General features: G+C 72.1%; 106 protein-coding genes, 1 tRNA gene, 2 CRISPR repeat arrays and 1 riboswitch (1 of these 110 only partly in view). Of the genes, 52 read left to right on the forward strand and 55 right to left on the reverse strand.

The genetic code is table 11. The annotated features are described in order from the left end of the window. From cysD to ACWCWD_RS30135, 3 genes are all read right to left on the reverse strand, one after another. A partial coding sequence (cysD, locus tag ACWCWD_RS30125; protein WP_450777640.1) for a sulfate adenylyltransferase subunit CysD occupies positions 1–527 on the reverse strand: 527 nt, incomplete at its 3' end. Then, entirely contained in the window at positions 524–1,189 is a 666-nt protein-coding gene (cysC, locus tag ACWCWD_RS30130) for an adenylyl-sulfate kinase (protein WP_450777819.1), read from the reverse strand. The genes cysD and cysC, both read right to left, overlap by 4 nt. Further along, entirely contained in the window at positions 1,171–2,022 is an 852-nt protein-coding gene (locus tag ACWCWD_RS30135) for a sulfotransferase family protein (protein WP_450777642.1), read from the reverse strand. Before ACWCWD_RS30135 ends, cysC begins: the two co-directional genes overlap by 19 nt. A 176-nt stretch (positions 2,023–2,198) precedes the next feature. Between ACWCWD_RS30135 and ACWCWD_RS30140 the strand changes: the two genes are divergently transcribed. Next, positions 2,199–3,323, forward strand: coding sequence for a dTDP-glucose 4,6-dehydratase (locus ACWCWD_RS30140; protein WP_450777644.1), 1,125 nt, complete (start codon positions 2,199–2,201; stop codon positions 3,321–3,323). 171 nt (positions 3,324–3,494) lie between these two features. Further along, on the forward strand, positions 3,495–5,144 hold the full coding sequence (locus tag ACWCWD_RS30145) for a DoxX family membrane protein (RefSeq protein ID WP_450777646.1): 1,650 nt from the start codon (positions 3,495–3,497) through the stop codon (positions 5,142–5,144). Positions 5,145–5,308: 164 nt separating this feature from the next. Here ACWCWD_RS30145 and ACWCWD_RS30150 read toward each other — a convergent pair whose 3' ends face one another. The 3 genes from ACWCWD_RS30150 to ACWCWD_RS30160 form a co-directional block, all read right to left on the reverse strand. After that, positions 5,309–6,025, reverse strand: a complete 717-nt coding sequence (locus tag ACWCWD_RS30150; protein ID WP_450777820.1) for a nucleotidyltransferase family protein — start codon at positions 6,023–6,025, stop codon at positions 5,309–5,311. Between the two features lie 100 nt (positions 6,026–6,125). Then, entirely contained in the window at positions 6,126–6,539 is a 414-nt protein-coding gene (locus tag ACWCWD_RS30155; RefSeq protein WP_327176517.1) for a hypothetical protein, read from the reverse strand. Positions 6,540–6,829: 290 nt separating this feature from the next. Continuing rightward, positions 6,830–7,966 (reverse strand): ABC transporter ATP-binding protein, encoded by a 1,137-nt coding sequence (locus ACWCWD_RS30160; RefSeq protein ID WP_390959462.1) that lies wholly within the window; start codon positions 7,964–7,966, stop codon positions 6,830–6,832. 211 nt (positions 7,967–8,177) lie between these two features. On the opposite strand from ACWCWD_RS30160, the gene ACWCWD_RS30165 reads away from it, so the two are divergent. Then, a tRNA-Thr gene (locus tag ACWCWD_RS30165) sits at positions 8,178–8,252 on the forward strand. A 74-nt stretch (positions 8,253–8,326) separates the two neighbouring features. On the opposite strand, the gene ACWCWD_RS30170 is transcribed toward ACWCWD_RS30165, so the two are convergent. From ACWCWD_RS30170 to ACWCWD_RS30180, 3 genes are all read right to left on the reverse strand, one after another. Continuing rightward, positions 8,327–9,577: an MFS transporter gene (locus ACWCWD_RS30170; protein ID WP_450777649.1), complete on the reverse strand. Its 1,251-nt coding sequence runs from the start codon at positions 9,575–9,577 to the stop codon at positions 8,327–8,329. 48 nt (positions 9,578–9,625) lie between these two features. Next, the gene (locus tag ACWCWD_RS30175; RefSeq protein WP_450777651.1) at positions 9,626–10,885 is read right to left on the reverse strand and encodes an ATP-grasp domain-containing protein; all 1,260 of its coding nucleotides are present in this window, start codon (positions 10,883–10,885) and stop codon (positions 9,626–9,628) included. Positions 10,886–11,086: 201 nt separating this feature from the next. Continuing rightward, the gene (locus ACWCWD_RS30180; protein ID WP_450777653.1) at positions 11,087–11,791 is read right to left on the reverse strand and encodes an SDR family oxidoreductase; all 705 of its coding nucleotides are present in this window, start codon (positions 11,789–11,791) and stop codon (positions 11,087–11,089) included. Positions 11,792–11,868: 77 nt separating this feature from the next. Here ACWCWD_RS30180 and ACWCWD_RS30185 point away from each other — a divergent pair, with 77 nt between their 5' ends. Both ACWCWD_RS30185 and ACWCWD_RS30190 read left to right on the forward strand, forming a co-directional pair. Beyond that, a complete protein-coding gene (locus tag ACWCWD_RS30185; RefSeq protein ID WP_450777655.1) occupies positions 11,869–12,243 on the forward strand; it encodes a winged helix-turn-helix transcriptional regulator in 375 nt (124 codons plus the stop codon). Positions 12,244–12,281: 38 nt separating this feature from the next. Next, entirely contained in the window at positions 12,282–13,112 is an 831-nt protein-coding gene (locus ACWCWD_RS30190) for an alpha/beta fold hydrolase (protein WP_450777657.1), read from the forward strand. A gap of 60 nt (positions 13,113–13,172) precedes the next feature. Here the strand turns inward: ACWCWD_RS30190 and ACWCWD_RS30195 are convergent, their stop codons facing one another. The 4 genes from ACWCWD_RS30195 to ACWCWD_RS30210 all read right to left on the reverse strand — a co-directional run bounded on the left by ACWCWD_RS30195 (position 13,173) and on the right by ACWCWD_RS30210 (position 17,451). After that, positions 13,173–13,604: a response regulator transcription factor gene (locus ACWCWD_RS30195; RefSeq protein ID WP_450777659.1), complete on the reverse strand. Its 432-nt coding sequence runs from the start codon at positions 13,602–13,604 to the stop codon at positions 13,173–13,175. Positions 13,605–14,127: 523 nt separating this feature from the next. Further along, positions 14,128–15,195, reverse strand: a complete 1,068-nt coding sequence (gene hisC, locus ACWCWD_RS30200) for a histidinol-phosphate transaminase (RefSeq protein ID WP_450777661.1) — start codon at positions 15,193–15,195, stop codon at positions 14,128–14,130. Positions 15,196–15,331: 136 nt separating this feature from the next. Beyond that, a complete protein-coding gene (gene aroA, locus ACWCWD_RS30205) occupies positions 15,332–16,681 on the reverse strand; it encodes a 3-phosphoshikimate 1-carboxyvinyltransferase (protein WP_450777662.1) in 1,350 nt (449 codons plus the stop codon). Between the two features lie 266 nt (positions 16,682–16,947). Next, entirely contained in the window at positions 16,948–17,451 is a 504-nt protein-coding gene (locus tag ACWCWD_RS30210) for a flavin reductase family protein (protein ID WP_450777664.1), read from the reverse strand. A gap of 416 nt (positions 17,452–17,867) precedes the next feature. Here ACWCWD_RS30210 and ACWCWD_RS30215 point away from each other — a divergent pair, with 416 nt between their 5' ends. The 7 genes from ACWCWD_RS30215 to ACWCWD_RS30245 all read left to right on the forward strand — a co-directional run bounded on the left by ACWCWD_RS30215 (position 17,868) and on the right by ACWCWD_RS30245 (position 25,521). Continuing rightward, the gene (locus tag ACWCWD_RS30215) at positions 17,868–19,109 is read left to right on the forward strand and encodes an ATP-grasp domain-containing protein (protein ID WP_450777665.1); all 1,242 of its coding nucleotides are present in this window, start codon (positions 17,868–17,870) and stop codon (positions 19,107–19,109) included. A 59-nt stretch (positions 19,110–19,168) separates the two neighbouring features. Next, positions 19,169–20,260 carry a DUF1611 domain-containing protein gene (locus ACWCWD_RS30220; protein ID WP_450777667.1) on the forward strand — a complete coding sequence of 364 codons (1,092 nt, stop codon included), beginning with the start codon at positions 19,169–19,171 and terminating at the stop codon, positions 20,258–20,260. A 33-nt stretch (positions 20,261–20,293) separates the two neighbouring features. Beyond that, entirely contained in the window at positions 20,294–21,610 is a 1,317-nt protein-coding gene (locus ACWCWD_RS30225; protein ID WP_450777669.1) for an ATP-grasp domain-containing protein, read from the forward strand. Positions 21,611–21,709: 99 nt separating this feature from the next. Beyond that, positions 21,710–22,486: an iron-containing redox enzyme family protein gene (locus ACWCWD_RS30230; protein WP_450777670.1), complete on the forward strand. Its 777-nt coding sequence runs from the start codon at positions 21,710–21,712 to the stop codon at positions 22,484–22,486. 137 nt (positions 22,487–22,623) lie between these two features. After that, positions 22,624–23,505: a phytanoyl-CoA dioxygenase family protein gene (locus ACWCWD_RS30235; RefSeq protein ID WP_450777672.1), complete on the forward strand. Its 882-nt coding sequence runs from the start codon at positions 22,624–22,626 to the stop codon at positions 23,503–23,505. A 7-nt stretch (positions 23,506–23,512) separates the two neighbouring features. After that, on the forward strand, positions 23,513–24,412 hold the full coding sequence (locus ACWCWD_RS30240; protein WP_450777674.1) for a PhzF family phenazine biosynthesis protein: 900 nt from the start codon (positions 23,513–23,515) through the stop codon (positions 24,410–24,412). After that, entirely contained in the window at positions 24,394–25,521 is a 1,128-nt protein-coding gene (locus ACWCWD_RS30245) for an LLM class flavin-dependent oxidoreductase (RefSeq protein WP_450777676.1), read from the forward strand. The genes ACWCWD_RS30240 and ACWCWD_RS30245 overlap by 19 nt, the downstream gene beginning before the upstream one ends. Before the next feature lie 305 nt (positions 25,522–25,826). Here ACWCWD_RS30245 and ACWCWD_RS30250 read toward each other — a convergent pair whose 3' ends face one another. Continuing rightward, positions 25,827–25,958: a hypothetical protein gene (locus ACWCWD_RS30250; RefSeq protein ID WP_450777678.1), complete on the reverse strand. Its 132-nt coding sequence runs from the start codon at positions 25,956–25,958 to the stop codon at positions 25,827–25,829. Here ACWCWD_RS30250 and ACWCWD_RS30255 point away from each other — a divergent pair. Further along, positions 25,957–26,289, forward strand: a complete 333-nt coding sequence (locus ACWCWD_RS30255) for a hydroxyisourate hydrolase (protein ID WP_450777680.1) — start codon at positions 25,957–25,959, stop codon at positions 26,287–26,289. The two genes, ACWCWD_RS30250 and ACWCWD_RS30255, sit on opposite strands and share 2 nt — an antisense overlap. Before the next feature lie 149 nt (positions 26,290–26,438). Here ACWCWD_RS30255 and ACWCWD_RS30260 read toward each other — a convergent pair whose 3' ends face one another. Continuing rightward, entirely contained in the window at positions 26,439–29,564 is a 3,126-nt protein-coding gene (locus tag ACWCWD_RS30260; RefSeq protein ID WP_450777682.1) for a BTAD domain-containing putative transcriptional regulator, read from the reverse strand. A 388-nt stretch (positions 29,565–29,952) separates the two neighbouring features. On the opposite strand from ACWCWD_RS30260, the gene ACWCWD_RS30265 reads away from it, so the two are divergent. Further along, a complete protein-coding gene (locus ACWCWD_RS30265; RefSeq protein WP_450777683.1) occupies positions 29,953–30,150 on the forward strand; it encodes a hypothetical protein in 198 nt (65 codons plus the stop codon). Between the two features lie 250 nt (positions 30,151–30,400). Next, positions 30,401–31,285, forward strand: coding sequence for an AfsR/SARP family transcriptional regulator (locus tag ACWCWD_RS30270; protein WP_450777685.1), 885 nt, complete (start codon positions 30,401–30,403; stop codon positions 31,283–31,285). A 125-nt stretch (positions 31,286–31,410) separates the two neighbouring features. Here ACWCWD_RS30270 and ACWCWD_RS30275 read toward each other — a convergent pair whose 3' ends face one another. From ACWCWD_RS30275 to ACWCWD_RS30290, 4 genes are all read right to left on the reverse strand, one after another. After that, positions 31,411–32,658 (reverse strand): cysteine desulfurase-like protein, encoded by a 1,248-nt coding sequence (locus ACWCWD_RS30275; RefSeq protein ID WP_450777687.1) that lies wholly within the window; start codon positions 32,656–32,658, stop codon positions 31,411–31,413. Between the two features lie 198 nt (positions 32,659–32,856). Then, a complete protein-coding gene (locus ACWCWD_RS30280; RefSeq protein ID WP_450777689.1) occupies positions 32,857–33,516 on the reverse strand; it encodes an HAD family hydrolase in 660 nt (219 codons plus the stop codon). Positions 33,517–33,638: 122 nt separating this feature from the next. Further along, on the reverse strand, positions 33,639–35,060 hold the full coding sequence (locus tag ACWCWD_RS30285; RefSeq protein WP_450777691.1) for an NAD(P)/FAD-dependent oxidoreductase: 1,422 nt from the start codon (positions 35,058–35,060) through the stop codon (positions 33,639–33,641). Positions 35,061–35,123: 63 nt separating this feature from the next. After that, complete coding sequence (locus ACWCWD_RS30290; RefSeq protein WP_450777693.1) at positions 35,124–35,789, reverse strand: rhomboid-like protein; 666 nt, start codon at positions 35,787–35,789, stop codon at positions 35,124–35,126. A gap of 74 nt (positions 35,790–35,863) precedes the next feature. Between ACWCWD_RS30290 and ACWCWD_RS30295 the strand changes: the two genes are divergently transcribed. From ACWCWD_RS30295 to ACWCWD_RS30305, 3 genes are all read left to right on the forward strand, one after another. Further along, entirely contained in the window at positions 35,864–36,739 is an 876-nt protein-coding gene (locus ACWCWD_RS30295) for an aminoglycoside phosphotransferase family protein (RefSeq protein WP_450777823.1), read from the forward strand. 260 nt (positions 36,740–36,999) lie between these two features. Next, a complete protein-coding gene (locus ACWCWD_RS30300) occupies positions 37,000–40,269 on the forward strand; it encodes a TIM-barrel domain-containing protein (protein ID WP_450777695.1) in 3,270 nt (1,089 codons plus the stop codon). A 373-nt stretch (positions 40,270–40,642) separates the two neighbouring features. Then, positions 40,643–41,228: direct repeats of the CRISPR family, unit length 29 nt; unit sequence GTGCTCCCCGCGCGTGCGGGGATGGTCCC. A 55-nt stretch (positions 41,229–41,283) separates the two neighbouring features. Further along, positions 41,284–41,772, forward strand: coding sequence for an N-acetyltransferase family protein (locus ACWCWD_RS30305; protein WP_450777697.1), 489 nt, complete (start codon positions 41,284–41,286; stop codon positions 41,770–41,772). A gap of 335 nt (positions 41,773–42,107) precedes the next feature. Then, a CRISPR array of direct repeats spans positions 42,108–42,633; the repeat unit is 29 nt; unit sequence GTGCTCCCCGCGCGTGCGGGGATGGTCCC. Positions 42,634–42,744: 111 nt separating this feature from the next. Here ACWCWD_RS30305 and ACWCWD_RS30310 read toward each other — a convergent pair. After that, positions 42,745–43,389 (reverse strand): dihydrofolate reductase family protein, encoded by a 645-nt coding sequence (locus ACWCWD_RS30310; RefSeq protein ID WP_450777699.1) that lies wholly within the window; start codon positions 43,387–43,389, stop codon positions 42,745–42,747. 118 nt (positions 43,390–43,507) lie between these two features. Here ACWCWD_RS30310 and ACWCWD_RS30315 point away from each other — a divergent pair, with 118 nt between their 5' ends. Next, on the forward strand, positions 43,508–44,122 hold the full coding sequence (locus ACWCWD_RS30315) for a class I SAM-dependent methyltransferase (RefSeq protein WP_450777701.1): 615 nt from the start codon (positions 43,508–43,510) through the stop codon (positions 44,120–44,122). A 90-nt stretch (positions 44,123–44,212) separates the two neighbouring features. After that, positions 44,213–44,944 carry a pentapeptide repeat-containing protein gene (locus ACWCWD_RS30320; RefSeq protein ID WP_450777702.1) on the forward strand — a complete coding sequence of 244 codons (732 nt, stop codon included), beginning with the start codon at positions 44,213–44,215 and terminating at the stop codon, positions 44,942–44,944. A 59-nt stretch (positions 44,945–45,003) separates the two neighbouring features. Here the strand turns inward: ACWCWD_RS30320 and ACWCWD_RS30325 are convergent, their stop codons facing one another. From ACWCWD_RS30325 to ACWCWD_RS30335, 3 genes are all read right to left on the reverse strand, one after another. After that, positions 45,004–45,501, reverse strand: coding sequence for a hypothetical protein (locus tag ACWCWD_RS30325; RefSeq protein ID WP_390959522.1), 498 nt, complete (start codon positions 45,499–45,501; stop codon positions 45,004–45,006). Positions 45,502–45,598: 97 nt separating this feature from the next. Continuing rightward, positions 45,599–46,333 carry a response regulator gene (locus tag ACWCWD_RS30330; RefSeq protein WP_450777704.1) on the reverse strand — a complete coding sequence of 245 codons (735 nt, stop codon included), beginning with the start codon at positions 46,331–46,333 and terminating at the stop codon, positions 45,599–45,601. Beyond that, positions 46,330–47,613: a sensor histidine kinase gene (locus ACWCWD_RS30335; protein ID WP_450777706.1), complete on the reverse strand. Its 1,284-nt coding sequence runs from the start codon at positions 47,611–47,613 to the stop codon at positions 46,330–46,332. The genes ACWCWD_RS30330 and ACWCWD_RS30335 overlap by 4 nt, the downstream gene beginning before the upstream one ends. A 348-nt stretch (positions 47,614–47,961) precedes the next feature. On the opposite strand from ACWCWD_RS30335, the gene ACWCWD_RS30340 reads away from it, so the two are divergent. Both ACWCWD_RS30340 and ACWCWD_RS30345 read left to right on the forward strand, forming a co-directional pair. Continuing rightward, positions 47,962–48,570, forward strand: coding sequence for a GlcG/HbpS family heme-binding protein (locus tag ACWCWD_RS30340; protein ID WP_450777708.1), 609 nt, complete (start codon positions 47,962–47,964; stop codon positions 48,568–48,570). Positions 48,571–48,707: 137 nt separating this feature from the next. Next, the gene (locus ACWCWD_RS30345; protein WP_450777825.1) at positions 48,708–50,168 is read left to right on the forward strand and encodes a M1 family metallopeptidase; all 1,461 of its coding nucleotides are present in this window, start codon (positions 48,708–48,710) and stop codon (positions 50,166–50,168) included. Between the two features lie 158 nt (positions 50,169–50,326). On the opposite strand, the gene ACWCWD_RS30350 is transcribed toward ACWCWD_RS30345, so the two are convergent. Continuing rightward, positions 50,327–50,902 carry a TerD family protein gene (locus tag ACWCWD_RS30350; protein ID WP_327176477.1) on the reverse strand — a complete coding sequence of 192 codons (576 nt, stop codon included), beginning with the start codon at positions 50,900–50,902 and terminating at the stop codon, positions 50,327–50,329. A 245-nt stretch (positions 50,903–51,147) separates the two neighbouring features. Between ACWCWD_RS30350 and arfB the strand changes: the two genes are divergently transcribed. After that, positions 51,148–51,573 carry an alternative ribosome rescue aminoacyl-tRNA hydrolase ArfB gene (gene arfB, locus ACWCWD_RS30355; protein ID WP_442809432.1) on the forward strand — a complete coding sequence of 142 codons (426 nt, stop codon included), beginning with the start codon at positions 51,148–51,150 and terminating at the stop codon, positions 51,571–51,573. A gap of 58 nt (positions 51,574–51,631) precedes the next feature. On the opposite strand, the gene ACWCWD_RS30360 is transcribed toward arfB, so the two are convergent. Further along, complete coding sequence (locus ACWCWD_RS30360; protein ID WP_450777711.1) at positions 51,632–52,144, reverse strand: flavin reductase family protein; 513 nt, start codon at positions 52,142–52,144, stop codon at positions 51,632–51,634. A 455-nt stretch (positions 52,145–52,599) separates the two neighbouring features. On the opposite strand from ACWCWD_RS30360, the gene cdgB reads away from it, so the two are divergent. Together cdgB and ACWCWD_RS30370 are read left to right on the forward strand one after the other, a co-directional pair. Further along, on the forward strand, positions 52,600–54,261 hold the full coding sequence (cdgB, locus tag ACWCWD_RS30365) for a diguanylate cyclase CdgB (RefSeq protein WP_450777713.1): 1,662 nt from the start codon (positions 52,600–52,602) through the stop codon (positions 54,259–54,261). 142 nt (positions 54,262–54,403) lie between these two features. Beyond that, the gene (locus tag ACWCWD_RS30370; RefSeq protein ID WP_450777715.1) at positions 54,404–55,513 is read left to right on the forward strand and encodes a carbohydrate-binding protein; all 1,110 of its coding nucleotides are present in this window, start codon (positions 54,404–54,406) and stop codon (positions 55,511–55,513) included. A 30-nt stretch (positions 55,514–55,543) separates the two neighbouring features. On the opposite strand, the gene ACWCWD_RS30375 is transcribed toward ACWCWD_RS30370, so the two are convergent. The 4 genes from ACWCWD_RS30375 to ACWCWD_RS30390 form a co-directional block, all read right to left on the reverse strand. Further along, positions 55,544–56,470: a 1-phosphofructokinase family hexose kinase gene (locus tag ACWCWD_RS30375; RefSeq protein ID WP_450777717.1), complete on the reverse strand. Its 927-nt coding sequence runs from the start codon at positions 56,468–56,470 to the stop codon at positions 55,544–55,546. Between the two features lie 272 nt (positions 56,471–56,742). Further along, on the reverse strand, positions 56,743–57,231 hold the full coding sequence (locus tag ACWCWD_RS30380) for an N-acetyltransferase family protein (protein WP_450777719.1): 489 nt from the start codon (positions 57,229–57,231) through the stop codon (positions 56,743–56,745). Positions 57,232–57,396: 165 nt separating this feature from the next. Beyond that, the gene (gene nagA, locus ACWCWD_RS30385; protein ID WP_450777721.1) at positions 57,397–58,551 is read right to left on the reverse strand and encodes an N-acetylglucosamine-6-phosphate deacetylase; all 1,155 of its coding nucleotides are present in this window, start codon (positions 58,549–58,551) and stop codon (positions 57,397–57,399) included. After that, the gene (locus ACWCWD_RS30390; protein ID WP_450777827.1) at positions 58,551–59,444 is read right to left on the reverse strand and encodes an ROK family protein; all 894 of its coding nucleotides are present in this window, start codon (positions 59,442–59,444) and stop codon (positions 58,551–58,553) included. Before ACWCWD_RS30390 ends, nagA begins: the two co-directional genes overlap by 1 nt. A gap of 267 nt (positions 59,445–59,711) precedes the next feature. Here ACWCWD_RS30390 and ACWCWD_RS30395 point away from each other — a divergent pair, with 267 nt between their 5' ends. Then, positions 59,712–59,981 (forward strand): DUF3263 domain-containing protein, encoded by a 270-nt coding sequence (locus tag ACWCWD_RS30395; protein ID WP_450777829.1) that lies wholly within the window; start codon positions 59,712–59,714, stop codon positions 59,979–59,981. A gap of 122 nt (positions 59,982–60,103) precedes the next feature. Here the strand turns inward: ACWCWD_RS30395 and ACWCWD_RS30400 are convergent, their stop codons facing one another. Continuing rightward, positions 60,104–60,559, reverse strand: coding sequence for a MarR family winged helix-turn-helix transcriptional regulator (locus tag ACWCWD_RS30400; RefSeq protein ID WP_450777723.1), 456 nt, complete (start codon positions 60,557–60,559; stop codon positions 60,104–60,106). A 134-nt stretch (positions 60,560–60,693) separates the two neighbouring features. Here ACWCWD_RS30400 and otsB point away from each other — a divergent pair, with 134 nt between their 5' ends. Next, positions 60,694–61,545: a trehalose-phosphatase gene (gene otsB / locus ACWCWD_RS30405; protein WP_450777724.1), complete on the forward strand. Its 852-nt coding sequence runs from the start codon at positions 60,694–60,696 to the stop codon at positions 61,543–61,545. 22 nt (positions 61,546–61,567) lie between these two features. On the opposite strand, the gene ACWCWD_RS30410 is transcribed toward otsB, so the two are convergent. After that, positions 61,568–62,953 (reverse strand): alpha,alpha-trehalose-phosphate synthase (UDP-forming), encoded by a 1,386-nt coding sequence (locus tag ACWCWD_RS30410; RefSeq protein ID WP_450777726.1) that lies wholly within the window; start codon positions 62,951–62,953, stop codon positions 61,568–61,570. Between the two features lie 200 nt (positions 62,954–63,153). Continuing rightward, positions 63,154–64,128: a glucosyl-3-phosphoglycerate synthase gene (locus ACWCWD_RS30415; protein WP_450777831.1), complete on the reverse strand. Its 975-nt coding sequence runs from the start codon at positions 64,126–64,128 to the stop codon at positions 63,154–63,156. A gap of 154 nt (positions 64,129–64,282) precedes the next feature. Then, positions 64,283–64,410: riboswitch (SAM riboswitch) on the forward strand. Positions 64,411–64,428: 18 nt separating this feature from the next. Between ACWCWD_RS30415 and thrC the strand changes: the two genes are divergently transcribed. The 4 genes from thrC to groL all read left to right on the forward strand — a co-directional run bounded on the left by thrC (position 64,429) and on the right by groL (position 68,693). Next, positions 64,429–65,721: a threonine synthase gene (thrC, locus tag ACWCWD_RS30420; protein ID WP_450777728.1), complete on the forward strand. Its 1,293-nt coding sequence runs from the start codon at positions 64,429–64,431 to the stop codon at positions 65,719–65,721. Positions 65,722–65,750: 29 nt separating this feature from the next. Continuing rightward, on the forward strand, positions 65,751–66,029 hold the full coding sequence (locus ACWCWD_RS30425; RefSeq protein WP_266705881.1) for a MoaD/ThiS family protein: 279 nt from the start codon (positions 65,751–65,753) through the stop codon (positions 66,027–66,029). A gap of 457 nt (positions 66,030–66,486) precedes the next feature. Further along, entirely contained in the window at positions 66,487–66,693 is a 207-nt protein-coding gene (locus tag ACWCWD_RS30430; RefSeq protein ID WP_003967346.1) for a cold-shock protein, read from the forward strand. A gap of 377 nt (positions 66,694–67,070) precedes the next feature. Next, positions 67,071–68,693, forward strand: coding sequence for a chaperonin GroEL (groL, locus tag ACWCWD_RS30435; RefSeq protein ID WP_266705879.1), 1,623 nt, complete (start codon positions 67,071–67,073; stop codon positions 68,691–68,693). A 211-nt stretch (positions 68,694–68,904) separates the two neighbouring features. Here the strand turns inward: groL and ACWCWD_RS30440 are convergent, their stop codons facing one another. Both ACWCWD_RS30440 and ACWCWD_RS30445 read right to left on the reverse strand, forming a co-directional pair. Beyond that, complete coding sequence (locus ACWCWD_RS30440) at positions 68,905–69,666, reverse strand: MerR family transcriptional regulator (RefSeq protein WP_450777730.1); 762 nt, start codon at positions 69,664–69,666, stop codon at positions 68,905–68,907. Between the two features lie 312 nt (positions 69,667–69,978). Next, the gene (locus ACWCWD_RS30445; protein WP_450777732.1) at positions 69,979–70,503 is read right to left on the reverse strand and encodes a MarR family winged helix-turn-helix transcriptional regulator; all 525 of its coding nucleotides are present in this window, start codon (positions 70,501–70,503) and stop codon (positions 69,979–69,981) included. 137 nt (positions 70,504–70,640) lie between these two features. Between ACWCWD_RS30445 and ACWCWD_RS30450 the strand changes: the two genes are divergently transcribed. Beyond that, positions 70,641–71,936: an FAD-dependent monooxygenase gene (locus ACWCWD_RS30450; protein ID WP_450777734.1), complete on the forward strand. Its 1,296-nt coding sequence runs from the start codon at positions 70,641–70,643 to the stop codon at positions 71,934–71,936. 76 nt (positions 71,937–72,012) lie between these two features. On the opposite strand, the gene ACWCWD_RS30455 is transcribed toward ACWCWD_RS30450, so the two are convergent. Further along, positions 72,013–72,963: a beta-ketoacyl-ACP synthase III gene (locus ACWCWD_RS30455; protein ID WP_450777736.1), complete on the reverse strand. Its 951-nt coding sequence runs from the start codon at positions 72,961–72,963 to the stop codon at positions 72,013–72,015. A gap of 172 nt (positions 72,964–73,135) precedes the next feature. Between ACWCWD_RS30455 and ACWCWD_RS30460 the strand changes: the two genes are divergently transcribed. The 3 genes from ACWCWD_RS30460 to ACWCWD_RS30470 all read left to right on the forward strand — a co-directional run bounded on the left by ACWCWD_RS30460 (position 73,136) and on the right by ACWCWD_RS30470 (position 75,824). Continuing rightward, the gene (locus ACWCWD_RS30460; protein WP_450777738.1) at positions 73,136–73,735 is read left to right on the forward strand and encodes a TetR/AcrR family transcriptional regulator; all 600 of its coding nucleotides are present in this window, start codon (positions 73,136–73,138) and stop codon (positions 73,733–73,735) included. A 437-nt stretch (positions 73,736–74,172) separates the two neighbouring features. Then, the gene (locus ACWCWD_RS30465) at positions 74,173–74,583 is read left to right on the forward strand and encodes a YciI family protein (protein WP_450777833.1); all 411 of its coding nucleotides are present in this window, start codon (positions 74,173–74,175) and stop codon (positions 74,581–74,583) included. A 95-nt stretch (positions 74,584–74,678) separates the two neighbouring features. Further along, positions 74,679–75,824 (forward strand): RNA polymerase sigma factor, encoded by a 1,146-nt coding sequence (locus tag ACWCWD_RS30470; protein WP_450777835.1) that lies wholly within the window; start codon positions 74,679–74,681, stop codon positions 75,822–75,824. A 41-nt stretch (positions 75,825–75,865) separates the two neighbouring features. On the opposite strand, the gene ACWCWD_RS30475 is transcribed toward ACWCWD_RS30470, so the two are convergent. Beyond that, complete coding sequence (locus tag ACWCWD_RS30475) at positions 75,866–76,756, reverse strand: hypothetical protein (RefSeq protein ID WP_450777740.1); 891 nt, start codon at positions 76,754–76,756, stop codon at positions 75,866–75,868. Between the two features lie 812 nt (positions 76,757–77,568). On the opposite strand from ACWCWD_RS30475, the gene ACWCWD_RS30480 reads away from it, so the two are divergent. The 3 genes from ACWCWD_RS30480 (at position 77,569) to ACWCWD_RS30490 (ending at position 81,283) form a co-directional block, all read left to right on the forward strand. Then, on the forward strand, positions 77,569–78,087 hold the full coding sequence (locus tag ACWCWD_RS30480) for a hypothetical protein (RefSeq protein ID WP_450777742.1): 519 nt from the start codon (positions 77,569–77,571) through the stop codon (positions 78,085–78,087). Positions 78,088–78,314: 227 nt separating this feature from the next. After that, positions 78,315–79,001, forward strand: a complete 687-nt coding sequence (locus ACWCWD_RS30485; RefSeq protein ID WP_450777744.1) for an ABC transporter ATP-binding protein — start codon at positions 78,315–78,317, stop codon at positions 78,999–79,001. Beyond that, positions 78,998–81,283, forward strand: coding sequence for an FtsX-like permease family protein (locus tag ACWCWD_RS30490; RefSeq protein WP_450777746.1), 2,286 nt, complete (start codon positions 78,998–79,000; stop codon positions 81,281–81,283). Before ACWCWD_RS30485 ends, ACWCWD_RS30490 begins: the two co-directional genes overlap by 4 nt. 19 nt (positions 81,284–81,302) lie before the next feature. Here the strand turns inward: ACWCWD_RS30490 and ACWCWD_RS30495 are convergent, their stop codons facing one another. From ACWCWD_RS30495 to ACWCWD_RS30505, 3 genes are all read right to left on the reverse strand, one after another. Further along, complete coding sequence (locus tag ACWCWD_RS30495) at positions 81,303–82,166, reverse strand: ricin-type beta-trefoil lectin domain protein (RefSeq protein WP_450777748.1); 864 nt, start codon at positions 82,164–82,166, stop codon at positions 81,303–81,305. Positions 82,167–82,168: 2 nt separating this feature from the next. Beyond that, positions 82,169–82,585, reverse strand: a complete 417-nt coding sequence (locus tag ACWCWD_RS30500) for a hypothetical protein (protein ID WP_450777750.1) — start codon at positions 82,583–82,585, stop codon at positions 82,169–82,171. Positions 82,586–82,939: 354 nt separating this feature from the next. Further along, positions 82,940–83,710: a hypothetical protein gene (locus ACWCWD_RS30505; RefSeq protein ID WP_450777752.1), complete on the reverse strand. Its 771-nt coding sequence runs from the start codon at positions 83,708–83,710 to the stop codon at positions 82,940–82,942. Positions 83,711–84,054: 344 nt separating this feature from the next. Between ACWCWD_RS30505 and ACWCWD_RS30510 the strand changes: the two genes are divergently transcribed. Beyond that, the gene (locus ACWCWD_RS30510; RefSeq protein WP_450777754.1) at positions 84,055–84,435 is read left to right on the forward strand and encodes a hypothetical protein; all 381 of its coding nucleotides are present in this window, start codon (positions 84,055–84,057) and stop codon (positions 84,433–84,435) included. Here the strand turns inward: ACWCWD_RS30510 and ACWCWD_RS30515 are convergent. From ACWCWD_RS30515 to hemC, 4 genes are all read right to left on the reverse strand, one after another. After that, positions 84,422–85,873 (reverse strand): DHA2 family efflux MFS transporter permease subunit, encoded by a 1,452-nt coding sequence (locus tag ACWCWD_RS30515; RefSeq protein ID WP_450777756.1) that lies wholly within the window; start codon positions 85,871–85,873, stop codon positions 84,422–84,424. The two genes, ACWCWD_RS30510 and ACWCWD_RS30515, sit on opposite strands and share 14 nt — an antisense overlap. A gap of 256 nt (positions 85,874–86,129) precedes the next feature. Next, positions 86,130–86,876 (reverse strand): SDR family oxidoreductase, encoded by a 747-nt coding sequence (locus ACWCWD_RS30520; protein WP_450777758.1) that lies wholly within the window; start codon positions 86,874–86,876, stop codon positions 86,130–86,132. A 397-nt stretch (positions 86,877–87,273) separates the two neighbouring features. Beyond that, positions 87,274–87,804: an aminoglycoside 6'-N-acetyltransferase gene (gene aac(6') / locus ACWCWD_RS30525; RefSeq protein ID WP_450777760.1), complete on the reverse strand. Its 531-nt coding sequence runs from the start codon at positions 87,802–87,804 to the stop codon at positions 87,274–87,276. 24 nt (positions 87,805–87,828) lie between these two features. Further along, on the reverse strand, positions 87,829–88,764 hold the full coding sequence (gene hemC, locus ACWCWD_RS30530) for a hydroxymethylbilane synthase (protein ID WP_450777762.1): 936 nt from the start codon (positions 88,762–88,764) through the stop codon (positions 87,829–87,831). 78 nt (positions 88,765–88,842) lie between these two features. On the opposite strand from hemC, the gene ACWCWD_RS30535 reads away from it, so the two are divergent. Together ACWCWD_RS30535 and ACWCWD_RS30540 are read left to right on the forward strand one after the other, a co-directional pair. Beyond that, positions 88,843–88,971 carry a hypothetical protein gene (locus tag ACWCWD_RS30535; RefSeq protein ID WP_450777764.1) on the forward strand — a complete coding sequence of 43 codons (129 nt, stop codon included), beginning with the start codon at positions 88,843–88,845 and terminating at the stop codon, positions 88,969–88,971. Next, entirely contained in the window at positions 88,952–89,188 is a 237-nt protein-coding gene (locus tag ACWCWD_RS30540) for a hypothetical protein (protein WP_450777766.1), read from the forward strand. The genes ACWCWD_RS30535 and ACWCWD_RS30540 overlap by 20 nt, the downstream gene beginning before the upstream one ends. Positions 89,189–89,686: 498 nt before the next feature. On the opposite strand, the gene ACWCWD_RS30545 is transcribed toward ACWCWD_RS30540, so the two are convergent. Together ACWCWD_RS30545 and ACWCWD_RS30550 are read right to left on the reverse strand one after the other, a co-directional pair. Continuing rightward, a complete protein-coding gene (locus ACWCWD_RS30545; protein ID WP_450777768.1) occupies positions 89,687–90,040 on the reverse strand; it encodes a PRC-barrel domain containing protein in 354 nt (117 codons plus the stop codon). Between the two features lie 275 nt (positions 90,041–90,315). Continuing rightward, positions 90,316–91,173 carry a helix-turn-helix transcriptional regulator gene (locus ACWCWD_RS30550; RefSeq protein ID WP_450777770.1) on the reverse strand — a complete coding sequence of 286 codons (858 nt, stop codon included), beginning with the start codon at positions 91,171–91,173 and terminating at the stop codon, positions 90,316–90,318. 149 nt (positions 91,174–91,322) lie between these two features. On the opposite strand from ACWCWD_RS30550, the gene ACWCWD_RS30555 reads away from it, so the two are divergent. Together ACWCWD_RS30555 and ACWCWD_RS30560 are read left to right on the forward strand one after the other, a co-directional pair. Further along, positions 91,323–92,102, forward strand: coding sequence for an NAD(P)H-dependent oxidoreductase (locus tag ACWCWD_RS30555; protein WP_450777772.1), 780 nt, complete (start codon positions 91,323–91,325; stop codon positions 92,100–92,102). Positions 92,103–92,171: 69 nt separating this feature from the next. Beyond that, positions 92,172–92,348 (forward strand): DUF5707 domain-containing protein, encoded by a 177-nt coding sequence (locus ACWCWD_RS30560; RefSeq protein WP_450777774.1) that lies wholly within the window; start codon positions 92,172–92,174, stop codon positions 92,346–92,348. Positions 92,349–92,420: 72 nt separating this feature from the next. On the opposite strand, the gene ACWCWD_RS30565 is transcribed toward ACWCWD_RS30560, so the two are convergent. From ACWCWD_RS30565 to ACWCWD_RS30585, 5 genes are all read right to left on the reverse strand, one after another. Beyond that, positions 92,421–94,037 (reverse strand): PTS transporter subunit EIIC, encoded by a 1,617-nt coding sequence (locus ACWCWD_RS30565; RefSeq protein WP_450777776.1) that lies wholly within the window; start codon positions 94,035–94,037, stop codon positions 92,421–92,423. A 133-nt stretch (positions 94,038–94,170) separates the two neighbouring features. Continuing rightward, positions 94,171–95,112: an N-acetylmuramic acid 6-phosphate etherase gene (gene murQ, locus ACWCWD_RS30570; RefSeq protein WP_450777778.1), complete on the reverse strand. Its 942-nt coding sequence runs from the start codon at positions 95,110–95,112 to the stop codon at positions 94,171–94,173. Between the two features lie 177 nt (positions 95,113–95,289). Then, complete coding sequence (locus tag ACWCWD_RS30575) at positions 95,290–96,207, reverse strand: MurR/RpiR family transcriptional regulator (protein ID WP_450777780.1); 918 nt, start codon at positions 96,205–96,207, stop codon at positions 95,290–95,292. A 208-nt stretch (positions 96,208–96,415) separates the two neighbouring features. Continuing rightward, positions 96,416–96,694, reverse strand: coding sequence for a GlsB/YeaQ/YmgE family stress response membrane protein (locus ACWCWD_RS30580; protein WP_450777781.1), 279 nt, complete (start codon positions 96,692–96,694; stop codon positions 96,416–96,418). A 203-nt stretch (positions 96,695–96,897) separates the two neighbouring features. Further along, entirely contained in the window at positions 96,898–97,101 is a 204-nt protein-coding gene (locus ACWCWD_RS30585) for a cold-shock protein (RefSeq protein WP_450777783.1), read from the reverse strand. Between the two features lie 328 nt (positions 97,102–97,429). On the opposite strand from ACWCWD_RS30585, the gene ACWCWD_RS30590 reads away from it, so the two are divergent. Continuing rightward, entirely contained in the window at positions 97,430–97,798 is a 369-nt protein-coding gene (locus ACWCWD_RS30590; protein WP_327176439.1) for a hypothetical protein, read from the forward strand. Next, a complete protein-coding gene (locus tag ACWCWD_RS30595) occupies positions 97,795–98,082 on the forward strand; it encodes a DUF4031 domain-containing protein (protein ID WP_450777785.1) in 288 nt (95 codons plus the stop codon). The genes ACWCWD_RS30590 and ACWCWD_RS30595 overlap by 4 nt, the downstream gene beginning before the upstream one ends. Before the next feature lie 75 nt (positions 98,083–98,157). Here the strand turns inward: ACWCWD_RS30595 and ACWCWD_RS30600 are convergent, their stop codons facing one another. After that, entirely contained in the window at positions 98,158–99,423 is a 1,266-nt protein-coding gene (locus ACWCWD_RS30600) for a Cmx/CmrA family chloramphenicol efflux MFS transporter (protein WP_450777787.1), read from the reverse strand. A gap of 241 nt (positions 99,424–99,664) precedes the next feature. Here ACWCWD_RS30600 and ACWCWD_RS30605 point away from each other — a divergent pair, with 241 nt between their 5' ends. The 5 genes from ACWCWD_RS30605 (at position 99,665) to ACWCWD_RS30625 (ending at position 103,393) form a co-directional block, all read left to right on the forward strand. Then, positions 99,665–99,838, forward strand: coding sequence for a CsbD family protein (locus ACWCWD_RS30605; protein ID WP_450777789.1), 174 nt, complete (start codon positions 99,665–99,667; stop codon positions 99,836–99,838). Positions 99,839–100,075: 237 nt separating this feature from the next. Next, on the forward strand, positions 100,076–101,068 hold the full coding sequence (locus ACWCWD_RS30610) for an acyl-CoA dehydrogenase (protein ID WP_450777837.1): 993 nt from the start codon (positions 100,076–100,078) through the stop codon (positions 101,066–101,068). Continuing rightward, the gene (locus ACWCWD_RS30615; RefSeq protein ID WP_450777791.1) at positions 101,065–101,931 is read left to right on the forward strand and encodes a PIG-L deacetylase family protein; all 867 of its coding nucleotides are present in this window, start codon (positions 101,065–101,067) and stop codon (positions 101,929–101,931) included. Before ACWCWD_RS30610 ends, ACWCWD_RS30615 begins: the two co-directional genes overlap by 4 nt. A gap of 65 nt (positions 101,932–101,996) precedes the next feature. Then, the gene (locus ACWCWD_RS30620) at positions 101,997–102,584 is read left to right on the forward strand and encodes an SAM-dependent methyltransferase (RefSeq protein ID WP_450777839.1); all 588 of its coding nucleotides are present in this window, start codon (positions 101,997–101,999) and stop codon (positions 102,582–102,584) included. Then, positions 102,581–103,393, forward strand: coding sequence for a glycosyltransferase (locus tag ACWCWD_RS30625; protein WP_450777793.1), 813 nt, complete (start codon positions 102,581–102,583; stop codon positions 103,391–103,393). The genes ACWCWD_RS30620 and ACWCWD_RS30625 overlap by 4 nt, the downstream gene beginning before the upstream one ends. A 73-nt stretch (positions 103,394–103,466) precedes the next feature. Here ACWCWD_RS30625 and ACWCWD_RS30630 read toward each other — a convergent pair whose 3' ends face one another. Both ACWCWD_RS30630 and ACWCWD_RS30635 read right to left on the reverse strand, forming a co-directional pair. After that, positions 103,467–104,333 carry a scabin-related ADP-ribosyltransferase gene (locus ACWCWD_RS30630; protein WP_450777795.1) on the reverse strand — a complete coding sequence of 289 codons (867 nt, stop codon included), beginning with the start codon at positions 104,331–104,333 and terminating at the stop codon, positions 103,467–103,469. Between the two features lie 173 nt (positions 104,334–104,506). Continuing rightward, positions 104,507–105,100, reverse strand: coding sequence for a TetR/AcrR family transcriptional regulator (locus ACWCWD_RS30635; protein ID WP_450777797.1), 594 nt, complete (start codon positions 105,098–105,100; stop codon positions 104,507–104,509). Positions 105,101–105,352: 252 nt separating this feature from the next. Between ACWCWD_RS30635 and ACWCWD_RS30640 the strand changes: the two genes are divergently transcribed. Further along, positions 105,353–106,984: an MDR family MFS transporter gene (locus ACWCWD_RS30640; RefSeq protein ID WP_450777799.1), complete on the forward strand. Its 1,632-nt coding sequence runs from the start codon at positions 105,353–105,355 to the stop codon at positions 106,982–106,984. Between the two features lie 82 nt (positions 106,985–107,066). Here ACWCWD_RS30640 and ACWCWD_RS30645 read toward each other — a convergent pair whose 3' ends face one another. Beyond that, the gene (locus tag ACWCWD_RS30645; RefSeq protein ID WP_450777801.1) at positions 107,067–107,732 is read right to left on the reverse strand and encodes an HD domain-containing protein; all 666 of its coding nucleotides are present in this window, start codon (positions 107,730–107,732) and stop codon (positions 107,067–107,069) included. 138 nt (positions 107,733–107,870) lie between these two features. On the opposite strand from ACWCWD_RS30645, the gene ACWCWD_RS30650 reads away from it, so the two are divergent. Next, a complete protein-coding gene (locus tag ACWCWD_RS30650; protein ID WP_450777803.1) occupies positions 107,871–109,115 on the forward strand; it encodes a S8 family peptidase in 1,245 nt (414 codons plus the stop codon). Positions 109,116–109,213: 98 nt separating this feature from the next. Here ACWCWD_RS30650 and ACWCWD_RS30655 read toward each other — a convergent pair whose 3' ends face one another. Further along, positions 109,214–109,962 carry the 3' portion of a hypothetical protein gene (locus ACWCWD_RS30655; RefSeq protein WP_450777804.1) on the reverse strand. The gene runs 229 nt beyond the window's last position, so 749 of the gene's 978 nt are visible here — the last part of the coding sequence; its start codon lies off the right edge, out of view; it ends in the stop codon at positions 109,214–109,216.

Genomic DNA, 109,962 nt, shown 5'->3' on the forward strand with positions numbered 1-109,962 from the left:
TCGTCGCGGAGGGAGAAGACGCGTTCCTTGGCGCGGGCCTTCTCCTCGTCGCGGCGTCCGCCGCCGAAGACGGCGTCGAAGCGGTGGTGCTGGATCGCTTCGGTGAGGGGGACGGTCTGGAGGGGGTTGCGGGTGCCGTCGGGGCGTTCGCGCAGGGTTCCGGCGTCGATGTACTCCTGGACGGAGGCGATGTGCAGGCGCAGCCCGTGGGCGGCGACGGTGCGGTCGCGGTAGTCGAGGACCTCGGGGAAGTTGTGCCCGGTGTCGACGTGCAGGAGGGTGAAGGGGATGGGGGCGGGGGCGAAGGCCTTCAGCGCGAGGTGGAGCATCACGATGGAGTCCTTGCCGCCGGAGAAGAGGATCACCGGCCGCTCGAACTCCCCCGCCACCTCACGGAAGATGTGCACCGCCTCCGACTCCAACGAGTCGAGGTGCGAGCGCTCCGGGGGCGTACCGGCTTCCCGGGTGCGGCGGGCGGTGTGGGCGACCGCGAGGGCAGCCGTGGGGGCCGTGAGGGTGTCGTTCATGCGGGGTCCTCCCCGTCGTGCGGGGCCGGGACGCCGAGGCGCTCCGGCCCGTCGTGCGGTCCGTCGGGCAGCTTGTCGAGCAGGCCGTGGAGCGGTCCGACGGTCGGGCCGTCGAGCAGGTCCAGGACGGCCTCGGCCGATTCGGCCACCGTCCTGCGGTGGGCGGCGATCCGCAGATCGGGCGACTCGGGCGCCTCGTACGGGTCGTCCACCCCGGTGAGCCCGCTGATCTCGCCCGCCGCCTGCTTGGCGTACAGGCCCTTCACGTCGCGTACCGAGCAGACCTCCACCGGGGTCGCGACATGGACCTCCAGGTAGCGTGTGCCGCTCTTCGCGTGCCGGGCGCGGACCGCCTCGCGGCTGTCGGCGTACGGGGCGATGACGGGGACGACGGCGATCACGCCGTTGCGGGCGAGGACCTCGGCGACCAGCCCGATGCGCTGGACGTTGGTGTTCCGGTCCTCGCGGGAGAAGCCGAGCCCGGCCGAGAGGAACGTACGGATCTCGTCGCCGTCCAGGACCTCGACCCGGCGGCCCGCCGCGCGCAGCCGCTCCTCGACCGCGCGGGCCAGGGTGCTCTTGCCGGAGCTGGGCAGTCCGGTCAGCCACACGGTGGCGCCGCCGGAGGGGATGCGGCAGGGGCTCAGCACGGGTACCCCCAGGCCCGGGAGATCTCGCGCAGGCGCGCGGGGACTTCCTCGGCGGTGGGCAGCGGGCGGGCCTGCTGGATCGTGCCGGACTTGATGTTGTCGCTCCAGTCCCCGATGAATGCCTGGAAAGGGCCGTGGTCCTGCTTTCCGTAATTCAGCATTTCCGGCGTCCATTCGACGCCGATGAATTCGCAGATTTCCTTGGTGACGCCGGCGGGGTTCTCCGTCAATTCCTCGTACCGCACGGTGAGGCCCGGCAGGGCGGCGCGCGCCTCGTGGACGGCGTCCACGTAGGTCTTCACCTCGGACACGGTCCGGTCGAGGTCGCGGTCGGGGCGGCCGTTGATGAGCGAGGTCACCATCGAGGCCGGGTGGCGGAGCAGGAAGACGAACCGGGCGTCGGGCCAGGCCTCGTGGAGGCGCCGCCAGATGAGGGCGTTGCCCGGCGTCTTGTCGACGATGACGTCCTTGCCGCTGTGCACCAGCTCGCGGTGGAGCACCCGGTCCCAGAGCAGATGTTCGAGTTCGGCCTGGTCGAGGCCGAGCTTGTCCATCGCCTTCTCGCTGTACGCCTTCTGCAGCCGCACCTCCAGGGTGCGCAGGTGCATCTCGTGGGGGGCGCGCACCGAGGGGTGGCTGTTGAGCAGGACCCGCAGCAGGGTGGAGCCCGAACGCACCGAGGAGATGACGAAGACCGGGTCCGGAACCAGCCGCGCGCCCCGGGGAGCGGGCCGCGCGGGTGCCGGTCGTCGGGTGGTCGCCGCGCCCACGCGGTTCCTCAGGGCGCGCAACGTCCGGCGGGCCCGGCGGCCGGCCGCCCTCACCCGTGGGTCGTGCTGGAGCATTCGGTTCGTACCTCCTCGTGGATGCGGAATTCCGCACTGCGTACCCCGAGTTTTATTACGGGTTCATGAAATGGGCGTGATCCAGAACTGTGCCGACAGTGAGATCTTGCTGAAAGATTGATGAGAAAGGGGGTTGTGTTACGGTCGCCTGCGTGCGGAGAGAGATAATTCCAGGAATGAATTTCCGGAACGCGCCGGGCAGCACTGTGCCGCCGGGAAAGCCGGTGCCGGCGGGCGGTCGCGGGCGCCGCCGGACCTCCGCCGGGCCGACCCGTCTTCTCGTCACCGGCGGCGCGGGCTTCGTCGGCTCCGCGTACGTACGCCATGTCCTCGGCCCTCACGGACCCGGCGACGTGACCGTGACCGTCCTGGACAAGCTGACCCACGCGGGCACCCTGACCAACCTCACGACCGTGCTCACCGATCCGCGGTTCGGGTTCGTGCACGGGGACGTCTGCGATCCGGCGGTGGCCGCCCGGCTGGCCGGCCGGCACGACGAGATCGTGCACTTCGCGGCGGAGACGCACGTGGACCGGTCGGTCGACGGTACGGCGGTCTTCGTGGCGACCAACGTGCTCGGTACGCAGACCCTCGCGGAGGCCGCCCTGCGCGGCGGGGTCCGCAGGTTCGTCCACATCTCCACGGACGAGGTGTACGGCCCCGGGGGCGCGGGCCCCCGCGCCGAGGAGGCCCCGCTCGCCCCCGGCTCCCCGTACTCCGCGTCCAAGGCGTCCGCCGACCTGATCGCGCTGGCCCACCACCGCACCCACGGCCTGGACGTCCGCGTGGTGCGGGCCGCCCGGACGTACGGCCCGCACCAGTTCCCGGAGCACACCGTGCCGTCCCTGGTCACCCGGCTGATGGGCGGGCCCGACGGGGGGCGCGGGCTCGACGGGGTGCGAGGGGACGGGAGTCCGGGTGCGGGCGGGAGCGCCCGCGTGCGCGACTGGCTGCACGTCGAGGACCACTGCCGGGGCATCGAACTCGCCCGGACCCGGGGCCGCCCCGGCCGCACCTACAACCTCGGCGGCGGCACGGAGCTGAGCGAGGACCAGCTGACCGGGCTCCTGGCGGAGCTGTGCGGCACCCTCCCGGCGGGCGGCCCCGCCCGTACCGGAGAGGCGGGCCGCCCCGCCGGGAGGCCCGCCCGTACCGAGGAGGTCCCGGCGACCGACGCCGCCTGGTCGCGCGCGCATACCGAACTGGGCTACCGGCCGCGTCGCGCGCTTCCCGAGGCCCTCGCCGAGACCGCCGCCTGGTACCGGGAGAACCGCGCCTGGTGGGAGCCGCTCACCTCCTGACCCGGTATGCCGGGCGCGCTGCCGGGCGGTGCCGGGCATGCCGATACGGGGAGGAACGGGGTATGTGGGGCGTACGGGAGCCGGAACGGTGCACCGCACACGAGGTGTTGACGGTTCTCGGACACATAGGCGAGCCCGAGGCAGTGTCCTAACGTCACGTCACTCGGTTAGATGAGTGTGGACACCAGAACGCCTCGGTTCGACGATCAACCCGCCCTGAGCATGACCAAGGTGGACAGCGACCCCGCGCAGGTCATCGTCAACCACGCCAGCTTCCGGGTGCAGCTTCCCCCGGGCCAGCGCGCACGGCTGCGGGGTCCGGCTCCGGTCGGCGCCGCACGCGTCCCGGCGATGAGCGGGGCCGGGGGGCGCAGGCGGGCCCCGGTCGTCTGGAGCGGGAGGTCGGAGCCGGGCGATCCGGGGGCGTCGGGCCTGCTCCAGGCCGTACGCAACTCCTCCACCGGCCACACCCCCTCCGGTGCCACCCAGCTCATCCCGCGCCTGGACGAGACGCAGCCCAACCCGGTGCTGCCCACCCCGCAGCGCGCCGGCGGCGGCCCGCTCCTCCCGCCCATGCGGCAGGCGGTCGGCGCGTACGACGGGACCGGCCCCGCGTACGACGGCTTCGACCGGTACGACGAGAAGTTCGGCAAGGACCGCTACGGCGACGCCACGTTCGACGACGAGCGGTACGGCGACGACGGATACGAGGACGACCCGGACGAGAGCACCGAGGCCCGAGAGCGACGGACCTCCGGCGACTCCGTCCGGCACGCCTACTACCCGGGCCGCCGGATGAACCTCGGCGTCGTCCTCTTCCCGCTCCGCGTGTTCCTCGGCTTCATCTCCATCTACGCGGGCATGGGCAAGCTCTGCGACCCCGTCTTCTTCGACGGCGGCGAACGCGGCTCCATGGTCAAGTGGCTCAACTCGCTCCACCCGTGGGCGGCGGCCGAACCGCTCCGCGAGGCCGCCCTCCAGCACCCGGTCGGCGCGGGCCTCACCGTCGCCTTCCTCCAGGTCGTCGTCGGTGTGCTGACCGTCCTCGGCCTCTGGCAGCGGGTCGCCGCCGCCTTCGGCGCGCTGCTCTCCGCCGCGCTGCTGGTCACGGTCAGCTGGCACACCGTCGCCGTCTACGACGCCCCGGACATCATCTTCCTCGCCGCCTGGAGCCCGCTCGTCATCGCGGGCGCCCCGGTCTACTCGGTCGACGCCCGCCTGGCCGGCGAGGCATGGCGCCGGCTCGGCCCGCGCTCCGAGATCTGGGAGCTCCGCAGCCGGGTGCTGCGGCGCGGCTCGGTCCTGGCGAGCGTGATCGTCGGACTCACGCTGCTTGTCGGCTCGGTGCTGGGCGGTGCGGTCCGGTCCACCCAGGTCGTGACCGTACCCGGCCCGGACGAGAAGCCGACCAACCAGCTGCCCGGCATGCCGCTCCCGGAGGAGACCCCGGTGAAGCCCAAGGCGCCGAAGAAGACGGTCCAGGAGCACACCCCCGTACCGTCCCGCTCCGTCGCCCCGCCGGTCCCGCCCGTCGAGCGCACCACCCCGAGCACCGGGGCCACCGCCGGACAGGCCACCGCCGGTACGGGCGCCGAGCCCAGCGCGACGCAGGGCACCGTCCAGGAGCCCGCGCAGCAGGAGTCGTCCCCGCAGGCACCTCCGTCCGCCAGCTCCGCCGGCCCGTCCTCGTCCGGTTCCACCACCGGCGACGGAGGCGGCGCCACCGGCGGTGACCCCTCGGACCCGTCCGACGGTGACACCGGTTCCTCCGACTCGACCTCCGGCGGCGGCCGGAACCCGCTCGGGGGGCTCCTCGGCTGAGGGGTCGGGCGGTAGCGCGGTAGCGCGGTAGCGCGCAGTCATACGGCAAGAGGTCCCACCGGATGCGCCGGTGGGACCTCTTGCCGTATGCGGGTGGGCCGGCTCCGTGCCTCAGCCGGGCTGTGTGCCTCCGCCGGCTGTGCGTCTCAGGTCGTCTGTGCGTCTCAGCCCGGCTGTGCCCCGAGTTCCTTGGCGGCCTCGGTCAGGTCCTTCGCCGTGTCGATCGCCCGCCAGTACGCGCCCTGCGGCAGCGGGTAACCGGCGAGCAGGCGCTCGCGGGCCAGCCGCGGGAAGGTGGTCCGCTCATGGTCGCCCCGGTCGGGCAGCAGCGCAGTGAAGGCCGGGGAGAACACGTACACACCGGCGTTGATCAGGTACGGGGACGGCGGCGACTCGATGAAGTCGGTGATGTGCCCGAACGCGTCCGTCTCCACGGCACCCCACGGAATGCGCGGCCGGGCCAGGGCGAGGGTGGCCGTGGCATCGCGCTCCGCGTGGAACGCGGCCATCTCGCGCAGCGAGAAGCGGGTCCAGATGTCGCCGTTCGTGGCGTACCAGGGCTGCTCCGGATCGGGCAGCCGGGCGGCGGCGTACTTCAGCCCACCGCCACGCCCCAGGGGCTCGCTCTCGACGACCGTCGTCACGTTCAGCGGGAGGACGGCCGAATCCAGCCACTCCTGGAGCACCTCGGCGAGGTGGCCGCAGGAGATCACGACGTCGGTGACGCCCTCGGCGGCCAGCCAGGAAAGCTGATGGCCGATGATCGGGGTCCCGGTGCCCGGGATCTCGACCATCGGCTTGGGACGGTCATCGGTGTACGGGCGCAGTCGCGACCCCTGGCCACCGGCCAGGACCACGGCCTGCGTCGGATACGTATGCAGCATGGCAGGCACGATATGCCGTGCCTGCCGGTGGTGTTCGGCCGAACTGCGGGTCCGTCGAGCCGCAGGACCGCTCGACTGCGGGCCGACCGGGCTGCGTTCAGCTGAACTGTGCGACGCCCGAGGCGAACGACGTGTCGCAGACCGGCCGCGAGAAGCGGTGCGCGCGCGTCGGGCCGTACTGCTCGACGGCCGCCTTGCCGAGCGCCTTGGCGATCGACATGCAGTGACGGGCCAGCGAAGGCTTCTGCTCGACCGCACGCTGAAGGTCCGTCAGGGCGACGCCCGGGTCCTTCTCCTTGAGTTCGACGAGCAGCTTCTCGCGCAGGATGTCCTGCGGGGCGAGGGGCTTGGCCTTCTGCGACACGGTCGCCGAGGCGGTGGTCAGCAGCTGGGTGTCCGTGTTCGGCGCCGACCACGGCACGCGGGTGACCGCGAGCGTCCCGGACAGGACCATGACGACGGGCAGGACGAAGGCGAGAGTACGGCCGATTCGGCGCGCGGTGTGGGTCACGCAGCGAGCGTAGCGGTCCGTGACGATTCGACGACCTTCCGTCACTCTCGCGGGGGAGAGTTCGAGCGCATTTTTCGAATCGGAGGTTGACGCGGGAGGGGGAATTGCCCCGACTGGGGCCGGTATTCGCCGCTCGCGCCGGTCCCGCACCCCAAACCTGTCGGACGGTGGGCGCGGTTCGGCGGGGAGGGTGCTGCGCCCGTGTACGACGACGGTCCCGCCTCCTCGGAAGGAGACGGGACCGTCGGTCAGGCGGTGTTGACCGGACTGTGCCGGTCAAGCGGTGTCGATCAGGCGGTGAGGCGCTCGCCGGTCGAGGTCGCGAAGACGTGCAGCTCGTCCGGGCGCGGGACGACGTGCAGCTTCGTGCCCTTCTCCGGGACGGCGCGGCCGCCGACGCGGACCACGAGGTCCTTGTGCTGGCCGCCGACCTCGGCAGCGCCGTAGACGAAGCCGTCGGCGCCGAGCTCCTCGACCACGTTGACCGAGACGGCGAGGCCGGCCGGGGCGTCGGAGGAGGCCTTGGTGAGGCCGGTCGCGGCGGCGCCACCGTGCTCGACGATGTCGAAGTGCTCCGGGCGGATGCCGACCGTGACGGTCGTGTCGCCGCGGTTCGCGGCGGCGGTGAGCGCCTCGCGGGAGACCGGGACGACGCTGTTGCCGAACTTCACGCCACCGTCGGTGATCGGGACCTCGATGAGGTTCATCGCGGGGGAGCCGATGAAGCCGGCGACGAAGAGGTTCGCCGGGCGGTCGTACATGTTGCGCGGCGAGTCGACCTGCTGGAGCAGACCGTCCTTGAGGACCGCGACGCGGTCACCCATGGTGAGGGCCTCGACCTGGTCGTGGGTGACGTACACGGTCGTGATGCCGAGGCGGCGCTGCAGCGAGGCGATCTGCGTACGGGTGGAGACACGGAGCTTGGCGTCGAGGTTCGACAGCGGCTCGTCCATGAGGAAGACCTGCGGCTCACGCACGATGGCGCGGCCCATCGCGACACGCTGACGCTGACCACCGGAGAGCGCCTTCGGCTTGCGGTCCAGGTAGTCGGTGAGGTCCAGCATCTTGGCGGCCTCTTCGACCTTCGCCCGGATGTCGGTCTTGTTCACACCGGCGATCTTGAGCGCGAAGCCCATGTTGTCCGCGACGGTCATGTGCGGGTACAGCGCGTAGTTCTGGAACACCATGGCGATGTCCCGGTCCTTCGGCGGCAGGTGCGTGACGTCGCGGTCACCGATGCGGATGGCGCCGGCGTTGACGTCCTCAAGACCCGCGAGCATGCGCAGGGAGGTCGACTTGCCACAACCGGAGGGACCGACGAGGACGAGGAACTCGCCGTCCGCGATGTCGATCTCGAGCTGGTCCACCGCGGGCTTCGTGGAGCCGGGGTAGATGCGGGACGCCTTGTCGAACGTGACACTGGCCATGCGGATGCTTCTCCTTCACCGGCAGGAACGTGCCGGACGATCCGAGTAACGGAGTGATCTGGTCCACTCGGGTGAACCCGGTGCGACGCTACCTGGCGTTTTCCGTTCTGTCTGTAGTCCAGGCCACGTGAATTTCACGTCCTGGACACACGGCGCATTGGTTACACTGCACGGGCATGCGACGGGCCCGCGCAGGGTCCGCACCGTGCTCGCCTCCTTAGCTCAGTCCGGCCAGAGCAACGCACTTGTAATGCGTAGGTCGTCGGTTCGAATCCGACAGGGGGCTCCGGTAAGGCCCAGGCAGATCTTCTCTGACCTGGGCCTTTTTTGGTTCTCTCAAGCCACCACACATCCTCACTGTCAGTCCTCGAGGCTCCTCATGGTGCGGACCTTGCTCCAGTACAGGGCGACGGGCGCGAAGACGACGAGGGCACAGCCGACCCAGAGGGCGCCGCGTGCGCTCAGGGTGTCCGCGGTGGTGCCGCCGAGGAGTGCGCCTACGGGGATGGCTCCCCAGGTGAAGAAGCGGACCGACGCGACGACGCGGGGGAGGAGCTCGGGCGGGGTGACGGTCTGACGGTGGGTGCGGGTGAGGACGCTCAGGATGGTGATGCCCGCCGCGAAGCCGGCCAGGCCGATGGCGAAGCAGACGGCCGCCCAGCTCGATCGGGCCAGCGGCAGCAACAGGGTGGCGGCGGCACCCGCGACGGTGGCGACCACGGTGGCGCGTGCGGTGCCGAGTCCGGCGGCGAGCCGGGTGGTGATCGCGGCTCCGGCCAGGGCTCCCACGCCGTCGCAGGCGAGCACCAGTCCGACGGTGCCGGGCGGGAGGCCGGCGGTGCGGACGAGGAAGACGGGGGCGACCGCCAGGACGACGCCGGAGGCGAGGTTGAGGGCGGTGGAGGCCAGGACGGTGGGGCGTATCACCGGGTGGTGGAGGACGAACCCCAGTCCTTCCTTGATCTGACGCCCGAAGGGCTCGTGGCCGCGCGACGGGGAGCGGGGGCTCTCCGTGCGGATGCGCCACAGGAGTGCCGCCGACATCAGGTAGCCGAACACGTGGGTGAGCAGGCTGGTGGCCGCGCCGAGGAGCTGTACGAGCACGCCGCCCAGTGAGGGGCCGGCCAGCTGGGTGGTGGCGAGCGTGCCGGAGATGAGGCTGTTGCGGGCCGTCAGTTCGTCCTTGCTGACGATGGCGGGGAGGTAGGCGGTGTTGGCGACGTCGAAGAGGATGTTGGCCAGGCTGATGAAGAGGCCGACCAGGACGAGCTGCGCGATGGTCAGCACGTCCAGCCAGGCCGCGACGGGAACGGACGCGATCAGGACGGCGCGGAGCAGGTCCATGACGACCTGGAGGCCGCGCATGGGGAAGCGCTGCACGATCACGCCGGCCGGGAGTCCGAGGAGGACCGCGCCCGCGTAGCTGGCCGCGGTGATGAGGCCGACCTCGAAGGGCGAGGCGTCGAGGATGACGAGTGCGGTCAGCGGCAGGGCGACGGCGGTGATGCCGGCGCCCAGGCTGCTGATGCCCGAGGCGGCCCAGAAGTACCAGAAGCCTGAGCGCGATGATGTGGTGCCGGGCGACGTGGCGAGCTGGGGGCCAGTGCTCATGTCAGCATTCCAATCCCTCTTCGTGGGGGTCTCGGCCGGGGGCGGGTCTCAGATCGTCCGGCTGTCCCGAGGGCGGGCGCTGAGCTGGAACTCCAGATGGGACACGGCCTCCCGCGCGGCGGCCAGTGCGGCTTCGGGGGTGTCCCCGAGTGCGCGGACGGAGGCGACGCGTGCGTCGGAGTCGCTGAGCGCGCCGATGCGGGTGCCGGGCTGGACGAGGACCGACACCTTGCTGACACCGGGCACGGCTGCCGCCTTCTCGGCGCCGGTGACCTGGACGAGGGTGCCGGAGGCGTCGAGGGAGGCGAACCAGATCGCCGAGGCGCGGCGCGGTCGCCGGGGGTCGCCGAGGACGGTCCGGATGCCGGGCAGGACCTCTTCGCCGAGTGCCTGCCGGGTCGTGCAGTCGTCGATGTCGACGCCGGTGGCGTCCAGGGTGAGATCCGGGATGCTGTCGCCGCCGACGCGGACGTGCGTCTCGATCAGCCGCGGGCCCTTCGACGTGAGGACGACCTCGGTGTGGGTGGGTCCCTTCTGCACGCCGAGGGCGTCGAGTATCCGCTTGACGTACGTCTCGATGTCGCGGCGCTGGTCCTCCCGGACGCCGGCGGGGGAGACGTGGCCGAGCTCGACGAACCCGTCGGGGTCGGAGCACTTGGCGGTGATGCCCACCAGCACGTGCTCGCCGTACTCGGAGAACGCCTCGACGCTGTACTGCGGGCCTTCCAGGAACTCCTCGACGAGTACGCCCGCTTCGGGCTGGCCCGCGGCACTCTCGGCCGCCCGCGCGAAGGCGTGCTCCAGGTCGCTGTCGGCGCTGATCTTGGCGACACCCGCGCTGCCCGCGCTCGACACCGGCTTCACGATGCAGGGCAGGCCGTTGCGCCGGGTGAAGTCGCGCAGCTCGTCGAGGTTCTCGACGCGCCGTGAGGCCGTGGCGTCGATCCCCTTCTCGCGCAGCCAGGCGCGCATGGCTGCCTTGTCGTGGGCCAGGTGCACGGTCTGCGGGCTGTGTCCCGGCAGTCCAAGGGCCTGGGCGACCGCCGCGTAGGGAATCTGGTCCGACTCACCGAACGATCCGACGCGCGTGAACGGATCACGCGCGTGCACGGCCGTGGCCAGGTCGATCCACTCCTGCACGGGTGCGTTCCTGCGCAGGCAGATGACCCGGACGTTCTCCGCCGGCTCGCGGACCCGGCCGATGTAGGTGATGTCGCACAGGACGGTGGTGCGGGTTCCGGGCCGGGTGCCGCGGAGGCGGGCCGGGAAGTCACGGCCGGGGCCGACGATCAGAACGTGCTCGGACATGTCCGTCTCCTGGGTCTCGGGGCCGCCGACATGACGGCGGGGTTCGGCGGGACCACCCGCCGGGGCCTCGTCGGGAGGGGAAAACCTTCGGTGCGGGGGCGGCGCTGGGATGTCCTGGACACCCCCGGCACCCGTGCCGTGCTCGGCCGCGCCCGGTCGTGCTCGGTCGTGCTCGGCCGGGCGCGCGCGGTGGCTGTGGTGTCAGGCGAGCTTGTGGCGTGAGCCGCCCTCGACGTGGATCGTCTCGCCGGACACGAATCCGGCGCGCAGGAGCCACATCACCGCGTCGACGACGTCCTCGCTCTCGCCGTGCCGCCCGACCAGGGTTCCGGCGGCGCTCTTGCTCAACAGCGCGCTCTTCTTGTCGCCCAGGCGGTCCCAGGCGCCCGAGTCCACGACACCGGGGGAGACGGCGTTGACGCGTACCGGGGCCAGGTCCGCCGCCAGGTGGCGGGCGGTGTACTCGACCGCACCGTTGGTGACTCCCTTGACGAGCGATCCCGGCCCGGGGCGCCACCCGACCACTCCGGAGAACAGCACCATCGATCCGGTCGGGCGCAGTACCGGCGCGAAGTGCTTGGCCACCAGCATCGGACCGATCACCTTTGCCGTGAACGCGGCGACCAGCTTGTCGTGGTCCAGCTCGACCGCCCGCACGTCGTGCGGCGCGGAACCCGTCGTCACGATGTGGTCGACGCCGTCGCCGAGGCTCGCCGCGGCCGCCGCGAGCGTCGACTCGTCCTGCAGGTCGACCCGCACCGCCGTGGCACCGATCTCCCGGGCGAGTTCCTCGGCCGCGGCCAGGTCACGGGCGCCGATCACCACCTCGTAACCGTCCTTGGCCGCGCGTCGCGCGATGGCCGCGCCGAGCGCCCGCGCACCGCCGATGACCAGGATTCGCTCCATGTCGTACTCCCTCTCGTAGGATCGAATCCAACGGTATAGATTTGATACCGGTATCTTCAACGAAACCGGAGGCGACCATGGGCAGGGCCTACAACGTGATGGCGGCGACGTGTCCGAGCCGCACCGTGCTGCATCGGATCGGTGCGCGCTGGACCGTGTTCGTCGTCAACGCGCTGGACAGCGGACCGCGCCGTTTCACCGAACTCAAGGCGCACATCCGCGGCATCACGTCGAAGGCCCTGACCGAGACCTTGCGTTCGCTGGAGGCCGACGGACTGATCAGCCGTCATGAGTACGATGAGAACCCGCCCCGCGTCGAGTACGCCCTGACGCCGCTGGGCCACTCCCTGCTCGTACCGCTGCGCGCGGTGCGCAGTTGGGCCGAGGAGCATGTCCCGGAGATCGAGCTGGCCCGGTCCCGCCAGCCGGTCGCCGAGCCGGTCGCCAACTGACGGACGCGTCCCCACGATCACTGAGGCGGTTTTGGCCGATGACCGAACAAGACCTGCCGGCGGCCGAACGAGACCTGCCGACGCGGGACTTCGCCCGGGCCCCGGACGGCACCGCGCTCGCCCACCAGTACAGGGGACGGGGGAAGCCGCCGCTGGTCCTCCTCGCCGGGCAGGCGAACGACCACCACTGGTGGGACGGCGTGCGGGAGGACTTCCACTCCGTGCGCTCCACCATCACCCTGGACCAGCGCGGCACGGGCGACAGCGACAAGCCCGAAGGCCCTTACTCCACCGCGCAGTTCGCCGATGACGTCGTCGCGGTTCTGGACGCGCTCGGCATCGCGCGTGCCGACGTGTACGGCACCTCGATGGGCGGACGCGTCGCGCAGGCGCTCGCCGTCCGCCATCCGCTGCGGGTCCGCCGGCTGGTTCTGGGCTGCACCTCCCCGGGCGGCCCGCACGCGGTGGAGCGTGACACCGCCGTGCGGAAGTCGCTGGCCCAACCGGACCCGGAGACGGTACGCCAGGTGCTCACCGACCTGATGTACTCGCCGGGGTGGCGGGCCGCGCACCCCGGTCCCTACCGGACCCTCGGCGACCCGCGGATGCCCGCCCACGCGCGCCGCGCGCATCTGATGGCCAGCAACGCGCACGATGCCTGGAACGAGCTGCCGGGCATCACCGCGCCGACCCTGGTCCTCCACGGCGACCAGGACCGGCTGACCCCGCCGGACAACCTCGAACTGCTCGCCGCCCGTATCCCCGGAGCCCGCACCCGTCTCTTCGCGGGCGCGCGGCACGCCTACTTCGAGGAGTGCCGGGAGGAAGCGGCCGAGCTGGTGCGGCAGTTCCTCACCGAGGACGAGTGACGGCGGGCCCCGCCCCCCTCCCGGCCCCTCGGGGCGGGCGGGGTGACGGGGGCCGACGGTTCAGGAGGCGAGGCCGACGTGGCGGGCGTAGAGGGCGGCCTGGGTGCGGTGGGTGGCGCCGATCTTGCAGTAGACGCTGCCGAGGTGGTTCTTCACGGTCTTCTCGGAGATGTCGAGGCGTCGTGCGATGAGCCGGTTGCTCAGCCCCTGGGCCAGCAGACCGAGCACGCTCCGCTCGCGGGCGGTGAGAGCGGCCCCATCGGCCGGTTCCGCTTCCTGGGGGGCCGTCAGTCCGACGTGGCGGGCGTAGAGGGCGGCCTGGGTGCGGTGGGTGGCGCCGATCTTGCAGTAGACGCTGCCGAGGTGGTTCTTCACGGTCTTCTCGGAGATGTCGAGCCGTCGTGCGATGAGCCGGTTGCTCAGCCCTTGGGCCAGCAGACCGAGTACGTCCAGCTCCCGGAAGGTGAGGTTCGCGGCCGGTGCTTCTCCCACGTTCGTTTCCTCCTGCTGGGGGTTCCCCGAAGAGAAGAACCGCTCAAGGGCTTGAGTCTGCGGATCGCGCAGCTTCAGGAGCCTCGTCCGGCGGCGGAGTCGCCGCCTCGCTTCCGTGCTGCCGCGGTCAAGCTATGCCTCGCGCCGGACGGCCGCTCGTACGCGAGTGCGGTTCGTGAGTGGGGCTGGAGTGGTTTCAGGGGGCGGTTCATGAGCCGGGCTGGAGCGGTTCCGGAGCGCGGCTGGAGCGTCCGCCCCGGGCGACGGACGCGCGGGCGACGCACGCGGGGCCGCGCACGCGGGGCCGCGCACGCGGGGCCGCGCACGCGGGGCCGCGCACGCGGGGGAAGCCGGGGCGGGGCGACGCACGCGGGGGAAGCCCGGGCGGGGCAGACGCACGCGGAGGGAAGCCCGGGCGGGGCAGACGCACGCGGAGGGAAGCCGGGGCAGGGGAGGCGCACGCGGGGGCGCCGGGCGACGGCGCCGGTGGGCGGCGCCGGGCCCGGGTGGTGCGGCCGGGGGGTCAGGTCCGCAGGTCGCCCACGATCTTCAGCAGGCGGTCGTTCTGCTCCGGAGTGCCGATGGTGATCCGTACCCCCTCGTCTCCGAAGGGCCGCACCATGACCCCTGCCGCGAGGCACGCCGCGGCGAAGCCCTGGGTGTCCGCACCGAGGCGCAGCCAGACGAAGTTGGCCTGGCTGTCGGGAACGCTCCGGCCGGCGGCCCGCAGCGCGCCGACCACCCGGGCGCGCTCTGCCACCAGGGTCTCCACCCGTTCCAGCAGTTCGGCTTCCGCGTCCAGCGAGGCCAACGCGGCTGACTGGGCGAGCCCGTTGACACCGAACGGCACGGAGCAGGCCCGCAGAGCCTCCGCGACCGGGGTGTGGGCCACGGCGTAGCCGACGCGCAGCCGCGCCAGGCCGTACGCCTTGGAGAAGGTGCGCAGCACGAGGACGTTGGGCCGGTCACGGTAGAGCGCGATGCCGTCGGGCACGTCGGTGTCGTCGACGAACTCACGGTACGCCTCGTCGAGCACGACCAGCACGTCACCCGGCACCCGGTCGAGGAAGCGCTCCAGCTCGGCGCGGCGCACGGCGGTGCCGGTCGGGTTGTTGGGGTTGCACACGACGACCAGGCGGGTGCGTTCGGTGAGCGCGTCGGCCATGGCGTCCAGGTCGTGCCGCTCGTCGCGCAGGGGAACCTGCACCGGGGTGGCGCCGACGGACCAGACGAGCCGGGGATATGCCTCGAACGAGCGCCAGGCGAAGAGGACTTCGTCTCCCTCACCGACGGCGGCATTCAGTAGATCCCGGGTGACGCCGAGGGACCCGGCTCCGGGTACGAGGTGCGCGGGGGGCACCGCGAGCCGTGTGGACAGCCGGGTGATCAGCTCATCGCTCGCCGCGTCGGGGTAGCGGTTGACGCGCCCCAGCTCCTCGCTCATCGCGGTGACGACCGACGGCAGCGGGTGGAAGGGGTTCTCGTTCGACGACAGCTTCTCGACGAGATCGCTGGGAGCGGTCCGGCCCGGTATGTAGCGGGGCAGCCCGGAGACGTCGCGGCGCAGTCGGGGGACGGAGGAAGAAGGCATCGGGACATCCTGTACGGGAGGGGGCGGACGGTCGTACGGGGCGCCGCCGGCCGCCGGACGCGGGTGCCGGAGCCCCACGGCGCGGCGGGTGCGCGGGCACATGTCCGCCCGCGCACCCGCCGCGCTCTTCCATGGATCAGCCGATGGCTTCGGCCGGTACCTGCGCCTCTTCGACGGCCTCGGTGCGAACGCCCGCCTTGGTGAACTCCTCCATGAACGTGGGAAAGGAGAGCCGGACGTCTTCGAAGCCCGAGAACTGGTTGGCGAACTGCATCCGCAGGCCCGCGACGAAGAGCGACATGAAGATGCGGTGGTCGCCCCAGCTCGACAACGTCACCCCTCCGGGGTAGGTCTGCGCGCCCCGGACCAGGAAGCCGTCGCAGACACCCTCGTCGTAGAGGACCTCGATGTCCACACCGGCGCGGGTCAGTTCGGCGGCCATGGCCTCGATGCGCGAAGCCTTGTGGAAGCGGGTGAGGCGCCCCCCGGTCAGCCGCAGGCTGCCCTGCACGTAGGCCCCGAGGCCGGCGAGGGTGGGCACGATGTTGGGGCAGTCACGCACATCGACCTCGAAGTCGCCCTTGAGGGCGTCGGACGGCGTGTCGACGGTCATCGACGAGTCGGCCTGGTCGAAGGTGATGTTCACCCCGAGCTGCTGCAGGATGGGGACGATGGCGAACTCGCCCTGCAGGCTGTCGCCGTAGATGTTGGTCAGCACGGTCCGGCCGGGGAAGAGCGCCGCCGCCGCCAGGAGGTACGAGGCGGAGGTGTAGTCCTCGTGGATCGTGACGTCCTGGGCCTGGTAGGTGGAGGGCTCCACCCAGTAGTGCCGCATGTCCTCCGACGCGGAGACCTTGATTCCCGCGTCCGTCAGGCTGGCCAGCGTCTGGCGGATGTACGACTGGGAGAAGACCTCGCCGGTCACCTCGATCTCCACCGGTCCGTCGGCCAGCGGAGCCGCGAACAGGATGGCGGTGATGAACTGCGAGCTGATGTCGCCCGGCAGCCGGCAGACGCCGCCCCGCAGGCCGCGTGCCCAGTTGACGATCGGCGCCTTGTTCTCGCCGACGATCGACTCGATGTCGGCGCCGAGTTCGCGCAGTGCCTCCAGCAGGGGCTCCATCACCCGGTTGCGCAGGGTCGCGTCGCCCGTCACCACGACGGGCGACGGCTGTACGGACGCCAGCGCGGTCACGATGCGGAACACGAGGCCCGAGCCGCGCGACTGGATGACGCGTCCGACCGCCGGGAACGTCCCGCCGATGCCCTCGATCTCCAGGTACCCGTCGTGCTCGGTGATCTTCGCACCGAAGGCACGGCAGGCGTTCTTCATGGTCTCCGTCTCGTCGCAACGGAGGTCGTTGTAGACGCGTGACGTGCCCTCGGCCAGCGTGCTGGTCAGAATCGCCCGTTGCGTTTCCGGCTTCGAAGAGGGGACGCGGAACGTTCCGGAAAAGGAATTGACCGGATCAACTCTCAGCAGCATCCTCGTATCTCCTGTTTCCCATGATTCGCGGTCTGAATGCTTCTGCATGCGATGTGTTTCTGCAGTCCGTGCCCGGTGATTCTGCGGACGAGGACAATGTGTCCTACCGCTTTGCGGTCAGGCGCCGGGCGGGCGGACGGAGGAAAGCCTCCTTGTGTGCCGCAGTTCGCCATGAGCGGAGGAGGCCCGATAGGAATTCTCCGGCCCGGACCGGGCGCGGGCAATAGGTCCATCTGCCCATGGCATTTCCGGCATCCCGGCCACCCTCAGGCGAGAGACCGGAAATTCCGCTCGTAATGCACCATGGGGGCCGCCGTGTTCCCGCCGATGCGGGCCCCGGACACCCGGCCGACCAGGATCATGTGGTCCCCGGCCTGGTGGCGGGCGTGCACCTCGCAGTCCAGCTCGACCAGCGCCCCGTCGACGGCCGGCAGGCCGCGGGGCGTCGGCGACAGGCCGCCGGGAGTGAACTTGTCCGCACCCCTGGTCGCGAACCGCTGTGCCAGGGAGCCGTGTTCGCTGCCCAGCACGCTCACCGCGAAGGGGCCGCAGGAGTTGAAGGCGGCGAACGATTCCGCCGAGTTCGCCAGGCAGACGAGGACGAGCGGCGGGCGCAGGGACACCGAGCAGAACGAGCTCGCGGTGAAGCCGCGTGGTTTTCCGTCCGTGTCCAGGGTCGTCACCACGACGACCCCGGAGGCGAACCGGGCCATCGCCGCCCGGAAGTCGTCGGTGCCGGCCCGTCGTACCGTCTGTGCCACTTCCGTCATGACCGCACCACCTGTCCCGCGAGATATCAGTCCGGTTTCTTGGCTCCGCCGTAGTGCGGTGCTCCCGCCGCGTGTGACGCCGGGGGAATTCGCGGCCGCTGCCTGCGGAGGGGCGCGATACGGATTCTGTGCCCCGGCCGCGGAGGTGTGCAATAGGCCCATCTGCCCAGGAAGTTCAGCCGGGCAGGCGACTCCGTCTCTGTTCGCCTCCTCCTGGGGAGAGGGGTGCTGGGACGTAGGTCCTATTCTGGCCGGGCCGGTCCCGTGCCAGGCTGAGGCAGCGCGAACGACACCTCGGCGGCCGAATTTCCGGCCGGGCCCGTGCCCCGGTTTCCGGGGGGCCCGGCACATCCGTCGGCCGGCCGTTCCGGGCGTTTTCCTGCTTTCGTGAACCGCGAACCGTGAGGACGATATCCATGTCCGGCGCCATACTGTTCCTGAACCGCTGGCCCCTGTACGAGGACGAGCGCCGCTGGGAGAACCGCCTGGCCGCTCCCGAGGTCGTCTTCCTCCCGGAGAGCGACAAGGTCACCTACGTCTGTGACGAGGGCGGCCTCAGCGCGGTGCCCGCCGGGGCCGAACGGGTCCATGTCGTCGAGGACTTCGACGACAGGGCGGGGGTTCTGGGACTTCTCGACGCCGTGGTGGCCGAGCAGGGCCCGTTCGAGCACGTCATCGCCTTCTCCGAGATGCTCCTCGACCTCGCGGCGGCCCTGCGCGAGCGGTACGGCATCCCCGGGCCCGGCAGCGAGCAGATCTCACGGTTCCGTGACAAGGCAGTCATGAAGGAGGTGCTGTCCCGGGCGGGCCTGAGGGTGCCGCGCTGGGCGGCGTGCCGCACCGAGGAGCAGATCCTGGAAGCCGCCGAGGAGTTCGGCTACCCCGTGATCGTCAAGCCGGTGCGGGGGGCGTCCAGCCAGGGTGTGCGTGAGATCGCCTCCGCCGAGGAGCTGCGGGCCCTGTACGCCGGGCAGAGCCTGGACGGCTTCGAGATCGAGGAGTTCGTACAGGGGGAGATCCTGCACGTCGACGGCGTCCTGGACCCCGACGGCAAGCCGGTCTTCGTGTGCACCTCGCGCTACACGTCCAGCTGTCTGGACTTCGAGGTCCAGGGCGAGCCGCTCGGCTCGGTCCTCCAGACGGACCCCGTGGTGCGGGAGCGCTGCGAGGACTTCGCCGTGCGCTGCCTGGGCGCGCTCGGTCTGCGCAGCTCCGCCTTCCACCTCGAACTCTTCGACACCGGCGACGAGCTGGTGTTCCTGGAGGTCGGTGCGCGGGTTCCGGGTGCCGACGTGTCCTACGTCATCCACGACGTGCACGGCGTGAACCTCTTCCGGCTGTGGATCGACGTGCTGCTCGGCCGCGCGGTCGAGATACCGGTCGTCGATCCGGAGGAGAGCGGCGGCTGGCTGATCGTCCCGGGTCCCAGGCCGCTGCCGCAGAAGATCATCCGCGCCGACTCGCTGCTGGGTGAAGTCCCCTACGTGTACCGGGAGCTGGTGCCGAGGCCGGGGGAGGTCCTGGTCTCCCGTCCCGGCTCCTACGCGACGCTTCAGGGCGGACGCTTCCTGTTCCGAGGCGGTACGCAGGAGCAGATCGAAGAGGCGGTGCGCCGGGCGCGGGCGCAGTACCGCCTCGCGTCCGAGCCCGCCGCGTAGAACGAGCGGCCCATTTCCGTGCCATCGGCAACCGAACCGTCGAGTCCCTGGAGGTAGACGTGGATCAGAGTCATGCGAAGCTGGCCGAAAAGAAATTCGTGCTCTTCGCCGAGGGGTGCTTCGGACTCTTCACGAGCAAGATCGCCGCTTCGCTGGTCCGTTACCGCGGAGACAGCTGCGTCGCCGTGATCGACAGCCGGAGGGCCGGCCAGACCGTTCAGGACGTCCTCGGTTACGGGGGCGACATCCCGATCGTCAGCCGCGTCGAGCAGGCCCTGCACCTGCAGCCCGAGGTCATGGTCATCGGCAAGGGCCTTCACTCCGTAGAGCTTCCGTCCGGGTGGAAGCCGCACATCCTCGGAGCCATCCAGCACGGTCTCCACCTGATCAACTCGATCCACTACCGCCTCGCCGACGACCCGGACATCGCCCGCGCCATACGCGAGAAGGGCGTCACCGTCTGGGAGACCAAGGACGCCCCGGTCGTTCCGCTCAACAAGGCCCGGGTCCTGGACCTGGACACCTGGGTCGTCCACACCTGCGGCAGCGACTCCAACATCGGCAAGAAGACGGCCGCCCTGGAGATCTGGCACGAGGCCAACCGCCGCGGCATCTCCACCGGGTTCGCGGCCACGGGCCAGAGCGGCATGCTGATCTCCGGCCACGGCATCGCCATCGACGGGGTGGCCGGCGACTTCATGGCCGGTGCCGTCGAGCAGGTGGTCCTGGAGGCCGCCGCGGGCAACGAGTGGGTCGTCGTCGAGGGACAGGGCTCCCTCAACCACATCGGGTTCAGCAGCGTGGCCCTCTCGATCCTCCACGGGTCCCTGCCCAACGCGCTGGTCTTCTGCCACCGCCTGGGTGCGCGCCACACGAAGGTCTGGGAGACGCCGATCATCCCCATCCCCGAGCTCATCCGGATGAACGAGGAGCTCACCGTCTTCGAGAGGCCGGCCAAGGTCGCCGTCGTCAGCGTGAACAGCGCGGGCTTCAGCGAGGAGGACTTCCGCAGGGAGGCCGGAAAGCTGGAGGACGAGACCGGGCTGCCGGTCGTCGACCCGGTCCGCGAGGGCGGCGCCGGCCGGCTCGTGGACGTCCTGAGCGCCCACCGGCTCGCGAACGCCGACAGCGCCACGGCCCGGCGGCGCTGAGCGCCCGCCCGAGAGAGTCGAGGAGATGCACCGATGAAGAGAGCGATCCTGCTCCTCATGCACCAGGGCAAGTCCTACACGGAGGAGATCGCCCGGGCCACCGCCGGGCTGGGCCTGGACCTGGTCGCCCTCAGCTCCCGGCCGCGGACGCCGGAGGCGATGGAGGAGAGCAGCCGGTATCTGGCGGACTACGTGGTCACCGAGGAGGCCGAACTGGGCTCCGGCGACGTCGACAAGGCAGTCCGTGAGCTCGCCGGCCGCGGCTACCGGGTCGAGGCCGCCCTCGCCTCCTTCGAGGGCTACCGCCTCCTGATGGCCTCCCTGAACCAGCGGCTCGGCGCGCGCGACTGCACGGAGTCCGCGCTGCGCCTGTGCCTCGACAAGTACGCCCTGCGCAGTCACCTCTTCGGACTGGGTCTGAGCGAGGTCGCGGTCCACCGGATCGCCTCCGACCGGATGCCCGAACTCGACCCCGCGAAGCGGTGGTTCGTCAAACCCGTGCGCGGGGCCTCGTCGTTCGCGACGTTCGTCCTCGAAGACCTGGACGACCTGGCCGACCTGCCCGCGATCCAGCAGCAGATGCGGGCCGACTCGTCCATGAAGGCGATCTTCATGGACCGGTTCGACTTCCTTGCCGAGGAGTACGTCGACGGGCCGGAGTTCAGCTTCGAGACGTTCGTCCTCGACGGCCGGATCCACCACCTCTGCGTCCACGAGAAGGCCCGCGTGGAGCGCCTGGAGCGGACCACCCTGGAAGGGATGTCGGTCAGCCCGCCCGTGAGCCTGGGGCGTGAACTCGTCCTGGAGGGAGCCGAACACGTCACCCGCTGCCTCACCGCGCTGGCGGAGTCCGGGCTGACGGCCGGCGCCTTCCACATCGAGGCCAAGTACTGGGAGTCGCGGAAGCGCTGGGAGATCATCGAGATCAATCCCCGGATGGGCGGCAGCCTCATCAACGAGAGTGTCCGGACCGTCACCGGGCTCTCCGTCCTGGACCTGTGGACCGAGTCCCTGCTGTTGCCCGAGGGCGAGCGCGATGCCTTCCACGAGCGGCTCGCCGAAGCCTCCCAGCTTCCGGCGCTCGGTACCGGTCCCGGCGACCGGGCGACCGTGTTCCTCAGCAAGTACGGGGAGAAGGGGCGCACGGTCGACTCGATCGGCTTCGATCCGCCCACCCGCCCGCCCCGGATTCTGCGCATCCACGTCGGGGAGGGAACCGAGCTCGCCTCGTCCGATCGCGGGATCTGCCTGATGGACGCCCTCTGGGACGTGGCGGCCGACGACCTCGACGGCGAGACCGAGTTCCTCGACCGGCACGCGACCGAGCACTTCCGGGTCGGTTACCGCTGACCGCGCTGCCCGTCCGGGCCCCCGCTCCACTCCACTCAGACCGTTGTGCGAACCCCAGCGAGGAACCCCTTCCGCTGGATCACCTATGAAGGAGAAGGCATGAACCGCGTGCAGAACACCGGGATCGAGTACCCGAAGCCGTTCTACAACGAGGCGCAGAGCCGGGCGAAGAAGATCGAGCTCGACGAGTACCTGGACAAGAAGATGGTGGAGTGGAAGAACACCGTCCCCTTCGCGTCCCACCTTTCCGAGCCGGAGCTCCACCAGGCGTACTACCGCCGCACCCTGATCGAGCACGTGTGGCGCATCCGCCTCTCCCGGGTCAGCCAGTCCAAGGCCATCTACAAGATCGCGCAGGTCGCCCCCAGGGCGGCCCGCGACTACGCGCAGTACCAGGCCGACGAGATGCTCCACGACAAGCTGTACATCAGTGACGCGGCCGCCGCCGGCGTCACCGAGGACGAGATCCGCGCCACCGAGCCGTACCTCTCCACCCGTCTGCTGGAGGGCTTCTTCTACTACGCGCTGGAGCACGAGTCGTACCTCGCCCCGGTCGTCTCCAACTACCTGGTCGAGTACACCCAGATCAAGCTCCAGCCGGCCATCGTGGAGAACCTCCAGGAGCGGCTCGGCAAGGAGAGCGTCAAGGGGCAGGCGGCCCACCTCCACGTGGACTCCACCGAGGACCACTCGCAGGAGATGTGGGACATCCTCCACCAGCTGCTCTTCAGCGAGGACGACTTCCGCCAGGTTCTCAAGTACATCGACGACGTCCAGGAGATCCTCGCGCTGTTCTTCCGGGAGATCTACGCGGACACCGTCTCCAAGCACCTGGACACCGCGGTCGCCCAGGCGGAGCCCGCCGCCGCGGTCTGATCCGCGAGCGCGGGGCGCCCGGCCCACGGCCGGCCCCCGCGCCCCGTGGGGGCGGTCCGGGGCACCCGCCGGGCCGCTCCCACGGGTACCCGCCCCACCCGTCCGCACTCTTGCCGCCCAGCAGGGAGGAAATCCGCATGTCCGCACAGGTCAGCGCAGCGCTCGTCAGGGAGTACCAGGAGAACGGCTACGCGGTCGCCGAGCGTCTCTTCGACGCGGGCGAGGTCGCCGAGCTCAACACCGCCATCACGGAGATCCTGGCCGTCTCCGACATCGGCTCCGTCGCCGAGGTGGAGCCCGGCGACAACGGCATGGCCCGCCGGATCTGGTCCCCCACCAAGCAGCACTCCGCGTTCGAGCGCGCCGCCGCCCATCCGGCTCTGCTCGACCACGTCGAGGCGTTCATCGGCCCCGACATCCTCTTCCACTACAGCAAGCTCCACCTCAAGGCACCGCAGGTCGGCAGTGTCGTGGACTGGCACCAGGACTTCTCGTACTACCCCCACACCAATACCGACCTGGTGACGGCGCTGCTCTACCTCGACGACACCACCATCGAGAACTCCGCCCTCCAGGTCATGCCCGGCTCCCACCGGAACGGCCTCGCCGACCACTACGTCGACGGGCACTTCCGCGGCAAGGTGACCGGCCCCGACGCTCCCGACCCGGCGGACGCCGTGGCCCTTGAGGCGCCGGCCGGCAGCGTGGTCTTCATCCACCCCCTGCTCCTGCACTACTCGTCCCCGAACCGCTCCGACCGCTTCCGCCGTGCCTTCCTGCCGGCCTACCGGGCGGCCGACGCCTTCCCGATCCACTTCGGACCGCACGCCGGCCACAACGAGGCCGGAGTACGGCTGCTGCGCGGCGAGGTGTCGAACACGGCTCGTGTGGAGGCCGGCGCGTGGCGCCTGCCGCTCGCGGAGCGGCCCTTCGGCTCGCTCTTCGAGCTCCAGGAGGGCGCCAGCGGGTCCGGTAAGGCGGCGACCACCGGGTACGCCACCCTGGAGGAGGCGAAGTGAGCGCGCGGTGAGCACACCGAGGGTGGCGCTCGTCCACGCCTGCCTGCGCGACGGTTCGGGCGGCAGCCCCACGGCCGTCGTCCTGGAGGACGACGGGGACGGTCCGGCGCCGGGCGACGACGAGCGGCGCCGGATACCCGCCGCGCGGGGCACCTCGCACGCCGTGTACGTGCGTCGCTCCGGTGACGTCGTCGACCTGCGCTTCTTCACCACGCAGGGGGAGTTGCCCGCCTGCGGTCACGGCACGATCGCCGCTCTCGCCCTCCTCGCGGCCCGGCACGGCGGCGACGAGCCGTACCGGGTCACCCTGCGGGCGGCGGGGCGCGTCTTCGCGGGACGGGCCGAGCGCGACGGCGACCTGGTCACCGCGGCGTTCGACCCCGGTCCTGTCTCCCTGCGCGAACCCGTCGCCGAGGAAGTGGTCCCCGTACTCGCCGCTCTGGGGATCGCGCCGGACGAAGCCGGGCCGGACGTCCGGATCGCCGGTGTGGGCAGCGCGCGCGTGCTGGTACCGGTCCCCAGCCGGACCGCGCTCGCCGGGCTCCGCCCCGACCTGGCGCGCCTCCGGACGGTCTGCGACCGGTCGGGACTGATCGGCGCGTACGTCCACTCGCCGCCCTCGCCGGAGGGCGTGCTCGCGGCACGGATGTTCGCCCCTTCGATCGGTGTCGGCGAGGACCTCGCCAACGCCAACGGGACGGCCGCTCTCGCCGCCCACCTGGCCGGCCGGGGCGTCCGCCGGATCGCCGTCGACATGGGCGACGCCCTGGGTGGCCGCGCCACCATCACTGCCACGGCGGGACCAGGTCCACGTATCGAACTCGGAGGGACCGCAAGGGTCCTGACGGATCAGAACTATAGGAATTCGATCGATCGGAAGGTGGCAACGTGGCCGTCAGCGGCTTGACACCCCGGCCGGAGCCGGAAACCGGCGAGCTGAGAGTCCACTGGAACTCGCCGCTCAGCGGTCAGCAGAAGGCGACGGGCAAGTACGGGACCGGACAGTTCGACCTCGACCAGATCGTCGAGTTCGCGCAGGAGGCGGACAGTCTCGGCGTCGACTCGCTCCTGATGGGCATCGGCGCCCACATGCCCGATCCGCTCCCGGTGCTCGGCGCGCTGGTCCGCGAGACCGAGCGCATCAAGTTCCTCCTCGCCTACCGCCCCGGGCTGCTCTCGCCGACGCTCTTCGCCCAGGTGGTGAACACCATCTCCTGGATGTCCGACGGGCGGATATCCCTCAACCTGGTCGCCGGTACCTCCCCGGCGGAGCAGGCCGGCTACGGAGACTTCCTCGCCCACGACGAGCGCTACGCCCGCTCGAACGAGTTCCTGGACGTCCTCCACCGGCTCTGGCGCGACGAGACCCCCCTGTCCTACGAAGGCAAGCACCACCGCCTGGAGAACGCGCAGATCGGGCTGGGATACAAGGGCGGAGGCCGTCCCGAGATCTACATCAGCGGGGCCTCCGAGGTGGCCCAGCAGACCGCCGTGGAGTACGGCGACTGCTGGCTGCGCTACGGCGACACCCCCGAGGGACTGGCCGAGGCGGCGAAGCCCGTGCTCGCCCAGGGCCGCCGGGTGGGAACCCGTATGCACGTGCTGGCGAGGGAGACCCGGGCGGAAGCGCTGGCGGACCTGGCCGCTCTCATGGGCGATCCCGACGAGGAGCACCGCCGGCGGATCGCCGACGCCGTGGCCGCCTCCGACTCCGTGGCGGTGGCCACCTCCTTCCGGCTGGCCGGGTCCGCGGACTCCGACTGGCTGTCCCCCATGCTGTACTCCGGTGCCGTGGCCTATCGCGGCGGACCGGCCCTGTGCGTGGTGGGCAGTTACGAGGAGGTCGCGGCGTACCTCTACGCGTACAAGGCGGCCGGGATCAGTGAGTTCATCTTCTCGGGCTGGCCGACGCGTGACGAGATGCGGATTTTCTACACCCGGGTGCTGCCGCTGCTGCGCCGGCTCGAACGCGAAGGGGTCGAACGAGTGAACGCCGCGACGGCGGCCCAGCTCTGAAGCACCGAACGTCCCGTCCGGGCCGTCGAGGAGTACGGCAGGCGCCCGGGCGGGCCGTTCGTGCGTGGTGGAGCGGCCGGCCGTTCCACCGGCCCCGCCCGTCGCGCCGCGGACTGATGCGGAACCAGAGGGTCCGGTCGGGTGGGAGAGGTGAGGACCGCCGATTCCCGACCCGCCGGATTTTTGGCGTATGACATTGAAGGTGCCGGAACTCGGCGTTCGTCGTCATTTCCGTTTTCCGTAACAGCCCCGGTGGGCGCCATTCGCGCCAAATTCGGTGGCGCCCGGAAAATATGCCGGAATCTTCATTCCGGCGACGGAAGTTCGGCAAGAAAATAGTGCTGGGCAAAGTGGACGGCGCGGCGCTGAGGGTTCTGGCGGTCCGCCCGGCCACAGCGGATTTCGGGCCCGCACGGTACGAACAGAGAGTTGGTCATGGTGAGCCTGTCCTTGGAAGCACTGGAGAGCGTTCATGGCCGCGGTGCCGCCGGCCTGCGCGTGCGGTTGGGGATGCGCGTCGCCAGGGACTGGGTTCCGCTCGTCGAGTGCACGACGGACGAGCTCGGCCGGATCGACGACTGGGGCGGCCACGGTGCCGCCCAGGGCCTCTACCAGTTGGCGTTCGACGTCGACCGGTACTTCTGCGGACTGGGGGCGCTGCCCACCTGCCCGGAAGTCGTCACCACGTTCCGGGTCCACGGTGATCAGGCACGGCGTCGCGTGGTCTTACATTTCTCGCTGCACCACTACATCGTGGCCTTCACCTGAAGGCCGTTCCGCAATTCCCGGTGGCGTGCCGCGCGGCACTGGACCCCGTGCCCGTATACGGCCGCGGAGTGTCCGCGGACGGGACGGGTGCGGGCGGTCCGGCCTGGTGTGACGAGGTGCGGTGGCGGTCGTCGCCCGCTCGCCGGGAGTTACGGCACAGCCCTCAGCAGCCGTTCCGGCGGTCTCCCCGACCTGCACCTGAGCAGTGCGGCGGCCCGCGGCGACATGGCACGCATGTGGGTCCGTGCCTCGGTCATGCATTTCTCCGCCGCTTCGGAGTCCCCGGCGGTTCGCAGGGCGGTGTGCAGGATGATCAGCGCCTCGGCCTGCTCGGCGGGAACGTCCAGCGCGCGGAAGAGTGACAGCGCCCGGCGCAGGTGGCCGATCCCCTCCCGGACGTCCCGCGTGGCCAGCGACAGCTCGCCGAGGGTCATCAGAACCCGGCCGGTGATCAGCCGCTCGCCGTTGCTTTCCGCCTGCGCGAGGGCGCGGTGCAGGGTTTCGGCGGCCTCCTCGGCCTCGCCCGCCATCAGCAGGGCCGAGCCGACACCGTGGAGTGCGTAGACCTCACCGGTGTGGTCGCCGATGAGGCGGACGATCTCCAGTACCTGCTCGAATGCCTCCAGAGCGCCGTCGTGGTCGCCGCGGTCCAGACAGGTCTGCCCCAGTCGGTGCAGCACCTGGGCCTCCACACGTCTGCCTCTGCCCTCCCGGCTCAGCCGCAGCGCCTCGCTCAGGAGTGGACGGGCCGCGGCCTCGTCACCGCTGTCCAGCCGTAGCTGGGCGAGGTTGTGCAGTACGTAGGCCACGGCGACGGCGCCCCCGTCCTGCCGGAAGACTTCGAGCGCCGCCTCGTAGTGGCCGATGGCCTCGTCGTGACGGCCCCGGACGCGGGCCAGGTACCCCAGCCCACGGGTGGCGAGGGCGACTCCGAGCCGTTCTCCGGTCTCTTCGAAGATCGCGGCGGACTCCAGCAGGTGAGTCTCGGCACGGGCGAAGTCCTGCCGGGTCACGGCGAGGGAACCGAGCGAGTGGAGCGTCGCCGCCTCGCCCAGGCGGTCGCCCGCCCGGCGACTCGCTTCGAGCGCCGTCTCGTTGGTGTCCCGCCAGTCGTCGAGGCACACCTGGGTCTCCATGAACGTCACCGCGGTGACGGCGAGCCCCCAGCAGAGGGAGCTGCACCCCATCATGGCGGCCTGCCGGACGTGGGCGAGCAGCGAGGACCGCTCCCTGGAGAACCACCGGAGGGGCTCGGCGAGAATCCGGTCCACCTGGGCTTCGGGCAGGGGGTACAGATACACCTGACGGCCCCTGATCAGTACGTCCTGGCCGTACTCGCGGTCCCGTGCCTTCGTCAGCAGGAAGAGGAAGCAGCCGAGGACCCGGCAGATGGCGGCCTCGCGGGCCTCCGTGGTCTCCTCGGTGGCCAGCCGCTCCCGGGCGAAGAGCCGGATGAGACTGTGGAGCCTGTACTGCCGTTGGTGTCCGGTCCCGGCCCCGACGATGTCCAGCAGTTGCGCGTCCATCAGCTCGTTGACCAGGTCGTGCACCGCCGGTTCGGGCAGGTCGAGGAGTGCCATGGCGGCCCAGAGGGAGAAGGGGCCCTCCTCCAGGATGGCCAGCAGTCTCAGCAGCCGCCGGGCGTCCTCGTGCAGGCTGTCGTAGGCGAGGGAGAGCCCGGCCCGGATGCCGACGTCCGCGTAGTCGAGCTCGTCCAGCCGGTGGGTCTCGTCCCCCAGGCGTTCCACCAGTTCGGCGATCGCCCAGTGGGGCCGGGCGGCCAGGCGGGCCCCGGCGATGCGCAGCGCCAGCGGGAGGTGCCCGCACAGGCGGGCGAGGGTCTCCGTGGCCTCCTGCTCGGCCGCGACGCGCCGCGCGCCGAGTATGCGGGCGAGAAGACGGGTCGACTCCTCCAGGGCGAAGGTCGGGATGTCCACCCGTACCGCCCCGGCGAGGGCACCGGTGGGGCCCCGGCTGGTGATGATGACCGCGCAGGACGGCTTGCCGGGCAGCAGCAGTCTGATCTGGCTCTCCTCGACGACATTGTCGAGGACGACCAGCACCCGCCGTTTCGCCAGGAGGGCGCGGTACATCTCGGCCCGTTCCTCCACGCCGTCGGGGATCGCCGTGCCCTTGACCCCGAGGGCGCGCAGGAAGCGTTCGAGCACCTGGGCGGGGGACACGGGAGCGGAGCCTCCGCCGCGCAGTTCCGCGAAGAGCCGGCCGTCGGGGAAGTCGGCGGCGACCTCGTGACTCAGATGGACGGCCAGGGAGGTCTTGCCGACCCCGGGCTTGCCGACGAGCGTCACGATCGGCACCGCCAGGGCGGATCTGCCCCGGAACGACACCAGCATCTCGCGGACGTCCGCGACCAGGCGATCCCGCCCCGAGAAGTCGGCGACGGCGGCGGGCAGCATCTCCGGTGTGTCGGCGTCGGCGGGCGCACCGCCGGCCGACGCCGTGGTGCGACTGCCCGGGAGATCGAGCGCCGGGTCGGTGGTCAGGATGGAGTGTTCGAGCCGTCTCAGCCGGGCGTCGGGTTCCACACCCAGTTCGTCGAGCATGAGTTTGCGGGTGTCGCGGTAGACGCCGAGTGCTTCCGCCTGCCGGCCGGAGCGGTAGAGCGCCAGCATGAGCAGGCCGCGCAGGCCCTCGCGCAGCGGGAACCGGGCGACCAGATCGAAGAGTTCACCGACGAAGGCGACGTGCCGGCCGAGCGCGAGTCCGATCCGGATGTGTTCCTCGACGGCGGTGATGTGCTGTTCGACGAGCCGGTCGGCGTAGGACTCGGCCAACTCCCCGGGAATGCCTTGGAGGGGATCGCCGTGCCACAGCTCCAGCGCCTGGCGGTACGCGGTCGCCGCCTCCTCCCTCTGCCCTCCGTCGTGCAGGGCGCGGGCTGTCGTGACGAGAGCCTCGAAGCGCAGCACGTCGAGGTTCTCCTCGTCCGCGCGGAGCATGTAGCCGTGGGGGTGCGTGCTGATGACGTCGTCGGCGCCGTGCGCGGCGAACAGGCGCCGCAGTCCTGAGACGCTGATCTGGAGCTGGGCGCGTGCCGTCGTCGGGGGAGCCTCCCCGTACACGGCGGTGATCAGCCGCTCCGGGCTCACCGCCTGGTTGGCGTTGAGCAGGAGGGTGGCGAGCACGATGCGCTGGCGTGCGCCGCCGAGTTTCAGATCGGTGGAGCCGACACTCGCCCGCAGGGCGCCGAGGAGGCTGAACCGGACTCCGGGTCTGCCGCTCTCCCTGTCGGTCCGGGGCACGTTCTGCTTCACGTTGCTTCCCCCCCAAAGAACGCGCGCCGCCCAATCGACTCTAGAGATTCGGCGGTGACTGAGTCAACGAAGTGATGAATCTTGGGACGGGCGTTATTCGGCCGTTCACTCGGTGAAGGGCGCGATCCCCCGCCGACCTGCGGGGGAACGCGTCACTCTTCGATACGGAAAGGTCAGGGCCCGGCGCGGAGCCCCCGCGCACCATGGGCGGGGGAGTTCGTCAACAGAGCATTTCTCGCCACAGTGAGCATTTTTCTCCTGCGGTCGAGCCGCTATCGACTCGCTATTGCCTTCGCCCCTCCCGTCGATCGTGACCCGATAGCGGCTCCTGCCAAGCTCCAGGAGTCCTCAAGCAACGCCGCCAGGTCGGACTCAGGGAGCGGAAAAAATGAGCATGATCAAGGGCCGGTCACTTCTCCTCGTGTGCGCGATTCTTCTCGCCACCGCCTCGACGATCGCGGTCTCGCCGAGCGCGACGGCCGACTCCTCGACGGATCAGCCGGTGACGACCGAGGTTCCGGCCGAACAGCCGGTGACGGTCGACGTGCAGGCGGGAGACACCGAGGAGCACAACCCGTGGGGATGAGCGGGAGCCGAAGGCCGGCCCGCGGTTCCCGGCCGGCGCGCGGCGCCGGCCACGCCACCTCACCGCGTCTCCGGAACATCCTGGTACGTCCACCAAGTGGACATTCTTCCGCCGCGCGATGCACCGAGTCCGCCACCGCACTCTGATCCACCAGGAAGTGCGGGACGGCGTTCACGTGGTGCCACCAGGTCAGTAGTACGCGCCGTCTCGGCCATGTGCCGGACGGCCCCCCGAAGAGATGGGAAGCAGCGTGGACATCGATCTACTCGGTGCACTGGCGGTGCGCGAGCAAGGCGTCTCCGTCACGCCGACCGCTCCCAAGCCACGGCAGGTGCTCGCTCTGCTGGCCCTCAACGCCGACCAGGTCGTCCCGGCCGCGACGGTGATCGAGGAAGTCTGGGGTGCCACCCCACCGCGCAGCGCCCGCCCCATCCTGCAGAACTACGTCCTGCAACTGCGTGAGCTGATCGGTGCGGCACTGCGGCAGGCCCAGTCCCAGTTCCCGTCGCAGGGCCAGGCCCGGTCGGACGATGCCGCTCCGCGCTCCGCCAAGGACGTTCTGGTGACCGTGCCCGGCGGCTATCTGCTCAGGACCGGTGAAGGGCGAAGCGACGTCAGGGAGTTCGAGCGGCTCACGGACGCCGGTTACCGGGCCGTGGACGCCGGGGACCACCAACGGGCCGCCAGAAGGCTGAGCGAGGCGCTCGCCCTGTGGACCGGCCGGGCCCTGGCCGATGTCCGGACCGGACCCCATCTGGCGCCCCAGGTCGCGCGGCTGGAGGAGAGCCGGCTGGGCGTGGTGGAGCAGCGCATCGATGCCACGCTGCGCCTCGGCCGCCATCGCGAACTGCTCGCCGAGCTCACCGCGCTGGTCAGCCGCTACCCCACCCATGAGCGCCTGTGCGGGCAGTACATGCTCGCCCTGCACCGCTCCGGCCGCCGCGGTGAGGCGCTCAGCGCCTATCAGCGGCTGCGGACGACCCTGGTCCGCGATCTCGGCATCGAGCCGTCCGCCGCGCTCGCCAGGGTCCAGCGCTCCATCCTCGTCCCGGCCCAGTCCCGCCCGGCCGGGGACGACACGATCTTCGCCCCGCGCAGGTCCCGCGAGGTGCACGCCGTGACCAGGGCCGGATAGGCGGCCTCCCCGGCGCTCACCGGCCGACGGTTCGGGCCGTCGCCCCGTACCGTCCGAACCGTCCCGGGCAGCCGCGGCGTGCGCGTGGTCCCGGCGCATGGGTGCGACGGCGGTGGCCGCTCCGCTCAGTCCTCCCGGACGGGCGTGGTGGCGAGGTAGTCGGCGAGGGCGTCGAGCAGCAGCTCGACGTCCTCTTCGCTGCTGTACGGGGCCAGGCCGACGCGCAGCCCGCCCGCGTCGCCGAGGCCGAGGTGGCGGGACGCCTCCAGGGCGTAGAAGGAGCTCGCGGGGGCGTCGACGCCGCGCGCGGCAAGGTGGCGCGAGGCGTCGGCGGCGGAGCGGCCCGGGAAGGTGAGCAGCAGGGTCGGGGTGCGCAGGGCGGCGCGGGAGTGCACGGTGACGCCGTCGAGTGCGGCGAGCCCGGTCTCGATGCGTACCCGCAGGGCGTCCTCGTGGGCCTCGATCGCCTCGAACGCAGCGACCAGGCGCTCCCGCCGACCGGTGGTCCCGTCTCCGGCGGTTCCGTCTTCGGCAGTCGGTGCCAACGCGGCGAGGAAGTCCACGGATGCGCGCGCCGCGGTCAGCAACTCATACGGCAGCGTGCCCAGTTCGAACCGCTCGGGGACGGCGTCGGTGGACGGCAGCAGCTTGTCGGGGTGCAGGGTCTCCAGGAGTTCGGGCCGGCTCGCCAGCACGCCGAGGTGCGGGCCGAGGAACTTGTACGCCGAGCAGGTCAGGAAGTCCGCGCCGGTCGCCGCGAGTTCGACCGAGGCGTGCGCGGCGAGGTGCACGGCGTCCACGTGGAACAGGGCTCCGGCGCCGTGCACGAGCTCGGCGATCGCGGGCAGGTCGGGGCGGGTGCCGGTGAGGTTGGAGGCGCCGGTGACGGCGACCAGCCGGGTCCGGTCGCCGAGCGCGTCCCGCACGTGGTCGAGAGTCAACTCGGCTGTCGCCGGGTCGAATTCGATCCAGCGGACGGTTGCTCCCGCCGCCTCGGCGGCCTGTATCCAGGGGCGGATGTTGGAGTCGTGGTCGAGGCGGCTGACCACCACCTCGTCGCCGGGGCCCCACTCCTTGGCGAGGGTGCGCGCCAGGTCGTAGGTGAGCTGGGTGGAGCTGCGGCCGAAGACGATGCCGCGCGGGTCGGCCCCGAGCAGGTCCGCGAGCGCGGAGCGGGCACCGGCGACGATGGCCTCGGCGTTCCGCTCGCCCTCGTTCTGGACGCCCCGTACGGCGAGCGGGTTGGCCAGGGCGTGGACGATCGCGTCGATCACCGGCTGCGGGGTCTGGGTGCCCCCGGGGGCGTCGAAGCGCGCGGTACCGGCCTTCAGGGCGGGGATCTGCGCGCGGACCGCGTGGACGTCGTAGGACATGCGTGCTCCGGAGAGGTGGGCGGCGGACCCGCAGGGCCCGGAGGCGGCGTACGGGTGCCGCCCCGGACACCGATGGTGCCTGGTGGGAGCGGGGACCGCGCGCCCGGGGGCGGTACGGGTACGGAAGCGGGCGGGGCGGCAGGGGTACGGGAACGCCCGGGGGCGGTACGGGTACGGAAGCAGCGGGCGGGGGAGGCGTCAGCCGGCCGCGAGCAGCCCCGGCAGGGCGCGCATGTCGTCGAAGACGACCGTGCCGGGGCCTTCGAGGCGGGCCGGCGGGGTGAGGCCGCCGCTGTAGCCGAAGGCCCGCATTCCGGCGGCGCGGGCCGCGGCGACCCCGTACGCGCTGTCCTCGATCACCGCGCACCGCGCCGGGTCGGCGCCCAGGGTGCGGGCGGCGTGCAGGAAGAGGTCGGGGGCGGGCTTGCCCCGGGCGACGTCGGCGGCGCTGAAGACGCGGCCCTCGAAGTGGTGGCTCAGCGCGGTCGTGGCCAGGCTGCGGCGGATCGAGCGGTGGGAGCCGTTGGAGGCGAGGCAGTACGGGACGGTGAGCGCGGCCAGCACCTCCGGGATGCCGTCCACGGGGGTCAGTTCGGCGAGCGCGGCGCGGTAGAGGTGGGAGTACGGCGCGTCCCAGTCGTCGGCCAGCGGCCTGCCGATACGTTCCTCCACCGCCGCCCTCAGCACCTCCACGGAGGAGCCCACGAACCGCTCGATGATCTCCGCCTCGGTGAACGGGGCGCCCAGCTCCGCCATGACGACCGCGTCCACCTTGACGTAGATGCGCTCGCTGTCCACCAGGACGCCGTCGCAGTCGAAGATCACCAGGTCGAAGGGGTGCGCGGGGTTCGCCGTCATGGCCGCAGCGTAGGTGCACCTGCCGCGCCGCGGAAGCCGCACGACACCGGACCGGCACCCGCGCACCCGATGCCCCGCAGCGCCCCCGTTCCCGCGCCCCCGCCCCGCCCCCGCGCGCCCCCTCAGCGCCTCCCCGCGATCCGGTCCGCCATCCGGGCCAGCGGGTCCGAGTCCGCGCGCGAGGAGGCGGCCTCCCGGCGGTCGGCGGCGCGGTGGGCCGCGTGCGAGCCGTGGGCGGCGAGCCAGCGCAGCGGTTCGGGCTCCCAGCGGCGGACCCGGTGGTTCACCCACGGCAGCGCGGTCAGCCCGGTCGGGCCCGCCTGGCCGGAGTCCTGCTGGATCAGGTCGCGCAGGGTGCGGGCGGCGAGGTTGGCGGTGGCGAGGCCGGAGCCGACGTAACCGCCCGCCCAGCCGAGGCCGGTGGAGCGGTCCAGGGTGACCGTCGCGCTCCAGTCGCGCGCCACGCCGGCCACGCCGGACCAGGCGTGGGCGACGGGGACGCCCGCCGTGGTGGGGAAGAGCCGGACGAGGTGTGCGCGCAGCGCCTCGACGGTCGCGGGCCCGGTGCGCCCGTCGTCGTCTGTCCGCGAACCGAAGCGGTACGGCACCCCCCGGCCGCCGAGCGCGATCCGGTCGTCGGCGGTGCGCTGGGCGTACGTCCCGGTGTGCGACAGGTCGCCGAGGGCCTCGCGGCCCTCCCAGCCCAGCGTGGACCAGAGGGCGGCCGGCAGCGGCTCGGTGACGATCATCGAGGAGTTCATCGGCAGCCAGGTGCGCCGGTGGCCCTTGATGCTCGCGGTGAACCCCTCGGTGCAGCGCAGCACGTACGGGGCGCGGACCGTGCCGTACGGGGTGACGGCGTGCTTGGGGCGGATCTCGGTGACCGGGGTCGACTCGTGGACGGTGACGCCGAGCGCCTCGACGGCCGCCGCGAGCCCGGTGACCAGCTTCGCCGGGTGGAGGCGGGCGCCGTGCGGGGTCCAGGTGGAGCCGACCGCGCCGTTGACCCTGATGCGGTCGGCGGTCTCGCGGGCTCCGTGCAGCACCCGGTCCCGCTCGCCGAACGCGATCTCGACGCTGTGGTGGTCCTTGAGCCGGGCGAGCTGTGCGGGTGTGTACGCCACGTCGAGGGCGCCGCCCGCGTGGACGTCGGCGTCGATGTTCTCCTCGGTGGCGGCCCGGACGACCTCACCGACCGCTTCGTTCATGGCGCGTTGGAGCCGTACCGCCGCGTCGTGGCCGCGCAGCCGCGCGTAGCGGTCGCGGCCCGCGACGGTGCCGGAGAGCAGCCCGCCGTTGCGGCCGGAGGCGCCGTAGCCGCAGAACTTGGCTTCCAGCACGGTGATGTTGAGGAAGGGAACGGCCCGTTTCAGGTAGTACGCCGTCCAGAGCCCGGTGAAGCCGCCGCCGACGATGCACACGTCGGCGTGGGTGTCGCCGGGCAGGGGCTCGCGGGGCGCGGGGATGCCCGCCCGCGCGAACCAGAACGATATGCCGCCGTCGGTGGTCTCCCGGCGGGGCCCGGCGGTTCTGTCGCTGCTCATGTCGCCTCTGCCGTACGGGTCGTTGGGGCAGCACTCACGGGAAGTGCCGCTCGATGCGGGAGGTTACTGGGCCGCGGACCGCCCCGTCGCCCGGGGGCGGCGCGCGCGCGGTCCCCGGGTCAGCGGGTAACAGGCCAGTCCCGCCAGGGCCGCCGCGAACCGGCCGAGGTCGGTCACGTCCGCCCCGGTGCCCAGCGGGACCCCGCAGAGGACGAGGACGGCGAAGGCGTACGCGTACCGCCACACGCGCGGCAGCCGGTAGGTGAGCACCGCCGCGATCCCCGCCAGCCCCTGATCGGCCGCGTACACCAGGGAGTTGGTGGCGGAGAGGGGTGCGTGGCCGTGCCGCGCCGCCCAGAGCAGCACGGCCTCCGCGAACAGTCCGGCGGGGACGTACGCCACGGCGACCACGGCACACCACCGCAGGGTCCCGAGCCACTGCTCGGCGGGCGCGTGGAAGAGGGTGAACAGCGCGGCCCAGAGCACCCAGTGACCGCCCTCCGGCAGCCACACCAGACCGGCGAGGAACACCCGGAACGGGCGGTCCGGGAGCGTGTACGGGCCGGCGGGCGCGGGCAGCCGGACGAACTCCTCGGCCGCCGGCAGCAGCGGTCCCAGCAGGTGGGTGGTGACGAGGAGGACCGTCAACCAGACGTACGTACCCGGGGATCGGGCCATCCAGCGGCCGATCGCGGCGGCGACGGCGGCTGCCGGGCGGTTTCGCTCCATGGTCCCGATTGACGCACGGTCCTACGATCAGTGGCGTGATCGACATCCCGGAAGAGCTGATCGCCACCCAGACCATGTTCAACGGGGCGGCCGGCCGAGCGTTCACCGACGCCCTGCCGGAGCTGGCCGCCCGCTACCTGGGGGAGTGGGGGCTGCGCGTCGACGGGCCGCCGATGTACGGGATGTGCGCGCTGGTCCTGCCGGTCGTCCGGTCCGCCGACGACTGCCCGGGTGCGCTGAAACTCCAGCTGGTGGACGAGGAGTCGGCGGGCGAGGCGCTCGCGCTGCGGACGTGGGGCGAGGCGGGGGCCGGGGCGGTCGGGCTGCTCGCCCACGACCCGGATACCGGCGCGATGCTGCTGGAGCGCCTGGACGAGAACCGCCCCCTGTCGGCGGTCCCGGACGCCCGGGAGGCGGTGGGCGTCCTCGCACAGGTGCTGGCCCGGCTGGTGGCGGTGCCCGCGCCGCCGGGACTGCGCACGCTGGCGGAGATGGCGGACCGGATGCTGGCGGCGACACCCCGCGCCCTGGCCGCCCTCGCCGACGACCAGGAGCGGCGGCTGGTCGCGGACTGCGCGGCGGCCCTTGGCGAGGTGGCCGGCGAACCGGGCGACCGGCTGCTCCACTGGGATCTCCACTACGACAACGTCCTGGCCGGCCGGCCAGGCACGGACCGCGCCCACGAGTGGGTGGCCCTGGACCCGAAGCCCCTGGCGGGCGACCCCGGATTCGAACTCTTCCCCGCCCTCGACAACCGCTTCGACCCCGCGGAGATCCGCTGGCGCTTCGACGCCCTCAGCGAGGCGCTCGGACCCGCCTGCGACCGCGAGCGGGCGCGCGCCTGGACCCTGGGCCGGGTCCTCCAGAACGTGCTCTGGCACAGCAGACCGGGCATGCACACCCTCGCCCCGGACCACGCCGAGATCGCCCGGCGGCTGCTGGGCCGGTGACGGCCGGTCACCGTTCCGTGAACCGCGGTCGCTTGCCCGGGGGTTACCGGCGCCCCACCCGCCCCGGCACCCAACTTCCCTCACTCGGTGCAGCGTTATGGACACCGAGCGAGAGGGCGTGTTCTCCTGCATGCCGAACAGCCGATTTTGCAACGTGGGAAAGAGTGGCCGGAGCGGCCGGGACGAGCCGTGGACCGGCGTACAGGAGAACGGAGTTGCGTGTGAAAGCCGCATCGAAGAGCCGTGGCAGAAGTCCACGTGTGCGCCGGAGAGTGGGTGCCGTCGCCGCTCTGGCCGTGGCCGCCTCGACGACCCTGACCGCCGGTGCGGGTACCGCCACCGCCGGCGGGAGCCACGGCACCCGGATACCGACCGTCACCTCCGGGGGTGCCCGCTTCGAGATCCTCTCGCCGACCCTCGTCCGTACCGAGTACGCGGGCGACGGCAAGTTCACCGACGACCCGACCTTCAACGCGATCGGCCGGGACGGATTCACCCCGACCGCCTACACCGCGAGGACGAAGGACGGCTGGCTGACCGTCCGGACGAGCGCGATGACCCTGCGCTACCGGGTCGGCTCCGGGGCGTTCGACTCCCAGAACTTCTCCGTCCAGCTCGACGCGGGCAAGCAGCCCGTGACCGCCGCCCCCTGGCAGCGGCTCGTCTGCGAGCTCGGCGCGCTCTGCGAGGCGGAGAGCCTGCGGCTCTCGGGTCTCGGCACGGCGTCCGACCACGGCGGCCACACCGGAGCCGCCTTCGCCGCCGGCTTCGAGGCCACCGGCAGTTCGGTCTCCACTGACATCGATGTCACCGCCGACGGTGCCTACCGGTTCGCTCTGCGTTACGCCAACGCCCAGGGCGGCGACGGCAAGGCCGAGACCCGCACCCTCTCGCTCTCCGTCGACGGCGGCACCCCGCAGAAGGTGGAACTGCCCACCACCGCCAACTGGGACACCTGGGCCAAGGCCACCGCGCAGCTGAACCTGACCAAGGGGCAGCACACGGTCGCACTGACCCGGACCGCCACGGACTCGGGATCGGTCAACCTCGACAGCGTCGCCCTGCTGGCGGCCGGCGACGACTCGTACCCCTCCGCCAACACCACCGCCATCAAGAGCTGCCTCTACGGCACGAGTTGCGAGGCGGAGTCGGCACGGCTGGCCGGTTCGGCCACCGGCGCCCTGGACCACCGGGGGTACGCGGGCACCGGCTTCGTCGCCGAACTCAACCAGGGGTCCGGCCTGACCACCCACCTCGTCGGCGTCCCCGCCGACGGCGTCTACACGCTCCGGGTGCGGTACGCCAACGGCCAGGGCGGCGACGGCCTCCACCAGACGCGTACCGCCTCCGTGACGAGTGCCGGGTCCTCGGTCGGGGCCACCGCGTCGACCGCGACCATCGAACTGCCCGCCACCAAGGACTGGGACGACTGGCAGACGGCCTCCGTCTCCGTCGCCCTCAAGGCGGGCGCCAACGACATCACCGTCGGCTGCCCCGACGGCGGCAGCTGCCACATCAACGCGGACACCCTCTCGGTGGCCTCCCCGAAGTCGCCCGCACCGCAGCCGCACCTCGCGCTCGGCGGCTACCGCCGCGGCCTGGACGGCGTGAACGGCGACAACCCGGCCCCCGTCACCACCACGCCGGGCCTGCTCAGCCAGGACGGCTGGTACCTCCTCGACGACTCCCCGTCGGCCCTGTACGACCTCACGTCGAAGAAGGTCCGCCCCCGCCCAGCGCACGGCGGATCGTCCTACCAGGACGGTTACGTCTTCGGGTACGGCCACGACTACAAGCAGGGCCTCGCGGACCTCGCCACCCTGACCGGGCCGCCCGCCCTGCTGCCCGCCTGGGCCTACGGGGTCTGGTACTCGGAGTACTTCGACCGTACGGCCGCCGACTACCAGGACACGATCCTGCCGGCGTTCCGCGCGGAGGGCGTGCCCCTCGACGTCCTGGTGACCGACACCGACTTCAAGGCCGGTGACACCTGGCGCGGTTGGGAGATCGACGAGAACAAGTTCCCCGACGCCAAGGGCTTCTTCGACTGGTCGAAGGAGCAGGGCCTGCACAACACGCTCAACACGCACCCGAGCATCCAGGGTTCCGACCCCCAGTTCGCCCAGGCGCAGGCCACCGCCAAGGGCAAGCTCGCCAAGGGCGCCTGCGGAAGCGACTGCTACACCTTCGACTTCGGCGACGCCGACCAGCTCAAGGCCTACATGGACCTGCACCGGACCATGGACGAGCAGGGCGTCGACTTCTGGTGGCTCGACTGGTGCTGCGACTCCTCGCAGTCCTCGCTGCAGGGCGTGACCCCCGACGCGTGGATCAACCAGAGTTACGCCGACGACTCCGCCCCCGCCATCGGCCGCGGCTTCGTCATGTCCCGCGCCTACGGCTCGCTCCAGGCCGGCGGCTACAGCGGCCAGCAGGCCCTGCCGACCGGGCCGTGGGCGGACAAGCGCACCACCCTCCACTTCACCGGTGACACCCTCTCCACCTGGGGCACGCTGCGCTTCGAGGTCGGCTACACCCCGGGCGAGTCCGCGGCGACCGGCATGGCGTCCATCACCCACGACATCGGCGGACACGTCGACACGACGGGCCTCGCCGGTTCGGAGAAGGGCACCAACAAGCTCCCCGACGACCTGTACGCCCGCTGGGTCCAGCTCGGCACCTTCCAGCCCGTCGACCGCCTGCACAGCAACCACAGCGACCGGCTGCCCTGGCAGTACGGCCCGGCGGCCCGCAAGTCGGCCGACGCCTTCCTCAACCTCCGCGAGAACCTGGTGCCTTACACCTACACCCTCGCCGAGGAAGCGAACCGCACCGGCGTACCGATCGTCCGCCCGACCTACCTGCAGTACCCCGAGGACCCGGCGGCCTACGCGGCGTCCGACAGCGAGTACTTCTACGGCTCCGACGTCCTGGTCGCCCCGGTGACCACGCCCGGTGAGAGCACCACCACCCCGGTGTGGTTCCCGGCGGGCAGCCAGTGGACCGACTGGTTCACCGGCAAGACCTACCAGGGCGGCACCACCCAGAACGTGGCCACCACCCTCGACACGATGCCCGTCTTCATCAAGTCCGGCGGCATCATGCCCACCCGCACCAAGAACGTCACCGACAACGACCGCAACCCCCTGACCGACGTCACCCTCTCCATCGCCTCCGGCGCCAACGGCTCGTACAAGCTGTACGAGGACGACGGCACCACCGCGACGACGAAGGCCAAGAGCGCCACGACGACCGTCACCTACAAGGAGAAGGCTTCCGGGAAGGGCCCGGGGAAGAGCACGGTCAGGACCGTGAAGATCGGCGCGGCCAAGGGCTCCTACAAGGGCCAGGTCAAGAACCGCAACTGGACCCTCTCCCTCCTGGGCACCACCCAGGCCCCCACCGAGGTCACCGCCCACGGCAAGCGCCTCTCCCGCGACGCGTACCACTGGGACAGCGCCACGAACACCCTCACGGTCACGCTCCCGAAGAGGTCCGTGCACACGGGGGTGGAGGTGACCGTGCGATAGCGGCTGTTGGGCGGTTGCTCAGGAGCTCGTCCAGCGGCCGGTTCGCGGCAGCTCAGTGGCCCGGTTCGCGGCAGCTGAAGGCACCGGCGGCCCCGCGCTCACCGGGTGACGAACGCGTCAGCGTTCGGTCACCGCGGTGCGCGCGGGGCCGCTGCGCTTTCGGGGGCGGGGCGGCGGTTGGCCTTCCGGGGCCCCCGGCTTTCCGGGGTTCCTGTGGTGGTTGGCTGATGCGCGGACTTGGCGGGGGTGCTTGGGGGAGACTGGGGGGCGGGGATCGGCTGGATCACGGATGAGTGGAATGGACGGTATGCCGGAGTTGGTGAAGTTGGTCGATTCCGGCCCTTCGGCGCGATGAACCCGCAGGCCAGGAAGAGTGCTCCCCGCGCGTGCGGGGATGGTCCGAGCTGATCGCAGCTCCACCCCCGCGCCTCTCGGTGCTCCCCGCGCGTGCGGGGATGGTCCCCTCGGCCCCGGCCTGGCGTACGTCGGCCCGGAGTGCTCCCCGCGCGTGCGGGGATGGTCCCGCGGCGTACGCCAGCAGGCGCGCCACCTCCGAGTGCTCCCCGCGCGTGCGGGGATGGTCCCAGCTCGGTCGCTGCGTGATTGGCCAGAGGTTCGTGCTCCCCGCGCGTGCGGGGATGGTCCCTTCGGAGTCAAGAAGGAGCAGAAGAAGAAGAAGAAGTCGTGCTCCCCGCGCGTGCGGGGATGGTCCCTGGGCGACCGCGTCCCGCTGGGACTCCGAGGGCGTGCTCCCCGCGCGTGCGGGGATGGTCCCGAAGCTTGTCACGCAGTAGACCTGGCCGGGCAGTGCTCCCCGCGCGTGCGGGGATGGTCCCGTGCGCCAGCCGGGCCCTTCAACCACGGTCAGGTGCTCCCCGCGCGTGCGGGGATGGGCCCCCCTTCACGGGGTTGTGGAGGGTTGCCATCAGGTGCTCCCCGCGATTGCGGGGAGAGTGCCACCCCTCAGCCATCCAGGCATCGGCCCCGCCCACCCGCCGCGTCTACGCTGCTCCCATGATTCGCACCGCCACCGCAACAGACGTCCCCGCCATCCACGCCATGATCCGGGAGCTGGCCGACTACGAGAAGGCGCTCGACGAGGCGCAGGCCACCGAGGAGCAGTTGCACGAGGCTCTCTTCGGCGAACGGCCCGCCGCCTACGCCCACATCGCCGTCTCGGACGAGGACGGCGGGACGGTCGGCTTCGCGCTCTGGTTCCTCAACTTCTCGACCTGGCGCGGGGTTCACGGCATCTACCTCGAAGACCTCTACGTACGCCCCGAGCGCCGAGGCGGCGGCCACGGCAAGGCCCTGCTGACCGAACTTGCCCGGACGTGCGTGGACCGGGGCTACGGGCGCCTGGAGTGGTCGGTGCTCAACTGGAACACCCCGTCCATCGGCTTCTACGAGTCCCTGGGCGCCCGCCCGCAGGACGAGTGGACCGTGTACCGGCTGACGGACGAGGCGCTGGCCAAGCTGGGTTCGTCGGAGTCGATCGTCTAGAGGCGTTGCCCTAGCCATCCATTGCGGGGGAGCGGGCGGCCTGGGCGGTCCGGGGGTGGCGCACCCACCGCAAAACGGAGGCTCCGCAGCGGTCTCGCCCTTCCTGCTGGGGGGACAAGGTCGACCAGGATTGGGCGGATGGGGCTTCACCACGCAGCTTGAGCCGCGACTCCAACGGTTGCTGGTCTGCTTGCCCGGGCTTGCACGAGGCTCTGTGCGAACTGGGATCATGGAGGAGTAGTTGAATTGAGACAGGTGAAATGGTTGAAATGTCGGAGTCGGTGAAGTTGGTCGATTCCGGCCCTTCGGCGTGATGAACCCGCAGGTCAGGAAGAGTGCTCCCCGCGCGTGCGGGGATGGTCCCCTTGGGATTCCTTCGCCTACCACAGGCGACATGTGCTCCCCGCGCGTGCGGGGATGGTCCCTGCGCGGACATGATCCGCGCGTACAGGTCGATGGTGCTCCCCGCGCGTGCGGGGATGGTCCCGACACCGGGTTGGCCTGCTTCTCGTACGAGACGTAGACGCGTGCTCCCCGCGCGTGCGGGGATGGTCCCACGGGGCGAGCCTACGGCGAGCGGCCCCCTGGGTGTTCCCCGCGCGTGCGGGGATGGTCCCAACCGGAAGCGCGGCATCTGGGCGAAGTACATGTGCTCCCCGCGCGTGCGGGGATGGTCCCGACGGCCCGGTCCTGCCGGATTCGCTGGCACCGTGCTCCCCGCGCGTGCGGGGATGGTCCCCCGAGGACGCACCATGACGGTTCCTTCACCCCGTGCCCCCCGCGCGTGCGGGGATGGTCCCGATCCGCACCATCAACCCGACCCGGGGGTGCGGTGCTCCCCGCGCGTGCGGGGATGGTTCCTGCCGACTGTCGAGCAGCGCGTCAGGGGCGCCGTGCTCCCCGCACACGCAGGGAGCACCGCCTCATCCCGCGACCACCTGCCCCCGCCCCGTCAGGTCCGCACCTGCCCCGCTACTTCCGCCAGAACAGGTGGTGGGTCACCCCGCTCGGGCTGGGGACCACGTCCAGGTGGAAGCGGTCGCGGAGCTCGTCGGGGGAGTCCCAGAGCCGGATCCCGGAGCCGTACTTCACCGGGGCGACCGCCACGTGCAGGGTGTCCACGAGGTCGGCGTCGAGGAACTCGCGGATGGTGGTGGCCCCGCCGCCGAGGCGTACGTCCTTGCCCTGGGCGGCTTCGCGGGCCTGGGCGAGAGCCGTGGCCGGGTCGGCGTCGACGAAGTGGAACGTGGTGTCGGATAGCTCGATCGAGGGGCGCACGTGGTGGGTGAGGACGAACACCGGCGTGTGGAACGGGGGTTCGTCGCCCCACCAGCCCTGCCACTCGTGGTCCGTCCAGGGGCCGCGCTGCGGGCCGAACTTGTGGCGGCCCATGATCTCGGCGCCGATGTTGTGGGAGAAATCGCGGGTGAAGTAGTCGTCCAGGCCACGGCTGCCCTTGCCGTCGGTGCGGTTGGGCCAGCCGGCGGTGGCCCCGGCCCAGGCCATGAGGCGTTGGGGGTCCACGTGGCCGAAGGGCTGCTCCAGGGTCTGTCCCTCGCCGGCGGCGATACCGTCGCTCGACACGGTGAAGTTCTGCACGCGCAGAAGCTGGGTCATCTGTTCCTCCTCGAACGGGGGTCGTTCACAGTAGGGGGACTCGACCGGCTGGTCGAACTCATCGGCCCATTTGGCCCATTCGGCCCCTGCGCGAAGACGAGGGATGGGGAGTGGGCACGTGACAGGAGTCAACAGCACGTCCAGCACGGCAGGTTACGCCGAGGCGGCCGAAGCGCTGGTGGAGCAGTACGAGAGCGTCACCTTCGCCGATGTGCACCGCGAGGTGCTGGAGCTGTTCCCCGTACGGCCCAGTGCGGTGCTCGACATCGGGGCGGGGAGCGGGCGGGATGCTGCCGCGCTGGCGGCGCTGGGGCATGCGATGGTCGCCGTGGAGCCGACGGCCGAACTGCGGGAGCGGGGGCGGGTGATCCATGCGGCGCGGCCCGTCGAGTGGCTGGACGACGAGCTGCCGGAGCTGCGGGCGGTACGGACGCTGGGGCGGCGGTTCGACCTGGTGCTGCTGACCGCCGTCTGGATGCATCTGGACGCGGGGGAGCGGGCGGCGGGGATGGAGACGCTGGGCCGGGTGACGGCACCGGGCGGCCTGGTGGTCCTGACTCTGCGGCACGGGCCCGTTCCGGCCGGGCGGCGGATGTTCGACGTGTCCGTGGACGAGACCGTCGGGCTCGCCCGGGAACAGGGGTTGAGCGCCGTCCACGTCAGCGGGCGCGCGGACCTGCACGGCCGCTCCGGCGTGCGCTGGTCCACGGTGGGCCTGCGCCGCGCGGACTGACGGGGGCAGGAGGCGCGGACTCGCGAGGGCAGGTGAAGGGGGAACGCACCGGGCCGTCGGGTTGTCGGTCCCGTACGCCACGATGGGCCCATGGCAGCGAGCGCGGGCAGGAACAGCAACAGCAGGACCAGCAGCAGGGGCACCACCGGCAAGGGGGCCGGCGGCCGGAAGGAGATCGCGGCGGCGCGGCGGCCGGAGGTGCGGCTGCCGCCGCTCGCCCCGTACGAGGACGCGGAGCTGGAGGCGGACGGCGACTACGACGGGTTGCGGTTCTCCTCCGTGGACCTCGCCGACCAGTCGGGGCGCGGCGCCCGGTTCATGGACTGCGCCCTGGACGGCTGCGCGCTGGACCGTACGGAGCTGGTGCGGGCCCGGTTCCTCGACTCGGTGCTGACCGGCGTACGGGGCGTGGCCACCGAGTTCGCCGAGGCGTCGCTGCGGGACGTGGAGATCGTCGACGCGCGCCTCGGCGGGGTGCAGATGTACGGGGCGGTGCTGGAACGCGTACTGGTGCGCGGCGGGAAGATCGACTACCTGAACCTGCGCGGGGCCCGGCTCACCGACGTCGTCTTCGAGGGGTGCGTGCTCTCGGAGCCGGACTTCGCGGACGCCCGGCTGGTACGGGTCGAGTTCCGCGACTGCGTGCTGCGCCGGGCCGACTTCAGCAACGTCACGATGGAGTCGGTGGACCTGCGGCCCGCTGCCGAGCTGGACATCGCGCGGGGTGTGGAACGGCTGGCGGGCGCGGTGATCAGCCCGGTGCAGCTGATGGAACTGGCCCCGGCGTTCGCGGCGCAGATCGGGGTCCGGGTGGAGCCGTGATCCGGCCGCAGTCGTGAGCCCCCGAACCCTGGTCCTGCCGGAACGCCGTAGCCCCGTGGTCAGAGGCGGGGGAAGCGGGCCTGGAGGTCCCAGATCACGGGGTTGTCGGCGAGGCCCTCGTGCATGTCGGAGAGGTCGGCGATCAGGTCCTGGAGGAAGTCGCGGGCCTCGCGGCGCAGCAGGGAGTGGCTGAAGGTGAGCGGTGGTTCGTCGGCGTGCATCCAGTCGGCCTCGACGTTCACCCAGCCGAACCGGCGCGCGAAGAGCATGCGGTCGCTGGACTCGGTGAAGTCCAGCTCGGCGTACTGCTCCTTGTGGGAGCGGTTACCGCGCGGGTCCTGGTCGAGCTGCTCGACGATGTCGCAGAGCGCCCACGCGAAGTCGAGTACCGGCACCCATCCCCAGGCTGTGGATACTTCGCGGTCCGCCTTGGTGTCCGCGAGGTACACGTCCCCGGAGAACAGGTCGTGCCGCAGCGCGTGGACGTCCGCGCGGCGGTAGTCGGTCTGCGGGGGGTCGGGGAAGCGACGAGAGAGGGAGTAGCCGATGTCGAGCACGGTTCGATGGTGTCATGCCGGGAGCGGGCGGCGGGACGGCCGACGGCAGGACCCCGGGTGACCTGCGGCACCGCAGCCCCGGGGCGGCTGCCCCGGCTCAGGGCAGCAGTCGTTGTTCGTTGGCTCTGGCGACCGCTCCGGCGCGGGTCTCGACGCCCAGCTTGTCGTAGATGCGCCCCAGGTGGGTCTTGACCGTCGCCTCGCTGATGAAGAGCGCGCGGGCGATGTCCCGGTTGCCGAGCCCTCGGGCGAGCTGCCCGAGGATGTCCCGCTCGCGGTCGGTGAGCGCGGGAGGCGGGGTACGCAGCCGGGCCATCACCCGGTCCGCGACGGGCGGGGAGAGCGTGGTGCGGCCCTGGGCGGCGGACCGGATCGCGGCGAACAGTTCCTCGGGGCGCTCCGCCTTCAGCAGATAGCCGGTGGCGCCCGCGCCGATCGCCCGGGTGATGTCGGCGTCGGTGTCGTACGTCGTGAGGACGAGCACGTGCGGCCCCGCACCGGTTCCACCCGTGCCGCCACTCGATCCCGTACCGCCGGTTCCACCCGTGCCGCCGCTCGAACCCGTGCGGCCGTTCCCGCCCGTGCCGCCGCTCCCTCCCGCTCCGGCGGTGATCCGGCGGGTGGCTTCGACGCCGTCCATGCCGGGGCCGAGCTGGAGGTCCATGAGGACGACGTCCGGGGTCAGCCGGGCGGCCAGCACGACGGCCTCCTCGCCGCTGCCGGCCTCGGCCACGACGTCGAGGTCCGGTTCGCTGCCGAGGAGGGCGAGCAGCCCGGCGCGTACGACGGCGTGGTCGTCGCAGACCAGGACGCGTACGGTACGGCGGGTCATACGGGCTCCTCGGGGGTGCCGGGCTTCTCGGGTGTGCCGGGTTCCTCGGGGGTGCCGGGTGTCTCCGGGGCAGGCAGCGGGATCTCCGCCGAGAGCACGGTGCCCTCGCCGGGGGCCGACTCGATGGTGAGCCGTCCGCCGAGCTGCCGTACCCGGGCGCGTATCGCGGGCAGCCCGTGGCCCCGGCGCGGCGGAGCGCCCCGCTGCTCGGCGCCCGCCGCCGGTGCGTCGGTGGCGAACCCGCGGCCGTCGTCCGCGACGTCGAGGACCACCCGGTCGCCCAGGTGGGTCAGGGTGAGCGCGGCGGTGGTGGCACCGGCGTGCTCGGCGACGTTGGCGAGCGCGCCCTGGGCGATGCGCAGCAGCGCCGACTGCACCCGGTCCGGCAGCGGGTCGTGCGCGGCGCCTTCCACGTGGCAGCGCACGGCGGGCCCGCCCGTCGCGGTGGTCCGCGCGGCGAGCGCGCGCAGGGCCGCCTCCAGCCCCGCGCCCTCCGCGAGGTCGGCCGGCGCCAGGTCGTGGACGAAGCGCCGGGCCTCGGCGAGGTTGCCGGCCGCGATGCCCGCCGCCGTACGGACATGGGTGCGGGCGGTACCCGGCTCGGTGTCCCAGAGGCGTTCGGCGGCCTGGAGCAGCATCTGCTGGCTGGAGAGGCCCTGCGCGAGGGTGTCGTGGATCTCCATGGAGAGCCGCTGGCGTTCGGCGAGGGTGCCCTCGCGGCGTTCCGTCGCGGCCAGTTCGCGCCGCGTCCGGACCAGGTCCTCGATGAGTTCGCGCTGGCGTACGGCGAGTTCCTGCTGACGGTCGGCCTGACGGCGGACGTGGACGAGAACGGCGGTCGCCACGGCCGCGACGGCGGGCGGCGCCAGCACGAGGTTCGGGTCGAAGCCGGTGGCGAGCCGCAGTTGCGCGGCCACCACGAACGCCGTGAGCAGGGTGACCAGGACGAGGGCGGCGCGGGGCGGGAGGAGCCGCAGTCCGGTGGAGAAGAGCGGTACGGCGCACCACGCGAAGCTCGGCGCGAGGACGACCAGCACCATCCAGACGGCGACCAGCCCCGCGAGCCAGGCGAACCGGCGCGGGGTGGGCCGCGAGCCGAGCACCGGGCCGAGGGCGTAGACGACGGCGAGCGTGACGGACAGCCCGATGACCCACGGGGTGCGGGCCTCGCCGGGGTGGCGCATCAGGAACCGGGTGAGCGAGGCGCCCAGCAGCAGGAAGAACGCGGCGTGCAGCAGGAGCGCCAGCCACCGGGCGTCCGGATCGGGCGTGCGCGCCACGGACGAGCCGGGACCGGCGGAAGCACCGCCCGCCGGTCCGTCCCGCCCCGGGCCGGTTCTCCGCCGCACCTCGTACCCGCCTCATGCTCGTCGTCGTCGGTGCTCCCGGCCGTGCGGCGGGATCCGCCGCATACGCCGTGAGCTGGGCGGATGTGCCCATGCCTCCTCCATGGTGACCCGGCTGGGCCGCCCCCGCATCAACCGATCGGCCGACGGAAGAGTCCACCGGACCGGGCCGAAGGCCGAGCCGGTACGACGACGGTACGGGCCGTGTTCCGGCCGGAGCATCGATACCGGAGCGCCTCCGCCGACCGGCCGGGCGCCGCACCGAACCCGGAGGAACCCGCCATGAACGCCACTCCCCCCGTCCCGTCCCCCTCGTCCCCCGCCTCCGTCCCCGCCGGCCGCAGGTTCTCGCTGCGGGCCCGGGTCCTGACGGGGGCGGTGGCCGTCGCCGCCCTGGGCGCGGGCACCTTCGGCGCGGTCTCCGCCAGCGCCTCGGCCCCTTCGTCCGCCACCGTCGCGGTCTCGGCCGACACCGCGAACCGGAACCTCCAGCAGTCGACCCACCTCACCGTCGCCGCCGCCACGAAGGCCGCGCAGGCCGTGCTCGACGCCGCGCAGAAGGAGAACCAGCGCGTTTCGGTCGCGGTCGTCGACCGGGACGGCAACACGATCGTCAGCCTGCGCGGCGACGGCGCCGGGCCGCAGTCCCCGGAGTCCGCCGAGAAGAAGGCGTACACCTCGGTCTCCTGGAACGCCCCCACCTCCGAGCTGGTGAAGCGCCTGGACCAGGCCCCCACGCTGAAGGACATCCCCGGCACCCTCTTCCTCGCGGGCGGTGCCCCGGTCCAGGTCAAGGGCGCTCCCGTCGCGGCGGTCGGCGTCGCCGGAGCCCCGAGCGGCGACCTCGACGAGAAGTTCGCCCGCGCGGGGGTCGCCGCCCTCGCCCGTTGACCATGGCTCACGGCTCCCGCCCCCGCACAGCCCCCGCGCGGGGGCGGGCGCACCGCGTGCCCGGTACATAGGATCGCGCCGTGAATCAGCCCATCCCCGCACGCCGGAGCGGTTCCGCCGGTCCTCGCCGTACCCCCGTGCGCCGTATCCCCGTGCGCCGGCGCCCGGCCCGGGCCGGTGCGCTGCTGCTCGCCTGCGCCGTCCTCGGCTGTACGGCTCCGGCCTGTACGGGCGCGGGGGCCGGGGTGGCCGGGACGCCGGGCGCGGCCGGGGTGCGCGATCCGTACTTCCCGAAACTCGGCAACGGCGGCTACGACGTCACCCACTACGACCTCCGCCTCGCCGTCGACCGGAAGGCCGAGCACCTGACGGGTACGGCGACGATCACCGCCCGCGCCACCCAGGACCTGAGCGCCTTCCACCTCGACCTGGTCGGGCTCGACGTCACCGGGGCGACCGTCGAAGGACGGCCCGCCGCCGTGAACCGGGCCGGTGGCGAGCTGGTCCTCCGCCCCGACGCGGAGGTCGCCGGCCACCTCCGCGAGGGCCGCACCTTCGAGACCGTCGTGCGCTACTCCGGCGAGCCCCGCACCCTCACGGACGCGGACGGCACCCACGAGGGCTGGCTGCGGACGGCGGACGGGGCCGTCGCCCTCGGCGAACCGGCGGGCGGGCCGGCCTGGTTCCCCGGCAACCACCACCCCAGCGACAAGGCCACCTACACCGTCGCGGTCACCGTCCCCGAGGGGCTGACGGCCGTCTCCAACGGCGAACTCGCCTCCCGCCGCACCACCAAGGGCGCCACCGGCGACCCCGCCCGCACCACGTACACCTGGCGCACCACCGAACCCATGGCGAGCTACCTCGCGACCGTCGCGATCGGCCGTTTCGTCACGAAGGAGTCCCGTACCGGCGACGGCCTCGCGGTCTTCACCGCGGTGGACCCCGAGGTGGCGGCGGAGGCGGAGCCCGAACTCGCCCGGATTCCGCAGATCCTGGCGTGGGAGGCGGAGCGGTTCGGGCCGTACCCGTTCCGTTCGGCGGGCGCGATCGTGGACCGGGCGGAGGACTCCGAGTACGCCCTGGAGACGCAGAACCGGCCGTACTACCCCGGCCCGCCGACCACCGGGCTCCTCGTCCACGAGATGGCGCACCAGTGGTTCGGCGACTCCGTCACCCCGTCCACCTGGCGTGACATGTGGCTCAACGAGGGGCTCGCGACGTACGCGGAGTGGCTCTGGAGCGAGGACCACGAGGACACCCCGGCCGGGGAGAGCTTCGAGGAGGCGTACGCCGACGACGCGAACTGGGCCTTCCCGCCCGCCGAGCCGCCGACCGCCGCCGATGTCTCACAGCCGCCGGTGTACGGAGGCGGCGCGATGGTCGTGCACCGGCTGCGGCTCGCGGTGGACGACGACGAGAAGTTCTTCGCGCTGCTCAGGGGCTGGACCGGGGCCCACCGGCACGGCAACGCGTCGACGGCCGACTTCACGGCGTACGCGGAGAAGGCGACGGGCCTGGACCTGTCCCGGCTCTGGTCGGTCTGGCTGTACGGCGACGGGCGCCCGGCCGACCCGGCCAAGCCGGACCTGCCCTGATCCCGCCGACCCGGCCAAGCCGGACCTGCCCCGATGCCGCCGACGCGACGGCTCCCGGACCTGCCCACGCGCCGGCCGAACCGCTCAGGGCCTCCGCCGCGTGTGCGGGGGAGGCCCTGAGTGAGGTGTGACTGCTGCGCGGGTGGGCGCGGGTCGCGTCAGAGGTTGACGCCGAAGTCCTGCGCGATGCCACGCAGACCCGAGGCGTAACCCTGGCCGACCGCGCGGAACTTCCACTCGGCGCCGTTGCGGTAGAGCTCGCCGAAGACCATGGCGGTCTCGGTGGCGGCGTCCTCGCTGAGGTCGTAACGGGCGATCTCGGTGCCGCCGGCCTGGTTGATGATGCGGATGAAGGCGTTCCGCACCTGGCCGAAGTTCTGGCTCCGGGACTCGGCGTCGTAGATCGAGACCGGGAAGACGATCTTGTCCACGTCGGCCGGCAGGCCCGCCAGGTTGACGTTGATCTGCTCGTCGTCGCCCTCGCCCTGGCCCGTGACGTTGTCACCGGTGTGGACGATGGTCTGGTCCGGCGTCGACTTGTTGTTGAAGAAGACGAAGTGGCCGTCGGAGACGACCTTGCCCGTCGGGTTCACCGCGATCGCCGAGGCGTCGAGGTCGAAGTCGGTGCCGGTGGTGGTGCGGACGTCCCAGCCGAGGCCGACCGTGACGGCGGTCAGGCCCGGTGCCTCCTTGGTGAGCGAGACGTTGCCGCCCTTGGACAGGCTTACTGCCATGGGAAGTCCCTTTCCTCGTCATGTGCGGGCTTCGTGCCATCACGAAAGCTACCGTCACCCGTCATAACGCGAGGAGGAGGCCACGAGGTTCCAGGTCCCTTTACTTTCTTTGCCGAACTTTCGTCCCGGTACGTCCCCTCCGCACCGCGCCGGGGCCCCACGGGCCGCCGGCGGGCCGGTCCCGTCAAAAGGGTCCCGTCAAAAGAAGGTGACGGACCGCCCGGACGCCGGGGAGACTGGGTGTCATGTCCGGGCCCTATGTCATCCGCGGTGCGGTCTCCCTGCCGGAGGCCGAGCTCATGTGGCGTTTCTCGCGGTCCTCCGGGCCCGGGGGACAGCACGTCAACACCAGCGACACCCAGGTGGAGCTGCGCTTCGACCTCGCCGCCACCGAGGCGCTGCCCGAGGTCTGGAAGGAGCGCGCGCTGGAGCGGCTGGCCGGCCGGCTGACCGACGGGGTCGTGTCCGTACGCGCCTCCGAGCACCGTTCCCAGTGGCGCAACCGCGAGACGGCCGCCGTGCGGCTCGCGGCTCTGCTCGCGGAGGCGACGGCGCCGCCGCCCGCGCCCCGCCGGAAGCGCAAGATCCCGCGCGGCATCAACGAACGCCGGCTGCGCGAGAAGAAGCAGCGGAGCGACACCAAGCGGGGCCGCTCCGGCCGCGACTGGTGACTCCGGGCGGCCTCCCCGGGCCCCGAGCGACCCCCGGCCCCCAGCGGCCTCCCGCCTCTCAGCCCAGCGTCCGGTAGTTCCCCTTGAAGTAGAGCAGCGGCTCGACGCCGTCCGCCGCCGTCGGCACGTGCGCGGTGAGCACCCGTCCGATCACCAGGGTGTGGTCGCCCGCCAGGACCCGCTGCTCGGTCCGGCATTCCAGGGTGGCCAGCGCTCCGTTCACCAGCGGCGCCCCGGAGACCTCGCCGCGCGTGTGCGGGACGTCCGCGAAGAGCAGCCGGTCGCTGATCCGGCCCTTCATCGAGAACCGGGACGCGATCTGCCGCTGCTCCGCCGCGAGGACGGAGACCGCCCAGAGCGGCTGTTCGGCCAGCAGGTCGTCCATGCGGGAGTCGTTGCGCAGGCTCACCAGTACCAGCGGCGGGTCGAGGGAGACGGACAGGAACGCCGTCGCGGTCATCCCGGCCTCTTCGCCGCGCTCGTCCTCGTCGTCGGCCGGCTCCTCGGCGGTGACCAGCACCACGCCTGCTGCCAGCCGCGCGAGAGCGGCCCGGAACTCGTCGTTGCTCACCCCCTCAGCATGGGGGACGGCATCGGGACGCGGGGTGAGGGTCTTCGTCTGCGGCACACTCGCACGCTAGCCGCGGCCGGTGCGGGCCCGCATCGGGCCAGGGGACCAGTCGAGACCTAGGTCTCCGGGCCAAGAAGGTGCATAACGCACATATCAGCGGGCGGATGCGATGGTGTGCCCGAAGCGCCGCCCGAAGCGTGCGCGTACGGCGGACACCGGCCTCGCGTACGGGTGCGCCGGTGGTGCGCCGGTGGGTGCGCCGGAGCGGATGGAGCGGCCCGGGGAACAAGCTGACGGGCTTTCACGTTCTGTTGTGACATGGCTCACAGAGAGCGATATTTGTTGACCCTGTGTACCGGCTGCACAGCTCACTGTGATTCAGTGGCGAGGACACTGCGATAAGTACGTCGATATGACATCTGGAGTTGCTGTCGAGGTCTCGGGGAGAGCGAGCAATGGAGGCCGAGTCGGAGCCCTACGTCCGTCTTGCGACCATGCGGCAGCTGCACCAGGCCGTCGCTGATCTCAATTCGGCGCGCAGCCTTGCCGACACACTGCAGACCGTGGCGGACGGACTCGTCACCGGTCTCGGCTACGAGCTGGGCTGTGTGAATCTCGTCCAGGCGGACGGTGAGCTCGTCGTGGCCGCTTTCGCGGGCAACAACGCCGCGGAGGCGCTGATCACCGGTCGTACGGGTTCCCGTGACGCCTGGGAGCGCCGGCTGTCCATGGGGGAGGCCTGGGAGGACCTGCGGTTCATTCCGCACACCGAGGGCTGGGTGCTCCTCGACGACGACGTGCCGCAGTGGCACACCGAGGGCCCCGAGCCCCGCTTCGCGGACGAGTGGCACCCGCTGGACCGCCTCTACGCCCCGATGTACGCCAACGCCAACGGCACCGGCCGGGGCCGCGGGGACCGCCGGGACCTTCTCGGAGTGCTCTCCGTGGACCGCCCGGGCAACGGCCGCCGCCCCGGCGCCTGGGGCCGCGAGGCCCTCCAGATGTACGCCTCGCAGGCCGCGATAGCGATAGGCAACGCCCGGCTCCGCGCCAACATGCAGCGCGCGCTGGTCCGGCTCGAACGCGAGCAGCAGGCGCTGCGGGCCAGCGAGGAGTCCTTCCGCCAGGCCTTCGAGTACGCCCCCAGCGGCATGGCCATCGCGGAGGTGGGCGGCGACCAGCACGGGCGGCTGCTCCGTACCAACGACGCGCTCTGCCGGCTGCTCGGACGCCCGGCCTCGGTGCTGCGCCGCCACTCCTTCGCCGATCTGGTCCACCCCGAGGACATCGGCACCCTGCTCCGTACGTCCGCCGAGGGCGGGCGGGCCGAGCTGCGGCTCGGCCGGCGCGACGGTACGTACCTCTGGGTCTCGCTCCGCAACTCGGTGGTGGCGGACACCACGGACGGGCCGCGCTTCCTCCTCACGCACGTGGAGGACATAGAGGAGCGCAAGCGGCACGAGCTGAACCTCGCGCACCGCGCCTCGCACGACGCCCTCACCGGGCTCCCCAACAGCGCGGAGCTCCGGTCCCGGCTCAGCGAGCGGCTCTGCGAGCGCCCGCACGCCACCGCGGCCACCGCGATCGAGGCGCTCGACGCGGCGTACGGGGACGTGGAGGCCCGCGGCCACGGGTACGACCTCGATCCGGGGCTCGCGGGCATCCCCTACGACCACCATGTCCACACGGTGGCGCCGGACCCGGAGCGCGACGACGGCGCGAAGGGGCTCGCGGTCCTCTTCTGCGACCTCGACGGCTTCAAGTCGATCAACGACCGCTTCGGCCACACCACGGGCGACGCGGTGCTGATCGAGGTGGCCCGCCGCCTCAGTACCTGTGTGCGGGACGGGGACACCGTCGCCCGTCTCGGGGGTGACGAATTCGTCGTGCTCGCGGACGGGCTCGGTGCGGCGGACGCCGCCGACCTGGCGGTACGCCTGCGGAACGCGATCATCCCGCCCATCCGGGTGGACGGCAGGGCGGTCCGGGTCGGCGCGAGCTTCGGCATCGGCTGGGCGGAGTGCGGGATGAGCGTGGAAGAGGTCCTGGCCTCGGCGGACCAGCGGATGTACGTGGAGAAGCGGTCCCGGGCGAAGGTTCACCGCAGAGCCGGGTGACGTTCATCCGGCGGTCCGGTGCCTGGCCCCGTACTGGGGGCGAGCAGGGGGCGGAGACCTTCGCACATTCGGAGGATGCTCCGTACGAGGTAGGCTCGCCCGGTCGGCGACGGCTGGCGACATGGTGAGGAGTGACCCAGGGATGACGGCCGGGAACAACGGCGAGAGCAAGCCCGAGGACGACGATCCGTTCGGCTACCTGTACGAGGACGGGCAGGCGGCGGGCGCCCAGCCGCCCGGCGGTGGCGGCTACGGCTACCCCGGACCGGCGGCTCAGCGCGGTGTACCCCGGACCTCCTACAACCAGGTGCGGGCCGTCGGTGAGCGCCAGTACGGGCAGGTCCCGCCGCAGCAGGCGTACGGCCAGCCTCAGCAGCCCTACGGTCAGCAGCCTTACGGTCAGCAGCCCCCGCAGCAGTACGGCCAGCCCCAGCAGCCCTACGGCCAGCAGCAGTACGGCCAGCCCCAGCAGCCCTACGGCCAGCAGCAGTACGGCCGGCCCACCGCGCAGTACGCGGCCCCCGAGACCTACCCCGGCGGTGCCGGTGCCGTGACGGCGTCCGGTTCGGTCGGGCACGGCGGCGGCGCGGGGCGGGGCGTCAACGGTGGCAATGGCGGGAACGGCGGCCGTGGCGGCCCCAACACGAAGGCCATCCTCGCCGGTGCGATCGTGGTCGTCGCGGTCGTGCTGATCGGCATCGGCGTCGCTCTGACCACGGGCGACGGCGACGACAAGGACAACAAGAAGAACCAGGCCTCGTCCTCGGTGGCGCCCAGCGGCGACGCCGACGAGTCGGCGTCCCCGGAGCCCACCACCTCGGACGAGCCGGTCGAGCTGCCGAAGCAGGACGCGGCGGCGCTCACCCTCGGCGGCACGGCCACCCTGGACAACACCGTCCCCGGTGCGAAGAGCGCCAGCGGCCAGTACATCAGCCTCAACGAGGTCGGCCGTTCGGCCACCTGGACGGTCGACGTGCCCAAGGCCGGTCCGTACACCCTGTACGTGACCTACGGCGTGCCCGGCAAGGACGCCAAGACGACCCTGACGGTCAACACCGAGGCGCCCCGCTCCATCAACATGAAGAACTACGCGCAGGCGGCGGAGGGCGACGCGGCGAAGGGGTGGACGAACACCTACGCCTACGTCAACCTCACGAAGGGCTCCAACACCCTGAAGCTCTCCTGCGAGGTCGGCGACCAGTGCGACGCCAACCTGGACCAGCTCTCGCTGAAGGCCGGGCAGCAGCAGTAGGGACCGCGCCGGAGCCGCGGCTCCGGCGGGTCAGAGCACCGACGCGAGTGATTCCACGCCTACGCGGGGCAGCAGCTCCGCGTAGGCGTCCGCGTCGAACTCCCCGGCCGCCGGGGCGAGTACGGTCGCGGCGGACAGCGCCACCGCGCGGGCCAGCCGCTCCGGCCAGGCCAGCCCCTCGGCGAGCCCGGACAGCAGCCCGGCCACCGCCGAGTCGCCCGCACCCGTCGGGTTTCCCCGTACGACGGATGGCGGCACGGCCCGCCAGGACCCCTCCTCGGTGGCGGCGACCAGGCCCTCCGCGCCGAGCGAGGCGACCACCGAGCGGGCACCGCGGCGGCGGGCGTCGCGGGCGGCGCGCAGGGGCTCCCGGGAGCCGGTGAGGCGGGCGAGTTCGTCGGCGTTCGGCTTCGCGAAGTCGGGCCGGGCGGCCATCCCCCGGCGCAGCGGTTCCCCTCCGGTGTCCAGCAGCACGGGTATCCCGGCGGCGCGTGCGCGGCGGACGAGTTCCGCGTAGGCGCCGACGTGTATGCCCGGCGGCAGGCTGCCGCAGAGCGCCACGGCCGTGGCACCGCCGAGCAGCTCCTCGTACGTGTGCAGCAGGGCGGCCCACTCGGCGGCTCCGACCTCGGGGCCGGGTTCGTCGAGCCGGGTCGTGCGTCCGCTGGAGCGTTCGACGACGGTCACCGTGCGGCGGGTGTCGCCGGCGACGGGGACGAGCGCGTCCTCGGGGCCCAGCGGGGCGAGCAGTTCGCGCACCAGTGTTCCGGTGCGGCCTCCGGCGAACCCCGTGACGACCGTGCGGTGTCCGAGCGCGGCGAGCACCCGGGCGACGTTGACGCCCTTGCCGCCGGGCCGTTCGGCCACGTCGCTCACCCGGTGGCTGCCGTGCGGGATGAGATCCGCGACGGTGTAGGTCACGTCGAGTGCGGTGTTCAGCGTGACGGTCAGGATCACCTGGACTCGCCCCCCGGTCCTTCTCTCTCGTTCGCCGGGCCGCTTGCCGGTCAGGCGTACTGGAATGTGGCGTTCCGGCGGCAGGGCGTGCCGTGCCGAGGGAGCGTCATGCCCGTGATCATGCCAAAGAGACGGCAGTGGGCCCAGAGGGTGTCCGGAGGGCGAGCAGCGGGCGTCCGCCACGTCGTACGCCGCGTGCAACTCGTACGCCTTGTACGCGGAGGAGCCGCCGAAGGAGCTGCGCGGGCAGGCTCGGATCGTCCCGGCTCCGCTCAGAGCCGCAGATGCATGATGTGCAGCCCGACGTACCCGTCCTCCGGGTGCCGGAAGCCCTCCGGCAGGGTGCCTATGATCTCGAACCCCAGTGACTCGTAGAGCTTCACCGCGTGGACGTTCGTCTCCACCACCGCGTTGAACTGCATGGCGCGGTAGCCCTGTTCACGCGCCCAGTCCACGGTGTACGCGCACAGTGCCCGCCCCACGCCCTGCCCGGAGTGCGCCGGATCGACCATGTAGCTGGCGCTCGCGATGTGCGAGCCGTTGCCCTGGTGGTTGCGGTTCATCTTCGCGGTGCCGAGGACGGCCCCCGAGTCGTCCACGGCGACGACCGTGCGGCTCGGGGACGTCAGCAACCACCAGTCACGGCCCTGCTCCTGGTCGAGGTCGGCGGGGTAGGTGAAGGTCTCGCCGGCGGCGACGATCGTATGGAAGAAGGGCCAGATGGCAGGCCAGTCCTCCGCGGTGGCTTCCCTGATCAACATGTGGACAGCGTGACCCACGGGAGCGGTGGCGGCAATGCCCTTTCGCGGGTGGCGATTTCCAGTCATACAAGTGGGATTGGGGGTTTCGGGCTCCCCATGTGAACCGCCTGTTCAAGCCCCCTGTTCAAGCCCCCTGTTCAGGCCCGCCTGTTCAGGCCCGCCTGTTCAGGCCCCCTTGGGCTCGACGATCCACTCGCCCTTGCGCATGACGCCCTTGAGGGTGAACGCCTCGTCCAGCACCACCAGGTCGGCGTCCTTGCCGGTCTCCAGCGAGCCGATCCGGTCGTACAGGCCCAGCAGCCGGGCGGGGTTGACGGAGATCGACCGGACGACGTCCTCGACCGGGATGCGGTCGATGGTCACGGCACGCCGGAACGCGGTGTCCAGGGTGAGTGTGGAACCGGCGATCGAACCGCCCTCCACCAGCCGGGCGACGCCGTCCTTGACCTCGACCGCGAGCGGGCCGAGCTGGTACTGGCCGTCGCCGAAGCCGGCCGCGTCCATGGCGTCGGTGATCAGCGCGACCCGGGCGGCGCCCGCGTGGTGGTAGGCCATCTCCAGGGCCGCCGGGTGCAGATGGGTGCCGTCGTTGATCAGCTCGACGGTGATCCGCTCGTCCTCCAGCAGCGCCGCGATCGGGCCGGGGGTGCGGTGGCCGAGGGCGGGCATCGCGTTGTAGAGGTGGGTCGCGACGGTGGCGCCCGCGTCGATCGCCTCGACGGTCTGCTCGTAGGTGGCGTCGGTGTGGCCGATCGCCGCGATGACGCCCTGTTCGGCGAGGAGCCGTACCGAGTCGAGCCCGCCGGGCAGTTCGGTGGCGAGCGTCATCATCTTCGCCGTACCGCGCGCGGCCTTCAGCAGGGCGCCGACGGCGGCCGGGTCGGGCGCGCGGAGCAGGGACTCGCTGTGCGCGCCCTTGCGGCAGGGCGAGATGAAGGGGCCCTCGAAGTGGATGCCCGCGATCTCGCCCTGTTCGGCCAGCTCGGAGAGGGTCCCGGCCCAGCGGCCGAGGAAGTCCAGGCTGTCGGTCACGGTGGAGGCGACGACCGTGGTGGTGCCGTGCTCGCGGTGCGTCCGTACGCCCGTCAGTACTTGGTCCACCGAACCGGCGGTGAAGGACGCGCCGCCGCCGCCGTGGTTGTGCATGTCCACGAAGCCGGGGACGATCCAGTGCCCGGTCAGGTCGAGGGTCCGGGCGTCCTCGGGGGCCCCGTCGGCGATCCGTGTGCCCTCGACGGCCAACCGGCCGTTCTCCTCGATGCCGCTGGGCCGTACGACCCGGGCACCGGTGAGAACCGTGCTGTCTGCGCGTCCGGCCATCAGACGGATACCTCCGTGGCGAGTAGGTCCCAGGCGAGCATCCCCGCGCCCAGGCATCCGGCGGTGTCCCCGAGGGTCGCCGGAACGATGTGGGGCAGTGTCTGGAACGTGACGCGTTCCTCGACGGCCGCACGCAGTGGTGTGAACAAGGTTTCCCCCGCCTCGGCGAGACCGCCACCGATGATGAGCGTGCGCGGGTCCAGCAGGGTGATCGCGGTGACCAGCCCGGCGGCCAGCGCGTCGACGGCGTCGGCCCAGACGCGCAGGGCGGTGGGGTCGCCCGCGTCGACGGCCCGCGCGCAGTCCGCCGCGTCCTGTGCGGGGTCGCCGCAGGCGGCGGCCCAGGCACGGCTGACGGCGGAGGCGGAGGCGAGCGTCTCCAGGCAGCCGCGCTGACCGCAGCCGCACTCCGGGCCGTCCGGCCGGACCACGACGTGCCCGATCTCCCCGGCGCTGCCGTGCGCGCCGGCCTCGACGACCCCGTCGATGCCGATGGCCCCGGCTATGCCGGTGCCGAGGGCGACGAAGAGGAAGCGGTCGGCGCCGCGTCCGGCCCCGCCGCGGCCCTCGGCCAGCCCGCCGGTACGGACGTCGTGGCCGAGCGCGACGGGGATGGAGCCGAGCCGTTCGCCGAGCAGGTCGCGCAGGGGCAGGTCGCGCCAGCCGAGGTTGGCGGCGTAGACCGCGATCCCCCGGTCGGTGTCGACGATGCCCGGTACGGCCACCCCGGCTGCCACCGCGGCCTCCCCGAACTGCTTCTCGCCGTAGGCGCGCAGCTCTGCGGCGAACCCGAGGATGGTCTCGACCACCGCCTCCGGGCCGCGCTCCCGCCCGGTGGCCCGTCGCTCCTCGTGCAGGAGGGTGCCGTCGGCTCCGACCAGCGCGGCCTTCATTCCCGTGCCGCCCACATCGAGGGCGATGACATGTCTCACGGGGGACAGTTTCGCCCTCTGACCTCAAAAGGTCTAGTCCACTATTCCGCTTTGTATCGTGTGCATACAAAAGTCCGCGGGTGGCGGGCCGCCCCGGTGGCACTGTCCGGGGCGCGCGTTAGGTTGGTCGGCATGACCGCCCCCGAGTACGGAAACGGAACCCCCGGCACCCCCGGACCCGACGCGACCGGCGACGACGCGGCCGGCAAGGGCGTGACCGGCAACGACGTGACCGGCGACGGGAGCGCCCCCACCGGAGCGGACGCGAGCGCCGGCGCGCTCACCGACCGCGACCGCGCGCTGCTGGCTCTGGAACGGCGGTCCTGGGCGGGCCCCGGCGCGAAGGAACGCGCCATCCGCGAGGAGCTGGGCCTCTCGCCGGTCCGGTACTACCAGCTGGTGAACGCCCTCATCGAGGACCGTCGGGCCCTGGAGGCGGACCCCGTCACGGTCAACCGCCTGCGCCGCGTACGGGACGCCAAGCGGAACCGGCGCTGAGGACGGGCGCCCGAGCTCCCGGCTCACCCGCACGAGCGACCCGTACAAGAACAGTGCGGGCATCCCCCGCCCCCGCACGCGCCCCCGCGTCCCCGCGCCCGGCCCCCGCACGCGCACACGTCCTACGGACGGGGCCAGGGCCGTCCCGAGAGCCGCTCGATGTCGGTGTTGAACCGCTTGAGGTAGGCGGCGAACCTCTCCACGTCCTCCACGGACCACTTCTCCAGCACGAGCCCGAGGCCGCTCGCGTTCTTGTCGCGCTCCACGTCGAGCCGCTGCGCGCCCTCCGGCGTGATCCGGAACTTGCGGGCCATGCCCCCCGACGGGTCCGGGATGCGCTCCACCAGACCGGCCTGCATCGCGGCGGCGGTCTGCCGGTTGAGGGTGGACGAGTCGAGCCCGAAGGCGTCGCTCAGCTCCTTGATGGACATCGGCCCCTGCACGCGGATGCGGCTGAGCAGGACGTAGGCGCTCCGCTCCAGCACGTCGTCCTTGCGCCGCCCGTTGGCGGTGCGCAGGAAGATGTGGCGGCTGAGCAGCATCTGCTCGTACTCGACCTGCTGGATGGGGTCGTCCATGCTCGTGCTCCTTGCTGCTGTCCCGCGCACCCTCCCTCCGAGCCTACGGGGGCGGGGGCGGGCCCTCGTCCGGGTGTGCGCGGACGCCGGGTGCGGTCTCGGCAGGCCCGCCCGTCCCCCGCTACTGTCGGACCATGGGCAGCCACTTGGACCACGTGCCGACTCCGACCACCGACGCGGGCCGTGAAGGGCTCGCCGCGCTGCTGGCCCGTCCGGGCCGGGCGGTGGTGGCGCTCGACTTCGACGGCACCCTCGCCGACATCGTGCCCGATCCCGAGCAGGCCCGGGCCCACGCCGACGTGCTGCCCGCGCTCGCCGCGCTCGCGCCGAAGATCGCGTCCGTGGTCGTGATCACCGGCCGCCCCGCCGCCGTCGCGGTCGCGCACGGCGGATTCGCGGGGGTCCCCGGCCTGGAGCACCTGGTGGTGCTCGGTCATTACGGCGCCGAGCGCTGGGACGCGGCCTCCGGCGAGGTGGCCGCCCCGCCGCCGCACCCCGGTCTCGCCGCCGTCCGCGCGGAGCTGCCCGCCCTGCTCGACGGGCCCGAGGTGCTGAAGGGTGCCTGGGTGGAGGAGAAGGGGCAGGCCGTCGCCGTCCACACCCGCCGTGCCGCCGACCCGCAGGCCGCCTTCGAGCTGCTGCGCGAGCCCCTCGGCCGGCTCGCCGCGGACCACGGGCTGATCGTCGAGCCGGGCCGACAGGTCCTGGAGCTGCGCCCGCCGGGGGTCGACAAGGGCGTCGCGCTCACCGAGTACGCGGCCGAGGTGGGGGCCGGGTCGCTGCTCTACGCGGGCGACGACCTCGGCGACATCGCGGCCTTCGCGGCCGTGGAGAAACTGCGTTCGGGCGGTCCGGACCGGGTGCCGGGTCTGCTGGTGTGCAGCGGCGGCACCGAGGTGCCCGAGCTGGCCTCCCGCGCCGACCTGATCGTGCCGGGCCCGGCACAGGTCGCTGCGCTGCTGGCGGCCGTGGCCGGAAACATCTGAGCGTCGGGGGGACCGCGGGACCTCACCCCTCCCGCAGTGCCTCCAGCTGCTGGAGGAACCACGCCTGCGGCGGCAGCGCGGTCGCGGCCTCCGCGAGGCGCGCGGACCGCTCGGCGCGCTCGGTCCCGTCCATGGTCAGCGCCTCGTGCAGGGCCTCGGCGGTGGCGCTCACGTCGTACGGGTTCACCACCAGCGCGTCGGCGCCCAGCTCCTCGTATGCCCCGGCCTCGCGGGAGAGCACCAGGGCGACCCCGTGGTCCGAGACGACCGGGACCTCCTTGGCGACCAGGTTCATGCCGTCCCGGATGGGGTTGACCAGCGCCACGTCGGCGAGCCGGTAGGCGGCGAGCGAGCGGGCGAAGTCGTCCTTCACGTGCAGGACGACCGGGGTCCAGGTGTCGGTGCCGTACGACTTGTTGATCTCGTCGGCGAGCTCCTGGACGGCGGACGTGTACTCGCGGTAGACCGCCAGGTCCTGGCGGGAGGGGTAGGCGAAGGCGATGTGCACGACGCGTTCGCGCCACTCGGGGTGGTTGTCGAGGAGGGTGCGGTAGGCGTGCAGCCCGCGCACGATGTTCTTGGACAGCTCGGTCCGGTCGACCCGGACGATCGTCTTCCGGCTGCCGTCGCCGCCGATCTGCTCGCGCAGCGCGGCCATCCGCTCGTCCACGTCCGGCTCGTGCGAGCGGGCGAGCAGGAAGTCGCCGTCCGCGCCGAGGCCGTGCACGCCGATGCGGGTCCCGCTGGTGCCGCCGAGGATCTCGGTGCAGCAGCCGATGAACGCGTCGGCCCAGCGGCGGGTGAGGAAGGCCGCCCGGTCGGCGCCGAGGATGCCGCGCAGCAGCTGTTCGCCGATGTCGTCGGGGAGCAGCCGGAAGTAGTCCACCGGCGCCCACGGGGTGTGCGAGAAGTGGCCGATGCGCAGGTCGGCGCGGAGTTCGCGGAGCATCCCGGGGACCAGCGCGAGGTGGTAGTCCTGCACCAGCACGGCGGCGCCCTCGCCCGCCTCCTCGGCCAGCGCCTCGGCGAAGGCCCGGTTGTACGTCTCGTACGCGGCCCACTGACGCCGGAACTCGTCGTCGAAGACCGGCTCGACGGGGGTCTGGTAGAGCAGGTGGTGGACGAACCAGAGCACGGAGTTGGCGATGCCGTTGTACGCGTCGGCGTGCACGGAGGCGTCGATGTCGAGCATCCGGACGCCCTCTTCGCCGACGCCGCGCCGGACCGCCTCGCGGTCGCCGTCGCCGAGTGCGGCGCAGACCCACACCTTGTCGTCGACGGCGCTCAGCCCGGAGACGAGCCCGCCTCCGCCCCGGCGTGCGTCGAGGGAACCGTCCTCGTTCAGCGTGTACGACACGGGGCCGCGGTTGGACGCGACGAGGACCTGGGCGGCGTGCTCGGAGACCATGTAGCGGAACCTAGCCCGATACGTAACCCCCCAAACGTGTTCGAGGCCGGGGCGGGGTCGGGCGCCGGGGCGTGCCGTGTGCTCGGCGAGGGGGCGGGTCGGGCCGCACGTCTCGCGGTGCACCGGCGCGAGGCCGGGACCGGTCGGGCCGCGTCTCGTGCCGTGTCGGGTCCGTGCACCCGACGCGAGGCCGGCCCCGGTCAGGCGGCGCGTCTCGCGGTGTACTCGGGGATCTCCCGGACCGGCGGCCGTTCCTCGGTGTCCACCGCGTAGGTGCGTGGCCGGAAACCGTCCTCGTCGCGTTCGAACTGGGTGAGCACCGGGCGCACCAGGTGCCCCCGGGAGAGCCGCAGCTGCGCGGTGCGGTAGATCGCGGCGGCCATCCGCCCCAGCGCCTGCCCGTCCTGGTGGCGGTGGCGGCGGACCCCGACGTCCACCTGGGCCAGGGCGTCGAGCCCCACGGTGTGCAGCGCGTCCACCAGGAGCCCCAGTTCCACGCCGTAGCCGACCGGGAACGCGAGCTGTTCCAGGAGCGGGCGCCGGACCGCGTACTCGCCGCCCAGTGGCTGGACGAAGCCGGCCAGTTTCGGCCAGTGCAGATTGAGCAGCGGGCGGGCGACCAGTTCGGTGACGCGGCCGCCCTGCGCGGGGGGACCGGCGGGGGCGTGGCCGTCCGCGGTCTCCAGCGGCCGGTCGTACATCGCCTTGACGAACTGGATGCCCGGGTCGGTGAGCAGCGGGCCGATGATGCCGGAGACGAAGTCGGCGGAGAAGTCCTTGAGGTCGGCGTCGACGAAGCAGACGATGTCGCCGCTGGTCACGAAGAGCGACCGCCAGAGCACCTCGCCCTTGCCGGGGACGGCGGGTATCCGGGGGAGGATGGAGTCCCGGTGCACCACCCGGGCTCCGGCCGCGCGGGCGACGGCGGAGGTGGCGTCGGTGGAGCCGGAGTCGATCACCACGAGTTCATCGATGAGCGGGACCTTCTCCATCAGCTCGCGGCGGATGGTCCGGACGATGTCGCCGACCGTCGCCTCCTCGTTCAGCGCGGGCAGGACGACGCTCACCGAGGAGCCCCGCGGGCTCCGGTCCCTGGCGGCCAGGAGACGGTCCAGCGGGCGGTCGGAGGCTGCCCAGGAACGGCGGTTCAGCCAGCTGTCGACCTCTTCCAGCACGGGCGATACTCCCTGTATGTGATCCATCTCGCGGTTCGGACTACTACCTCAACCGTCGGGTGCTTCAGTTACAGTCTTGAACAACGCTCACTGCCTTCGCATGTCGGGGTCGGAGGGCGGACAAACGCCTGGATCGCACGATCCAGTGCCATAGCGCTCATCCAGAGGGACTGAGGGAACGGCCCGTTGAAGTCCCGGCAACCCTCCCGCCGGCCGCGAGGCCACGGTGGGGAAGGTGCCAATTCCGTCTTGCGGCGAAATGCGTCGCAAGGAAGATGAGGAGAAAGGGCCTCCGCCATCATGGCTGTTCAGACCGTTGCAGCGAGTTCCGGCACGTCCGTGGACCTCGGTCCCGCCAGTGCGCTTTCCTGCCGCGAGTGCGGCGAACGCTTCGAACTCGGTCCCATTTTCGCCTGCGCGTCCTGTTTCGGGCCGCTCGAAGTGGCGTACGACCTGCCGAGCGGCTCCCCCGAAGAGCTGAAGAAGCGCATCGAAGCCGGCCCGAACAACATCTGGCGCTACGCGCCGCTGCTGCCGGTGCCCGCCGATGTCGCCGACAAGCCCAACATGAACCCCGGCTTCACCAAGCTGGTCAAGGCCGACAACCTCGCCCGTGAGCTGGGCATCACCGGCGGCCTGTACGTCAAGGACGACTCCGGCAACCCGACGCACTCCTTCAAGGACCGCGTCGTCGCGATCGCCGTCGAGGCAGCCCGCGCCTTCGGTTTCACCACCCTTTCCTGCTCCTCCACCGGCAACCTCGCCGGCGCGGTCGGTGCCGCCGCCGCGCGGGCCGGCTTCCGCTCCTGCGTGTTCATCCCGCACGACCTGGAAGAGGGCAAGGTCGTCATGGCCGCGGTGTACGGCGGCGAACTCGTCGGCATCGAGGGCAACTACGACGACGTGAACCGGTTCTGCTCCGAGCTCATCGGCGACCCGCTGGGCGAGGGCTGGGGCTTCGTCAACGTCAACCTCCGCCCGTACTACGGCGAGGGCTCGAAGACCCTCGCGTACGAGATCTGCGAGCAGCTCGGCTGGCAGCTCCCGGACCAGCTGGTCATCCCGATCGCGTCCGGCTCCCAGCTCACCAAGATCGACAAGGGACTTCAGGAGCTGATCAAGCTCGGTCTCGTCGAGGACAAGCCGTACAAGATCTTCGGTGCCCAGGCCGAGGGCTGCTCCCCGGTCTCCACCGCCTTCAAGGCCGGCCACGACGTGGTCCGCCCGCAGAAGCCGAACACGATCGCCAAGTCGCTCGCGATCGGCAACCCGGCCGACGGCCCGTACGTCCTGGACATCGCCCGCCGCACCGGCGGCGCGGTGGAGGACGTCGACGACGAGCAGGTCGTCGACGCGATCAAGCTGCTCGCCCGCACCGAGGGCATCTTCGCGGAGACCGCGGGCGGCGTGACCGTCGGCGTGACGCAGAAGCTGATCGAGGCCGGCCTGCTCGACCCGACCCTGACCACCGTCGTCCTGAACACCGGTGACGGCCTGAAGACCCTGGACGCCGTCTCCCCGACGACCGGCCTGTCGGCGACCATCCGCCCGAGCCTGGACGCGTTCCGCGACGCGGGCCTCGCGGCCCACTGACCACCCGAGAACCGAGGAAGGCAATCCCCATGAGCGTCAAGGTCCGCATCCCCACCATCCTGCGCACGTACACCGGCGGCCAGGCCGAGGTCTCGGCCGAGGGCACCGTCCTCTCCGAGGTCATCGAGTCCCTGGAGAAGGACCACCCGGGCATCGCCGCGCGCGTCCTGGACGACCAGGGCAAGCTGCGCCGCTTCGTCAACGTGTACGTCAACGACGACGACGTCCGCTTCGAGGGCGGCCTCCAGGCGGCCACGCCGGACGGCGCCGGCGTCTCGATCATCCCCGCCGTCGCCGGCGGCTGCTGACCCCGACGGCCGGTCCGGGACCCCGTCGTCCGGCGGGGTCCCCGACCGCCGTTCCGCAGCGCACCGTTGCCCCCTTCGCGTACGACGCGGAGGGGGCAATTCCGTAGGGTTGAGCGCGGTACAGTTGGGGAAGCCCCCTCCGCCGCCCGTGTCGGGCGGGTGTGAGATCGCGCCGACGCGCGACAAGATGTAGCCAAAGTCCGGAAGCCCTCTGTGCCTTAAGTGGCCTTTGTCTGGCCCGACTTGCCCAAAATTCTCAACAAATCCTCATGTTCGGGCGTTCCGCCGCGACCAGAATTCTCGTCCGATTGACCTGTTGCAGAGGGCAGTTGGGCAGATACATTCGGCCGCGGTCGACGCGTTCCGGCGCACGCACCCTCTCCTGTCGGAGGGTGAGTTCTGACCCGGGTCCGCGAAGTGCGGTCCTGTGCAGGGGCCAGAAATAGGGGAGTTAGGCATGGCTCAGGGCACCGTCAAGTGGTTCAACGCGGAGAAGGGGTACGGCTTCATCGCGGTCGACGGTGGTGCGGATGTTTTCGTCCACTACAGCGCGATCCAGATGGACGGATACCGCACCCTCGAAGAGGGTCAGCGAGTTGAATTCGAGATCTCGCAGGGCCAGAAGGGGCCGCAGGCGGACATGGTCAAGCTCGCCGTGGGCTGAGATCGGACGCGGTCGGCAACGACACTTCTCACGCACGCAGGGCCCGTCCCCGTCAGGGGTACGGGCCCTGCGCGCGTTCGCGTTCCGCGGGGCCCGGAAGGGCCCGTGGGGGCCCGGAGGTTGCCCGCGGAGCGCCTGCGACTCGCCTGCGGGGCGGCCCGGGCTTGTCCCCAGGACGAGGAGGACGCTTGCACTCGCAGGGGTCGAGTGCTAATCATTGGCGTTAGCACTCTCCAGGTGAGAGTGACAGAAACTTGGACCGGGCCGGTGAGGCCCGCAGGCGCGGCGGGGCAAGGAACCGCCGGGCACGCAGGCCGTCCGTCGCGGGCGCCTCTCGGTCCGGAGCAATCCACCCCTGTCCGGGAGGACCACTTCACATGGCCAAGATCATCGCGTTCGACGAGGAGGCACGGCGCGGTCTCGAGCGCGGGATGAACCAGCTCGCCGACGCCGTCAAGGTCACCCTCGGCCCCAAGGGCCGTAACGTCGTCCTCGAGAAGAAGTGGGGCGCGCCCACGATCACCAACGATGGTGTTTCCATCGCCAAGGAGATCGAGCTCGAGGACCCGTACGAGAAGATCGGTGCGGAGCTGGTCAAGGAGGTCGCCAAGAAGACGGACGACGTCGCCGGCGACGGTACGACCACCGCCACCGTTCTCGCCCAGGCGCTCGTCCGCGAGGGTCTGCGCAACGTCGCCGCCGGTGCCAACCCGATGGCCCTCAAGCGGGGCATCGAGAAGGCCGTCGAGGCCGTCTCCGCCGCTCTGCTGGAGCAGGCCAAGGACGTGGAGACCAAGGAGCAGATCGCTTCGACCGCCTCCATCTCCGCCGCCGACACCGAGATCGGCGCCAAGATCGCCGAGGCGATGGACAAGGTCGGCAAGGAAGGCGTCATCACCGTCGAGGAGTCCCAGACCTTCGGTCTGGAGCTGGAACTCACCGAGGGTATGCGCTTCGACAAGGGCTACATCTCGGCGTACTTCGCGACCGACATGGAGCGTATGGAGACGTCCTTCGACGACCCGTACATCCTCATCGTCAACTCGAAGATCTCCAACGTGAAGGACCTCCTTCCGCTGCTGGAGAAGGTCATGCAGTCGGGCAAGCCGCTGCTGATCATCGCCGAGGACGTCGAGGGCGAGGCCCTGTCGACCCTGGTCGTCAACAAGATCCGTGGCACCTTCAAGTCCGTCGCCGTCAAGGCCCCGGGCTTCGGTGACCGCCGCAAGGCCATGCTCGGCGACATCGCCATCCTCACCGGTGGCACCGTCATCTCCGAGGAGGTCGGCCTCAAGCTGGAGAACGCGGGTCTCGACCTGCTGGGCTCCGCGCGCAAGGTCGTCATCACCAAGGACGAGACGACGATCGTCGACGGCGCCGGTGAGAGCGACCAGGTCCAGGGTCGCGTCAACCAGATCCGTGCCGAGATCGAGAACTCCGACTCGGACTACGACCGCGAGAAGCTCCAGGAGCGTCTGGCGAAGCTGGCCGGCGGCGTGGCCGTCATCAAGGCCGGTGCCGCCACCGAGGTCGAGCTCAAGGAGCGCAAGCACCGCATCGAGGACGCGGTGCGCAACGCCAAGGCCGCCGTCGAGGAGGGCATCGTCGCCGGTGGTGGCGTGGCTCTGCTCCAGGCGTCCGCCGTCTTCGACAAGCTCGACCTGACGGGCGACGAGGCCACCGGCGCCAACGCCGTCAAGCTCGCGCTGGAGGCCCCGCTCAAGCAGATCGCCGTCAACGGTGGTCTCGAGGGTGGCGTCGTCGTGGAGAAGGTCCGCAACCTGCCGATCGGTCACGGCCTCAACGCCGCGACCGGCGAGTACGTCGACATGATCGCCGAGGGCATTCTCGACCCGGCGAAGGTCACGCGCTCCGCTCTGCAGAACGCCGCCTCCATCGCCGCGCTCTTCCTCACCACCGAGGCCGTCATCGCCGACAAGCCCGAGAAGGCCGGCGCGGCCGCCCCGGGTGGCATGCCGGGCGGTGACATGGACTTCTGATCCCCTTCAGGGATCGGTGGTTCCACCCCCGCAGCGTCCAGCTGTAGCTTCGGCCCCCAGGATTCGTCCTGGGGGCCGAAGTGTTTCCGCGGGCGCCCCGGAGGCCGGGCCGGGGGTGCAGGGCGGTCCGGGCGTACAGGGCTGTCCGGTCGGGCCGGGCGTTCAGGGCTGTCCGGTCGGGCCGGGTGCCCCGGAGGCCGGTCCGGTCCGGTCAGGCCGGGCGGACCGAGTGGTACGCCTCGATGGCGTCCCGCTGGTACGCGGCGAGGCCCGGCGCGATGGCCTCGTACGCCGCGCGCCACTGCGGGTTCTCCACGCAGGAGCGCCCGATGGCGAGGTGCTCGTCGGCGGTGACGGGGCGCAGCTCGGTCAGCGCCCGGTACCGCGCGTCCACGTGCTCCCGCACGGGCGCCGAGTCGGCGGGCAGGCCCGCGGCCAGGAACTCGGCGAGCCGGATCATCTGCGCCGTACGTTCCCGCTGCCCGGCCGCGATCTCGTCCCCGGTCAGGCCGGAGGTGTGCCGCTCGACCGCTTCGGCGTGCTCCGGGAAGTCCCGCAGGCTCTCCCCGTACTGCTCGGGGCGCACGCCCTCGAAGAGGTTCTCGGGCCGGTTGATGCTGGTCATGGTGGTGCCGTCCTCTCGGGAGAGTTCCAGCTCGCGGATGGTGCGGTGGACGGCCGCGGCCAGGGTGCCGAGGCGGTCGCGTTCGGCGAGCAGCCGACGGTGGTGGCCGCGCAGGGCCGCCAGTTCGTCGACCTGTTCGGCCAGGATGCGGCCGATCTCGGGCAGCCCGACGCCGAGGCTCCGCAGCACGAGGATCTGCTGCAGCCGCAGCAGTTGGCGTTCCTCGTAGACGCGGTGCCCGTTCGAGCCGATGCCGGCGGGCGGCAGCAGCCCGATCTCGTCGTAGTGACGCAGGGTCCGTGCGGTCACCCCGGACATCCGGGCGACCTCCGCGATGGGCCAGGCCATGGCCGTCTCCTTCACGTGCCGCATGTTCACGTGCCGCATGTTCACGTGCCGCATGTTCACGTGCCGCATGTTCGCGTGCCGCTTGTTCGCGTGCCCTCGTTCGCGTACCAGGAGCTGGAAACGAATGCTCGGTACGGGGGTCGATTCGCCTTGCCCCGTACGGGTCCGGGTTCTTCCGGCCCTGAGAAGGACGGTAGAAGCTGCCGCAGCGGCAACCGCAAGCCCGTGATGCGTTCTTCTGCCGGGGCGCCGGGCGAGGGTCCGCGGAGGGGATGCGGCGCGGGTGCCACCGAGGCGGTCACCGAGGGGGCGCTACTCCGCGTCCAGCGCCGACAGGTGGCGGGTGAAGTCGTCCACGAGCCGCCCCAGCAGCCGTCCCAGCTCCCGCCGGTCCCGGTCGGACCAGTCGGCGAGCGCTCCGCCGAACCAGCCGAGGATGGTCCGCATGTAGCGTTCGGCGCCCGCCGCGCCTTCCGGGGTCGGCTCGATGAGCCGGGCGCGCTGGTCCTCGGGGTCGGTGACGCGGCGGACCAGTCCGCGCTTCTCCAGCCCGTTGACCTGACGCGTGACGTGCGGCCCGACCACCTGCATGCGCGCGGCGATCTCGCCGATGCGCAGCGGGGTCCCGGCCATGTGCAGGGTGACCAGGACGGACATCGACGGCCGCTCCAGGGCGAGTCCGGCGGTCTCCATGGCGTGCTCGGGCAGCCGCCCCTTGTTGAGCGTGTTGCTGAGCTGAGCCATGCGCGGCAGCATCTCGGCCACGAGATCGAACGCCGCGTCGGAACCGCCTTCGGGGTCGTCGCGGTCTGCCGCGTGCGGCTCCTGGGCGCTCATGCCACTCCTTTGGATACCTAAGTTAGGTATATAGTTGGGTTCGCGGCATCGCTCCACGGGCTTCTCGCGCCCGCAAAAAAGATACCTAAGTTACGTAGATGGTGAGAGTCTGCGTGCCTGTCGAGAGGGGACACCTCATGACCAGCACCTACGGTACGGAATCCGGTCGCGGTACGGCCGCCGGTACGGGCACCACCGCGCCCCGCCCGCGCAGCGTCCTGATCTCCGGCGCCAGCATCGCGGGCCCCGCGCTGGCCTACTGGCTCCACCGGTACGGCTTCGCGGTCACGGTGGTCGAGAAGGCGGACGCGGTACGCGGCGGCGGCTACCCCATCGACATCCGGGGCACCGCCCTGGCGGTCGTGGAGCGGATGGGGCTGCTGCCCCGGCTGTGGGACGCGCACGTGGACAGCCGGCAGGTGTCGTTCCTGGACCCGGACGGTTCGGTACGGGCCGCACTCCGGCCGGAGACCATGACCGGCGGGGTGGACGGCCGGGACGTGGAGGTACGCCGGGGCGACCTGGCCGACCTCCTGTACGGCCTCGTCCGCGACGACGTCGAGTTCCTCTTCGGCGACTCGATCGCGACGCTGGACGACCGGGGCGACGGGGCCGACGGGGGCGTGGACGTGGTGTTCCGCGGCGGGTCCCGGCGCACGTTCGACCTGGTCGTGGGGGCGGACGGCATCCACTCGCACACCCGGGGGCTGGTGATGGGGCCCGAGGAGCGGTACCACCGCTCCCTCGGCCAGAGCTTCGCCGGTTTCACCCTGCCCAACGACTTCGGCCTCAGCCACGAGGGCGTCATCCGCAACACCCCGGGCAAGGGCGCGGTCCTGTACGCCGTGGAGGAGACCGAGGACCTGCACGGCTTCCTGGTGTTCGCCTCGGACCTGGCGCCGACGACCGTACCGGCGGCGGCGTTCCGCGACCCGGCCGCCCAGCGCGAGCTCGTCGCCTCCGTCTTCGCCGACGAGGGCTGGGAGGTCCCGCGCATGGTCGCCGCGATGCGGGAGGCGGACGACCTCTTCTTCGACGTGGCCGGTCAGATCCACCTGCCGTCCTGGTCCACGGGCCGGGTCGTGCTCGTCGGCGACGCCGCGTACGCCCCGTCCTTCTTCTCCGGGCAGGGGTCGAGCATCGCGTTGATCGGCGCGTACGTCCTCGCCGGTGAACTGGCCGTGCGGGAGGACCACACGGCCGCCTTCGCCGCGTACGAGAGCGGGCTGCGGGAGTTCGTGGAGGCCAACCAGGCCCTCGCGCACAGCGGCCTCGCCGTCCTCGCGCCGCGTACGGCCGAGGCCCTCGCGGCCCGCAACCAGGCCCTGGCCGAGCCGACGCTCGCCTCCGGAGAGGAGGGGCGGAGCATCAACGCGGCGCTGGAGCTGCGCGACTACGCGGCGGGTGCGGGCGCTCCCACGGATGCCGCCTGACCGGGGCGGTCGGCGCGGTCCGGAAGGCCCGGACCGGCCTGGAACGGCCTGGACTGGCCTGGAACGGCCGGACTGGTCAGGGGCAGGTGACGACCTGGCCGGCCCAGGAGAGTCCGCCACCGAAGGCGAAGATCAGTACCGGTGTGCCGGAGGGCAGTTCGCCGCGTTCGGACAGCTTGGACAGGGCGAGTGGCACCGAGGCGGCGGAGGTGTTGCCGGATTCGACGACGTCGCGGGCGATGACGACGTCGTCGCGCAGGCCGAGCTGCCGGGTCAGGGACTCGATGATCCGCAGATTGGCCTGGTGGGTGACGACCCCGCCCAGGTCGGCGGGGAGGATTCCGGCACGGAGGCAGGCTTCCCGGGCCACGGCGGGCAGTTCGGTGGTGGCCCAGCGGTAGACGGCCTGGCCCTCCTGCGTGAACCGCGGCTGCCACGCGCCCGCCAGTCGAACCGCCTGCGCGCGCGTGGGATCGGAGCCCCAGGTCACCGGTCCGATTCCGGCGTCACCCTGCTCGGCGGCGCTGATCACGGCGGCGCCCGCGCCGTCGCCCAGCAGGATGCAGGAGGAACGGTCCGTCCAGTCGGTGACGTCCGACATCTTCTCGGCGCCGATGACGAGCGCGTGCCGGGCGGCTCCGGCGCGCACGGTGTGGTCGGCGCAGGCGAGCGCGGTGCAGAAACCGGCGCAGCCGTTGTTGAGGTCGAAGCAGACCGCCGAGGGAATGCCGAGACGCGCGGCGACCTGGGCGGCGGTGGAGGGGCAGCGGTCGACGGCGGAGCAGGTCGCCACGGTGACCAGGCCGATGTCGGCGGGCTCCAGACCGGAGGCGGCCAGTGCCTTTCCGGCGGCTGCCGAGGCCAGGTCGGTGACGGACTCGCCGTCCCCCGCGATCCGCCGGGTGGCGATTCCCGTGCGCTGCCGTATCCAGGCGTCGTTGGTGTCCACCATGCTTTCCAGCTCGGTGTTGGTCAGCACGCGGGAGGGCTGGTAGTGCCCCAGGGAGGTGATGCGGGACCCGGACAAGGCTGCACTCCTTCGGTCAGGCCATGCGGTACCGGCCGGCCGCCGTGCGGTACCGGCCCGCCGCCGTGCGGTACCGGCCGGCCGGGTGGGTGGCCGGGTGGCGACTCCTCCGGAATATAGCAACCGATCGGTCGGAAGCTAAATGGTTCGTGCGGGACTATGATCGGCTCCCATGAGCCCTCGGAACTCGGTCGTGGAGACCCGCCGCACCCGGCAGCGCATTCTGGAGCGCGGTCTGGTGATCGCCTCGGCGGACGGGCTCGAAGGGCTCACCATCGGGCGCCTGGCCACTGAACTGGCGATGAGCAAGGCCGGAGTGCTCGGCCACTTCGGCACGAAGGAACGCCTGCAACTCGACGTCCTGGATGCCGCGGCCGAGTTGTTCGCCCGGGAGGTGCCGGAGAAGGTACGGGACGTGGCGGCCGGTCTGGCGCGGCTGCGGGCGTTGTGCGAGGCGTGGGTGTCGCTGCTGGAGCGGAACGTACTGCCCGGCGGCTGCTTTTTCGCCGCGGCGGCCACCGAGTTCGACGGGCGCGAGGGCCCGGTGCGCGACTCCGTCGCGGGGCTGAGCGATCTGTGGCGTCGCGACCTGCGTCTTCACGTCCAGTGGGCGGTCAGGGCGGGAGAGCTGCCGGAGGACACGGACGCCGAGCAGATGGTCTTCGAACTCGTGGGCATCATGCTCTCTCTCAACCACTTCCTCCAGCTCACTCGCGATCCGGCCGCCCCGGCCCGTGCCCGCCGCGCCTTGGGCCGCGTCCTGGGCGACTGACCGGCGCGTCGTACTCCGCCGTACCCGCTGCGGGTGGCGTCGTCGGTCACGCGTTTGCCAGGCCTGCGTTCGTTGGACACGTGGAGAGCTGGGCGCGCGTGGCGGATCGCGCAGGGGAGCTGGACATCCGCTCGTTGGACATCCGCTCGTTGGACATCCGCTCGTTGGGCTCCCGCTCGTTGGGCATCCGCTCGTTGGACACCCGGAGAGCCGGGCAGCACGCTGGGAGTGGTCGGGAGAGGTCCGGGAAGTTTCTTGCCCGGCGATGTCGAGAACCCGCGACCGGCTCCGTCCCCGTAGTGAAAGCGACGAACGCGACCACGACCACGGACGCGACGGACGCGACCACGGACTCGACGACCACGGACGCGACGGACGCGACCACGGGCGTGACGGACGCGACCGCTCACACGGTCGCCGCAGCGAGGAGAGACACCATGGCGAAGTACCTGATGCTCAAGCACTACCGGGGTGCCCCGGCTCCGGCCAACGACGTGCCGATGGACAAGTGGACCCCGGAGGAGATCTCGGCCCACATCCAGTACATGAACGACTTCGCGGCCCGGCTGGAGAAGACCGGTGAGTACGTCGACGGCCAGGCGCTCGCGCCCGAGGGAACGTGGGTCCGGTACGACGGTGAGGGGCGCCCGCCGGTCACCGACGGCCCGTTCGCCGAGACCAAGGACCTCATCGCGGGATGGATGGTGATCGACGTCGACAGTTACGAACGCGCCGTCGAGCTGGCCGGGGAGCTCTCGGCCGCCCCGGGCGCGGGCGGCGCACCGATCCACGAGTGGCTGGAACTGCGCCCCTTCATGGGCTCGCACCACCCCACCATCTCGGAGTGACCTCGCCGACGGGCGGGGCGGCGGGCCGGGCGTCCGGGGCGTCCGGGGCGTCTCGGGCCTCCGCCGGGGCCTCCGCCGGGGCAGCGGGCGGGGCGTTGGACGAGGCTCTGCTCAGGAGTCTCACGCCCGGCGTGCTCGCCGCCCTCGTCCGTCGCGGAGCCGACTTCGCGGCGGCCGAGGACGCCGTGCAGGAAGCGCTGCTCCAGGCGGTACGAGTCTGGCCGGCCGACCCTCCGCGCGATGCGAAGGGCTGGCTGGTCACGGCTGCCTGGCGCAGGTTCCTCGACGCGACCCGGGCGGAGACCGCCCGCCGCCACCGCGAGGTCCGGGTGGAGGAGGAGCCCGTACCGGGGCCCGCGCCCGCGGTGGACGACACGCTCCACCTCTACTTCCTCTGCGCCCACCCCTCGCTGACCCCGGCATCGGCGGTCGCCCTGACCCTGCGTGCCGTCGGGGGCCTCACCACCCGGCAGATCGCCCGCGCCTACCTGGTGCCGGAAGCGACCATGGCGCAGCGCATCAGCCGGGCGAAGCGCACCGTCTCCGGCGTGCGGTTCGACCGGCCCGGCGACGTCGGTACCGTGCTGCGCGTCCTCTACCTGGTATTCAACGAGGGCTACTCCGGCGACGTCGACCTCGCCGCCGAAGCCATCCGGCTCACCCGGCAGCTCGCGGCCCGTATCGACCACCCCGAGGTGTCCGGGCTGCTCGCGCTGATGCTGCTCCACCATGCCCGGCGTGCCGCGCGCACCGCGTCGGACGGCAGTCTGGTGCCGCTCGCCGAGCAGGACCGGGGCCGGTGGGACACCCGGGCGATCGCCGAGGGCGTGGGGATTCTCCAGGCGGCCCTGGCCCGCGACCGGTTGGGCGAGTACCAGGCCCAGGCCGCCGTCGCGGCCCTGCACGCCGACGCGCCCACCGCCGAGGAGACGGACTGGCCGCAGATCGTCGAGTGGTACGACGAGTTGGCGCGCCTGACCGACAGCCCGGTCGTCCGGCTGAACCGCGCGGTAGCCGTCGGTGAGGCCGACGGCCCACGCGCGGGGCTGGCGGCGCTCGCGGCGCTGGACGACTCGCTGCCCCGCCACACCGCCGTGGCGGCGTACCTCCACGAGCGCGACGGCGACCTCGCGAAGGCGGCACGGCTGTACGCCGAGGCGGCGCACCGGGCACCCGACCTCGCCGAGCGCGACCACCTGACGCGCCGGGCCGCGCGGCTCAACGCGCTTGGTGATCGCTGACGTTGCCCGTACGAGTGGTCTTTGGCGGCTGGTGGCCTCCCTCAGACCGTCCCGGTCGGCGGGTTGGCGCGGTTCTGGCCGCCTTGCCGTCGGACGGTCACACCGGCGCGGCCCCGGGGGCGGTCCTGGCGGGGGATCAGTGCCGCGCGGACCTGGGACATGCGGCCGCGCACGTCGTCGTGGGGGACCGTTCCGGGCGGGGCCTCCAGCGGCGCGAGGTCGCCCCGGCAGGGTCGGCAGAGGCCGCCGAGCAGGGCGCCCTCGGGGCCGGGGGCCTTGCACTCGCGGCATTCGGAGGTGCGCCGGGTGGACGGCGCGGGCGGGGGCGTTGGTGCGGCGATCCGGACGGGCGGCAGCTTGTCGATCAGTCGGCGCCCGACGAAGGAGGGCGGGTAATGGATGAGGGACGGCAGCCCGCTGGTGAGCGCGTGGAGCAGGTCGGCCTCGTCGGCGCCGCGCTCGAACCACTCGGTGACCTGCGGTTCCAGCATCACGCAGGCGGCCTCCGGCAGCGCCAGCGACCGGTTGACCTCGCCGAGCGCCGCCAGCAGGATGAACGCCCGCGAGCGCGTGGACCGTTGGGGCTCCGCCGGTACGTCGCCCCGGAGGAACGTGTTCCACCAGTCGGCGTCGCGGGCGGTACGGGAGAAGTGCGTACGGGTCACCCAGAGCAGCGAGGTCTCGTTGGCGACGACGATCTCGTCGCGGTGCAGGTGCCCGGCTGCCTGGAGCCTCCTGAGCGCCGTGCCCATCGCGCACTGTCCGTAGGGGAGGACCTTGGCGAGGGTCTTCACGGAGATGTCGGAGCCGTCCGGCAGCTGGTCGATGTAGGTGGCGATCGCGGCCTCGCGGGGCTCCAGATGTGCGAAATCGCTTGCGGAAGGCGGCTTTTGGTTCGGGGCGGAACGCTTGCCGTACCCGGGGTTGGACATCGGGTGCGCGGTACGGGGCAAGGGGCCGTGCGGGGCAACGGGGGCGGCACTAAGCTGGGCGGCAGCCATCTGGATCGCCTCTTTCGATCTTGCTTGGTCAGGCCCCTGCCCGGTATTGGCCACCGGCAGGGGTCGACTCATGTCTGGTCTGGATGAGGCGAACGCTAGATCGCCGACACTGTGCGTCGCAAGCCGATCACCAATTGTCACCCTGGGGGATGAGATGGGTGCGCGGGGGTGACGCGGCCGGGGGGCTGGCCTGGGGTATTGCCGGTCCGGGGTGGGGTGTTCGGGCCGTCGGCGAGCGGCTTTCAGGGGGCGTCCGGGAGTCGCCCTCGGCGGGCGGCTTCCCGTGGGCGTCTGCGAGTTGCCCTCGGTTCACGGCTCCGGTGGGCGTCTGTGAGTCGCCCTCGGTTCACGGCTTCCGGTGGGCAATGGGCGTCTGCGGGCGGTCCTCCGTGAACGGCCGCTCGCGGCCAGGGTGGGTGGGTGGGAAAACAGTCCCGTCCACCCTTTCCTTGTTAAGAGCGCTCGGATCCCGACGCTTGAGCTCCGGGCGTGGGCCGCGGCGGAACGGCACCCCCCGAACGGGCGAGCGCACTCGATGGTGAAGAGGGTGCGCGGGCGCGAATGGCGTGCGCCTGTGGCGTGAACGGCACGGTCTGCGTGCGCGGTTGAAAGGAAAGCCCCAGGATCACCCGATGGGGGTTAGTTCACACAGCGTTATGGTCACGCTGTGCCTCGACTTGCTACGTTCTGTAATCACGAGCCGCCTGGAGGTGGTTCGGCGGCGCGTCGGCAGGAGGTCGGCCATGTTGGGCAAGTTGAGCATCCCGAACACCGTGAAGGCCCTGGGCAGGGGCAGCAGCAATGGCAGCAGCAGCGGCAGTCGCAGCCGCCGTCGCAGTGGCAGTGGCAGGCGGAAGGCCGTGGTGAGTGCGGCGCTCGCGGCCGGACTCTTCGCCGGTGGTGCCGGGGCTGCTCTTGCTGCCAGTTGGCACACCATTCCCCGCTTGAAGAGCTCGGGCGCGCTCTTCAGCAGCGGTACGTACAGGTTCAACCCGAAGGGCACCGAGCATGGTGGCTTCGAGTTCAAGGGGAAGCTCAAGGACACCGATTCCGGCGACGGCCACAACGTCTACGTCGAGGTCCGGGTCGAGGGATACGACTGGAACCGCTTCTACGGCAAGCAGAAGAAGACGGTCTCCCTCCACAAGCTCGTGTACGACGCGGCCGCTCAGTACACCAGCGACGCCGGTATCCGGGTGTGCCGGGACAAGGGCACCCTCCACCCGGACAACTGCGCCACTGCCCCGCACTACAAGAGGTGACACCCGTCCGACGGGGGAGGGCGGGACTTCCCGGAGTGGGCCCTGGCGGGACTTCCCGGGGGCCCGGCGGGACTTCCCGGCGGGGCCCGAAGGGGCGGGATTCCACGGGATGTCCCGGATCCATCGGTGGCCGCCATCCATCGGTGGCCGCCATCCATCGGTGGTCGAGCCGACGAACACGTGGGGTGCGGGCGAATCCCGGACCCTGAACCGAGGGGGCAAGAACCATGCAGAACATCAGGACCGGGACGCTGGTGGCCGACGACGTCTGCCTTTCCTACGGCTCCACCGTGGCCGTCAGGAACGCGCGGCTCTCCGTGCGGCCGGGCGAAGTGGTGGCGATCACCGGGCAGAGCGGGTCGGGGAAGTCCTCCCTGCTCTACTGCCTGGCCGGAGTCGTCCCGGTCACCGGCGGACAGGTCGTCTTCGACGGCCGGCCGCTCGGCGGCCTGGGAGACGAGGAGTTGAGCGCGCTCCGCCGCGACCACTTCGGATTCGTCTTCCAGTACGGCGAGTTGCTCCCCGAGCTGACCATCGAGGAGAACGTCGCCCTGCCGCTCCGCCTCGCGGGGCTCCGCAAGAAGACGGCGCTGGACGAGGTGGCGGAGGTGCTCGAACGGCTGGGGCTCGGCGGTCTGCGGGGCCGTCGGCCCTCCCAGGTCTCCGGCGGCCAGAGCCAGCGGGCCGCCGTGGCGCGGGCGTTGGTGCACCGCCCCGCCGTGGTCTTCGCCGACGAGCCCACCGGCTCGCTCGACAGCTCCAACGCCACAGCCGTGCTCGACGAGTTCCTGACCCTGGCGAGAGCCCGGGGAAGCGCCGTCGTCATGGTCACCCACGACCAGTCGGTGGCCGCCAGGGCCGACACCCGCTGCACGATGACGGACGGCGTGCTCGCACAGCAGGTGACGGTATGAAAGAGCTGGCACTGGGGCTCAGACTGCTGCTCGGCTCCGGCCGGGGAAACCGGGTCCGCTTCCTCCTGATGGTCGTGGGCGGCGCGATCGGAGTGTGCTGCCTGGCGGCCGTGCTGACCATCCCCGCCATCCTGGAAGCCCGTGACGGACGGGCCGCAGGGCGGCAGCCGGCGGCCTCCGCCGACCCCACCACTCCCGCGAACCCGCACGGCACCCGTCAGCTCCTCCTCGACGACGCGTACGGATCCCGGCCGCTCAGCCGGGTCTTCATCGCCCGGGGCGACGAGGTGCCTGCCCCGCCGCCCGGGATCCCGGAGCTTCCCCGGCCGGGCGAGGTGTACCTCTCACCGGCCCTCCACACCCTGGTCCAGGACCATCCGGCGCTCGCCGAACTCCTGCCCGGTCACGAGCGGGGCCGGATCACCGCAGCGGGCCTCGGCCACCCCGACGAGCTGTACGCCTACATCGGGGTCACCCCGGACCGGCTGGCCAAGGGCACCGTCGTCACCGCCTTCGGAGGCACGTACGCCGACGCCCCCGCCGTCGATCCCTCCACCCTCGACATCCTCCGTTTCACCCTCGCCACCCTCGTCCTTCTGCCGCTCGCCGTGTTCCTCACCGTCTGCGCCCGGCTCTCGGCGGCGAGCAGGACCCGCAGACTCGCGGCTCTGCGCCTGCTCGGCCTGAGCGCCAGGGGCACCCAGCGGGTGAACGCGGCGGAGACCGTCGCCGCCGCGCTGCTGGGAGCGGTCGCGGGCCTCGGCCTGTACACCCTCGTCAACCAGGTCGTCGCGCGCACCGGACTGCCCGGCCTGCGCTGGTACGCCCCCGACGGAGCGCTCTCCGCCTCCACCGTGGCGGCCTGCCTGGTGGTCTGCCCGGTGCTCGCCTGGTTCGCCGGGCGGGCCGGAGGCCGCCGGGCCGCCCGGGACCCCCTCGCCGTACGCAGGACCGCACCACCGGCGCGCCCCCGCCACTGGGGCGTCTACCTCCTCGTCGCGGGCCTGGGGGTGGTGACCGCCTACTGCGTGCTGGGGGCGACCGGCCGGAAACCCACCGACGAGGGGCTGTCCGGGCTGCTCGTTCCGGTGGCCGCCCTGCTGGTGGGCAGCGGCCTGATCCTCACCCTCCCCTTCCTCAGCCACTGGCTCTCCCGGCTGGTCGCCCGGTCCACCGAGTCCCTCCCGCTCGGACTCGCCATGCGGCGCAACGAAGTGGAACCGGGCAGCGCCCTCCGGGTCGCCTCCGGGCTCGTCCTCGTGGTCTTCGCCGCCTCCCTCGCCCAGGGCGTACTGGTCGAGCTGAGCCAGGTCTCCCGCCCCAACTCCTTCCGGCAGGACTACTCCGTCTCGCTCGACGGCGTGGACGCGGCGGGCCGGACCGCCCTGACCGAGGTGCCCGGCGCCCGGGGCCACGCCCTGGCGGTGCACTCCTGGACGGACATGAACCGCGAGGACCCCGGCCCCGCCACGGACGCGGTGGTCGCCACCTGCGCCCAGCTGGCCGAGCTCGTCATCGACCTCCAAGGGTGTGTCGACGGGCAGGCCATGCGCCTCACCGCCCGGAACACCTCGGTCGGCGGCGACCTCGAACACCCGGGCACCACCTATCCGTTCACCTACCGCGAGGACGGCCGGACCCGGATGCTCGGCGTGACCGTCCCCGGGGCGGAGGCCCACTACACGGCGTACGAACCCATGGCGGCCGACCTGCCTCTCCTGGTACCGCCCTCCGCCTTCCCGAAGGGGGCGGTACCGGACCGGGCGAACATCCTCCTCACCAGCGCCCCGGACGCGGACGCGGTGCGGAAGGTCCTCGACGGAATCGGAGCCGCCGCACCCACCGCCTACACCACGGCGATCGGTGTCGACGTGGGAGCACTCCAGCAGATCGCCGTCATCGAGGCGCTGCTCGGCGCCGGAATGGTCCTCGGCCTGGTCGTCGGCGTCGCCGCCTACGTGGTCGCCGCCACCGACCGCGCGGTGGAGCGCCGTTCCCAGGTCACCGCCCTCGCCCTCCTCGGCGCCCGCCCCCGCACCCTGCGCGCCGTCCAGTGCGCCCAGGTCGTCCTCCCGCTGACCCTGGGCCTGACCCTCGCCCTGGTCACCGGCAAGCTCACCGAATCCAGCTACCTCGTCGCGGGCGGCGGCGACATCCTCTGGGACACCGACGGCCTCCCCCTCCTCGCCCTCTGCGCGGCCGGCGTCCTCACCCTGGCCACCGCTGGCTCCCTCCCCGTCGTCGGCCGCCGCATCGACCCGGAGCTGATCCGGCGGGACTGACGAGGGGCCCGGGGGCGCCTCAGGCGGTGGCGGGCGGGGTCCACTGCTGGTTGGTGTTCCCCGTGCAGACGTACACGATCAGGGCCGTTCCGTCGGCGCTCCGGCTGCCCGGGACGTCCAGGCAGAGCCCGGAGGCCTTGTTGACCAGGGCGTGCGTGGTGGCGTCGTACGTCCAGAGCTTCGACCTGCCGGTGACCGCGCCGCCGGTGCCCGTACCGGCACAGTCGCGCACCAGTACGGCCGAGGCGGAGACGGTGCCGCCGGCGGTCAGGCAGTAGTCGGAGCGCAGCCGCAGAGTGCCGTCGGAGGACCGGACCCACGCCTGGTTGACGCCGCCGGTGCAGGAGCTGAGGTCGGCGGCGGTCCCGTCGCCGACCCCGCCGCGGGAGTCCAGACACTTCCCGGCGAGCCCGGTGACCGCGCCGCGCACCGAGTTGCCGACCGCCAGGTTCTGCACGGTGCCGCCGGTGACGGAGTCGGTCCGGGTCATCGACGCACAGGCGTTGCCGTTGTCGGAGGTACGGGAGACCTTGGCCGTGACGGTCCCGCCGTTCGCGGTGGGCAGGCCGAAGCGCGCGTCGCTGAAGGGCTGGTCGTAGCAGGTGGCGCGGGAGTCGTTCCACTCGAAGAACTCGGTCCAGTCCACCATGCCCGACGTGGAGATGGCGGTGGCCGGAGTCAGGATGCTGCCGAGCTTGAACGAGGTCCCGGCGGTGGTGTCACGGACCGTGGCTCCGAACCAGCCGCCGCCTTCGGAGGCGACGGTGAAGGTGTACGTGTGCCCGGCCGTCCAGGCGAGGGACATCCGGCAGCTCTGACCGGCCCCCTCGCCGCCGAAGCTCTGGCAGTAGCTGCCGGTACTGCCCGTTCTGGCCTGGGACACGTTCAGACGGAGAACAGGAACGTCCTGTTGGACCCGCCGTTGGACTGCATGCCGAGGTAGGCGCCGTTGCCCTTGTCGAAGTCGAACTGGTGGCTCCAGAAGACCTGGGACGTAGGTCCGGGGTCGGTGAGGACGTCGGTCGACCAGGTCACGTCGGTCAGGGCGGGAGCCCCGGCGAACGCGTAGTCGGTGTAGGTGCCGGGGGTCGTACCGATGGTGCCCGCCCGGGCCGTGTCGGCCGCGCCGACGGTACCGATCGCTCCGATCGCGCCGAATGCCAGCAGCCCGGCAGTGATCGCCGCAACAGGCGGACGGTGCCCTCCGTACAGGGCGGCGAGCCTCCGCACGGTGCTGAGTACGGTGCGCACCATGCGACTGCGTGGGACCGAGCCGGTGTCGGGCAGAGCCATACGGTGCATGTGTTCCCTTTCCGTCCGGGGAAGCACGGCATTCCGGAGAGGTGGCGTCAGGCGCGCAGGGGACGCGCGCTGCGACCGGGGCGGCCCGCGACTCACGACGGGCGCCGCACGCTCCGGTCTTTCGGCCTCTCCGTGGTTGCCGTGTCCTGGATGGAGACCGTAGGGGCCCAACCGGAAGGCGGGTATGCACTTTTGATGATCTCGGCTCGCACCGGGGACGGACGTGAGAGGTTGACTCTTTTCACGCGCACCCTCCGACCGGTCTGCACGTAGTGCGCGAGCGGCTGAGCCCGGGTCTCGGGTCTCGGGTCCCGGGCGTGGGATCTTGGGCCGTTCAGGTGGAGGAACGGGGGCTCAGAGCCCTGCTTTGCCGGTGGCCCAGTACGGCTTGGTGGTGACGGCGCGGCGCGGCAGTATCCGGCTGTCGACCAGAGCGGCCCGCTGGCGCTGGATGGACTGCGCATGGCCCAGCAGCATCGCGCCGTCGAGACGGGCGAACTCCCCCTCGCCCGCCGCGCGTTCGAGCCAGGCGAAGAGCGCGTCGCCAGGAGCCTTGGTGACGGGCAGGAAGTGGTACCGGGGCCAGCGGGCGGCCAGGGCCCCGACTGCGGCCGGCGGCACCTCGATGGCCACGAGGGACTGTTCGTCCACCCGGGCGTAGGCGTCGAGGGTGCCGAGTGCGGAGCCGTCACCGAGGTAGAGGCGTCGGCCCCCGGTCTCGCGGAGGGGGCGGTGCCGGCCGGCCAGCATCACGGTCTCGGTACCGGGGCGGAGTTGACCCACCCACGTGGCGCCCGGGCCCTGGGACTCGGTGTCGGCGAGGATGCGAATCCGCTCGGCGTCGGCCCCACGGTCGGTGCCGGTGCCGGTGCCGGTGCCAGTGCCAGTGCCACTGCCGATACCCGTGCCGGGCTCGCCCACGGTCCGTACCGTGTAGCGGCGGCTCAGGGTGGGGGTGACCCGGAACTGGATCTCGTGCCCGGGGTGCCAGCCGCCGGGCGGCGACTCCGCGCTCAGCGTGAGTTCGAGGAAGCCGGGGGCGGGCTGCTGGACATCGAGTACGCGCGCACGGCGGCCCATGGCGGATTCCGCGAGTTTGCCTATGAGGGCGGGCGCTTGGGGCATGGCGATCTCTTCTCGGGAGAACTGGCGGGGCTGACCGGTGGTTTGAGCGGTGGTTTGAGCTGTGGCTTGACCGGAGCGGGGGGAGGGCCGAGGGCACCGACGGGCGACGCGTGCACGCGGGACGAGTCCCGCGCGGTGTGCGTGACCTGCACAGTAGGGCCTGTTCGAGCGGTACGTCTCCCGACCGGACATCGTCATCCGTCACCTACCACCAGACACACGTTCACCAACCTGCCGGAGCGGAATTGATCACCGGAACGGGATGGGGCAACTGGTGCCGTGCCACCGCCCCGTAGCCACGAACCGTTGCGACAAGGCCCGCCCGCCCCCCTCAGAATGGGGGCATGGCTGCTCTCCCCATCGACCCCCGCCCGTTGAACGCCGACGAGCGAGCCGTGCTCGAACACATCCTGGCGGCGGAGTTCGTGGGCTCGTCGCGACTGCGGAGTCAGCTGGACGGTGCCGAGGTGATCGCCGCCTGGGGGCCCGACTCCGTGAGCGTCGACCTCCGGGTTCGGGAACCTTGCGAGCACGCGGAGCTGCGGCAAGAGATCGTGCCCGTGGATGCGCACGTCCACGATCCGTCCGGTGCCTACGTCGGCGAGATCCTCGTGTGGACGGACCGCGGAGCCACGCTCGCGGGCCTGGAGTTCGCCTGGGTCACCGACGAGATGCCCAGCTCTCTCCCGGCCGTCGTGAACGGCCGGCTCATCAGGCCGGCCTGACTTCCCGCGTTGCGGCCTCCGCCCTCGCCCCCCGTTTCGAAGGGAGGAGGAAGGCGAGGAGGAGCGGGACCGTGCTCAGCCCGAAGGTCCACCAGAACGCGCCGGAGAACGCCGCGAGCCTCTCCGACGCGGTGGTCGCGCCCCCGAGGCGGCTCTGCAGGACGACGGCGACGACCGCCACACCGAAGGGCGCCCCGACGCGCTGTACGACGCTGAACGCGGCGCTGCCACGCGGGGCTTCGTCGTGGCTCAGGTTCGAGAAGGCGAGTGTCATCACCGGGAACGTGGTCGCGGCGAAGCCGAGTCCCTGGGCGAACTGCGCGGCCAGCAGCAGCGGCGTACCGCCGTGGGTGTCCGCGAGGGCGAACGGCACCGTACCGAGCATCGCCAGCGCCACCCCGGCGGCGACGACCACGCGCCCGTCGAGCCGGGCGGCGACGGTGCGCAGGGCGACGACGAAGAACATCGTGCCGAGCCCCTGCGTGACGAGCAGCAGACCGGTGTGGAGCACCGTCGCCCCACGGACCTGCTGATGGAAGAGCGGCAGCAGGAACGACAGCGCGTAGGTGGTGAACCCGCTCGCGAAGGTGATGACGCTCCCCAGGCCGAAGCCGCGCCGGGCGAACATCCGGACGTCGACGAGGGCGGGGCGGCGGGCCCGTAGCGAGTGCACCGCGAAGGCGGCGAGCAGCGCGGCACCGGCGGCGAGCGGCAGCCAGACGGAGACGGCCGCGAAACCGTCGGCCCCCGACGTCCGGCTGATGCCGTACGCGACGGCGACGACCCCGGGCGTGAGCAGCAGGAACCCGGGCACGTCGAGCCGGTGGCCCCGCCGTCCGGTGGTGGCGGGCAGCAGGACCGGGCCGAGTACGAGGGCGGCGAGGCAGACCGGCACGTTCAGGAGGAACAGCCAGTGCCAGCTCAGCGCCTGCACGACGGCTCCGCCGAGCACCGAACCGAGGAGCGGCCCGAGCAGGCCGGGGAGCGCGACCGCCGCCGTCGCGCGGTCGATCCGTGCCGGGCCGGCCGCCCGGGTGATGAGCGAGAGCGTGATCGGCATGACCATGCCGCCGCCGATCCCCTGGACCACCCGGAACGCGACGAGTTCGGGCAGGGAGTCCGCGAGTCCGCAGAGCAGCGAACCGGCGAGGAAGGCACCGATGGCGAACAACCACGCGTTGCGCGCGCCGAACCGTTCGGAGAGCCAGCCGCTGACCGGGATCACCGAGACGAACGCCAGCAGGTAGCCCGTCGACACCCACTGGGTCTGGGCCACCGAGGCGTGGAAGGCCGTGTGCAGATGGTCGAGGGCGATGGTGACGATCGTGGTGTCGAGAAGCGTGGTGAACGTACCGAGCGCCAGCACCAGGCCGATGAGGGTCAGCCGCCGATCGCTCACCTCGGGCGTGTCCGCACCGGCCACCGGGGTCGCAGTCATGGCAGACGCAGCCTCCTTCTCACCGTCCTCCCTGACGTCTCCCCGTCCCCCGGGTCCGGCAGACCCCACTCGCCGGGGCACGTGTTTTCGCCTGCGCCTACCGCGCCTACCGCGCCTACCGCGTGCGCCGCGCGCGCCGAAGGGCCCGGCGGAGCGCGGCCGCTCGGTACGTCCGCGTACCCGAGTGCCCCGCCCCGCCGGGCCCATTGCCGTGCTCCGGTCCGGGTCGGTCCGGTCCAGGTCAGTCCGGTCCGGGTCAGCCCAGTCCGCCGGTGGCCCGGATGTTCTGGCCGGTGATCCAGCGGCCCTCGTCCCCGGCGAGGAAGGCGACCACGGCCGCGATGTCGGAGGGTGTCCCGAGGCGCCCGAGCGGAGTCATGGCCGGGATCGTGGCCAGCGCCTCGGCCGGGTTGGTGCCCCGCAGCAGATCGGTGTCGGTGGCGCCGGGGGAGACGGTGTTGACGGTGATCCCGCGCGCGCCCAGCTCGGCCGCCGCTCCCGCGGTGAGCTGCTCCAGCGCACCCTTGCTGACCAGGTACGGCACGATGCCCGGGGCGGTCCGCAGGGTGTTGAGCGTCGAGATGTTGATGATCCGGCCACCGTCCGGCATGTGCCGGGCCGCGTACCGCAGGGTGAGGAACGCGGCCTTCGTGTTCACCGCGAACGCCTGGTCGAAGACCTCCTCCTCGATGGCGGCGAGCGGGGCCGGCGTGAAGGTCAGCGCCGCGTTGTTCACCAGAATGCTCACACCACCGGCCGACTGCTTCTCGGCGGCCTCCATCAGCTTCTCCGCCGCCCCGGACTCCGCCAGGTCCAGCTTCAACGCCCGTGCCTGGCCGCCCGCTTCCTCGACGGCACGGACGACCTCTTCGGCCGCCCCGGTGTTCTGCGCGTAGTTGAACACGACCTCGGCGCCCTCACGCGCGAGCCGCTCCACGATGCCCCGGCCGATCCCCCGGGAGCCGCCCGTCACGACGGCGGTTCTGCCTTCCAGCGTTCCCATGGTGCTCCCCTGCCTTCCGCACACTCCGGACACTTCGGTTCAGCGCTCCGAAGGTACGGACGCCCCACCCGCCGGGAGTCACCTCTCGCCGACAGCGAAATGCCCTGCGCGGCCCCGAGGAACCTGATGCCCTACCCGTGAAGCGGAATCCCCGGCCCCGGAAAGGCCCCGGAAGTGCCCCGGAGAGGCCCCGGAAGCACCCCGAAGGGCCCCGAGGGCCGTACGGGCGGGACGCAGGGGGCCGGAGCGCCGGAAGTGGCGGTGGGGAAGCCCGTACGCACGGGATGTGCGAGCACGTCGGGAAGCGCCGCACGGCGTGGGCACGCCCGGCGAATTCACTCTTTCGGGTTGCTTGTCGATGATTCGTTCGCGCGCCCGCTCCTGTCTGTGAGCGCGCTCAGATCAGCTCGTCCGCGAGCAGGTCCATCAGCAGACCGTCCTCCCAGGCACCCGTCCGCTCGTTGTGCCAGTACGCCCGCATGATTCCCACCGGCTTGAACCCGACCTTGGCGTAGCAGCGGATCGCCGAGGTGTTGGCCGCCGCGGGGTCGATGGTCAGCCGGTGATGGCCGCGTTCGCCCACCAGCCACCGGGCCAGGGTGCGTACCGCGTCGGTACCGAGCCCCCTGCCACGCAGCCTCGTCGTCAGGAAGATGTCGATACCGGCTCGGCGGAACTGCGGATCGTTCTCCTCGCTGAACTGGATGGCACCGACGACCTCGCCCTCGAAGACGATGGCCAGCTTGTCCCGGTAGCTGTCCGGGGGCGGTGACCACCACGCCGCGACCTCCGGTTCGCGTACGACCCGGTGGAGGATTTCGGTGTCGCCGTCGGTCGTCGGCCGCAGCAGAACCCTGTCCCCCTCCAGCCCGCCCAGCGCCTTCAGCCTGCCCAGCGCCGCCGGCCCCTCCAGCCCGTTCTGCTCCATGCCGTCATTCATCCCGGGCCGGTGTCAGTGCTCGATGGAGTCGATCAGCTCGCGGGCGCCCTGGCGCAGCAGGGTGACCGCGACCGAGGTGCCGAGGGTGGCGGGGTCGAGCGGGCCGGCCCACTCGTGGGCGTTCAGGACGGTCTTGCCGTCCGGCGTGAACACGCAGGCACGCAGCGAGAGTTCGCCGTTGCCTCCGGAGGTGGCGTAACCGGCGATCGGGCTGTTGCAGTGCCCCTGGAGCACGTGCAGGAACATCCGCTCGGCGGTCATCTCCCGGTACGTCCCCGGGTGGTTGAGGCCGCTGACCGCGTCGATCGTGGCGCTGTCGTCCTCGCGGCACTGGAGCGCGAGCACTCCGGCGCCGATCGGCGGGCACATCGCGTCCGTGGAGAGCACCTCGGAGACGGCGTCGGAGCGCCCGATGCGCGCGAGCCCGGACGCGGCGAGCAGCAGCGCGTCCGCCTCGCCCGCCGCCAGCTTCTCCAGCCGCCGGTTGGCGTTGCCCCGGAACGGTACGCACTCCAGATGCGGGTGCGAGGCCGACAGCTGCGCGATCCGGCGTACGGACGAGGTCCCGATACGGGTCCCCTCCGGCAGTTCGTCGAGCGTGAGGCCACCGGGGTGCACGAGGGCGTCCCGTACGTCGTCGCGCTTCAGGAACGCCGCGAACACCGTCCCGGCGGGCAGCGGCCGGTCCGCGGGGACGTCCTTCACGCAGTGCACCGCGAGATCGGCCTCCCCGGCGAGCAGCGCCGCGTCGACCTCCTTGGTGAACGCGCCCTTCCCCTCCACCTGGGAGAGGTCCCCCATCCACTTGTCCCCGGTCGTCTTCACGGGGACGACCTCGGTGGCGATACCGGGGTGCAGCGCCGTCAGTTCGGCCCGTACGCGCTCCACTTGGGCCAGGGCCATGGGCGAGTCGCGGGAGACGATACGGATGAGTTCGGGAGTGGCCATGTATTCACGATAGACCCGCGCGTCGGGCCCGTGGGGCACGGCGCGAGGGGCGAACGGCCGCACCCGGGAGCCTTCGACATGGCCTCCCTGGAGTTGTCGACGCGGTTCCACCGGCTCATGCCTGCGGCCGAACGCATGAAGAGGGAGATCGACGGGGAGAACGGGCAGGTGAAGGAGGGCGTGGAACATGTCGGTCGAGAGGCTTGAGCCGTGTGTGCCGGAGCGGGGATCGTTCGCGGTCGACGCCCGGACGGGCAAGGTCGGGCGCGTGGTGGGCCGGGTGGGCCCGGACATCCGGCTGCGTCCGCCCGGCGGGGGCCCGGAGTGGGACTGCCCGCCCGACGCGGTGCAGCCGGCACCGCCGGGCGTGGTGCTCCGCGCCCGGGTGACGGAGATCAACAGGCAGGGGCAGCTGCCCCGTTGAGGGCCGCCCGGCGGGCCCGTGCCGTTCCGGGCGGACGTACACGGTGGAGCCACCCGGCACACGCTGTGGAGCGGGGCGGGGCGGGGCGAAGGGCGAAGGCCGTCGATGATGTCCCGCGTCCCGGTCCCGCGTCCCGGTAACGCCTCGCGGTCACGCGGAGGACAGCTGTTCCGCTATCTCCTTGATCCAAGCCGGCCGATGCCCAGCCCGGAGGCGCTGGCTCCCGAGCCTGCGGCGGAGTGCTTGAGGCCTTCGTCGGCCGTGGCGGAGGCGTGCTGGGCGAATCCCGCGTTGGTGGGGGTCTGGATGCCTTTGACGAAGGTGTCGACGAACTCGAAGTTCTTCTTGAGTCTGTCGAGGCCCGCGGCGGCTCGGCCCCGGGCACACGTCGCGGGGCGAACCCTCTTCGGGCCCGCCCCGCTCTCTGCGACGTGCTCTCTGCTCTGTGCCAGGTGTTCCGTGGTGCGTACGGCAGGACGACGGCGAAGACGCGAGGCGTCAGATCAGCCGGTGCATCCCGTAGTAGGTGGCCAGGTCCGTGTAGTAGGCCGGGTCGCCCGAGTGCGTCTGCCGTTCGAACTCCGGTGAGTCCTTGATCTGTTCCTTCGCGAGATCAACGTGGACCACGCGTTCCTCCGTGTCGATCCGGGAGACCGCGCCCGCGGGCAACAGGACCTCCCGCCCGAAGATCCACACACCGGTGTCCACCAGGAGGTGGGCGGAACCCACCTCGTCGGAGTGCTTGTCGACCTTGCCGACGTGCCCGTCGACGGCCTCGACCGCGAAACCGGTCAGGTCGGTTCCGGAGACGTGGCCGCTGGCAGGGTGGTAACCCCACGGGTCGGTGCTCATGGGTCGCTCCTTCCTCGGCGGTCCTTCGGCCGCGCTCCCCACCCGGCTGTGCGTACCGCTCTGCGTACGGCGTTCCGTACAGTCGGTGGGATGCGCTCAGAGGTTCGGGTGCCCGCGAGTGTCGCCTTCACACACACGCTCCGCGAACGCGACGGAATCAGGGATCGGATTCCCATGAAGAGGCAGAGGGCACGCCTGTTCGGGATCGCGCTCGGCAGTCACGCCACCTCGGCCGGAACACGGGTGCGCCGACGGGGCGTGCCGGGCGCGCGAGGCTACTGGCGCCTCCGGGCGCGCACCGACGGCTTTGACGGTTCTTCCGCGTCACTGCTCTCCACGCCCAGGCCCGCAAGCAGGCGCAATCCGTCCTCGGCGGGGCTGCCGGGCGCGGCGGAGAGGACCACCAGCTCCATGCCGGACTCGCCGGGAAGGCCGAAGTTCTCCTGGTGCAGTTCGAGCGGGCCGACCAACGGGTGCCGGTACGGCTTGTGCCCGTGCGTGCGGGCGCGTACGTCCGCGCGGGCCCAGAGCCGACGGAAGCGCTCGCTCCCCATCGCCAACTCGCCTATGAGCGAGGCCAGGCGGGGGTCGTCGGGGTACTGGCCGACGGCCAGACGCAGGTGTCCGACCACATCCAGGGTGCACGTCTCCCAGTCCGCGTAGAGGCCGCGCTCGTCCTCCTCCAGGAAGAGGTGCCGGGCGGTGTTCAGGCCCGGCACCGGCCGGCCGAAGAGAAGTCCGGCGAGGCGGTTCCCGGCAAGCACGTCCAGGCGGTGGTTCATGATGAACGCGGGGGCGTCGGCGACCAGGTCGAGGACCCGCAACAGCTCGGGCCGGATGCGGCTGCCCGGCGCCTTCGCGCGGCGACGCTGGCAGGCGAGCCGGGAGAGGTGTTCGCGTTCGGTCTCGTCCAGGCCGAGCACACGGGCCAGCGCGTCGAGCACCTGGTCGGAGGGCTGGGTCGCGCGCCCCTGCTCCAGGCGTACGTAGTAGTCGACGCTGACCCCGGACAGATGTGCGACCTCTTCGCGGCGCAGTCCGGCGACCCGGCGCCGGCTGTCGGTGCGGATGCCGACCGACGACGGGTCGACCCGGGAACGCCGTGTCCTGAGGAAACCCGCGAGGTCGTCCATGCCTCCCAGTATGGCCGCGGCGGCTGACGGCGAGGCCCGGTGAGGGTGGTCCTCCCGTTACCAGGAAGTCCGGTCCGACGGAAGCGGCGCCCCTGAACACCGGGCTCCGGGGCGACCAGACTTCGGGAAATCCGATCCGAGGAGTTCCCATGAAGACGCTGATCGTCCACGCCCACCCGGAGCCGAAGTCCCTGAACGGCTCGTTGAAGGACCTCGCGGTATCCACCCTGGAGGGCGCCGGGCACGAGGTGCGGGTGAGCGATCTGTACGCGATGGGCTGGAAGGCGGTCGTGGACGCGGCGGACTACGGGCCCGACGCCTCCACCCCCTTGCGGGTCGCGAGGGATTCGGGCCGGGCCTTCGACGCCGGGACGCTCACCCCGGACGTCCGCGCCGAGCAGGAGAAGCTGCTGTGGGCCGACACGATCATCTTCCAGTTCCCGCTGTGGTGGTACTCGATGCCCGCGATCCTCAAGGGCTGGGTGGACCGGGTGTTCTCCTTCCACTTCGCGTACGGCGTCGGCGAGCACAGCGACACCAAGTACGGCGACCGCTTCGGCGAAGGAACCCTCGCGGGCCGCAGGGCCCTGCTGTCGGTGACCACCGGCGGCCCGGAGTCGCATTACACGGCCCGCGGGATCAACGGTCCCATCGACGATCTGCTCTTCCCGATCCAGCACGGCATCCTCTACTACCCCGGCATCGAGGTGCTGCCGCCGTTCGTGCTGTACGGCACCGACCGGATGACCGACGCGGAGTACCCGGAGGTCGTCAAAGCATGGCGGCAGCGACTGCTGACCCTGGAGACGACCGAACCGATCGCTTTCCGGCCGCAGAACTTCGGTGACTACGACATCCCTTCGCTGCACCTGAAGGAGGGCCTGGAGCCGACGGGCCGCAGCGGCTTCGGGCTGCACGTGCGGGGCTGAGGCAGGAGGACCACCGGCCGGCTCGACGAACCGGCAATCCCTTTGACTGGCGGAGCCGACGAGGGCCGAGTGGAGCCGGCCCGAGGCGCGGACGCGGACACCGTCCGGTGCACCTACGAGGTGACCGTCACCGCCGAGGACGCGAAGGACTTGCCGCGCGGAGCCTGGCACGTGGCTGTGCGGGCCGCCGCGAAGGACGGCACCACGGTGCTGGACACCGAGGCCGCCGGTTTCACGATGGAGTGAGGGGCGCACGACGTGCACGGGCCGCCCTTCGCACGGAAGGGCGGCCCGTGGCGCGTACCGGTGGTCCGGGCCTCAGACCTTCGCCGGTGCCGGACGCTGGCCGGGGTCGGTCGGTCCGGGGTCCTTCGGCCCCGTACCGGAATCACCCGCGCCGCCCGCCGACCCGGCCACCACCGTGGTCGCACCGGCACCGGCAGCGGCCCCCGCACCGGCACCCGCCACCGCCTGCTCCACGTCGAACTCGGCCAGCAGCTCCTTGCTGAAGCCGAAGAGGTACGTGGCGGCGAAGCCGGACACGTACCCGACGAGCAGCCCGCCCGCGTAGATCGCGAGTGTGCCGCCGAGGCCGTGGTTGCCGTCGAGGAGCGGGAAGAGGGCCCAGCCGGACGGGCCGATCGCGGTCGAGCCGACCGAGGTGCCGAGCTGGTTGAAGAGGCCGACGAAGGCGCCGCCGAACGCGCCGCCGACGCACGCCGTCACGAACGGTCGGCCCAGCGGCAGCGAGACGCCGTAGATCAGCGGTTCGCCGACGCCCAGCAGACCGGCGGGGAGGGCGGAGCGGATGGTGCGGCGGATCGACTCGTTGCGGGGGAGGCGTACGTACACGGCGACCGCCGCGCCGACCTGTCCGGCGCCCGCCATGGCGAGGATCGGCAGCAGCACGGTGTACCCCTGCTGCTCGATCAGGGTGGTGTGGATCGGGATCAGCGCCTGGTGCAGGCCCAGCATCACCAGCGGCAGGAAGAACCCGCCGAGCAGGAGCCCCGCGCCCGCGCCGCCGTGCGAGAGCAGCCAGTCGGCGGCCGTACCGATGGCGGAGGAGACCTCGCCGGCCACGTACATCAGGCCGAAGATCGTGACCAGCCCCGAGACCAGCACCGTGAGGGTCGGCGTGACCAGCACGTCCAGCGCCTCGGGCACCCAGCGGCGGCACCACTTCTCCACGTACACCGCGAGTACCGCGGCGCCCAGTGCGCCGAGCACACCGCCCTGGCCGGGCGAGAGTTTCTGCCCGAACGCCTCGATGTTGGCGACCCCCGGGAACACGATGATCGCGGCGACCGCACCGCCGAGGACCGGCGTGCCGCCGAACTCCTTCGCCGTGTTGTAGCCGACGAACACCGCGATCAGGGCCATGAACCCGGACGCGATCGCCGCCAGCGCGGGTGTCACTCCGGTGAGCCAACCCAGGTTGATCAGAAGGCCGTTGAGCCCGGCGATGATGCCGCAGCCGATGAGGGCCGGGATCAGCGGGACGAAGATGTTCGCGATCTTCCGCAGGAAGAGCTTGAACGGAGTGGCGTTCCTCGCCTTTCGCGCCGCTCTCAACTCGGCGCCCTGGGCGGCGAGTCCATCGGCGGTCGTGGGGGGTGCGGCGGTCGTGGGGGGTGCGGTGGGCCCGGCGGCGGGCGCCGGGGCGGTGGCGCGGGCCTCCTCCACCAGGGCTTCGAACTCCGGGGTGACCCGGGCGACGCTGCCCGGGCCGAGGACGATCTGGTACGTGTCGTCCTCGACCACGCCCAGCACGGAGGGCAGCGCCTTCAGCGCCTCGTCGTCCACGAGGGACGGGTCGAGCAGGCCCAGCCGGAGCCGGGTCATGCAGTGGGCGACGGTACGGACGTTGGAGGCGCCACCGACGAGCGGAAGAATCGCGGCGGCGGTGGCGCGGTGCTTGTCATCTGTTGCCATGGTGCGTGGTGCCTTGCTGTGCGGGGGTGGGGGGTTGCGCCCCGGGTCCCGCCCCGGTCCCGCCCCCGGGGCCCGTCCCAGGTGTGGGCCGGGGGGTCGGGCCGGGGGGCCGGGCGGGGGTGCGGGCCGGGAGTCAGGGAGAGGGGACGGCCGCGAGCGCGGCGCGCAGATGGCCGTCCGAGGCGGCCAGCAGCTTGGCGGCGGTGGGGCCGTCGACCTGGCCGAGGATGGTGAGGATCGCGGGCTTCACCTCACCGCCGGTGGCGGCGAGGGCGGCCTCGATCTCCTGGTCGGAGGCGCCGGTCGCCAGGGCGACGATCCGGCGCGAACGGGCGTGCAGCTTCTCGTTGGACGCCCGCACGTCGACCATCAGATTTCCGTAGGTCTTGCCGAGCCGGATCATCGTGATGGTCGAGATCATGTTGAGGACCAGCTTCTGTGCCGTGCCCGCCTTCAGCCGCGTCGAACCGGTCAGCAGCTCCGGGCCGGTGACGACCTCCACGCCGTGTTCGGCGGCGGCGGCGAGCGCCGAGCCCTCGTTGCAGGAGAGGCCCACGGTGAGCGCGCCCAGGGCGCGGGCGTGTTCGACCGCGCCGATCGCGTACGGGGTGCGGCCCGAGGCGGAGATCCCGACGACGGTGTCGTCGGCGGTGAGGCCGAGCCCGTCCAGGTCGGCGGCGGCCAGCTCCCGGCTGTCCTCCGCGCCCTCCACCGCCGTCACCATCGCGGACGGGCCGCCCGCGATCAGCCCGACGACCCGGGACGGGTCGGTGTTGAAGGTGGGCGGGCACTCGCTGGCGTCCAGCACCCCGAGGCGCCCGGCGGTGCCCGCGCCCATGTAGATCAGCCGGCCGCCGCGCGCCATGCGCTCCGCGATCGCGTCGATCGCGGCGGCGATCCGCTCCAGCTGCCCGGCGACGGCGTCCGGCACGGACCGGTCCTCGCCGTTCATGACCCGCGCGATCTCCAGGGTGGGCAGCCGGTCGATCTCGGCCAGCTCGGGGCGGAACTGCTCGGTGGTGAGGGTGGCGAGCTGGGCGAGGAGGCCGTCGCGGCCGGTCGCGGAGGAGGACATGAGGCGTGGCTCTGCTTTCTCGTGGTGCTCGTGCGGGTGCGGGTGCGGGTGCGGGTGCGGGTGCGCGTGTGCTTCTGCGTATGTGCGGGTGTGCGTGCGCTTTCTGCGGATGTGCGCGTGCGGGGTGCGGGTGCGCTTCTGCGGACGGGCGCGTACGGGTGCCGATGCGGCGGCGGGTCAGCGGCGGCGGTGCGTGTGGCGGTGCGCGAGGGCCTCGTACGACGCGGAGAGCGCGGGCGCCGCCGTGTCGTAGGTGCGCTGGGCGATGCCTATGAACAGGCAGTCCACGACGAGGAGCTGGCTCGTCCGGCTGGACATGGCGGCCGGGCGCAGCTCGCTCTCGCGGGAGGTGGCGGTGGTCAGCACGTGGTCCGCGTACTGGGTGACGGCGCCGCCGGGGCGGCCGGTGATGGCGACGGTGGTGGCGCCCCGGTCGAAGGCGGCGCGCAGCGGCTCGATGACGTCGCTGGTCGAACCGGAGTGGGTGATGGCGATGGCGAGGTCCCCGGGGCGCAGCTGCACCGCGTTGGTGACCGCGAGGTGCGGGTCGGTGTGGGCGTGCGCGATGAGGCCGATCCGGAGCAGCTTCTGCGCCAGGTCCTGGCCGACGAGGGAGGAGGCGCCCGCGCCGTAGATGTCGATCCGGCGGGCGGTGGCGGCGGCGGTCACGACCGCGGAGAGCTGCCCGGTGTCGAGCCCGGCGGCCGTGTCCGCGAGGGTCTGCTGCTCGTCCTGGGCGAGCTTGGCGACGACGTCGGCGATCGGGTCGTCCACGGCTATGTCGGCGGTGACCGCGGGGGCCCGCCCCGACTGCTGGTGGGCGGCGAGCCCGGCGAGGGCGAGGCGCAGATCGCGGTAGCCCGGGTAGCCGAGGAGCCGCGCGGTGCGGACGACGGTGGCCTCGCTCGTACCCGTCCGCTCGGCGAGACCCGTGACGGTGAGCGCGGCGCACCCGGCGGGGTCCCCGGCGACCGCCTCGGCGACGCGCTGCATGGAACGGGTCATGGAAGGGGCGAGCGTACGGACCTTGGCGGCGAGGGCCGCCGGGGCCGGCGGGGAGTCGCTGCTGAAACTTTCCTTCAGTTCACTGGTCACTCCTGAAAGGTATTTTCATCACACTCGCCCGTCAACCCCCCATTGATCCCGCTTGGCGCGACCCGCGCACACGGCCTGGCGTGACCCGCGCACACGCCCCCGCACGCGCCCTGCGACGTGGCCGGAACACGACGACGGCTCCCCCTCCGGGCGGAGGGGGAGCCGTCTGCGGTACGTGAGCGATCCGTGGCCCGGGGGGCCCGCCGGATCAGGCGTGGCGGTGCGAGTGACGGTTGCCGGTGACCAGTCGGTAGAGGACCAGCAGGATCACCGAACCGGCGATCGCGGCGATCCACGTGGACACGTCGAAGAAGCCGTCGATCGAGTCGACACCGAAGATGACCTTGCCGAGCCAACCGCCGAGGAGACCACCCGCGACACCGATGAGCATCGTGATGATGATGCCGCCCGGGTCCTTGCCCGGCACGAGCGCCTTGGCGATGAGGCCGGCGAGCAACCCGATGAGAATCCAAGCGATGATGCCCATGATGCGTCTCCTACCTCGTCGTATAAAGCCTGCGTCAAGGGTTCGTCTTTACCGCTTCCGCCGGACCAAACATGCTCGGTGCGAAGGAACTTCGAGCACCGGAAAGCCGCGGCCGGAGGGCATGCGGACGGGGTGGCGGGGCATACGACGCGACCCGCACGCCGGGCGGGCGTGCGGGTCGCGTCGTGGACGGCTGGCGGGCGTCAGATGGGGCGGACCTGCTCAGCCTGCGGACCCTTGGGACCCTGCGAGGTCGTGAACTCCACCCGCTGGTTCTCCTCCAGCGACCGGTAGCCGGAGGAGTCGATCGCGGAGAAGTGCACGAAGACGTCCGGAGTGCCGTCGTCCGGTGCGATGAACCCGAACCCCTTCTCCGAGTTGAACCACTTCACAGTCCCCTGAGCCATGCCATGCCTTTCCTGTGGGCGCCGGACACATGATCGTGTCGGCGATGCGGCGATCCTCTCCCAGTCGCCGGGAGGAGAAACGGATCGGCACGCACCGCACACGTACGAGTGACGGACCCCGTGCCCGTGGTCGACATCCGGCCACCGCCCGTACCGCGATCCGGTCGCGTCGGGCCGCCGTCGGGCCGCCGTCGGGCATTCCCCCGGCCGTCCCTCCGGCCGTCCCTCCGGTGGTCCCTTTGGCGGTCCGTCCGGCCCGCGCGCGGAGTCGCGGCCGGGGGCGCGGGCGCCGGGGGAGTGGCCGGGCGCGTGGGGTGACAATGGAGCCATGGAGCTGAACCCCCTGGAGCAGGCACTGCACACCGCCCGAGCCCTCGTCGTGGCCGACTTGGCGGCGGGTGACGTCGCGGACGCCGACATCGTGTCCCTCGTGGAGGACGCGGTGACCCAGCGGCGGTGGTGGGTGGAGCAGTGGCCGGACGGCCTCGAATTCCTCGTCGGACTCGTCGCCCAGGACGTCCAGGACGCCCTGCTCGAACGGTACGGACGGTGGCCGCTCTGCCCCGTCTGCGACGAGGGCGGCCCGCACGCGCTCGACGTCGAACCCGAGCTCGGTGCCGACCCGCACTGGGTCTGCACCCGCGCGACCGTGTCGGTGGCCCCGGTCGGTGCGCTCGCCGGAGTGCTGCGGCGGTGACCGTCTACATAGACCCTCCGACCTGGCCGGGCCACGGCCGTCTCTGGTCGCACCTGGTCAGCGACGAGTCCTTCGGCGAACTGCACGCCTTCGCCGCCGCGATCGGCTGCCCGCCGCGCGCGTTCGAGCGCGACCACTACGACGTCCCGCAGTCGAGCTACCCGGACGCGGTACGCGCCGGGGCGCGGGAGATCGGCTCGAAGGAGCTGGTCCGCCGGCTGACCGAGGCCGGACTCCGCCGCCCCAAGGGCCGGCCCGCCCCGGGGCGTACGGCCTCGGCCTGAACGCACGACCGCCCCCGGAGAACCTGGTCACCAGGTTCTCCGGGGGCGGTCGCGTTCGCGCTCGGGCGGTACGCGTCAGGCGCTGGGCGCCTCCGACCGCTCCTCCACGAGCGCGGCCCGGGGGCGTACGACCGCCGCGTCCACGACCGCCGCGTCCACCGCGCCCGCTCCCGCGACCAGCCGGGACCGGGAGGTGACGCCGCGCTGGACCCGGAGCGCGAGGGTCACCGCCGCCAGACCGACGACCAGCATTCCGGCACCCGCCCACGCGGGGGAGGAGTAGCCGAGGTCGGCGTCGATCACCGCACCGCCGAGCCACGGCCCCGCGGTGTTGCCCAGGTTGAACGCGGAGGTCGTCGTCGCCCCGGCGAGCGTCGGCGCCGCACCGGCCACGTTGAACATCCGGGCGTTGAGCGCGGGGGCCGTGTAGAAGGCCGAGAAGCCCAGCAGGAAGGCGAGGAGCACCACGGCGACCGGGCTCGACGCGAAGAGCGCGAGCGCCACCAGGAAGACCGTGGAGGCCGCGATGCCGCTGATCAGTACGCCGAAGAGGTGCGCGTCCGCGACCCGGCCGCCGATCGTCGTACCGGCCAGCGCGCCGGCCCCGAAGAGCGCCAGCACCCACGGCACCCACCCCGAGTCCAGCCCGGCGACATCGGTCAGCAGCGGGGCGAGATAGCTGAACGCGCAGAACACCCCGCCCGCCGCCAGCGCGGTGATCACGATCGCCAGCCACACCTGGCGGTCGCGGTAGATCGAGAGCTCCTGCCGCAGCTGCGGACGCTGCTCCGGCACCGGGATCCGGGGAATCTTCAGGACGACCCCGACGAGCGCCACGGCCGAAGCGGCGCCCACCGCCCAGAACGCCGACCGCCAGCCCAGACTCTCGCCGAGGAACGCGCCGAGCGGCACGCCCAGCACGTTGGCGATCGACAGACCGCCGATCATCACCGCCATCGCCCGGGCCCGGGCGTTCTGCGGCACCATCGCGATGGCGACGGCCGCGCCCACCGCCCAGAACCCGGCACAGGCGAGCGCCGCGACCACCCGGGAGACGAAGAGGATCTCGTACGTCGGCGCCAGCGCCCCCGCGACCTGACTGAGCCCGAAGACGGAGATCAGCGCGATGAGCGTGGTGCGGCGCGGCAGCCGGAGCGTGGCCACGGCGAGCAGCGGGGCGCCCACGACCATGCCGATCGCGAAGGCGGATATGAGCATTCCGGCCCGAGGAATCGATACGCCCATGTCGTCGGCGATCGGGGGGAGCAGACCGGAGAGCATGAACTCGCTGGTCCCGAGGGCGAAGACCGAGAGGCCCAGGATGTATACGGCCAAGGGCATACGGAGTCGACCGGTGTCGGTTTCAGGCATGACTGTGGCCAACGGGCCCGGAAGCCCGCACATTCCCGGTCGCGGTGAATGATCCCAGTTTGTTATCGCGGCGTTCACGCCGGACGCTGGGAGTGTGCCGCGATGTGCTCATGAGGTACGAGATGCGTCTTGAGTCGGGGTTTGAGACGGCGCATGGCGGTCAGACGGACCAGTGTTCCTGGAAGTCGAGCACAGCAAGGTGGGAGTGATCATGGCTGCAGATGAGAAGGCCCAGGCCAAGGTGGAGCAGACCAAGGGCAAGGCCAAGGAGGCCGCCGGCCGGACCGTGGGCAATGAACGCCTCACCGCCGCCGGGCGCGCCGAGCAGGCCAAGGGCGACGCCCGCCAGGCCAAGGAGAAGACGAAGGACGCCTTCAAGCACTGAGCGTCCCGACCCGGAGTGCCGAGTGCCCCGGTGCCCCGCAGTGGGTGCCCTCCGCGCCGCCCCCCTTCCCCTCGGGTGCGTCGCGACCGTGGCCCGGCCGATCCGGCCGGGCCACGCGCATGTTCGCCGGGCGCGGTCCTCCCGCAGGTGCTGGCATGGGAGGGGAGGCGCAGGTCGACGAACGAAGGAGTACGTGTGCGTACGACCGTCACCACGGATCAGGAACCCCTCTCCGAGATGCCCGTGACGCCGGACGGTGTGGCGTTGCGCCGCGCCGTGGCCGAGCGGTTCGCGGCCTGGGTCCGCGACAGCGCGGCGGACGTGCCGCTGCCCGGGTCCGGCCGCACCTGGGAGAGGTTCCAGGCGTTGCACGGGCTGGGCCGCGGGGACCTGGCGCTGGCCCGGCTCGCCGAGGGCCACGCCGACGCGGTGGCCATCCTCGCCGAGCTGGGCGCCCCGGCCCCCGCCCCCGGTGAGCGCTGGGGCGTCTGGGCCGCTCAGCCCCCCGGTGCCCGGCTGACGGCCCGGCCCGCGGCGGACGGCCTCTGGCAGCTGGACGGAGTGAAGCCGTACTGCTCGGGAGCGCACAGCTGTACGCACGCCCTGGTCACCGCCGACACCGAGGAGGGGCGCCGGCTGTTCGCCCTGGCCACCGCCGTACCCGGGTTCGCCCCGGTGCCCGGCACCTGGCAGGCGGTCGGCATGGCGGGCAGCGACACCCCGGACGTGCGGTTCACCGGGGTGCCCGCGATGCCGCTGGGCGGCGTCGACGCCTATGTCGCCCGTCCCGGGTTCGCCCACGGGGGCATCGGAGTGGCCGCCTGCTGGCTGGGCGGAGCACGCGGGGTGGCCGACACCCTGTTCGCCTCCGCCGTCCGCCGCGCCCCCGACCAGATCGCCGCCGCCCATCTGGGCGCGGTGGACGTCGCCCTGCACGGAGCGGAGTGCGTGCTGCGGATCGCCGCCGCCGAGATCGACGCCGACCCGGCGGACCGCGGCGGCGACGCCGCGCTGCGGGCCATGCGCGCCCGGGCGGCCGTGGAGCGGGTCAGCACCCTGGTGCTGGACCACGTCGGCCGCGCGCTCGGGGCCGGACCGCTCTGCCACGACGCCCGGCACGCCCGCCGCGTCGCCGACCTCACCGTCTACCTCCGCCAGCACCACGGGGACCGCGACCTCGCGGCCCTGGGCACCGCCCTGGTGGCCCCGCCCGAGGGCACCCCCCGATGAGCAGCACCGCGACCGGCCCTGGGCCCGTCCCCGCGACACCGCCGGGTACCGCGGCGGTGCCGCCCGCGCCCGGAACACCGCCCGGCCCGGTGACGGACCCGGCCGTCCGCGAGCGGGCCGCCGCCGCACTCCGGGCGGAAGGCACTCCCGAGGCGGAGTGGGCGCGCTGGGACGGCTGGCGGGCGGTGGCGGACGCTCCCCGGATCGACGGGCCCGTGGTCGTGGTCGCCGCCCACCCCGACGACGAGGTGCTGGGCGTCGGCGGCACCCTGGCCCGGCTCACCGCCGCCGGCGTCGAGGTCCATGTCGTCACCGTCACCGACGGGGAGGCGTCCCACCCGGGCAGCCGCCGCGTGCAGCCGGACGCACTCGGCCGGCTGCGCGCCGCCGAACTCGCCGCCGCACTCGACGACCTGGGCGTCGACCGCCACCGCCGTACCCGCCTCGGAGTGCCGGACACCCGCGTGGACGCGTACGAGAACGAGGTGGCCGCACGTCTCGTGGACGTGCTGCGGGACTCCGGTGCCCAGCTCTGCCTGGCACCGTGGACCGGCGACCTGCACGCCGACCACGAGGCGGCGGGCCGGGCGGCGCGCACGGCGGCCCGGGTCGCCGGTACCGCGCTCTGGTTCTACCCGGTGTGGACGTGGCACTGGGCCGAGCCCGGCGACCCCCGGGTGCCCTGGGACGCGGCCCGCCGACTGCCACTCACCGCGGCCGAACAGGCCCGCAAGGCGGCTGCCGTCAACCGGTTCCGTACCCAGATCGCACCGCTCGCGGACGACCCCGGCGACCCCACCGTCATCCTGCCGCCGGCCGAACTGCTCCACCACCGCCGCGCTTTCGAAGTGATCCTGCTGTGAGCCCCGACCGGTCCGGGCCCGCCGAACGTACCGGCGCCTCCACCCCGGCCTCGTACTTCGCCCGGATGTACTCCGGTACGGCGGACCCCTGGGACCTCGCGGGCCGCTGGTACGAACAGCGCAAGTACGCGCTGACCCTCGCCGCCCTGCCCCGCCGCCGCTACCGCAGGGCCTTCGAACCGGGCTGCTCGGTGGGCGTCCTGACCCGGCTGCTCGCCGGGCGGTGCGACACGGTCCTGGCCACCGACCGGGTCCCCGCCGCCGTCGCCGAGGCCGCCGCGCGCAACCGCGACCTGCCCCAGGTGGAGGTGCGCGCCCTCACCGTGCCCCAGGAGTGGCCGGAGGGAACCTTCGACCTGATCGTGCTCTCGGAACTGCTCTACTACTTCGACGCGCCCGCGCTAGCCGAGATCCTGGAGCGTACGGTCGCCGGCCTGGAGCCCGGCGGGACCCTGGTGACCGTGCACTGGGACCACCCCGTCCCCGAGCACCGGCTGACCGGAACACAGCTGGCACCGCTGCTGCGGGAGGTACCGGGGCTGGTGGCGGGGCCGGAGTTCCACGACCCCGACTTCGTCCTGAGCATCCACCACCGCCCCCTGGCGGACGGCTCGCCGCCGCCCTCCCCGGCCCGCGCCGAGGGGCTGGTGTGAGGCGGCGCGTCGACGGCCTCGTCGTCGCCGTACCGGCGCACGACGAGGCCGACACCCTGCCCGCCGCGCTGAGTGCCGTCCGCGCGGCCGAACGGTACGCGCGCGGCCGCCTGCCGGACATGCCCCCGCTGACCCTGGTGGTCGCCGCCGATGCCTGCGCCGACCCGACCGCGGAGGTGGCCCGGCGGGCGGGCGCGGACGTGGTGACGACCGTCCACCGGTCGGCCGGAGCGGCCAGGGCGGACGCCGTCGCGCACGGGCTGCGAAGGGCGGCCACCCCCGCCGCGCACACCTGGATCGCGACGACCGACGCCGACAGCCGGGTCTCCGCCGACTGGATCGCCCACCAGCTGACCTGCGCCCGCGACGGCTGGGACTGCGTGCTGGGCACGGTCCGCCTCTCCCCGGCCCGCTCCCTGGAGGAGGCGGTGGTACGGGACCTGCACCGCACGTACTACTTCGAGCAACGGCCGGCGGGTACCGGCCCCGAGTGGGAACACCCGCACGTGCACGGTGCCAACTTCGGCGTGGTGGCGGACGCCTACCTGGCCGCCGGGGGCTTCCCCCACGTCCCGCACGGCGAGGACCACGCGCTGGCCCGTGCGCTCGGTGACCGGGGCGCCCGGGTGCTGCGGACGAACGCCTGCGCCGTCGAGACCTCGGGCCGGCTCACACCCCGCGCCCCGCACGGGTTCGGCGCGTTCCTGGGCGCGCTCCGGGCCGGGGGGCCCGCCGCGGACGGGGAGAGCGCCGAGAGTGGTCCGGTGCACCCCGGCACGGGCCGCCAGGCGGAGTCCGGGACGGCATGACGGGGCCCCCGGGGCGTGGAGCCGTTGCCACCGGGGGCCGCACCATGGCTGGGGGCGGGCTCGCGCCCGGGGGTTACCGCGCGCTCAGCGAGAGGGCGCCCGTGGGGCTCAGCGAGACGGCACCCGCCGGGACCGGCGAGCCGGCGGTCGACGGGGCCGGGGCGGTCGCCGGGGCCGGCGCGGTGGAGGATGCCGGGGCCGTGGAGGTGGAGGTCGCGGGGGCGGACGTGTCGGCGTCCGCCGGGAGCTCCCTGGTGCGGCCGACGGGACGGAAGTCCGGGTTGGTGACGCAGCCCAGGTTCTCGTAGATGTCCACGTTGTTCTGCGGGTTCTGGCCGGCCCAGTGGTACTGGCACGCCCCCTCGATGAACCTGCCCTGGATCCCGCCGGGGAAGTCGATCTCCTTGTTCCACAGGTACTGCGACTGGATGCCGGTCATCCGCGCGGTGGCGTTGATGTCGATCCCGCCCGGCGCCTGGATGGCGTACACCCAGCCGTCCTTGCCGCCCCCGGTGGCGAAGCCCTGCGCCACCCACCGGTCGCAACTGGTGCTCACGTGCGCGGAGTTCTGGCCGCCGCCCCCGACGATCCACTTCGCCAGCGGCGTCAGGTCCGTCCCCAGGGGAGTGAAGCCGCTGCGGAAGATCGCCCGGGGGTCCGGCCGCGTGTCCCCGCGCCACAGCGTGTTGTCGTCGTGGCGCCAGTACCAGCCCTCGCTGATCGCGGCCGTGTCCACCTGGGGCCGCAGCGCGCGGTTGGTGGTCGTGCGCTCCCAGTCCGACGAGCGGTAGCCGCCGGTCGGTCCGCAGGGGCCGGTGTCGCGGATCTGCTCCGGAGTGCCAGGGAACGGGTCGGTGTCGGCGCTGGCCGTGGGGGCGAAGGCGAGCGAGGTGGCGGCGAAGGCGGCGGCGGAAGCGATGCGCAGCGCGGTCTTGAACATGGTGGGGGGAGTCCCTCGGTCGGGTGCACGGACCGTGTTCCCTAGCCCGAACCCGGGGGGCGGGCCCGTGACGGCCGCCCCCGCCACCCTCCGGCACCACAGGGTTCACCTGCCCGGCGCAGGCGGGCGGAAGTCTCTGCCCCGGGCCCGGGCGGACCCCGGATGCCCCCGGGTCAGACGCCCGGGGCCTGGGCCGGGCCCGGTGACGGGACGAGCCGGTGGGCGATGTCACGGGCCACCCGGGCGATCTCGGCGTCCGAGACCTCCAGCCCCCGCGAGGCGAGCAGCGCGAGGTTCACGCTGAGCAGGGCGGACCGCAGCCGCAGCTTCTCCTCCACCGTGGCGTCGGGGCCGCCCATGACCTCGCTCAGTTCGGCGAACTTCTCCAGGGCGCCGCCCTTGTCGGGGCGCAGCTCGTGGATCACGCGGTGGTTGGCGGTGGCGAACTGGATGGCGGGCATGCCCTCGGCGATGAAGACGTCGACCATGCGGTCCACGATCCGGGTGGCGAGATCCGGGCCGGGCGGCTGCTCCTTGGCCCACTCCACCAGGGCGTCGACCGCCTCCAGGTAGGTGGTGAAGAGCGAGAGGACGATGTCCTCCTTGCTCTTGAAGTGGTAGTAGAGGGCCGCTTTCGTGATGCCCAGCCGTTCGGCGATCTCCCGGAGCGAGGTCGCGTCGTACCCCTGCTCGGTGAAGAGTTCCAGGGCCACCTTGCGGATCTCGGCCCGTGTGTCGATGCCCCGTCGGCGTCCTGCGGCTGTCATGGCTGTGCGTTCCTTTCGCCCCGAGCGTCTCGTCTCCGCACGGGAGCGCCCTGCGTCGATCGTGGTCCCCACGTCCCCCTTTGCCAACTTACCGTACGGCAAGTAATCTACTAACCGCCCGGTAAGTGGATTCCGGGATCAGCCTGCCCTGCCGCCGAGCCGATGACACTGCTGTCGTCCCCGGACAGGGTCCCTGCCGCCAGAGTTCGGGTCCGTCGAGCGACCCCCTTCCCGACCGAAAGGCATTGCGCCGTGACGCAGACCTCTCCCGCCCCGGCCGCAGCCGGGGCGACCCCGGAACCGCCACGCTTCACCCACCGCGAGATCATGGTCACGATGAGCGGCCTGGTCATCGCGATGCTGCTCGCGATGCTCGACAACATGATCGTGGCGCCCGCGCTGCCCACGATCGTCGGAGACCTCGGCGGCCTCAAGCACCTCGCGTGGGTGACCACCGGCTACATCCTCGCCTCCACCGTCGCGACCCCGATCTGGGGCAAGCTCGGCGACCTGCTCGGCCGGCGCATCACCTTCATCACCTCCATCGCGATCTTCCTGATCGGCTCCGCGCTCTGCGGTCTCTCCCAGAACATGGGCGAACTGATCGGCTTCCGCGCCCTCCAGGGCCTCGGCGCCGGTGGGCTCATGGTCGGCGTGATGGCGGTGCTGGCCGAGATCGTGCCGCCCCGCGACCGCAGCAAGTACCAGGGCGTGATGATGGCGGTCATGCCCGTCGCCATGATCGGCGGCCCCCTCGCCGGTGGCTTCATCACCGACAACCTCAACTGGCGCTGGGCCTTCTACGTCAACCTGCCGCTCGGCGTCGTCGCCCTGTTCGTCTGCTGGTTCGTCCTCGCCAAGCTCCCGCGCAAGGCCGCCGCCCGCGTCCGTATCGACTGGACCGGCGCCGCGCTGCTCAGCGTCTGGATCACCACCCTGGTCCTGATCACCAGCTGGGGCGGCAGCGAGTACGACTGGGACTCGGCCATGATCCTCGGCCTCGCCGCGGTCACCGTGGTCGTCTTCGCCGCGTTCGTCCTCGTCGAGCGCCGCGCCGAAGAACCGATCATGCCGCTGTCGGTCTTCGCCGACCGCAACTTCTCCCTCGCCGGTGCGCTCAGCTTCATCGTCGGCTTCGCCATGTTCGGCGGGATCACCCTGCTGCCGCAGTTCCAGCAGTACGTCCAGGGCTCCTCCGCCACCAACAGCGGCCTGCTGCTCATGCCGATGATGCTCGCCGCGATGGTGCTCTCCCTCGCCGGCGGTACGTACATCAGCAAGACCGGCCGCTACCGCATCCTGCCCATCGCGGGTACCGCCCTGATGGCGGTCGGCCTCGCCCTCTTCGCCACCATGGGACCCGACACCACCCGCTTCACCACCGGGCTCTTCATGGTGGTGCTCGGCCTCGGCATGGGCTGCCTGATGCAGACCACCATGCTCATCGCCCAGAACAGCGCCCCGCTGCGCGACATCGGTGCCGCCACCGGCGCGGCCACCTTCCTCCGCAACATGGGTGGCTCGCTCGGCGTCTCCCTGCTCGGCACCCTGTACGCCAGCACCCTGACCGACTCCTTCACCTCGGCCGCCGGTTCGGCGGCGGGCGCCGCCGACGCCGGTTCCTCGGTCTCCGGCATGACCCCCCAGGCGCTGCGTGCCCTGCCCGAAGCCGTCCAGCACGCCTTCGCCCAGGCGGTCAGCGACGGCGTCGACACGGCCTTCGCCTGGGGCGCGGGCGCCGCGGCCGTCGGCATCGTCATCGCCCTGTTCGTCCGCCAGGTGCCGCTGCGCGGCTTCACCGGCGGCGACGCGAAGAAGACCGAAGCGACGGAAGCGACGGCCGGTACCGGCACGGCGGTCGCGGCCCCGGCCGCCGCCGAGTGACCCGCTGACGTCCACCCGCTCGTAACCGCGGCCCCGTACGGAACTTCCGTACGGGGCCGTGGTCGTCGGCGGGCACCCGCCGTCACGGCAGCACGGCCTCCAGCAGTTCCAGCTCCGTCGTCAGGTTCTGCCGCGCCCGCGCCTCCCAGTGCTCGGACCCGTACGGCGTACGGAACAGCCTCGGCAGCCCGAGCAGTTGCCGCAGCACCCCGGACCGGCCCTCCCGGAAGAGGTCGTCCGGCACGAAGCCGTACTCCGCGCGGACCTCGGCGGTGTAATGCGCGTACGCCTCCGGGCCCGACGCGAGGATCGCCAGATCGGCGTCGCACAGCACCTCGCCGTTGCGGTCGCCCTCCGCAGGGTCGTGCGTCACGGTGAGCCGGACCAGCCGCGCCACCTCGGCGGTCGCCCCGGCCGGGACCCCCGCCTCGGGCAGCGCCCGCTCGGCGAGGGCGGCGCTGCGCTCCTCGTTCTCGGAGCGGTCGGGCCGGTAGACCGCGTCGTGGAACCAGGCGGCCAGCCGGACGAGTTCCGGCGCCCCGGCGTGCTCGGCGAGGATGTCGATCCCGTCCAGGACCGCCGTCAGATGGGCGGTGGTGTGGTACTTCCGCTGCGGCTCGGCCCACCGCTCCAGCAGGTTCTCGGCGTACGGAAGCGGATCGGGGCCGGCCGCGCCGCCCCGGGCGGCCAACAGGGCCTCCTGCCAGCGGACGCGGAGATCGGGCATGTGCGCGGTGTCGTCGGACATGCGGGAACTCTAAGGGTGTTCCACGAGGTTCCGGCGCGGGCCCGAACGGAGGAGCGCATTGCGCAAATGCTTCCGGTGCGCGGCGAACCTCCGGGACGGGTCGTTGGCCGGGGACTTCTCACATGATCGTCTCGGCCCGTGCACACTCGCCACGCGCTCGTACTCGCGTCCGCATTCGCCCTGGCCCTCGCGGGCCCCCTCGCCACCAGTGCGGCTTCCGCCCCCACTCCGCCGAACCCGGAACCCGCGCCGCTGATCCGTGCGGGGGAACCGATCCCCGGCCGGTACATCGTCACCCTCGACCCGCTCGTGGACGCGGCCAGGACCGTGAAGACGCTGGGCCTGGCTCCCACCTTCACGTACAGCAAGGCACTCAACGGCTTCGCCGTCCCCCTCACCCAGGCCCAGCTGACGACCCTCCGCAACACCCCCGGCGTGACGTCGGTGGAGGAGGACGCGAAGACCTCCGTCCCCACGTCGGAAACGGTCCCCGCGTACACCCCCGTCCCCGCCTCCCGGGCCGCCGCCGTCCCGGCCCGCCGCGCACCGGCCGCCACCTGGGGACTGGACCGCATCGACCAGCGGAACCTGCCGCTCGACGGCGACTTCACCACCAGTGGCACCGGCGCCGGGGTGACCGCCTACATCCTCGACACCGGCATCGACTACGAGCACACCGAGTTCGGCGGGGCCGACGGGGGCCGTGCCGAGTTCGGCTTCGACGCCGTGGGCGACGGCCGCCAGGGCGCTGACTGCTACGGCCATGGCACGCACGTCGCGGGCACCGTCGCGGGCAGCACGTACGGTGTCGCCCCCGAGGCGAACCTGGTCAGCGTCCGGGTCCTGGGCTGCGACGGCTCGGGCTCCAGCTCCGGGCTGATCGCGGCCCTGGACTGGGTCGCCCAAAACGCCGTGCAGCCCGCCGTCCTCAACGGCTCCCTGGGCGGCGGCAAGTCGCAGGCGGTCAACCGCGCCACGACCGCGCTCTCCGCCTCGGGGGTCCTGCCCGTCCTCGCGGCCGGCAACGACTCCAAGGACGCCTGCGGCGTCTCGCCCGCCTCCGCCGACGGGGCCCTGACCGTCGCGGCCTCCAACCGCTCCGACCAGCAGACCTCCTTCTCCAACTGGGGTCCCTGCGTCGAGCTCTACGCCCCCGGCCAGGACATTGTCTCGGCCCGGCTCGGCGGCGGCTCGCTCTCCATGAACGGCACGTCCATGGCGGCGCCCCACGTCACCGGCCTCGCCGTCCTCTACAAGCAGGCCCACCCCGAGGCCGGCCCCGCCGAGGTCGCTTCCTGGATCGACGAGGTGTCCACCAGGGACGTCCTGACGGGCGTCAGCCAGGGCACCCCCAACCACCTTCTCTTCACCGACGGCCTGTAGACCGCAGACCGCCGAACCGCGTCCTGACCGCCCCGACCGTTCGTCACCCGTCCGCCCGGCACCGTGATCCCTCGGTGCCGGGCGGACTTCGCTTGTCCCTACTCGGCGGCCGGGAGGCGGACGGCGAGGAGGTTCGGGTCCTCGTTGGTGGTGTACGCGCCGCTCGCGACGTACGCCGTGGCGCCCCGTACCGCCAGCGAGGTGGGGTTCTGCAGACCGTCGGCGCCGGTCAGCACGGTGGTGTGCGTGCCGTCCCGCCGTACCAGGGCGACCGTGTTGTCCGCGTTGACCGCGGCCAGCAGGGTGTCGCCGTTCCCGGTGAACGCGATGTCGTCGATGTTCACCAGACCGGTGGCCCGGGTTTCGACCGCTCCGGCGGTGCCCCGGTGGGTGATCGGGATGCGCAGGACGGTGCCCCGGTCCAGGTTGGTCACCCAGGCCGCGCCATTGTGGATCTTGATGCCGTTGGCCCCCAGGAACCCGGAGGCGTCCAGCTCGGGGGCCGTGGCCCACCGGGTGGGCGTACCGCCGGCCACGGGCACCCGCCAGACCGTGCCCAGAACGGAGTCGGCGGCGTACAGGAAGCCGCCGCGGTCGTCGAGGGCCAGCCCGTTGGGCAGGCTGTCGGCCGGGAGCGCGGCGATGCGCCGCGCGGTACCGCCGGGGCGCAGGCTCCACAGGCCGGTCAGGTCGCTGCTGCCGGTCGCGTAGAGGAAGTACAGCGTCCCGTCGTCCGCGCGGACGATGCCGCCGAGGAACGGCTGCGCCAGCGCGGGAGTCGTGGCGCCGGCCGGGGGCTCCGGCAGGGTGGCGAGGACACGCACCCGGCCGTCGGGGGCGATGCGGG

It is taken from the genome of Streptomyces sp. NPDC001493 (assembly GCF_053597235.1).

What these genes read in the sequence shown, in the direction of transcription:
- ACWCWD_RS30590 (WP_327176439.1), top strand. Translation starts at nt 97,430, where the DNA reads ATGGAGCTGAACCCCCTGGAGCAGGCACTGCACACCGCCCGAGCCCTC.
- ACWCWD_RS30225 (WP_450777669.1), top strand. Translation starts at nt 20,294, where the DNA reads ATGAAGAGAGCGATCCTGCTCCTCATGCACCAGGGCAAGTCCTACACG.
- ACWCWD_RS30630 (WP_450777795.1), bottom strand. Translation starts at nt 104,333, where the DNA reads ATGTTCAAGACCGCGCTGCGCATCGCTTCCGCCGCCGCCTTCGCCGCC.
- ACWCWD_RS30175 (WP_450777651.1), bottom strand. Translation starts at nt 10,885, where the DNA reads ATGTCCGAGCACGTTCTGATCGTCGGCCCCGGCCGTGACTTCCCGGCC.
- ACWCWD_RS30265 (WP_450777683.1), top strand. Translation starts at nt 29,953, where the DNA reads ATGAGCATGATCAAGGGCCGGTCACTTCTCCTCGTGTGCGCGATTCTT.
- ACWCWD_RS30485 (WP_450777744.1), top strand. Translation starts at nt 78,315, where the DNA reads ATGCAGAACATCAGGACCGGGACGCTGGTGGCCGACGACGTCTGCCTT.
- otsB (WP_450777724.1), top strand. Translation starts at nt 60,694, where the DNA reads ATGGGCAGCCACTTGGACCACGTGCCGACTCCGACCACCGACGCGGGC.
- ACWCWD_RS30545 (WP_450777768.1), bottom strand. Translation starts at nt 90,040, where the DNA reads ATGAGCACCGACCCGTGGGGTTACCACCCTGCCAGCGGCCACGTCTCC.
- ACWCWD_RS30585 (WP_450777783.1), bottom strand. Translation starts at nt 97,101, where the DNA reads ATGGCTCAGGGGACTGTGAAGTGGTTCAACTCGGAGAAGGGGTTCGGG.
- ACWCWD_RS30610 (WP_450777837.1), top strand. Translation starts at nt 100,076, where the DNA reads ATGCCCGTGACGCCGGACGGTGTGGCGTTGCGCCGCGCCGTGGCCGAG.
- ACWCWD_RS30430 (WP_003967346.1), top strand. Translation starts at nt 66,487, where the DNA reads ATGGCTCAGGGCACCGTCAAGTGGTTCAACGCGGAGAAGGGGTACGGC.
- ACWCWD_RS30390 (WP_450777827.1), bottom strand. Translation starts at nt 59,444, where the DNA reads ATGAAGGCCGCGCTGGTCGGAGCCGACGGCACCCTCCTGCACGAGGAG.
- ACWCWD_RS30290 (WP_450777693.1), bottom strand. Translation starts at nt 35,789, where the DNA reads ATGGAGCGAAACCGCCCGGCAGCCGCCGTCGCCGCCGCGATCGGCCGC.
- nagA (WP_450777721.1), bottom strand. Translation starts at nt 58,551, where the DNA reads ATGGCCGGACGCGCAGACAGCACGGTTCTCACCGGTGCCCGGGTCGTA.
- ACWCWD_RS30555 (WP_450777772.1), top strand. Translation starts at nt 91,323, where the DNA reads ATGAAGACGCTGATCGTCCACGCCCACCCGGAGCCGAAGTCCCTGAAC.
- ACWCWD_RS30465 (WP_450777833.1), top strand. Translation starts at nt 74,173, where the DNA reads ATGGCGAAGTACCTGATGCTCAAGCACTACCGGGGTGCCCCGGCTCCG.
- ACWCWD_RS30440 (WP_450777730.1), bottom strand. Translation starts at nt 69,666, where the DNA reads ATGGCCTGGCCCATCGCGGAGGTCGCCCGGATGTCCGGGGTGACCGCA.
- ACWCWD_RS30480 (WP_450777742.1), top strand. Translation starts at nt 77,569, where the DNA reads ATGTTGGGCAAGTTGAGCATCCCGAACACCGTGAAGGCCCTGGGCAGG.
- ACWCWD_RS30320 (WP_450777702.1), top strand. Translation starts at nt 44,213, where the DNA reads ATGGCAGCGAGCGCGGGCAGGAACAGCAACAGCAGGACCAGCAGCAGG.
- murQ (WP_450777778.1), bottom strand. Translation starts at nt 95,112, where the DNA reads ATGTCCTCCTCCGCGACCGGCCGCGACGGCCTCCTCGCCCAGCTCGCC.
- ACWCWD_RS30520 (WP_450777758.1), bottom strand. Translation starts at nt 86,876, where the DNA reads ATGGGAACGCTGGAAGGCAGAACCGCCGTCGTGACGGGCGGCTCCCGG.
- ACWCWD_RS30615 (WP_450777791.1), top strand. Translation starts at nt 101,065, where the DNA reads ATGAGCAGCACCGCGACCGGCCCTGGGCCCGTCCCCGCGACACCGCCG.
- ACWCWD_RS30535 (WP_450777764.1), top strand. Translation starts at nt 88,843, where the DNA reads ATGGCCTCCCTGGAGTTGTCGACGCGGTTCCACCGGCTCATGCCTGCG.
- ACWCWD_RS30645 (WP_450777801.1), bottom strand. Translation starts at nt 107,732, where the DNA reads ATGTCCGACGACACCGCGCACATGCCCGATCTCCGCGTCCGCTGGCAG.
- ACWCWD_RS30550 (WP_450777770.1), bottom strand. Translation starts at nt 91,173, where the DNA reads ATGGACGACCTCGCGGGTTTCCTCAGGACACGGCGTTCCCGGGTCGAC.
- arfB (WP_442809432.1), top strand. Translation starts at nt 51,148, where the DNA reads ATGTCCGGGCCCTATGTCATCCGCGGTGCGGTCTCCCTGCCGGAGGCC.
- ACWCWD_RS30215 (WP_450777665.1), top strand. Translation starts at nt 17,868, where the DNA reads ATGTCCGGCGCCATACTGTTCCTGAACCGCTGGCCCCTGTACGAGGAC.
- ACWCWD_RS30180 (WP_450777653.1), bottom strand. Translation starts at nt 11,791, where the DNA reads ATGGAGCGAATCCTGGTCATCGGCGGTGCGCGGGCGCTCGGCGCGGCC.
- ACWCWD_RS30330 (WP_450777704.1), bottom strand. Translation starts at nt 46,333, where the DNA reads ATGACCCGCCGTACCGTACGCGTCCTGGTCTGCGACGACCACGCCGTC.
- ACWCWD_RS30305 (WP_450777697.1), top strand. Translation starts at nt 41,284, where the DNA reads ATGATTCGCACCGCCACCGCAACAGACGTCCCCGCCATCCACGCCATG.
- ACWCWD_RS30310 (WP_450777699.1), bottom strand. Translation starts at nt 43,389, where the DNA reads ATGACCCAGCTTCTGCGCGTGCAGAACTTCACCGTGTCGAGCGACGGT.
- ACWCWD_RS30475 (WP_450777740.1), bottom strand. Translation starts at nt 76,756, where the DNA reads ATGTCCAACCCCGGGTACGGCAAGCGTTCCGCCCCGAACCAAAAGCCG.
- ACWCWD_RS30450 (WP_450777734.1), top strand. Translation starts at nt 70,641, where the DNA reads ATGACCAGCACCTACGGTACGGAATCCGGTCGCGGTACGGCCGCCGGT.
- ACWCWD_RS30515 (WP_450777756.1), bottom strand. Translation starts at nt 85,873, where the DNA reads ATGACTGCGACCCCGGTGGCCGGTGCGGACACGCCCGAGGTGAGCGAT.
- ACWCWD_RS30250 (WP_450777678.1), bottom strand. Translation starts at nt 25,958, where the DNA reads ATGACCAACTCTCTGTTCGTACCGTGCGGGCCCGAAATCCGCTGTGGC.
- ACWCWD_RS30500 (WP_450777750.1), bottom strand. Translation starts at nt 82,585, where the DNA reads ATGCACCGTATGGCTCTGCCCGACACCGGCTCGGTCCCACGCAGTCGC.
- ACWCWD_RS30425 (WP_266705881.1), top strand. Translation starts at nt 65,751, where the DNA reads ATGAGCGTCAAGGTCCGCATCCCCACCATCCTGCGCACGTACACCGGC.
- ACWCWD_RS30350 (WP_327176477.1), bottom strand. Translation starts at nt 50,902, where the DNA reads ATGGCAGTAAGCCTGTCCAAGGGCGGCAACGTCTCGCTCACCAAGGAG.
- ACWCWD_RS30400 (WP_450777723.1), bottom strand. Translation starts at nt 60,559, where the DNA reads ATGGACGACCCCATCCAGCAGGTCGAGTACGAGCAGATGCTGCTCAGC.
- ACWCWD_RS30460 (WP_450777738.1), top strand. Translation starts at nt 73,136, where the DNA reads ATGAGCCCTCGGAACTCGGTCGTGGAGACCCGCCGCACCCGGCAGCGC.
- ACWCWD_RS30160 (WP_390959462.1), bottom strand. Translation starts at nt 7,966, where the DNA reads ATGGCCAGTGTCACGTTCGACAAGGCGTCCCGCATCTACCCCGGCTCC.
- ACWCWD_RS30580 (WP_450777781.1), bottom strand. Translation starts at nt 96,694, where the DNA reads ATGGGCATCATCGCTTGGATTCTCATCGGGTTGCTCGCCGGCCTCATC.
- groL (WP_266705879.1), top strand. Translation starts at nt 67,071, where the DNA reads ATGGCCAAGATCATCGCGTTCGACGAGGAGGCACGGCGCGGTCTCGAG.
- ACWCWD_RS30140 (WP_450777644.1), top strand. Translation starts at nt 2,199, where the DNA reads ATGAATTTCCGGAACGCGCCGGGCAGCACTGTGCCGCCGGGAAAGCCG.
- ACWCWD_RS30445 (WP_450777732.1), bottom strand. Translation starts at nt 70,503, where the DNA reads ATGAGCGCCCAGGAGCCGCACGCGGCAGACCGCGACGACCCCGAAGGC.
- ACWCWD_RS30280 (WP_450777689.1), bottom strand. Translation starts at nt 33,516, where the DNA reads ATGACGGCGAACCCCGCGCACCCCTTCGACCTGGTGATCTTCGACTGC.
- ACWCWD_RS30185 (WP_450777655.1), top strand. Translation starts at nt 11,869, where the DNA reads ATGGGCAGGGCCTACAACGTGATGGCGGCGACGTGTCCGAGCCGCACC.
- ACWCWD_RS30490 (WP_450777746.1), top strand. Translation starts at nt 78,998, where the DNA reads ATGAAAGAGCTGGCACTGGGGCTCAGACTGCTGCTCGGCTCCGGCCGG.
- ACWCWD_RS30565 (WP_450777776.1), bottom strand. Translation starts at nt 94,037, where the DNA reads ATGGCAACAGATGACAAGCACCGCGCCACCGCCGCCGCGATTCTTCCG.
- ACWCWD_RS30285 (WP_450777691.1), bottom strand. Translation starts at nt 35,060, where the DNA reads ATGAGCAGCGACAGAACCGCCGGGCCCCGCCGGGAGACCACCGACGGC.
- ACWCWD_RS30170 (WP_450777649.1), bottom strand. Translation starts at nt 9,577, where the DNA reads ATGAGCACTGGCCCCCAGCTCGCCACGTCGCCCGGCACCACATCATCG.
- ACWCWD_RS30605 (WP_450777789.1), top strand. Translation starts at nt 99,665, where the DNA reads ATGGCTGCAGATGAGAAGGCCCAGGCCAAGGTGGAGCAGACCAAGGGC.
- ACWCWD_RS30340 (WP_450777708.1), top strand. Translation starts at nt 47,962, where the DNA reads ATGAACGCCACTCCCCCCGTCCCGTCCCCCTCGTCCCCCGCCTCCGTC.
- ACWCWD_RS30295 (WP_450777823.1), top strand. Translation starts at nt 35,864, where the DNA reads ATGTTCAACGGGGCGGCCGGCCGAGCGTTCACCGACGCCCTGCCGGAG.
- hisC (WP_450777661.1), bottom strand. Translation starts at nt 15,195, where the DNA reads ATGCCTTCTTCCTCCGTCCCCCGACTGCGCCGCGACGTCTCCGGGCTG.
- thrC (WP_450777728.1), top strand. Translation starts at nt 64,429, where the DNA reads ATGGCTGTTCAGACCGTTGCAGCGAGTTCCGGCACGTCCGTGGACCTC.
- ACWCWD_RS30635 (WP_450777797.1), bottom strand. Translation starts at nt 105,100, where the DNA reads ATGACAGCCGCAGGACGCCGACGGGGCATCGACACACGGGCCGAGATC.
- ACWCWD_RS30505 (WP_450777752.1), bottom strand. Translation starts at nt 83,710, where the DNA reads ATGCCCCAAGCGCCCGCCCTCATAGGCAAACTCGCGGAATCCGCCATG.
- aroA (WP_450777662.1), bottom strand. Translation starts at nt 16,681, where the DNA reads ATGCTGCTGAGAGTTGATCCGGTCAATTCCTTTTCCGGAACGTTCCGC.
- ACWCWD_RS30380 (WP_450777719.1), bottom strand. Translation starts at nt 57,231, where the DNA reads ATGTTGATCAGGGAAGCCACCGCGGAGGACTGGCCTGCCATCTGGCCC.
- cdgB (WP_450777713.1), top strand. Translation starts at nt 52,600, where the DNA reads ATGGAGGCCGAGTCGGAGCCCTACGTCCGTCTTGCGACCATGCGGCAG.
- ACWCWD_RS30410 (WP_450777726.1), bottom strand. Translation starts at nt 62,953, where the DNA reads ATGGTCTCCGAGCACGCCGCCCAGGTCCTCGTCGCGTCCAACCGCGGC.
- ACWCWD_RS30600 (WP_450777787.1), bottom strand. Translation starts at nt 99,423, where the DNA reads ATGCCCTTGGCCGTATACATCCTGGGCCTCTCGGTCTTCGCCCTCGGG.
- ACWCWD_RS30230 (WP_450777670.1), top strand. Translation starts at nt 21,710, where the DNA reads ATGAACCGCGTGCAGAACACCGGGATCGAGTACCCGAAGCCGTTCTAC.
- ACWCWD_RS30540 (WP_450777766.1), top strand. Translation starts at nt 88,952, where the DNA reads ATGTCGGTCGAGAGGCTTGAGCCGTGTGTGCCGGAGCGGGGATCGTTC.
- ACWCWD_RS30510 (WP_450777754.1), top strand. Translation starts at nt 84,055, where the DNA reads ATGGCTGCTCTCCCCATCGACCCCCGCCCGTTGAACGCCGACGAGCGA.
- ACWCWD_RS30135 (WP_450777642.1), bottom strand. Translation starts at nt 2,022, where the DNA reads ATGCTCCAGCACGACCCACGGGTGAGGGCGGCCGGCCGCCGGGCCCGC.
- ACWCWD_RS30275 (WP_450777687.1), bottom strand. Translation starts at nt 32,658, where the DNA reads ATGTCCTACGACGTCCACGCGGTCCGCGCGCAGATCCCCGCCCTGAAG.
- ACWCWD_RS30210 (WP_450777664.1), bottom strand. Translation starts at nt 17,451, where the DNA reads ATGACGGAAGTGGCACAGACGGTACGACGGGCCGGCACCGACGACTTC.
- ACWCWD_RS30620 (WP_450777839.1), top strand. Translation starts at nt 101,997, where the DNA reads ATGTACTCCGGTACGGCGGACCCCTGGGACCTCGCGGGCCGCTGGTAC.
- ACWCWD_RS30370 (WP_450777715.1), top strand. Translation starts at nt 54,404, where the DNA reads ATGACGGCCGGGAACAACGGCGAGAGCAAGCCCGAGGACGACGATCCG.
- ACWCWD_RS30145 (WP_450777646.1), top strand. Translation starts at nt 3,495, where the DNA reads ATGAGTGTGGACACCAGAACGCCTCGGTTCGACGATCAACCCGCCCTG.
- ACWCWD_RS30190 (WP_450777657.1), top strand. Translation starts at nt 12,282, where the DNA reads ATGACCGAACAAGACCTGCCGGCGGCCGAACGAGACCTGCCGACGCGG.
- ACWCWD_RS30235 (WP_450777672.1), top strand. Translation starts at nt 22,624, where the DNA reads ATGTCCGCACAGGTCAGCGCAGCGCTCGTCAGGGAGTACCAGGAGAAC.
- ACWCWD_RS30255 (WP_450777680.1), top strand. Translation starts at nt 25,957, where the DNA reads ATGGTGAGCCTGTCCTTGGAAGCACTGGAGAGCGTTCATGGCCGCGGT.
- hemC (WP_450777762.1), bottom strand. Translation starts at nt 88,764, where the DNA reads ATGGCCACTCCCGAACTCATCCGTATCGTCTCCCGCGACTCGCCCATG.